General features: G+C 42.5%; 85 protein-coding genes, 1 tRNA gene and 1 riboswitch (2 of these 87 cut by a window edge). Of the genes, 41 read left to right on the forward strand and 45 right to left on the reverse strand.

Translation table 11 applies throughout. From position 1 onward, the window contains the following. Window positions 1-2,556, forward strand: the 3' portion of a protein-coding gene (locus tag AC1XUD_RS08195; protein WP_483360486.1) for a hypothetical protein. The gene continues 801 nt to the left of window position 1, outside the view; 2,556 of the gene's 3,357 nt are visible here — the last part of the coding sequence; its start codon lies off the left edge, out of view; the stop codon is at window positions 2,554-2,556. 505 nt (window positions 2,557-3,061) lie between these two features. Further along, on the forward strand, window positions 3,062-4,699 hold the full coding sequence (locus AC1XUD_RS08200; protein WP_483360487.1) for an ABC-F family ATP-binding cassette domain-containing protein: 1,638 nt from the start codon (window positions 3,062-3,064) through the stop codon (window positions 4,697-4,699). An 11-nt stretch (window positions 4,700-4,710) separates the two neighbouring features. On the opposite strand, the gene AC1XUD_RS08205 is transcribed toward AC1XUD_RS08200, so the two are convergent. After that, window positions 4,711-5,292, reverse strand: coding sequence for a class I SAM-dependent methyltransferase (locus AC1XUD_RS08205; protein WP_483360488.1), 582 nt, complete (start codon window positions 5,290-5,292; stop codon window positions 4,711-4,713). Window positions 5,293-5,827: 535 nt separating this feature from the next. Further along, the gene (locus tag AC1XUD_RS08210) at window positions 5,828-6,295 is read right to left on the reverse strand and encodes a helix-turn-helix transcriptional regulator (protein ID WP_483360489.1); all 468 of its coding nucleotides are present in this window, start codon (window positions 6,293-6,295) and stop codon (window positions 5,828-5,830) included. Between the two features lie 311 nt (window positions 6,296-6,606). Between AC1XUD_RS08210 and AC1XUD_RS08215 the strand changes: the two genes are divergently transcribed. Continuing rightward, window positions 6,607-7,086 carry a tetratricopeptide repeat protein gene (locus tag AC1XUD_RS08215; protein WP_483360490.1) on the forward strand — a complete coding sequence of 160 codons (480 nt, stop codon included), beginning with the start codon at window positions 6,607-6,609 and terminating at the stop codon, window positions 7,084-7,086. Window positions 7,087-7,357: 271 nt separating this feature from the next. Here AC1XUD_RS08215 and AC1XUD_RS08220 read toward each other — a convergent pair whose 3' ends face one another. Beyond that, entirely contained in the window at window positions 7,358-7,894 is a 537-nt protein-coding gene (locus AC1XUD_RS08220) for an antibiotic biosynthesis monooxygenase (protein ID WP_483360491.1), read from the reverse strand. Between the two features lie 87 nt (window positions 7,895-7,981). Here AC1XUD_RS08220 and AC1XUD_RS08225 point away from each other — a divergent pair, with 87 nt between their 5' ends. Beyond that, the gene (locus AC1XUD_RS08225) at window positions 7,982-8,614 is read left to right on the forward strand and encodes an FISUMP domain-containing protein (RefSeq protein WP_483360492.1); all 633 of its coding nucleotides are present in this window, start codon (window positions 7,982-7,984) and stop codon (window positions 8,612-8,614) included. A 50-nt stretch (window positions 8,615-8,664) separates the two neighbouring features. On the opposite strand, the gene AC1XUD_RS08230 is transcribed toward AC1XUD_RS08225, so the two are convergent. After that, window positions 8,665-9,564: an alpha/beta fold hydrolase gene (locus tag AC1XUD_RS08230; protein WP_483360493.1), complete on the reverse strand. Its 900-nt coding sequence runs from the start codon at window positions 9,562-9,564 to the stop codon at window positions 8,665-8,667. A 93-nt stretch (window positions 9,565-9,657) separates the two neighbouring features. Here AC1XUD_RS08230 and AC1XUD_RS08235 point away from each other — a divergent pair, with 93 nt between their 5' ends. Then, on the forward strand, window positions 9,658-12,801 hold the full coding sequence (locus AC1XUD_RS08235) for a DUF3427 domain-containing protein (RefSeq protein ID WP_483360494.1): 3,144 nt from the start codon (window positions 9,658-9,660) through the stop codon (window positions 12,799-12,801). A 52-nt stretch (window positions 12,802-12,853) separates the two neighbouring features. Here the strand turns inward: AC1XUD_RS08235 and AC1XUD_RS08240 are convergent, their stop codons facing one another. The 3 genes from AC1XUD_RS08240 to AC1XUD_RS08250 all read right to left on the reverse strand — a co-directional run bounded on the left by AC1XUD_RS08240 (window position 12,854) and on the right by AC1XUD_RS08250 (window position 16,882). Then, the gene (locus tag AC1XUD_RS08240; protein WP_483360495.1) at window positions 12,854-13,840 is read right to left on the reverse strand and encodes a hypothetical protein; all 987 of its coding nucleotides are present in this window, start codon (window positions 13,838-13,840) and stop codon (window positions 12,854-12,856) included. Between the two features lie 69 nt (window positions 13,841-13,909). Next, window positions 13,910-15,511 (reverse strand): AAA family ATPase, encoded by a 1,602-nt coding sequence (locus AC1XUD_RS08245; protein ID WP_483360496.1) that lies wholly within the window; start codon window positions 15,509-15,511, stop codon window positions 13,910-13,912. 297 nt (window positions 15,512-15,808) lie between these two features. Next, window positions 15,809-16,882 (reverse strand): DUF4062 domain-containing protein, encoded by a 1,074-nt coding sequence (locus AC1XUD_RS08250; protein ID WP_483360497.1) that lies wholly within the window; start codon window positions 16,880-16,882, stop codon window positions 15,809-15,811. Window positions 16,883-17,188: 306 nt separating this feature from the next. Here AC1XUD_RS08250 and AC1XUD_RS08255 point away from each other — a divergent pair, with 306 nt between their 5' ends. Next, entirely contained in the window at window positions 17,189-17,476 is a 288-nt protein-coding gene (locus AC1XUD_RS08255) for a hypothetical protein (protein WP_483360498.1), read from the forward strand. A gap of 336 nt (window positions 17,477-17,812) precedes the next feature. On the opposite strand, the gene AC1XUD_RS08260 is transcribed toward AC1XUD_RS08255, so the two are convergent. Continuing rightward, the gene (locus AC1XUD_RS08260; RefSeq protein ID WP_483360499.1) at window positions 17,813-19,087 is read right to left on the reverse strand and encodes a relaxase/mobilization nuclease domain-containing protein; all 1,275 of its coding nucleotides are present in this window, start codon (window positions 19,085-19,087) and stop codon (window positions 17,813-17,815) included. Next, window positions 19,075-19,506 carry a plasmid mobilization protein gene (locus AC1XUD_RS08265; RefSeq protein WP_483360500.1) on the reverse strand — a complete coding sequence of 144 codons (432 nt, stop codon included), beginning with the start codon at window positions 19,504-19,506 and terminating at the stop codon, window positions 19,075-19,077. The genes AC1XUD_RS08260 and AC1XUD_RS08265 overlap by 13 nt, the downstream gene beginning before the upstream one ends. Window positions 19,507-20,159: 653 nt before the next feature. Between AC1XUD_RS08265 and AC1XUD_RS08270 the strand changes: the two genes are divergently transcribed. Genes AC1XUD_RS08270 through AC1XUD_RS08280 form a run of 3 tightly spaced genes read left to right on the forward strand, consistent with a single transcriptional unit; the run spans window position 20,160 to window position 25,251 of the window. After that, a complete protein-coding gene (locus AC1XUD_RS08270) occupies window positions 20,160-23,579 on the forward strand; it encodes a hypothetical protein (protein ID WP_483360501.1) in 3,420 nt (1,139 codons plus the stop codon). Further along, entirely contained in the window at window positions 23,576-24,019 is a 444-nt protein-coding gene (locus AC1XUD_RS08275) for a hypothetical protein (protein WP_483360502.1), read from the forward strand. The genes AC1XUD_RS08270 and AC1XUD_RS08275 overlap by 4 nt, the downstream gene beginning before the upstream one ends. Beyond that, a complete protein-coding gene (locus AC1XUD_RS08280; protein WP_483360503.1) occupies window positions 24,016-25,251 on the forward strand; it encodes a 5'-methylthioadenosine/S-adenosylhomocysteine nucleosidase family protein in 1,236 nt (411 codons plus the stop codon). Before AC1XUD_RS08275 ends, AC1XUD_RS08280 begins: the two co-directional genes overlap by 4 nt. A gap of 270 nt (window positions 25,252-25,521) precedes the next feature. Here AC1XUD_RS08280 and AC1XUD_RS08285 read toward each other — a convergent pair whose 3' ends face one another. From AC1XUD_RS08285 to AC1XUD_RS08320, 8 genes are all read right to left on the reverse strand, one after another. Further along, window positions 25,522-26,742 (reverse strand): site-specific integrase, encoded by a 1,221-nt coding sequence (locus AC1XUD_RS08285; RefSeq protein WP_483360504.1) that lies wholly within the window; start codon window positions 26,740-26,742, stop codon window positions 25,522-25,524. A gap of 250 nt (window positions 26,743-26,992) precedes the next feature. Continuing rightward, a tRNA-His gene (locus tag AC1XUD_RS08290) sits at window positions 26,993-27,068 on the reverse strand. Window positions 27,069-27,165: 97 nt separating this feature from the next. Next, complete coding sequence (locus tag AC1XUD_RS08295; protein ID WP_483360505.1) at window positions 27,166-27,774, reverse strand: superoxide dismutase; 609 nt, start codon at window positions 27,772-27,774, stop codon at window positions 27,166-27,168. A 62-nt stretch (window positions 27,775-27,836) separates the two neighbouring features. Next, window positions 27,837-28,289, reverse strand: a complete 453-nt coding sequence (locus AC1XUD_RS08300; RefSeq protein WP_483360506.1) for a nucleoside deaminase — start codon at window positions 28,287-28,289, stop codon at window positions 27,837-27,839. A gap of 163 nt (window positions 28,290-28,452) precedes the next feature. Further along, entirely contained in the window at window positions 28,453-32,406 is a 3,954-nt protein-coding gene (locus AC1XUD_RS08305; RefSeq protein ID WP_483360507.1) for an Ig-like domain-containing protein, read from the reverse strand. 80 nt (window positions 32,407-32,486) lie between these two features. Continuing rightward, the gene (locus AC1XUD_RS08310) at window positions 32,487-35,453 is read right to left on the reverse strand and encodes a serine hydrolase domain-containing protein (RefSeq protein WP_483360508.1); all 2,967 of its coding nucleotides are present in this window, start codon (window positions 35,451-35,453) and stop codon (window positions 32,487-32,489) included. A gap of 266 nt (window positions 35,454-35,719) precedes the next feature. Beyond that, window positions 35,720-36,430, reverse strand: coding sequence for an ATP-binding cassette domain-containing protein (locus AC1XUD_RS08315; RefSeq protein WP_483360509.1), 711 nt, complete (start codon window positions 36,428-36,430; stop codon window positions 35,720-35,722). A 116-nt stretch (window positions 36,431-36,546) separates the two neighbouring features. Beyond that, window positions 36,547-37,710, reverse strand: coding sequence for an acyltransferase family protein (locus tag AC1XUD_RS08320; RefSeq protein WP_483360510.1), 1,164 nt, complete (start codon window positions 37,708-37,710; stop codon window positions 36,547-36,549). Window positions 37,711-37,954: 244 nt separating this feature from the next. Here AC1XUD_RS08320 and AC1XUD_RS08325 point away from each other — a divergent pair, with 244 nt between their 5' ends. Further along, window positions 37,955-38,347, forward strand: a complete 393-nt coding sequence (locus AC1XUD_RS08325) for a hypothetical protein (protein WP_483360511.1) — start codon at window positions 37,955-37,957, stop codon at window positions 38,345-38,347. 6 nt (window positions 38,348-38,353) lie between these two features. Here AC1XUD_RS08325 and AC1XUD_RS08330 read toward each other — a convergent pair whose 3' ends face one another. Together AC1XUD_RS08330 and AC1XUD_RS08335 are read right to left on the reverse strand one after the other, a co-directional pair. Then, window positions 38,354-39,187: a ThuA domain-containing protein gene (locus AC1XUD_RS08330; RefSeq protein ID WP_483360611.1), complete on the reverse strand. Its 834-nt coding sequence runs from the start codon at window positions 39,185-39,187 to the stop codon at window positions 38,354-38,356. A gap of 165 nt (window positions 39,188-39,352) precedes the next feature. Next, complete coding sequence (locus AC1XUD_RS08335; protein WP_483360512.1) at window positions 39,353-40,525, reverse strand: AIR synthase related protein; 1,173 nt, start codon at window positions 40,523-40,525, stop codon at window positions 39,353-39,355. Between the two features lie 410 nt (window positions 40,526-40,935). Between AC1XUD_RS08335 and AC1XUD_RS08340 the strand changes: the two genes are divergently transcribed. From AC1XUD_RS08340 to AC1XUD_RS08355, 4 genes are all read left to right on the forward strand, one after another. Then, the gene (locus tag AC1XUD_RS08340) at window positions 40,936-41,442 is read left to right on the forward strand and encodes a C40 family peptidase (protein ID WP_483360513.1); all 507 of its coding nucleotides are present in this window, start codon (window positions 40,936-40,938) and stop codon (window positions 41,440-41,442) included. Window positions 41,443-41,767: 325 nt separating this feature from the next. After that, on the forward strand, window positions 41,768-43,114 hold the full coding sequence (argH, locus tag AC1XUD_RS08345) for an argininosuccinate lyase (protein WP_483360514.1): 1,347 nt from the start codon (window positions 41,768-41,770) through the stop codon (window positions 43,112-43,114). A gap of 115 nt (window positions 43,115-43,229) precedes the next feature. Further along, window positions 43,230-44,732 (forward strand): FG-GAP repeat domain-containing protein, encoded by a 1,503-nt coding sequence (locus AC1XUD_RS08350; protein ID WP_483360515.1) that lies wholly within the window; start codon window positions 43,230-43,232, stop codon window positions 44,730-44,732. Between the two features lie 148 nt (window positions 44,733-44,880). After that, on the forward strand, window positions 44,881-46,818 hold the full coding sequence (locus AC1XUD_RS08355; protein WP_483360516.1) for an LTA synthase family protein: 1,938 nt from the start codon (window positions 44,881-44,883) through the stop codon (window positions 46,816-46,818). Between the two features lie 90 nt (window positions 46,819-46,908). Here the strand turns inward: AC1XUD_RS08355 and AC1XUD_RS08360 are convergent, their stop codons facing one another. From AC1XUD_RS08360 to argB, 4 genes are all read right to left on the reverse strand, one after another. Then, the gene (locus tag AC1XUD_RS08360) at window positions 46,909-47,124 is read right to left on the reverse strand and encodes a hypothetical protein (protein ID WP_483360517.1); all 216 of its coding nucleotides are present in this window, start codon (window positions 47,122-47,124) and stop codon (window positions 46,909-46,911) included. 219 nt (window positions 47,125-47,343) lie between these two features. After that, window positions 47,344-48,936: a SusD/RagB family nutrient-binding outer membrane lipoprotein gene (locus tag AC1XUD_RS08365; RefSeq protein WP_483360518.1), complete on the reverse strand. Its 1,593-nt coding sequence runs from the start codon at window positions 48,934-48,936 to the stop codon at window positions 47,344-47,346. A 19-nt stretch (window positions 48,937-48,955) separates the two neighbouring features. Continuing rightward, window positions 48,956-52,288, reverse strand: a complete 3,333-nt coding sequence (locus tag AC1XUD_RS08370; RefSeq protein ID WP_483360519.1) for a SusC/RagA family TonB-linked outer membrane protein — start codon at window positions 52,286-52,288, stop codon at window positions 48,956-48,958. 160 nt (window positions 52,289-52,448) lie between these two features. Beyond that, window positions 52,449-53,240 carry an acetylglutamate kinase gene (argB, locus tag AC1XUD_RS08375; protein ID WP_483360520.1) on the reverse strand — a complete coding sequence of 264 codons (792 nt, stop codon included), beginning with the start codon at window positions 53,238-53,240 and terminating at the stop codon, window positions 52,449-52,451. A gap of 236 nt (window positions 53,241-53,476) precedes the next feature. Here argB and AC1XUD_RS08380 point away from each other — a divergent pair, with 236 nt between their 5' ends. Both AC1XUD_RS08380 and AC1XUD_RS08385 read left to right on the forward strand, forming a co-directional pair. Further along, window positions 53,477-55,570 (forward strand): protein-disulfide reductase DsbD family protein, encoded by a 2,094-nt coding sequence (locus tag AC1XUD_RS08380; protein ID WP_483360521.1) that lies wholly within the window; start codon window positions 53,477-53,479, stop codon window positions 55,568-55,570. 129 nt (window positions 55,571-55,699) lie between these two features. Next, complete coding sequence (locus AC1XUD_RS08385; RefSeq protein ID WP_483360522.1) at window positions 55,700-58,183, forward strand: glutaminase family protein; 2,484 nt, start codon at window positions 55,700-55,702, stop codon at window positions 58,181-58,183. Window positions 58,184-58,335: 152 nt separating this feature from the next. Here the strand turns inward: AC1XUD_RS08385 and AC1XUD_RS08390 are convergent, their stop codons facing one another. The 5 genes from AC1XUD_RS08390 to AC1XUD_RS08410 all read right to left on the reverse strand — a co-directional run bounded on the left by AC1XUD_RS08390 (window position 58,336) and on the right by AC1XUD_RS08410 (window position 66,173). Further along, a complete protein-coding gene (locus AC1XUD_RS08390) occupies window positions 58,336-61,452 on the reverse strand; it encodes an efflux RND transporter permease subunit (protein WP_483360523.1) in 3,117 nt (1,038 codons plus the stop codon). Window positions 61,453-61,499: 47 nt separating this feature from the next. Further along, on the reverse strand, window positions 61,500-62,552 hold the full coding sequence (locus tag AC1XUD_RS08395) for an efflux RND transporter periplasmic adaptor subunit (protein ID WP_483360524.1): 1,053 nt from the start codon (window positions 62,550-62,552) through the stop codon (window positions 61,500-61,502). Between the two features lie 79 nt (window positions 62,553-62,631). Beyond that, a complete protein-coding gene (locus AC1XUD_RS08400) occupies window positions 62,632-63,963 on the reverse strand; it encodes a TolC family protein (protein ID WP_483360525.1) in 1,332 nt (443 codons plus the stop codon). Window positions 63,964-64,038: 75 nt separating this feature from the next. After that, window positions 64,039-64,512 (reverse strand): MarR family winged helix-turn-helix transcriptional regulator, encoded by a 474-nt coding sequence (locus tag AC1XUD_RS08405; protein WP_483360526.1) that lies wholly within the window; start codon window positions 64,510-64,512, stop codon window positions 64,039-64,041. Window positions 64,513-64,706: 194 nt separating this feature from the next. Continuing rightward, the gene (locus AC1XUD_RS08410) at window positions 64,707-66,173 is read right to left on the reverse strand and encodes a M48 family metalloprotease (protein WP_483360527.1); all 1,467 of its coding nucleotides are present in this window, start codon (window positions 66,171-66,173) and stop codon (window positions 64,707-64,709) included. A 214-nt stretch (window positions 66,174-66,387) separates the two neighbouring features. Here AC1XUD_RS08410 and AC1XUD_RS08415 point away from each other — a divergent pair, with 214 nt between their 5' ends. Both AC1XUD_RS08415 and AC1XUD_RS08420 read left to right on the forward strand, forming a co-directional pair. Next, window positions 66,388-67,197 (forward strand): lysophospholipid acyltransferase family protein, encoded by an 810-nt coding sequence (locus AC1XUD_RS08415; RefSeq protein WP_483360528.1) that lies wholly within the window; start codon window positions 66,388-66,390, stop codon window positions 67,195-67,197. Between the two features lie 190 nt (window positions 67,198-67,387). Further along, a complete protein-coding gene (locus tag AC1XUD_RS08420; protein WP_483360529.1) occupies window positions 67,388-68,299 on the forward strand; it encodes a TIGR01777 family oxidoreductase in 912 nt (303 codons plus the stop codon). A 9-nt stretch (window positions 68,300-68,308) separates the two neighbouring features. Here the strand turns inward: AC1XUD_RS08420 and AC1XUD_RS08425 are convergent, their stop codons facing one another. Beyond that, on the reverse strand, window positions 68,309-69,793 hold the full coding sequence (locus tag AC1XUD_RS08425; RefSeq protein WP_483360530.1) for a M61 family metallopeptidase: 1,485 nt from the start codon (window positions 69,791-69,793) through the stop codon (window positions 68,309-68,311). 111 nt (window positions 69,794-69,904) lie between these two features. Between AC1XUD_RS08425 and AC1XUD_RS08430 the strand changes: the two genes are divergently transcribed. The 9 genes from AC1XUD_RS08430 (at window position 69,905) to accC (ending at window position 76,957) form a co-directional block, all read left to right on the forward strand. Then, window positions 69,905-70,567, forward strand: a complete 663-nt coding sequence (locus tag AC1XUD_RS08430) for a hypothetical protein (RefSeq protein ID WP_483360531.1) — start codon at window positions 69,905-69,907, stop codon at window positions 70,565-70,567. A 107-nt stretch (window positions 70,568-70,674) separates the two neighbouring features. Then, window positions 70,675-71,307: an acetyltransferase gene (locus tag AC1XUD_RS08435; RefSeq protein WP_483360532.1), complete on the forward strand. Its 633-nt coding sequence runs from the start codon at window positions 70,675-70,677 to the stop codon at window positions 71,305-71,307. A 118-nt stretch (window positions 71,308-71,425) separates the two neighbouring features. Continuing rightward, on the forward strand, window positions 71,426-71,983 hold the full coding sequence (locus AC1XUD_RS08440; RefSeq protein WP_483360533.1) for a YceD family protein: 558 nt from the start codon (window positions 71,426-71,428) through the stop codon (window positions 71,981-71,983). Window positions 71,984-72,047: 64 nt separating this feature from the next. Continuing rightward, on the forward strand, window positions 72,048-72,242 hold the full coding sequence (gene rpmF, locus AC1XUD_RS08445; protein WP_483360534.1) for a 50S ribosomal protein L32: 195 nt from the start codon (window positions 72,048-72,050) through the stop codon (window positions 72,240-72,242). Window positions 72,243-72,370: 128 nt separating this feature from the next. Continuing rightward, window positions 72,371-73,309 (forward strand): phosphate acyltransferase PlsX, encoded by a 939-nt coding sequence (plsX, locus tag AC1XUD_RS08450; protein ID WP_483360535.1) that lies wholly within the window; start codon window positions 72,371-72,373, stop codon window positions 73,307-73,309. 82 nt (window positions 73,310-73,391) lie between these two features. Then, entirely contained in the window at window positions 73,392-74,381 is a 990-nt protein-coding gene (locus AC1XUD_RS08455) for a beta-ketoacyl-ACP synthase III (RefSeq protein ID WP_483360536.1), read from the forward strand. 88 nt (window positions 74,382-74,469) lie between these two features. Next, the gene (gene efp, locus AC1XUD_RS08460; RefSeq protein ID WP_483360537.1) at window positions 74,470-75,036 is read left to right on the forward strand and encodes an elongation factor P; all 567 of its coding nucleotides are present in this window, start codon (window positions 74,470-74,472) and stop codon (window positions 75,034-75,036) included. A 66-nt stretch (window positions 75,037-75,102) separates the two neighbouring features. Then, on the forward strand, window positions 75,103-75,579 hold the full coding sequence (gene accB, locus AC1XUD_RS08465) for an acetyl-CoA carboxylase biotin carboxyl carrier protein (RefSeq protein WP_483360538.1): 477 nt from the start codon (window positions 75,103-75,105) through the stop codon (window positions 75,577-75,579). 34 nt (window positions 75,580-75,613) lie between these two features. Next, entirely contained in the window at window positions 75,614-76,957 is a 1,344-nt protein-coding gene (gene accC, locus AC1XUD_RS08470) for an acetyl-CoA carboxylase biotin carboxylase subunit (RefSeq protein WP_483360539.1), read from the forward strand. A gap of 255 nt (window positions 76,958-77,212) precedes the next feature. Here the strand turns inward: accC and AC1XUD_RS08475 are convergent, their stop codons facing one another. Beyond that, a complete protein-coding gene (locus AC1XUD_RS08475; protein WP_483360540.1) occupies window positions 77,213-78,520 on the reverse strand; it encodes a Gfo/Idh/MocA family oxidoreductase in 1,308 nt (435 codons plus the stop codon). Between the two features lie 503 nt (window positions 78,521-79,023). Then, on the reverse strand, window positions 79,024-80,478 hold the full coding sequence (locus AC1XUD_RS08480) for a TonB-dependent receptor (protein ID WP_483360541.1): 1,455 nt from the start codon (window positions 80,476-80,478) through the stop codon (window positions 79,024-79,026). Window positions 80,479-80,616: 138 nt separating this feature from the next. On the opposite strand from AC1XUD_RS08480, the gene AC1XUD_RS08485 reads away from it, so the two are divergent. Continuing rightward, entirely contained in the window at window positions 80,617-81,018 is a 402-nt protein-coding gene (locus tag AC1XUD_RS08485; RefSeq protein ID WP_483360542.1) for a gamma-glutamylcyclotransferase family protein, read from the forward strand. 23 nt (window positions 81,019-81,041) lie between these two features. On the opposite strand, the gene AC1XUD_RS08490 is transcribed toward AC1XUD_RS08485, so the two are convergent. After that, a complete protein-coding gene (locus tag AC1XUD_RS08490) occupies window positions 81,042-81,815 on the reverse strand; it encodes a type III pantothenate kinase (protein WP_483360543.1) in 774 nt (257 codons plus the stop codon). A 254-nt stretch (window positions 81,816-82,069) separates the two neighbouring features. On the opposite strand from AC1XUD_RS08490, the gene lacZ reads away from it, so the two are divergent. Next, window positions 82,070-85,450, forward strand: a complete 3,381-nt coding sequence (gene lacZ, locus AC1XUD_RS08495) for a beta-galactosidase, LacZ type (protein ID WP_483360544.1) — start codon at window positions 82,070-82,072, stop codon at window positions 85,448-85,450. 175 nt (window positions 85,451-85,625) lie between these two features. Here the strand turns inward: lacZ and AC1XUD_RS08500 are convergent, their stop codons facing one another. The 5 genes from AC1XUD_RS08500 to AC1XUD_RS08520 form a co-directional block, all read right to left on the reverse strand. After that, window positions 85,626-86,189: a YceI family protein gene (locus tag AC1XUD_RS08500; RefSeq protein WP_483360545.1), complete on the reverse strand. Its 564-nt coding sequence runs from the start codon at window positions 86,187-86,189 to the stop codon at window positions 85,626-85,628. Between the two features lie 40 nt (window positions 86,190-86,229). Then, window positions 86,230-87,120, reverse strand: coding sequence for a DUF5777 family beta-barrel protein (locus AC1XUD_RS08505; protein WP_483360546.1), 891 nt, complete (start codon window positions 87,118-87,120; stop codon window positions 86,230-86,232). 3 nt (window positions 87,121-87,123) lie between these two features. Continuing rightward, a complete protein-coding gene (locus AC1XUD_RS08510) occupies window positions 87,124-87,633 on the reverse strand; it encodes a QcrA and Rieske domain-containing protein (protein ID WP_483360547.1) in 510 nt (169 codons plus the stop codon). A gap of 119 nt (window positions 87,634-87,752) precedes the next feature. Beyond that, entirely contained in the window at window positions 87,753-89,216 is a 1,464-nt protein-coding gene (locus AC1XUD_RS08515) for a porin family protein (RefSeq protein ID WP_483360548.1), read from the reverse strand. Then, the gene (locus AC1XUD_RS08520; RefSeq protein WP_483360549.1) at window positions 89,197-89,778 is read right to left on the reverse strand and encodes an RNA polymerase sigma factor; all 582 of its coding nucleotides are present in this window, start codon (window positions 89,776-89,778) and stop codon (window positions 89,197-89,199) included. The genes AC1XUD_RS08515 and AC1XUD_RS08520 overlap by 20 nt, the downstream gene beginning before the upstream one ends. A 470-nt stretch (window positions 89,779-90,248) precedes the next feature. Here AC1XUD_RS08520 and AC1XUD_RS08525 point away from each other — a divergent pair, with 470 nt between their 5' ends. From AC1XUD_RS08525 to AC1XUD_RS08550, 6 genes are all read left to right on the forward strand, one after another. Beyond that, entirely contained in the window at window positions 90,249-92,066 is a 1,818-nt protein-coding gene (locus AC1XUD_RS08525) for an ABC transporter ATP-binding protein (protein ID WP_483360550.1), read from the forward strand. Beyond that, window positions 92,063-93,874 carry a MutS family DNA mismatch repair protein gene (locus AC1XUD_RS08530; protein WP_483360551.1) on the forward strand — a complete coding sequence of 604 codons (1,812 nt, stop codon included), beginning with the start codon at window positions 92,063-92,065 and terminating at the stop codon, window positions 93,872-93,874. The genes AC1XUD_RS08525 and AC1XUD_RS08530 overlap by 4 nt, the downstream gene beginning before the upstream one ends. Before the next feature lie 174 nt (window positions 93,875-94,048). Beyond that, window positions 94,049-95,365 (forward strand): RIP metalloprotease RseP, encoded by a 1,317-nt coding sequence (rseP, locus tag AC1XUD_RS08535; protein WP_483360552.1) that lies wholly within the window; start codon window positions 94,049-94,051, stop codon window positions 95,363-95,365. Then, entirely contained in the window at window positions 95,365-95,982 is a 618-nt protein-coding gene (locus tag AC1XUD_RS08540; RefSeq protein ID WP_483360553.1) for a DUF6702 family protein, read from the forward strand. Before rseP ends, AC1XUD_RS08540 begins: the two co-directional genes overlap by 1 nt. 127 nt (window positions 95,983-96,109) lie before the next feature. Continuing rightward, window positions 96,110-98,626: an endopeptidase La gene (lon, locus tag AC1XUD_RS08545; protein ID WP_483360554.1), complete on the forward strand. Its 2,517-nt coding sequence runs from the start codon at window positions 96,110-96,112 to the stop codon at window positions 98,624-98,626. A 116-nt stretch (window positions 98,627-98,742) separates the two neighbouring features. Next, window positions 98,743-100,215 (forward strand): tagaturonate reductase, encoded by a 1,473-nt coding sequence (locus AC1XUD_RS08550; RefSeq protein ID WP_483360555.1) that lies wholly within the window; start codon window positions 98,743-98,745, stop codon window positions 100,213-100,215. A 120-nt stretch (window positions 100,216-100,335) separates the two neighbouring features. Here the strand turns inward: AC1XUD_RS08550 and AC1XUD_RS08555 are convergent, their stop codons facing one another. The 5 genes from AC1XUD_RS08555 to AC1XUD_RS08575 all read right to left on the reverse strand — a co-directional run bounded on the left by AC1XUD_RS08555 (window position 100,336) and on the right by AC1XUD_RS08575 (window position 105,482). After that, on the reverse strand, window positions 100,336-101,619 hold the full coding sequence (locus tag AC1XUD_RS08555; RefSeq protein ID WP_483360556.1) for a sensor histidine kinase: 1,284 nt from the start codon (window positions 101,617-101,619) through the stop codon (window positions 100,336-100,338). Beyond that, window positions 101,619-102,296, reverse strand: coding sequence for a response regulator transcription factor (locus tag AC1XUD_RS08560; protein ID WP_483360557.1), 678 nt, complete (start codon window positions 102,294-102,296; stop codon window positions 101,619-101,621). The genes AC1XUD_RS08555 and AC1XUD_RS08560 overlap by 1 nt, the downstream gene beginning before the upstream one ends. Window positions 102,297-102,460: 164 nt before the next feature. Continuing rightward, window positions 102,461-103,264, reverse strand: coding sequence for a hypothetical protein (locus AC1XUD_RS08565; protein ID WP_483360558.1), 804 nt, complete (start codon window positions 103,262-103,264; stop codon window positions 102,461-102,463). 101 nt (window positions 103,265-103,365) lie between these two features. Continuing rightward, the gene (locus tag AC1XUD_RS08570) at window positions 103,366-104,085 is read right to left on the reverse strand and encodes a DUF3784 domain-containing protein (protein ID WP_483360559.1); all 720 of its coding nucleotides are present in this window, start codon (window positions 104,083-104,085) and stop codon (window positions 103,366-103,368) included. A gap of 5 nt (window positions 104,086-104,090) precedes the next feature. After that, a complete protein-coding gene (locus tag AC1XUD_RS08575; protein WP_483360560.1) occupies window positions 104,091-105,482 on the reverse strand; it encodes an alpha/beta hydrolase family protein in 1,392 nt (463 codons plus the stop codon). 306 nt (window positions 105,483-105,788) lie between these two features. Here AC1XUD_RS08575 and fbp point away from each other — a divergent pair, with 306 nt between their 5' ends. The 3 genes from fbp to AC1XUD_RS08590 all read left to right on the forward strand — a co-directional run bounded on the left by fbp (window position 105,789) and on the right by AC1XUD_RS08590 (window position 108,977). After that, window positions 105,789-106,784: a class 1 fructose-bisphosphatase gene (gene fbp, locus AC1XUD_RS08580; RefSeq protein WP_483360561.1), complete on the forward strand. Its 996-nt coding sequence runs from the start codon at window positions 105,789-105,791 to the stop codon at window positions 106,782-106,784. A 36-nt stretch (window positions 106,785-106,820) separates the two neighbouring features. Continuing rightward, window positions 106,821-108,164: a DEAD/DEAH box helicase gene (locus AC1XUD_RS08585; protein WP_483360562.1), complete on the forward strand. Its 1,344-nt coding sequence runs from the start codon at window positions 106,821-106,823 to the stop codon at window positions 108,162-108,164. Window positions 108,165-108,233: 69 nt separating this feature from the next. Then, a complete protein-coding gene (locus AC1XUD_RS08590; RefSeq protein ID WP_483360563.1) occupies window positions 108,234-108,977 on the forward strand; it encodes a tetratricopeptide repeat protein in 744 nt (247 codons plus the stop codon). Between the two features lie 75 nt (window positions 108,978-109,052). Here the strand turns inward: AC1XUD_RS08590 and AC1XUD_RS08595 are convergent, their stop codons facing one another. After that, window positions 109,053-110,138 carry a YncE family protein gene (locus AC1XUD_RS08595; RefSeq protein WP_483360564.1) on the reverse strand — a complete coding sequence of 362 codons (1,086 nt, stop codon included), beginning with the start codon at window positions 110,136-110,138 and terminating at the stop codon, window positions 109,053-109,055. 45 nt (window positions 110,139-110,183) lie between these two features. Beyond that, window positions 110,184-112,055, reverse strand: coding sequence for a TonB-dependent receptor plug domain-containing protein (locus tag AC1XUD_RS08600; RefSeq protein ID WP_483360565.1), 1,872 nt, complete (start codon window positions 112,053-112,055; stop codon window positions 110,184-110,186). Between the two features lie 97 nt (window positions 112,056-112,152). Then, window positions 112,153-112,357: riboswitch (cobalamin riboswitch) on the reverse strand. A 105-nt stretch (window positions 112,358-112,462) separates the two neighbouring features. Here AC1XUD_RS08600 and AC1XUD_RS08605 point away from each other — a divergent pair. The 3 genes from AC1XUD_RS08605 (at window position 112,463) to AC1XUD_RS08615 (ending at window position 115,143) form a co-directional block, all read left to right on the forward strand. Further along, complete coding sequence (locus tag AC1XUD_RS08605; protein WP_483360566.1) at window positions 112,463-113,371, forward strand: DMT family transporter; 909 nt, start codon at window positions 112,463-112,465, stop codon at window positions 113,369-113,371. 548 nt (window positions 113,372-113,919) lie between these two features. Continuing rightward, window positions 113,920-114,237 (forward strand): EthD family reductase, encoded by a 318-nt coding sequence (locus AC1XUD_RS08610; RefSeq protein WP_483360567.1) that lies wholly within the window; start codon window positions 113,920-113,922, stop codon window positions 114,235-114,237. A gap of 21 nt (window positions 114,238-114,258) precedes the next feature. Further along, entirely contained in the window at window positions 114,259-115,143 is an 885-nt protein-coding gene (locus AC1XUD_RS08615; protein ID WP_483360568.1) for an SDR family oxidoreductase, read from the forward strand. A gap of 33 nt (window positions 115,144-115,176) precedes the next feature. Here AC1XUD_RS08615 and AC1XUD_RS08620 read toward each other — a convergent pair whose 3' ends face one another. Further along, a protein-coding gene (locus tag AC1XUD_RS08620; protein WP_483360612.1) for a glyoxalase superfamily protein crosses the window boundary here: on the reverse strand, window positions 115,177-115,343 show its 3' end. 250 nt of this gene lie beyond the right edge of the window; the window shows 167 of its 417 coding nt (coding positions 251-417); its start codon lies off the right edge, out of view; the stop codon is at window positions 115,177-115,179.

Here is a 115,343-nt window from a genome sequence, read left to right on the forward strand (position 1 = left end):
ATGGTTGGAACAGGAATTACCTTCACAACGAATGCGGCTGGAAATTATTCTGCAACTAGCACAAACGGAACTTGCTCTAGTTCCCAGTCATCTGTCATAACAGTGAGCCAGACTGAAGGTTGTGGTAATGGAATGAGTTGCTCTGGCTATACATTTAATGAGGGGCAGGTGCTCGGAGTAGGCAGTGGTTTTAATGTGGTAGTTCATATACAATCAGGGTGTGCGGTGGCATGGTGGCAAGGTCGACCCGTAGACGAGCGGACGAATAATAACTGGATACCTATCCTTACTGGCAAGACAATTCCCGACAATATTCTTGGCAGCTGTATCAAATGGGAGGGAGATCCTCTGAATTGCTCTGGATGTACCACCCCTTCTGCACCAACAATCACCAAAACTTCTGGAACAACAGTTTGTACAGCTACAAACCAAAATGTAACCCTGACGGCGTCAGGCACTTCAGGAACAGTAAGTTGGTATAAGGATGGTGGAATGGTTGGAACAGGAATTACCTTCACAACGAATGCGGCTGGAAATTATTCTGCAACTAGTGCAAACGGAACTTGCACCAGTCCTCAGTCCTCTGTCATAACCTTAAGCCAGACTGCGGATTGTTCTTCGATTGCGTTGGTGCCAACCATTTCAATATGGAAAGCAGGCGTTTCCGGTGTAAGAACTAAATTAAGAGACCTTAGTGATGGGGATCAGGTGGACATTAATTCTTTCAGCGGTGGTCAGGCAAACTGGTTTATTGCGTCTTCCGGCCAGGTAAAAAATTCTGGCTCCGCCAATTATTATGACAATGTTTCTGTAAGGCTTACAGGCGGGCCTAATAATATCAATGACGGTTGGGGGCCCGAAAATGTCGCCGGAAGTGATGGCGGACCTTTCGGCGTTTATGGCCGTGATGGTGGCGTTAACCCTGTCGCCGGAAATTACAGTATAACAGGGAAAATATACCATGGATCAAAAGAATTAGGCTCGAAAACGGTGAACTTTTCGATTGTAGCTAGTGGTTGCTCTTTATCCGCTCCTCTTATCACCAAAACAGCTGGAACCACAGTTTGTTCCTATAACAATCAAACCGTTACTCTCGCCACTTCTAACTGCTCAGGTATAGTCACTTGGCTAAAAGAAGGTATCACGGTTGGGACAGGGACAACGTATACGACCAGCGTAAGTGGAAATTATACAGCCACCTGTACCGTGGGAAGTTGTGTTAGTGCGCCTTCTGCAATTATCAATATAGCACAAACTAATGGCTGTGCGGCACCAGTTTCCGGGAATTTAAAAACTGAAATAATCCTAAATCTCACAGGTCGAGGTTTTTCGAATTCCACTGCGACTGGTATGGAGGAGGAATTTGCGGGCTATATTGAAAAGTTCAAATATAGTTGGGGTTGGGGTATTCAAGGAATTAGAGTGTGTATGCGCTGGTACGATTGGGAGCCGACCCTGGGAAATTATCAAGTTGAAGGTCTTAACAATCTAATTGCATGGTGTCGGCAGCGGGGATTATCTCTATCTATCGCTTTCTGGCCTTTAAGAAAAGGCAACGACCCAATGTTAACCAGCCAACCCTATTTTAACGATGGTTCGAAATTCTGGGCAACGGACATCAGCGGAATACCACAGTATTCTGAAAGCGTGCCGGCTTATGTCGACAAAATAGCAAATCAAAGGATATACAACTCTGTAAAAAAAGCTTCCGAAATACTCTACACCTATGAAAAAGCAGGATATCTCGCTTTGGCAGGTGGCGCGGCAGAAGAATTGGTTTGGCCATACCGAGGGGAAAAATTATCGGATTTTGGTTCACTTAATCTGGCGAGCTTCCAAAGGTGGTGTTCAAATAAAGGTGTTCCTTATTCGGTACCTGTAGTGTATTCAGGAAATGGCACGGGATGGTATAACAAGGATGATATAGGTAAGGAGTTTCTGCGACATAATATTTTTGTTGCTCGAAAATATTATGACAATTTTGTCAGTGCCGTTCACGCTGGAAATTCTCGTGGACGCGCATGCTACTTCATGCCGGCTGTGGCGTCGCCTGCTCATTCTTGGGCTCAGGATGGATACGTTGCTTATCTTGCGAAAAATGCAGACGAACTATATCATACTGACGGTGATAAAACCTACGAACTATTCAGGAAAACAAGAGGTATAAATATTTTGCTGCCCACCTTGGGAAGTCCGGTAGATACCGAGTTCGACCGTGATGACCTCGGAACAGGCAATACCGGATTTGACGGGAATAATTTGAGCACTGAAGGGGACAGGGTTTTCAGCCGGGGCGGAAGAGTCGTTCACCTTGCCATGCATTTTGATGACCCTGAAATCACATCCATGGAAGCATCATTGAAATTTCTGACAAATAAGTGGGGAGGGAAATCGTATCAGTTTCCGAATGTTTCAGGAGCACAAATAGTTGACATTACCCAAAGCTTCTGGACTAATCAATGGTTTGATGGCAGAGATTTGAATATTTACTACAAAGAAGAGGCTCCCGGGTTTTGGGGTACAATAGGAGAACCCGGGCCGAATGCTAACGAATAAATCCTGTTTTGCACTAACAATGGAGCTGACTTCCAGGACTACGAAGTTAGCGCCATTGTTAATTTGTACTTGTGAACTATGTTTGATCAAGGCTTCGATTCTTGAAGTCAAAATTAAATATTCGCCAGTATATCCACCCAACCGAAGATGAAGGTATTGCTCGCAATCTTTGGACAGTCATTAACGATAGTTGTTAGTACTCTTTCGAAAACCCAGCTAAGGTCCACCAGCACTGAACCTCTTACTGGTTCTGATCGCGAGATTTTCAAAAGTGATGTAACAATGCTCTTTTTGGGTAAAAACACAGCGTAGGATTCACTGAAAGGGAGTTGATAACTTGTTTCAAGCAAAGCTTTTTTGGTGATGCCATAAGCGCACTCTAAGATGCGCACGTCTTCGCGAAAGTTACTTCAAAATCGTTTGAAAACATCGAAGGTTAAAAGGTTAGATTTTTCGTGTCTTTCAATCCTATCATCGTACCTTTGCGGCTTCAAAAAATGAGAAGATGATTACAGTTGAAAATTTGGCCGTTGAATTTAGCGGTTCTGTCCTTTTTAGTGAAGTTTCCTTCGTTATTAATCCTACCGATAAAATTGCCCTTATGGGTAAGAATGGCGCGGGCAAATCCACAATGATGAAAATTATTGCTGGTGAGCAAAAAGCCAATCGTGGCCATGTACGCGCACCTAAGGATGCCGTGATCGCTTATTTGCCGCAACATTTACTTACCGAAGATAACTGCACAGTATTCGAAGAAGCAGCAAAAGCATTCAAACAGGTTTTTGAAATGCGTGCTGAAATGGAGAAACTGAATCTTGCACTCGAAACCCGCACAGATTACGACAGCGATGAATATATGGCAATCATCGAACAAGTCACCGAACTGGGGGAAAAATACTACCAACTGGAAGAAGTTAATTATGACGCGGAGGTTGAGAAAGCCTTGAAAGGTTTAGGATTTAGGCCGGAAGACTTTCAGCGTCAGACTAAGGAATTCAGTGGTGGGTGGCGTATGCGCATTGAGCTTGCCAAAATATTATTGCAAAAGCCAGACCTGATATTGCTGGATGAGCCTACAAACCATATTGATATTGAATCGGTGATGTGGCTGGAAGATTTTCTGGTGAATAAAGCCAATGCCGTGATGGTTATTTCTCACGACCGCGCCTTCATCGACAACATTACCAACCGTACCATTGAAGTAACCATGGGGCGGATTTTTGACTATAAGGCCAACTATTCACACTATTTGGTACTGCGTGAGGAGCGCAGGTCTCATCAGGTTAAGGCATATCAGGAACAGCAGAAAATGATTGCTGATAATATGCAATTTATTGAACGGTTCCGCGGGACATACTCCAAAACCAATCAGGTTTCCTCCCGCGAACGGATGTTAGAGAAGCTGGAAATTATTGAAATTGATGAAATTGATAATTCAGCCTTGAAACTTCGTTTTCCACCATCGCCACGGTCAGGGGACTATCCGGTTACTGTGAAGGATGTGTCAAAATCCTACGGGGATCAGGTTGTGTTTAGAAATGCAAGCATGTCTATTTCAAGAGGGGAAAAGGTATCGTTTGTGGGGCGAAACGGTGAAGGTAAATCCACGATGATCAAGGCCATCATGGGCCAGATCGATGTGGATGGAACATGCCAACTAGGACATAACGTTCGGGTTGGATATTTCGCCCAAAACCAGGCATCTTTACTGGATCCCAATCTGACTATTTTTCAGACTGTGGACGAGGTCGCTGAGGGAGATGTAAGAACCCAGATCAAGAATATCTTGGGAGCATTTATGTTTCAAGGCGAAGATATCGACAAGAAAGTAAGTGTGCTGTCTGGTGGAGAAAAAACGCGGCTTGCTATGGTGAAGTTGCTTCTGGAACCTGTAAACTTGCTAATTCTGGATGAACCTACCAACCACCTGGATTTAAAATCGAAGGATGTTTTGAAAGAAGCACTCCGAAACTTTGATGGAACGTTGGTGCTTGTCTCTCACGATCGTGATTTTTTACAAGGCTTATCCCAAAAAGTCTTTGAGTTTAAAGACAAACGTGTAATCGAGCATTTCGAAACCATTGATGCTTTTCTGGAACGGAATAGAATAAAAAGTATAGCGGATTTGCAACTGGCGAGGTAGGGTTTCAGAGCTTAGAGCTTGACCGCATGATAGTAATGGTTCTCCCCTTCGTCTTCAAATTCCTCGATAAGCGAAAGTCCCGATGCTGCCAGTAACTCTTTGTATTTCTTCGTTCCAAGTGATATCGATTCTTTTGCGGTAATGGCATCTTCCCATTTCATTCTTCGGGAGGGTGCCGTAAACAAAAGCTTGCCATCAGCAAACAGAGAATTTGCCATTTTGTTAATCACAATTTCCTGCGCATCTTCCGGCAAAAGGAATAAGAGCCCCCATGCAATTATGGCATCAAACTGTCGATTAAAAAATGAGGAATCTTCCGCAGCTTCGCAGGCGACGGGGATATTTGGGAAGTTCTGCTTAAAGATTTGAACCATCGAAGGTGACGCATCAATCCCATATACGCTCAAACCTTCATCTACCAATGCCCCCGAAATTGGCAGGCCCATACCACAGCCTATATCCAGAACGGTCGCATTTGTAGGTAGTAATCTTGCCCAGTTTCGAACTGATGCCGCGCCGACTCCATCGATGCCCTTAGAGCGACAGCGAATGAATGTAGCCGCGTGATCCTCATATCCGTTTGATTTGTCCATTTGCTTTCAGATGTTGCATCACACTTCTCCCCTCCAACTTTTCGGGTTGACCCCTGACCCTAACCAACCAGCTGAAAATCTACAAAAAGGGCCCCGAATATCAGAACCTTTACTTGGAGGGAGACGGGTCTCGAACTTTGCCTTTAATCGGCTCATAATCAAGGTTTTGTCTCCTTTATTTGAAGTGAACTACACGAAAGACTCACTATTTTTTATACATATAGTACAACAGTATATTTGTTATGTATAATTCTTTTAGCGAAAATTGAGGTGCTTGGTGGTGATTTTCGCTGGTTTTTTAGTGAGTTTTCGGGAGTTTTTTGGTGTTCAAAGTTTGGAAAATGCCTGTGGTTTTGGCGGTCGTAAATGCGATTTTGCTGGGGTAAAAATACGAATTTTTGTAAAAGTTTGTAGTTCTGTTGCAGTAAGAAAGCGTGATACAAAATCAAACTTTCGGCAGTAATTGGCATTTGTTGCCGAAAGTTTGCCATCCGACTTCTCTTTGAATTGAAGAAATCTATTTATGGAGAACGTGCTAAAAGGTGTTCTTAACAGCAAACCTCACCGAATGAATCTTTGCTTTCCCATAGAACCTTGTTATTTCTTCTTTCTCATCCTGATCCCCGCGTTCAAAGACTCTTTCAATAACAGCCTTTGATTGTTTCTCCCAATCAATGCGGCTAATGTCAGTATCCCAGAACAAAGACTTTCTCAATATCGTCAAATTAGGAGTCTGGTTTGCTTGTTTCTCCTTCTCCTTCTTGATGTCATAGTACGCTTGGAGAATTACAAATGTGCCCTCGTCAAGATCTAACCGCTTTTCAATTCTAAGTGCCAGTGCTGTGCTCAGGCTGCGTCTTCCTTTGATAATAGCATTAAAGCTCTGGGGATGTTCTGCAATAGATATGGCAAAAGGACGCTGCTTAATTGATCGCTTTTTGAGCTCCCGCTCAAGAATGATCCCCGGATGAATGCCTTTATACTTTTCAAACTGCTTTTCCATATATCTAATATAAACATTTTTGCTTACATTTTAATGTAGCGATTTGACCATGCATTGTGTGTCAGTCGACGTCTTTCGTTTTCATCAAGTCCGAACTAATATCTACCACTCTCACTTCCTTTGCAAATAACCATAGCACCTGATTCAACTTGTCAAGTCGAAGTGTTTTCTTGCCTTGTTCCAAGTCCAGGTCTGTTTTAATTAAAGTGCTATGAGGCTTTACTTTATCATTTTGTTAAGCTGAATGCTGAGTTGTCAAATTTTCAAGTATTCCTAACAACTTGTACCGGTTCGTTAACTGTTTCTCTAATATGAGTGTTTCTACCACAAATCGACTAGCCTGGATTTCCTTAGTACCACAACTAGGATTCACAGCATTGTTAATAGGTTTGTATTACATTCTAGGAATTACGCATTCCTTCTTTTTTGGAATTATGACCTACCTCGCCGGGTCTAATTTGATCCAATTTTTTACCATAAAGCATCTTCGACAAGCGTTAAGGGATATCAAAGCAGGTAATTTTGATGCCGCGATTTTAGGATTTCAGTCTAGCTACGATATCCTAAATAAGTATCCCTTGATAGATAAGTATCGATACTTGATTCTCCTGAGCTCGTCAAAAATCTCTTACAGGGAAATGGCATTGAATAATATCGCCTTTTGTTACTGTCAAATCGGAGAAGAAGAAAAGGCCATTGTTCTGTACAATCGAATGCTGGCAGAATACCCGGGCAGTACCCTGGCGAAAACTGCATTAGATAGTATTAACGCAATTCGAAAGGATAGCTGAAATTTTGCAGTGATTGTGATGCCTCAATTTTCCCATCAATTGCTTATAGTTTTTCTGATATTTTAGATCAATTTTCAACTCAGGGCAATCGCTTACCTCTCACGAAGTGAAAAGTGATGGGGTTTCCCCCTTGGCTGCAAATCCATGAGGCGATTTAAGGAGCGGCGATAGCCGGGGGCGCCTAGCCGCGGTAAATAGCCTATTGATTTGAAGTCATCACTTGTTGCTTTATACCTTTCGTTACGCTGAGTTGCAAAAGGGGCTATTATCTTTACTTGCTACTGTTTAAGCTTCCAGAAAGCCACGGTTTCAGCACTTTCGTAACCTGCGGCATCACGACCCAGGTAAGGAGCCCCACCATACATCCGGCCACAATCAAAGTTCTTAATGCAGGATGAAGCTCCTGAATGAACGGCCCAAGAAAATAAGTGAGGAACAGGCTGGTAGGATATACTCCGCACAGTGTTGCAACTGCCATTTTCCACCTCGGGGGAGGAGCAGGTGAGCGGAACCATGCTTCCAAGCCGCTAAGTTCCCGATATACCGGATCTTCCGTCAATGTCGATGCATAGGCTTCCCAGTCTTTAAAAAGCTTTGAATTGTAAAAAGCATCACGTTCTGCCTGGTTGGCAAAAGTCCTTAATATCCCTATTTCACGGCTCTCGCTGCCCGGTAAAGCAGTCATCATAGCTGCGCCATGAACGCCGCCATGCAAAAAAGAATCTCCCAAAAAATGTCGCAACGCTTCTTTGAATTCCTCCTCTTTTCCAGGAAGTACTTTACGGGTAATAGCTACGTGAATGGGCATAGGAGCTGTTTATCGATTTGTTATGCGGTTTATAGTGAGTCTTTTTCTTAAAGTAAGTAACTATACGAAACTAAACCTGAAATCACAATGATGAAACAATACATCTTTACCGTAGTTGCTACCTTGTTTTTTACACAAGTAGGAATTGCCCAATCTACCGGGACCTTCACTGACTCGCGAGATGGTCAAACGTATAAAACCATCAGCTTTAAAGAAGATTCGACGGGCAAAACCGTTACCTGGATGGCGCAAAACCTGAACTATAAAGTTGAAGGCAGCTATGCTTATGATGACAATGAAAATAATCGGAAAGAGCTGGGCTTGCTTTACACCTGGGAGGCAGCGAAAAAAGCCAGCCCCGGCGGTTGGCATTTAGCGACAGACAGCGAATGGGCTATGCTTGTGAATCATTTTGGCGGAAAGGACAATGCCGGTGAAGCGTTAAAAAGCATTAAAGGCTGGAATGAAGACGGTAATGGTACTAATATCAGTGGGTTCGACGCGCCTGGAGGAGGTCAGCGGAAACCTGATGGTAGCTATTTTGCCCAAGGTGTTCTCGGTATCTTTTGGACGTCCTTACCTAGTACAGATAGTAACGCCTGGGCATGGAACTTTCATTATGGTGGACCTCCCAGTAGCAATAAAAAAAATTTAAAAAAAGCTTTCCGTTGGGATGGCCCAGTTTCTGGCGGACTTTCAGTTCGTCTCGTTCGGGATTAAGTTATTTGCATATCTCTCATATCCCTACTCGGCATTGGAGTCTTTCGGATTTATTTTTCTAAACCTTTGAGCATCATTCTGATATTCCCAATCACCATTGCCGCGTCGTCCCGATGCACAAAATGCCCGCTGTTGCTTAAATAGATCAGTGCGCCACCTTTACTGGAAGCGTGAATAAAGCGTCTCCATCTTAGCATATTGGAATTATTTTTTACTTCAAAGAACCGCTCATGATCATATTCCTTGCTCCGGCGTTCCATTGGAACTTCTAGCTTTCCGCCGACGAAAAACAGGATTGGAACCTGAGGAACAGGTAGGCTCGTTAGCTCAGCGAAGTCAGTTTTTCGCAAATCAGTTAAAACCTGCCCTTCGCTCCATGCCGCGTAACGCGACGAATCTACTTTCGAAGGAGCGTATAATCGGTTTATAAGCATTTCGTCAATTCGCTTTTCAGAAACACCAATCGATCTGAATATCTGATTCCAGTCGGCTTTTGTTTCCGTAAAATCTGCTGGATCAACAAACACGAGCCCCGCAATATCATTAGGATAATATCCTGAGAAAGCCCGCACATATACGCCACCCATGGAATGACCGACCAATATATACGGCGGTTTAACATTCAATTCCTTCAAAAGTGATTTGAGGTTCGCTGCTATCTTCTGAGGAGTAGGCAGCTGGTAAACCATTTCTGATTTTTCCACGCCCTGCCTGTCATAAAGAAAAACAGGAGCATTAATAGCAAGCGAATCCGTTATGGTATTCCAATTTCCGAGCCCCATACCCATGCCATTTTCAAAAACCAAGACTGGTTGACCCGGCTTTCTTTGCTCCAAGCTTCTTGTATGAATGTGATAATTAACGCCGTTTACACTCACCATTTTTTCCTGGGAGAAAGCAGGGAGCGTGGATGCCAGTAGAGTTAGAATGGTTAGGATTTTTATCGACATATGGTGAGTATTGAAGAATGACTAACATAACTAATATTTGGGTAACTAATTCCTTTCTACGACTTTATCTTAATACCATTACTAAACCCTCCCATGCAGCAAGGCCTTTACGAGAATTTAATTACCAAGCTTATCGATTCAAAGATCAGCTCCCTCGATAAAAAACAATTCTTTGTAAAGGAAACACCAGTTGAAAAGAGCGAGGTCGCTCGCCTGCTTAGTCAGCATGTAAGTCGCCTTTTGAACTACGGTCTAAGCTTGATTACGGGAGATGACAGTATTGACCGTCAAATTAAAGTATCAAATAAGATTATAAGCGTGCTTCGAACGGAGCTTGAGTACGCTGATTTTGACGAGGATTTAATCTCACTAAATGGAAAAATCCTGAATGCTGTATTTGCGAAAATGGATGCGCCTTTCTCCGATTTTGAAAAACATATTAAGGAAATAACTCCATTTACAGGCTTAGGACAAAGTGAGTTATTTACAGGTTCTAATGTCGGTCTTTCGCTCGAAAGTGAGTTAAAAAAGGAGATCCTGTCTTCTGATAAGATATACTTCCTGGTTTCCTTCATCAAATGGTCGGGCATTAGAATCTTCCAGAAAGAACTGGAAGAATTTACCCGTCGAGGTAATTACCTCAAAATCATCACGACTTCTTACATGGGCGCGACTGATTTAAGAGCGGTGGAGTTTTTAGCTGGACTGCCCAACAGTGAAGTGAAGGTCTCATACAATACTGAAAACGAGCGGCTACACGCTAAATCTTATCTGTTCTTCCGAAATACTGGCTTCAATACGGGTTACATTGGCTCATCCAACATTTCGAGAAGCGCGCTTACCAGCGGATTGGAGTGGAACTTGAAAGTAACGACTCAGGAAGTTGGTCACATCATAGACAAATTCGCAAAGACTTTCGAAACGTATTGGCAAGACGGAGAATTTGAATTTTTCCGGTCAGGGGAACATTCGCAGAAACTAAAAGTGGCCCTTGGAAGAGAGAAGAACAAAGGCCAGGTCGAAGGGACTTCTTTCTTTGATATAAAGCCTTTGCCGTTCCAGGAGGAGATTTTAGAAAAGCTTTTAGCAGAAAGGCAAATTCATAATAGGTATAGAAACTTGATTGTCGCTGCGACCGGTACAGGCAAAACGGTAGTCTCGGCATTTGATTTCAAGAACTTTCTTAAAACGCAGCCTCACGCAAGACTGCTTTTCGTCGCACACAGAAAGGAGATACTGATGCAGGCAAGGGCAACCTTTGCGGGCATTCTGCGCGACAACAACTTTGGTGACCTCTGGGTTGACGGCATCGAGCCAGACAACTACGATGTTGTGTTTGCGTCCGTGATGACTCTTTTAAATCGCATTGAGGATTTACCGCTTTCGGAAAGCTATTATGATTTCATTATCGTTGATGAAGTGCATCACATTGCCGCAAATAGCTACCGCCCGATTCTAAATAAATTTAAGCCGAAGGTTCTTCTTGGCTTAACCGCTACTCCCGAGCGTACTGACGGGGCTGATATTCTGGCGGACTTTTGCGATACAATTGCAGCCGAAATCAGATTGCCCGAGGCCATGAACAGGAAACTGCTTTGTCCATTTCAATATTTTGGAATTAGCGACAGTACAGATTTATCTAATGCAACCTGGCAGAATGGACGCTATCTACCAAGCGAGCTGACCAGAATTTACACGCACAATGATCTTCGGGTGGGAGAAATAATTAATCATTGCAGAAACTATCTGACAGACTATGAGGATGTCAGGGCACTGGGTTTTTGTGTAACTCGGGAACATGCCATTTACATGGCGGAAAAGTTTTCATTAGCTGGACTAAAAGCGGATTACCTGATCAGCGGAGGCGACCGTGAAGAACTGAGATCCACCATTAAATCTAAATTGTTGCGAAAGGATATAAATTACCTCTTCGTGGTTGATATTTTCAATGAAGGTGTCGATATCCCAGAAATTGACACAGTGCTGTTTTTACGACCTACTGAAAGTTTGACGGTATTTCTTCAACAACTTGGTAGGGGTTTGCGACTGTCAGAAGGTAAGGAGTGCCTGACTGTTCTTGACTTTGTTGGCAATGCCCGGCCGGAATACGATTTTGAAGGTAAATTCAGGGCGCTCATAGGTAAAACCAATACTTCCACACTGGAAGAGCTAGAACGTGATTTTCCACATTTGCCATTGGGATGCTCCATTGTTTTGGAAAAGAAGGCAAAGGAAATCATTCTAAAAAATATACGATCAGCAACCCAGCTCAATACAAATCAGCTCGTTACCAAAATCGCCAATTTCCGGCATCAAACCACATTGCCTTTATCGCTTAAAAACTTTGTCACGTTCCATAACATTCCGCTGCAAGCAATTTACAAGCGAGCTACTTGGAGCAGACTTTGTCAGTTGGCGAATCGGTTGGACGATCTATTGCCAATCAATGAGGAGGAGACGAAGCGCACGATACTGAAAAAATGGCTCTGCTGCAATTCATTCAGCTATTTGTCATTCATTCTAAGGATGGCGAAGCAGAAGTTTCAGGTAGATGTAAATGCATTGCCCGGTCACGAAAAACTAATGCTAACCATGCTTCACTACGACTTTTGGCAAAGCCCAGGTGGAGCAGAGGACCTATCGGCAAGTATTGCAAAAATTGGGAAAAATGAACCGCTGGTGAATGAAATAGTCGAGCTGCTCGAACTAGTGATTGACAAAATTGCGCACATCGAAATGGAGGCTGATCTGCCTTTTGTTCAACCGCTCAAAGTACATAGCCGATATTCGAGGGAACAGATCTTAGCTGCTTTCGGAGAAAGCACATTTGAAAGGAAATCCAGCAACCGGGAAGGTGTTGTAAACCTGGAAACAAAGAATGCCGAGCTGCTGCTCATAACGCTGGAAAAGACAGAAGCAAATTATTCTCCGACCACATTGTATAACGATTACGCAGTCAGTGAAAAGATATTTCACTGGCAGTCTCAAAACACGGCCCGGCCTGAAACCGGCAAGGGGCTGTCATATGTAAAGCAAAAGCAAACAGAGAAATCGATTCTTCTTTTTGTGCGGGAGAAGAACAATGATGAATTCAATAATACGATCGCCTATGTCTTCCTGGGCCTGGCGGATTATATTGACCATTATGGAGCGAAGCCGATGAGTATTAATTGGGCATTGCGCGAGTCAGCTCCGCATTATATCTGGAAGGATATGGCGAAGATGGCGGTTGGGTGAGTATTCTTAGAAAGTTCATCATTTAATAGGAGGAGAAACCCACAATCAGACGCTAATTATTAGGGTGGAGCTCTTCGTTCAATAAGCTATAAAACTCACACAAAAAATAAATTATTGAAAGAACTGTCAGGTTTACTAAAGTCAAAGTAAATGCTCTATCGATACACGGATTAATTCCAATCGACTGGATGATAATTGGCAATAAAACACCGAAAAGCATTATTGAAATCAGGCTTAAAAAGGTTTTTAAAAGGCTCCTAGGAATTCCGGTGTTCAATCTTACCAGCTCCGCCATCTTTGGTATTATCAGCTCATAAAACTCGCTCCCCAGATCGGCCAGAACTAGCCTATGAAAATCTTTGCCGTTAGATTTTAAACTTGCTCTTGGCAGTTGTTCCTTAAAGCTTTCTGTAAATAATGGATTTAGACCACGGTCATTAAATGAACCTCGTCCCTGTTTTTGATATTTATAGTCAAGGTAATACCATAATGAATTACATGGGTCATAACATCGCTCCAAATCGTCAAGCGAATATTTAAAAGACAAAGATTTGTCATATGCCCAAGGAATGGGCTCATTTTGTGATCCGTAAATCGCCTCCATGGCTAAATAAAGGGATATCGTTGCCTGTGATATTTCTGTCTCCTCCAACCAGAATCTACTCCTTAAATCGTCACTTCCAGCACCTTTTAATCTTTCATAATCAAACCCAGGGTATTCTTTTTTAAACTTATTTACATCATTGTATCTGATCCAAAAATCTCTACTATTCATTGTATAGTAAAGAATTCTCCTTAAAGCCGTGAGCCTGTCTGCAAAGCCGTCAATTTTCTGTTGTCGAATATCTCTATCAGATTTAAGATTAAATATCTTTGCAGACAAATAGGCAATTACAAATGCTGAGATGATTCCACCTACTGTAATTAGGTAGTTTTGTATGTTCAAGATTCGATCAAAGGGCGCTGGTGAAGTGTAGAACAACACTGTCAAGACAATTCCAGTTAGAATCAGAATTCCATACTTGATAAATTTATTCATAGATTTTCGAATTTGCCTGCGGTAGTTTTTTGGGAGATAGCCTCTGCTGTGTGTGCATAAATGGTTTAGTCAGTGGAATATCTCATCCTCCAACTCCTTAAAAATTGCGGTGTCCTCAGTTATGAGTGGCGCTAGGGTGTCTCTAAGAAAGGCACATTTGTTATTTCCACCCTGAGTTAGATCTAGAATCTTGCATAACGCAACATATATATCTGCACTGGCGGACTTCATATCGTCACTAGGATTGCCTCTTGCGATACTTCCCCCAATGGCTCTTACCTTTGCTTCCAAACATTGTGTTATGAGGCTAGGCTTGCCAGTGGTAACGCACAATTTGGTTATTATCTCGTCGTCTAAAAGGTAACCCTCTATATTTCTTTTTTTTGATGTTTTGACGCCCTTTAGTCGTAACTCCTGAACTTCTTGGCTGCTTTTGTTGTCTCGATCTACAAATCTTATGATTTTTGAAGATCCAAGAATTTTTGAAATAACCTTTACTCCACCATTGTCTAAATTTTCAATTTCTGAACTTGAACCTATCGAATTAAAACTGACCTGAAAATACTTTGATCCAAATACTTTCCCATATATCTGAGCGTCAAAATCCTTATATTTTCTTCCTTGTGAGGTGCCTTCACAAAAGACTATAGTTTCCGGTGATACCAACTGAGCAAAATCGGCAAAAGCCAATTCTAAAAATCTATTCCAAATCGTCTTATCAATTCTCACAGGGAAAATATTCTCTGTGAGGTCAAAGTCTCGATTATCAAAGTCTAGAAAAACGACACTGCCTGGTGATAACTGTTCCAATTCCTGCGCTTGCTTCAACATCCCGATAGAATGTGTTGAAATGCACAGCTGTGAAATTTCAGGAGTTAATCGGTATAATTCTTTTAAGACCTTTCCCTGTAATCTAGTATGCATATGGGCTTCTGGCTCATCAATACAAAATACCGTATTTGGATAGTAAATAGATTTAATCATCATATCCAAAATTAAATCAAAAACAGACTTCTCTCCCGCTGACAAATTTTTGTAATGAAAATCATTAGCACTACCTTTTGTAAAGTAAAAACTACCGTTTGCAAGTGGATTACCGATAGAGCTCAGATTTAGATCTTCAAAAATCAAACTCATCGACTCTCTAATTCTGCCAATTAACTCATCCCTTAATTCCAAAACTGTCTTCGAATCATTTGAAGATTGAAAAACACCCGACAAAGTTTGTGAAACGAGTCGCTGATAATTTTCTGATACCGTAATATCATTCCCATTTAAGGTTTCAAGTTTGGACTCATCGTTCGGGTCTTTCTGGTTATTAAGTGTATTAATTGTGAAATCAGACTCATTTCGGTAAGCCGTTCTAAAATAAAATCTCCCTTTTAGACTCTCTGGTTGAATATCTTGCTCATTATGAAATTCAATGCTTACTTTATCCTGGTACCACTGTCCTTGTACTGTCACTGTGCCCTTTTTTTCGAAATAGTCTTGCTTCCCGACCGTACTAAATCTTTTAAGCCGATACCAGTAGTTAAGAGCTTCAAACAAAGAAGTTTTTCCTGATCCATTTGGACCAACAAGCAACACTAACCTAGCTGTTTCGGGAATGTCCGTTATTGTAAGATCAGTAAATCTCTTGAACTTATTTAATACTATTTTTCTTATTTTCATAATTTAACATCAATGACTGATTACAAGTCTTTCCATGTAAAACAATTTGCGATTAATGGCGTCCACGAGTCAACTGCATGTAAAAAAGTAGTTTGGTCTAGAACGAATAACTAAGTAACCGTAATGTGGATAGGATATTCGATACGGCGTTATTTCAGTCAAAGCGTAATTCTCTTACTGGACAGTCAAAACTACATAGCAAATTTCACCCAATTTAAGGAGCGGCTTAATTTCATGGCTCTACATACATTAATTTAAGTAGGTGATTACTACCGCAAGATACTAAAGACATTTTCCTTATTTAGACTTGGACTTTTTCTTAGTGGAATTCAATGATTCTTTGGAAGGTATTGCCCTAAGACGTGTCATGAGCCTATCACCCGATTCAGTTAAAGTCCAGTATGTTGCTTCATCATGAATCGGACGCTTTTTTTTACTTTCGGTAATCAAATTTAGAGCGCGGAACTGAATCTTTATTGTTTGAAAGTCTTCATTTTTTATTTGGCAAACACCCGGCTTCTTTTGGTGTTCTTCAAACTTTTTCCGCAATACATCAATTTTGATATGCCGGATATATTCACCAATTTTTTCTTTAAGCTGGTAGTCACTGCATTCGTTTATAAGTAGCGGGCTGATGTTAGCGAATATTTCATTCCAACTTAAATCTATTACGCCTGTTAGCCCAATTGTCTCCCCAAACGCTGATGATTTATAGCTGGATGCAATGAAATTAAATGTGTTAATTTCCTCACCTTGACTTAGCGTTTCTTGACCATTTGTAATTTGAGCATTGCTAGCTGCAAGTTCATTTTTTAATTTTTCAATTGTTTTTGTCAAGGTAAGCACCTCGCGCGAAAGATCTTCACTTGGCAAGAATATTGCTTTCACCCATCCATTTCGAGGCTTGTCTTTTATCAGACGAACTAAACTTCGGCTCACCAAAGAACCAAGCTCGACATGTCCCTCGTAGAACTTGCACAGCTTTTTTTGTACGAGCGCTTTGAATTCGCCAAGCTTCAATTCCAGATTTGAATCTCTATCGGTCTTATTCAATGGTATGGACTCAGGAGATTTTGGCAAGAAGCCGATTACCGGTACACCTTTTTTGACTGCGTACTCATATTCCATTTGGGTGTAGCTGATTCCTGAACTACCAAGACTACCATATCGTCCTCCTATAATTAGAATGTAGTAGTCGCAGTCGTCTATCAGACGTTGAATTAAGGTCCACTGGTCATCATCCGCTGCAGGAAATAGCTCCATTCCAACCGGAATACAGTCTAGTTCAAGTAAAGCTTGTATTACTTCTTGTCTCTCTTCTTCAAGATCCTTAAATGTTGAACTGACGAATACTTGGTATTTTTTATCCATAATCGCTGGAACGGGTCTATTGCTTCCACAATTATATAAACAAATCTGAGAATTACGTTTGTGCTGAATTTTACATTCCCTGGTATAGATAGAATCGCGTCATAAAGTACCTATTGCAGATCAGAATATTCCCCTATATTTGCCCCGCAAACATTACTTAATACCTATGGAACGAATAGTAAAAATCAAGGAAAAATGGCTCTGGAGAGGCACACGGGTGAAAGTCCCGAGGCTTGATCGATGTAGTTCCATTCGGTGATGTTTGCGGTGACCTCTCCTTTTCATTTCACCCAAATCCATTTCAAGTTGCAAACATCAAATGGCCCAAGTGTCGACTCGAATGCAAATTCAGTCAACGCAACGAATGATGCACGTCACGCATTAGATGTCGGCGCTCCGCTGACGCAATCGCAGGCAGATTTTCTGTATATCGTCGATTGTCAGGGCTGTCGGGAATTATCCCAATCGCTCAAAATGATCCACGATCTGGCGCTTTATCACTCGGATATCCCGTTTGATCAAGCCGAAAAGTCAGCTCTTTTTGACCTGAAAGTACTTTGGGAAGGGCTCGAACAAATGGGAGCGAAAGCTTAGAGATGGGAGGACTGTTCGCGACAGTCCTTTTTGTTGTAGTTCAGAAAATAGTTGCGGAACAACCCGTCGCCCGGCGCGCTGCTCTGGGAGTGCAAAAGCATTGCCTTAGTTGCTTTGGACTGTTGCTCAATTTAAAATTATAATTTTTCACCTCAGCGCGATCGCCCATTTTTTACTCAAAGTAAAGAGTGACGGGGTTCACCCCTTTGGCTGCAAATCCATGATGCGGTTTAAGGAGCGGCGGCAGCCTCGGTAAATAGCCGACGGATTTGAAGTCGTCACTTTTTGCTTTGTACCTTTCGTTGCGCTGTGGTGCAATCGCAATCCTTCAATCACTCAAAATCCCATTGAAAGCCCTTTCTGCTTCTTCCGTTTCGGCTTCTTCAACTGATGCGGCGTATACTCTCCGTCCTTTACCGGAGACAACAAAGAATCAAGAGACTTATCATTCTCCAACGAACTATCATTTCCGGCATGGTAAAGATTACCTGAGCCAGCAGCCTGCCCAACATCCATCCCAATCTTTTGAGATTTTTGCTGATGAAGAGAAAAAGGATCCTCGATGCATCGCTCGGTAATTCCCTTCGCGCTATACTGCTTGCCCAATGCACTTCCGTTGAAGACGGATCTCGTACGATGATCACAATATGTGATCCCGTACAGCAGGCCTTCTTCATTTTTCCGGATTACCGTATCGATCCCGTCTTTTTGAAGAATATTGATAAGTTTGGGCAATGACACGTTTTGTTTGCCATACAAAGTAAAATCTATACTATTCCTAATTCGTAACGAATCCTTCGTACGGTTTGGATTCATCTCATTGTACAGAAAACGCACTTTCAGATTTCTATGTGTTGGTTTGAAATGAAAGTCGCTTGCTTTGATGGGCACACCAACCCTGTTGCCATCTTTATCTAGCACGCGGTATAAGATGCCATTGTTCTTTCTGATCCTCGAACCCTCTAAGCCAATGTCCACTGCAACATTATATTGTTTGAGCACTGCATTCAATTCGCCCATCGTGGTAAACTTGTATTCGTTCAAAACTTTGTCGAGCACATTAGCAATGGCTTTCTTGGTTTCTGATTTTCCATACTCTGCTTTGATGCTGATCGGCTTCAAATGAAACTCTTGCGCTTTTCGATCTTGTGCCTTCACCAAACCAAAATCTATCTCAATCTCCTTCCTGGTTTTCTCGGATTGATTTTTGCCCAGGTTGTGCAGTGAGATCCGGCTGCCATCAGCTTTGATGTTGGTCGTCACGATATGCACATGTGGGTGACCGGCATCCCGATGTTCATACACCAGGGCTGGCTGTTTCTCAAATCCAATACCTTTTAAATAGGCTTTTGAAATCTCCGCGAGTTGCTCTTTGCTGAGCTGTTCCGACGGATCGAAGTTCAAGGAAACGTGAACTGTATTCACCTTTGTCCTTTTGTTCAAAGCCAGTTGCCGCTGAATACGGTTCAGCTTTTGATCAAAACTTAGAGCATCCGCATCCTTGGGATAATTGATAGCCGAAATGCATTCCGCACATCCCTGTTCCAGCTTGTTTTCATTATAATGTAGCACTGACCGAAGTCTGCTGCTGGTGTGGATCACTGCAACCATCGATCTGCCAGTTTATCAGTTTGCGATTTGATCTTGTCCAGGACTGAAAACAGGAATGTCTTTTCAGCTTCGTAGCTGGCGATCCATTTTCTGAATTCTGAGATTTGGTTGACTGCATTGAGGCGCTTAGTTGCCTGGTTGAAGTTGTTGCCAAGCCGGTTTAACTCTTCCCGCAGCTCCGACAATTCGCCAATCATCTGATCCTGCGAACCGTTCCTTTCGATCACGGTTACCGGCCGGTTGAAGATCAAGAGCCGTAAAAATTCACTTAATTTCCGGCATGTGGTGCGGCTGCGTTTGGCTTCCAGATTGGCGTATTCTTTGGGTGTCAACCGGAAGATTACATGCCTTGTCTTGTTCGATTTTTCTTCTTTCATCACGATCCTATCTACACTTTCAAACATTAAAAACTCCTTCACAAACCTGGACCGACTTTGGAGGGGAAGGCCAGATCGGGTGCGCAGCAACCGGCGATTGTATTACAATCGTACATCTGGCCAGACGCGCAAAGCAGGCGGCTCATTTGGATTTCGAAGTCTTTGAAACCGTTTGCTGAGCCGATTTGTGAATCTAGTTTATTGAAATGGGATTTACCTATCCTGTGTAAATTTGCCTTAGGATCGGAAGTGTTTTGGGCTGACGTTTGTCTGTTCGAAAAAAGTTGTGTTTGTTCGAAAAACGTTGAAAAAGGTTTATGGGCAAGCTCCCCGAAGACTTCTAATGCCCAAAGTAAAACCAATCTATGCGGGACGGATGTGTTTTCAATTAAACCCTCTTGGCTGTTGCACAATTCTTCTGTTCAGATCGCACTGTATGCTAAGTCCTACTGTTGGCGGTGAGAATTGCCAAAAGGGCAAGTAAGGAATACACAACGAAACCCAACTAAGATAGGACATAAGGTAACTCTCTATAAATACTTGCGGCACGATGGCGTCGAATTCCAAGGCTGGGTAAGCATTCGAACCCATTTAAGGAACAATTAGTAGCAATAGTTATACAAAAACGATTGGTCTAATTTGGAAAAATAGTTACCTTCCCAAAATAGCCCGTAGTCACAATTTATAATTTGCACATGTGGAAGCCCCTCTATTACAATATATTCAATCCCAAAGTAAATAAAGGAGTAAAGACTCGATTGCTAAAAACCTCGCTTGATTTTTCTGAGCTTTGTGAGCTAGTTGACCAGAAAATTAATCGATCGGATAAAAAATTATCAGAGTATATATTTGGAAATCCATTACCTGCAAATTACGAATCGCTCGGTTCTCCTACTCCTAATCCTTCAACATCGAACTTTGAGGATGAGGTTAATTGGATATTGATTTCAATTCGTCAACATGCTAACAGGATTCAGAAATTTGTAGATTTGAGAGCCGAATACGAAAAGTCATTACTTTTAGGGGAATACGTTCGCTGTGAAAAAATACTTACAGCGATTGAAGAAGATGTTTGTTGTTCAATTTGGACGCTGGAAAGTAGATTGTATTTGTTAGAAATTTTTAAATCACAACAAGATCAAAAAAATTTCCTGAGCGAATTTAACAAAGTTAACAAAGGAATATTTACTCCCATTATAGCCCATTATCTCAGTATTAAATCTGAGGAAAGCTTCTCGTTTTTAAAATACCGATCGGACCTTCGCGACATCCTTACCTCACAAGAGTCTGGATTGAATGGCGAGGATATCGAGGGATATTATAATAAGCTGAATTTTTATGGACTAAACTCATATTCGAAATTTTCTCACTTATTATTCTTTGAAAATTACAATTCTGTTGTCGATAGATATCTCACGTTAATTCGAGTGTTTAGATTGATCTTGACAACCGATGATGTACCCCTGAATCTCTTTTCGTTTGTACAAAGTAAAATAAAATATTTGCGTAAGAAAATTAATGATAAAAACATCGATAAGCTTGCAATTTTGTGTAGCGCTCAGGAAATAGAATCTATCAATGTTGAAAAGAGTAGGCAAGAAATTGTTGATGCGTTTGTAGGCGGAAATTATCATAAGGCCATTGAGATTCTGCGATTGGAATTAATCAACGATCCATCGGTGTTCGAACATTATATTATTTATGCATTATCGTACCTGTATCTTAACAAAAGTTTAGTTGCGCCAGTTGCCGGGATCAATCTTCAGTCTAGGATAATTAGTGCTATTTACAACGTGTTGTCGCGCGGGGAGGCACCAGACGACAGTTTATCGTTCTTGAATAGATTAACTTTACAAATAGCAAATTTTTCGATTGCACCAAGTGTACACAATTTTGTATCGTCAGAATCTCCGACGAATTCATTACCATGGAAGGCTTTTGACAGCTTTTCATACAGTGCGACCTATACAACCTTCGGTGAGTCAATTATTAACAAGAAAGCGAAGGAAGAATACTATGAAGGATTGTTGTCTATCATGCCAGATTCTATTTCAGCTAAACTAGATGTAAATAAAAGTCTGAGAGGCCGCTACGATTTTAGTCCAATTGAGCTCCCCGTTGAATCCGCAATGTTGGAAGAGGCTTTGGCATTATCAGCGGAAAAATATTTTAAGAGATCGTTGCCTATATGGACTGATCTATATAATGAATATGACCAAATCGTTCCGATATTTGAAGTTGTTGCAAATGGGCTGTTTTTTGACCTATGTGCCAGCAATTTACTTGATTCGGCAATTGACATATATATTAGAACCTACTTTCAGAATAAAATTATAGCAAAAAAAATAAATTGCTTGCCCTTACACGATTCGATTCGTAAATCCAAATTCCGCAATGTATCTCCGACTATCAACCTGCCAATATTCTACACATTAAGCGGATCTGACGAAAATGAAAGACATACAGCATATGAACGATTTAATGTCTCCATTGGCATTGAGCGGGCATCACAGCTACCCATGAATGTAATATCTGAGGATCTTCGAAAGGCAATATTTTTCCTTTCTAACACGTGTACGATTGAGTTGTTCAAACACTCAATATTCATTGACGGTACTAAGGAGCGCTACACGGAAAGGATTCAAATTCTACAACTCCTTAGTCAGATAGACCCATTGAATAGTTTTGCTTATGCTGAAGAGCTTAACGGTCTAACTGAGAAGTTAATTATTCTTGATGGGCTTCAACAATTGGACGAAAGCAAAATTTACGTGAATGAACAAGGCCTGCTTATTTCTGAGTTAGCCGACTATGAAGGTATATTTAATAGATTTAGGACTATCACAAAAATGGTTAAAAATACCGATGTCCTATTCCTAGACGTCCGAAGCGGTAAACTTAAAAGTATTAGCTCTGTCGAGGGAAAGGATGGTTCGTCGGAAAATAAGGTGTTCTCCTCTCATCCTTTGACAGACGTTTTTGAGGAGCTCTTTAATATTGTGAAAGATAAGTTCTTAAATAGTAACTTTGGCATCACTGCCTATCTGAGTACCCGTATCCGTCACGGCGAGCTTTTAGGAGTGCTTCGGCCAATCTTTGAAAGGAACTTTTTGATTTCTAATAAAGACAATTTGACAGGAGTTTATCAGCGAGTTGATCATTGGGACGACAGGTATGGTTATCTGAGTGACGACGCTCGCGCGGAACTTCAAAGGGTACTTGCTAAATTTTCTGAAGTTATTGATCTAGAGATTCAAAAGTTAATTCGGGTTAATCTACAAATTTCTGTTGATCCCATCGAAGAAAATCCGGCTTGGTTTGATTACTACTTCAGTCCGACAGCACTTACTATTTTTGCAACGGGAATGCGAGAGGTCCAGAGTTACTCGGAGTTCTTGAACAAGGTGATTGCTATTCTCTGGGGCCGAACAGACGACAATCTAGGATTGATTAGAGAAAAGATTAATACAAATATTAAATCAGACTTTAATACTTTACTTAATAAGTTGGATAGTGATCTTTCCGCTGTTATTGCAAGGCAACAAATACCTGAGGTTTACACTAATATTACTACTTGTCGTACGGAGGTACAGAATGCCCTAGATAGAATTGCGAGTTGGTTCAATCGGTCTGGCACTACTACTAATGACTTTACAGTGGATCGTGTTGTAACCGTCGTCCTGGAAAATTTACAACATGGATTTCCTTCAAAGCGGATTGACCTAAGAAAAGCTATCAAGAATGATTGTATGATTAAGGGCGAGTATTATCCTCATTTTGCAGATCTTTTCCGTATTTTCTTCGAAAATATCCTAAAACACTCTACGAATGTTCCTTCGGTCATGACGGAACTTTTAGTAGATTACTCCGATTCAATCATATCTATCGTCATTAGTAATTCTGACCCAGATCCGGATAAACTAGACAAATCTTCTTACCATGGAAGTCCGATAAATCAGATTAAGATTTCATCTGAGGGAAAGTCAGGGTTTCATAAGGCAAGGAAAATTATTATATCCGATTTGAAGAATAGAGACAATATGTTTTCTGCGGAGATTGAAAATGGTTTATACACCGTTAAAGTTCAAATAAACACTAGTGACCTCATACGATGAATGTATTATTAATCGAAGATAATCAGTATAAGGCGGAACAGCTGACAAAGTTCATGCAGACAGAGTTTCCCGATATTTCGCTAACCATTAAAGGGTCGTACAACAGTGGTCTGAAAGAACTTATCCTTCGCAACATTTACTCATTAGTGTTACTAGATATCAGTATGCCGACATACGATGTGTCTCCTGGTGAACCAGGTGGCGAGCCCATTCCACTAGCAGGTAAATTAATCTTAAAAGAGCTTTTTCTTAGAGATATCGACATTAATGCAATCGTCGTGACTATGTACGAGAATTTTGTAGATGGTACTCGTTTGCAGTCACTTCATGAACAGTTCCTTATTGATTTTGGAAGCAACTATCGAGGGTATGTATATTTTTCCCCAGGAGATGACAGTTGGAAGGAAGTACTTAAAAATTCAATTCTAAGAGTGTTATGATAAGAATTTTAGTTGTTGAAGACAACGAATATAAGCTTGATACTGTTAGAAAGCTTCTGACTGAGGATTTAATGATCAACAATGAAAATGTCGATATTGCCACAAGTATAAAGAATGCGAAGAAATTACTTTATAGCAATAGTTACGATCTTTTAATATTAGATCTCGTTTTGCCACTCGAATTGGGGGATCATCCAACGCCAGAAAAAGGTGCTGGTTTTCTGAGTGACATAAATTCAAATCCAAACCTGAACGCTCCAGCTCACATTATCGGACTAACGCAGTACGAGGAATTTCAGTCGCGTTTCAGTGAACATTTTAGTACACATTTATGGTACCTAATTAACTATGATGCTTCGTCAATAAACTGGCAAGACAAGTTGAAGAATCTCGTTAATCACCTACTTAATATCAGAAAAAGCTATAATGCTAGGAATCTTCAGACGGGAACTTTTGATGTAGCTATTATTACGGCCTTGAGCCAGCCCGAGTTTGATAAAGTTTTGGATCTTGCTGCTGATTGGGTTGCGATAAAATTAGAAGATGATCCGGTAATCTATCACACAACTGACTTTGTTAAGGATGGGAAGATTTTAAAGGTTGTGGCAGCTTCTGTAGACCAAATGGGCGTTACGGCTTCTGCGAGCCTTACGACCAAGATTGTCCTTAAATTCAGGCCAAAGTACATTTTTATGTGTGGTATATGTGCCGGCCTGAAAGATCGAGGGCTCAATTTTGGGGATATTTTGATTGCAGATCAATCATGGGATTATGGGAGTGGGAAAATGAGAGATGTTGAAGGCTCTGATGACGTTGTGTTTGAGCCCGATCCAAGGCCAATTATTTTGAACCCAGATTTAAGATCAAAAGTTAATAATTTTTTGAGAAAGGCAGATATCCTATCAGGCATACAAAATTCTGCGAGATACCATAAGCCTCCTTTTGCTTTGAAAGCGAAAATGGGCCCAATTGCGTCCGGATCTTACGTTATCGCAAGTTCCGGTATCTTGGATGACATAAAGGCTCACAATAGAAAACTTTTAGGAGTTGAGATGGAAGGATACGGACTATATTATGCTGCTCAATACACTCTTGGTGAACAAGCAAAAGCAATGATGGTCAAATCAGTTTCAGATTTTGGGGATAACATGAAAAATGATGATTTTCAAGACTATGCTGCTTATACAAGTGTTCAATTTGTTTTTAAATTCATTATGGAGGAACTGATATAGTTAACATTGATCAGAATCAGATCTCATCTATTTTGAATTAATAAGAAGTTTTGTTTTAAAGTAGGCAGCCATGTTAAATATTGCGTCTCTAGATGAAGATGCGGCAGAATACTATTTATGAGTACGCATTTAGGTCGAAAATTGTGTAAATCAAGCAAATCCGCCTTTGTAATGATAATTACTTATAAAGTGCTGGCACCGAACTGATTTCTTGTTACATAGAAAGTTAGCAAGCGCTGAACAGAAGCCAGCGCTTACCTAGGAATTCGATCAGATTTCCTTCAACCGCTCCCGCAACCCCTTCATATCCTCGCTAATCTTCACATCCAATATCTTAGCATAGATCATAGTCTGCTTCAACGACCTATGCCCTAGCATCTTCGAAACCGTCTCAATCGGAACCTTATTACTCAGCGTCACTGTCGTTGCAAACGTATGCCGAGCAATATGGAAAGTCAGCGTCTTTGAAATCCCGCACAGGTTAGCAATCTCCTTTAAGTAAGCATTCATCTTCTGATTACTCAGAACCGGCAGCACAACGCCAGCCGCACAGCATTGCGGATGATCTTTATACTTCTCAATAATTTCCAGGGCCGTATCCAGCAGCGGAATGCGTGTAGGCGCATCCGTTTTCTGGCGGGTAGTGTCAATCCATGGCTCACCGTCCATCCCAACAACAATGTCCGTGGTCTTCAATTGCTTCACATCTACATAAGCAAGTCCGGTGTAGCAGCAGAACAAAAAGATGTCCCGCACCTGGCCGATTCTTTCAACTTCAAATACTTTCTCAGTAAGTCGTTTCAACTCGTCCCTGGATAGCGGGTTCTTCACAACTTCTTTCTTCGTCAACTTAAATCCTTGAAACGGATCTTTCTTCAACCATTTGTTATTAACGCAGATCAGCACAACCTTTTTTAAGTTGCTCATATACTTGATGGCTGAGTTATGGTTGCAGCCTCTGGCACTTCGCAACCAAAAATTAAATTCAGTAATGAATTCATAATTCAAGTCCTTGATCGGCATGTCATCCTTCTTGTACTTCCATTTAATGAAAGAAGCGGTATGTTCCCTAGCGGTCTTATACCGCTTCAAAGTGAGCGGAGCAAACTCTTGTCCGACGAGCGCTTCCATCTGCCCATTATGGTGCGCAAAGACTTCGAGGATCGTGCGAGTTTCATTGCTCTTTCCTAGCAATATGTTTTTTAGCCCTTCCGCAGAAATTTCCTTATCATCCTCTGTAAGGATTTTCTTGGCCTGGTAAACTTTGGCAGTGAGCATATCCAAATACGAATTGAGCGTCTTGGCGTCTTCCTTGTTTCCAGCTGGACGTCCGACTGATGAATTCCACCTTTCAGTATTCCATAACTTCTTGGTAGATAGCTCGGCGACTTTGCCGTCGACGGTAATTCGCAGGTAAACGTAGCGAACTGTTCCTTTTTGATTTCTGGCGGGCTTTAAATAGAAAAGCAGGCCAAATGTTTTCTCCAACATAACACAAGCGTTTAAAAGTGGTTAAATATCGAATTACCACGCTTGCCAATCAAGATGTTTACGCCGTAAACATCTTGCTATCAATTTGTTATGCCGTTTCCAGTGAGTCTTTTTCTCAAAGTGAGTGAACTACACGAAAGACTCACTGGAAACATGGGAATTTTTGCATTTTTTGATACTATCTGAAAAACAAAAATGCCCATAAATCATTGATTTACAGGCATTTTGTTTGACTTTGAACTTATTTCAAGGGAGGGAGACGGGTCTCGAACCCGCGACCTCTAGAACCACAATCTAGCGCTCTAACCGACTGAGCTACAACCTCCGTTTTCGGATTACAAAAGTAGGAAAAGGTTTGAAGGTTACAAGGGAATTACCTAGATTTTTTTCAACCTTCAACCCTTTTCCTTTAGTTATCGTCGATTATTTGTTCGCAACGTAAAGTGCGTCAGCAGCTTTCCAGTCAACTACACTCCAATATGCATCTACGTAGTCGGGACGTTTGTTTTGATATTTCAGGTAATATGCGTGCTCCCACACGTCAAGACCGATCACTGGAGTGCCTTTTACTTCAGCAAGATCCATTAACGGATTGTCTTGGTTTGGAGATGATGTAATTGCGACTTCACCACCCGCTTTTACAATAAGCCATGCCCATCCTGAACCGAAACGGCCTATTGAAGCTTTTTTGAACTCGTCTTTGAAGGCAGCAAATGAACCAAATTTTGCGTTGATAGCTGTTGCCAGTTCCCCAGTCGGTTCTCCACCTCCAGAAGCTGAAAGAGATCTCCAGAAAAATGTATGGTTCCAGTGGCCTCCGCCGTTGTTACGAACCGGTGCCGGAGCTTTGCTGATATTTGCCAACAATTCTTCAAGACTTTTGCCTTCAAGTTCTGTTCCTGCAACTGCAGCATTCAAATTTGTAACATATGCCTGGTGGTGGCGGTCATGATGTATTTCCATTGTTAATGCATCAAAGTGCGGCTCCAATGCATTATTTGCGTACGGTAAGGGATCAAGAGTAAATGCCATTTTAATTAAGGTTTATTGGTTGTTAAAGTTATATCGTATTGATTGAACAGCAGAATGAAGGTTTATGTTCTTAACCCTTTAAAAAACTTAAGAAGCAATTCTTTGCTCTCTTCCGCCATTATTCCTTTTATTAGCTGAGTTTTAGGGTGTAAAATTTTCATACCATGACGCGCAAAGCCGCGCTTTTCGTCCTCTGCACCGATCACAATCCGCTTCATTTGTGTCCAGTATAGCGCTCCTGCACACATTACGCAGGGCTCCAAAGTCACATATAATGTGCAATCGGTCAGGTATTTTCCACCCAAACTGCCCGATGCGGCAGTAATAGCCAACATTTCGGCATGGGCCGTCACATCGTTCAATTTTTCGGTTTGATTATACCCTTTCCCAATTATCCTTTCACCTGAAACCACGACCGCTCCAACAGGGATTTCACCCTCTTCATATGCCTGAGTCGCCAACTGAAACGCCATAGCCATAAAATAACGATCTATAATATCGGTTTGAATGTCCATTTTTAGCTTTAAGCGATTATGGGTTAGTGATTTGCGCATTATCGTCAAAGCTCAAAAAACATCTTAACTTATGCTGCTAACGTATTTCACTCGTCACTTACCAACAAAAATGGGATATTATTGCCAAGCAATGAATATCCCATTCTAATTTCTTATATAAATTTTAAGGCTTAATCACCTTATGTGTTTCTTTCAAGTCTGCATTTCCGACCCTAATCAGGTACAGTCCTGAAGGATAAGTATTGAAATTCAGGTTATTGATTTTCTCTTTTGAAGAACGATGTTGCAGAATTTGCCCATTCATATTCATTACGTCCACAGAGACGCCCGCATCCTCGATTTTGCCGATAATCTCTACAGTGCATTGGTCATGGACCACCGTTGGATATACCTTCGCCCAATCTTTAACGGGAGGTTCAACGCCTAATATCGGATCAACCTGTACCCTTGCCGTTCCTTCCACCCTACCACTTCCACAAACATTGGTTACTGAAGATATCTTATATGTCGTCGTCTTCGCGGGCGCTACCACGACAGTATATGGGCTTGATCCGGCGTTGATCAACGAATCGGCTGTCCCGTTGTTCAGGTTAAATGACCACGGACCTGTGCTTGTCAGGGTTATAGACAACTGAGCAGTTTCTCCGATAACTATCGTTTGAGATCCTGAAATAGTGGCTACTGCCAGCGGCTTAGCCGTAATAGGAATTTGACTTACACTACCTTTTACGGTGAACGCAGCATCCGTTCCCTCGCTAACAACTCTTACAACATAGTTTCCACCTTTTGTTGTGTCCGGGAAAGTGGCTGTGATGGTGCTTCCGTTTACAACCGATGGTATCGAATAAAACATAGTATCCGCCGACTGAGGTGCTATCTGTACTTTAAACTGATTAGCAGCAGGGAAATCGCCTGATTTTTGGAAAAGAACCTGGAATGTTTTTCCGGCACATGCTTCTGCAACCGATGGATTACCCGTTGTAATTGTAGGCACCTTGACAGTCACAGTAGCTGTTCCTAAAGGAATACCTTTTCCACAAGCATTTGAAACTTCAGTAACACGGTAAGTTGTCGTTACGCTAGGTCTTACCTGCACATCCAGATTCTGAGTAGATGTTTCTCCCGTTTTGCCATCTGATAATACATATTTCCACGGACCATCGCTGGTAAAATCAATTCTCACTGATGCTGTGCCCCCCAGGTCAATCGTAGAATTACCGGATATACTTGCTGAAGGAAGTGCTTTGATGTGAACTTTTATCTCCTCTTTCGGACTCTCGCAACGATTCGCGGCTCCGGTTTGGGTTACATAAAAAGAGTAATCTTCCACCTTTTCTGTAAATGGAGTGAATGGTGTGCTCTGTGATTCTCCTGTTGTAGTTCTATACCATTTCAATTCATTTCCGGTTGCAGTCAACTGTTGTGCGGTTTCTCCCTGACAAAATGCTAAAGCCGTAGTTGTTTGTGGAACAGGAGTTGTGTTGATAGTCACATCAATTTTCGCCCGATCGCCTAAACATCCGTTTAATGTCTGAGCAACATAGTACGACGTTGTCCCACCTACCTGAGTGGAAGGAACTGGCGCATCACCTGAGGAACTGCCTCCAGTTGCATTCGTTCCAAACCAATTTAAACTAGCGTTAGCGACAGGAGTTGCAGTCAATGGAACTGCCGGTACAAATTGACAGTATACCACGGGCGTCGCCGTTACAGCTGGTAGCGCAGGTAAAGGCTTCACAAGTACACTCTTTTTAACGCGCGTTGCACTTTCACACTTGTTCAAATCTACCTGAGTTGCATAGTATATGGTTTCACCGGCCGTTTTAAGGTTTAGCGTTGGAACAGTTGTTTCGGCAGTACCACCAGTAAGGGCTTTATACCATTTAACAGTATTGCCACCCACGGTAGCATCAAATGTATATGTTTTGTCAGCTCTCTCCTGGCACAATGCTTCTGAGGTCACAACAACACTGGCAGGAAGGCCATTTGTTTTAACATCCAATTTAGCTTTCGGACCTTCACACGCAAGCGTCGGACCTGTGTAACTAGCTGTTTGTGTTACGTAATAACTTACAGTTCCTACGGTTGTAGTGAATGGTATTGGAGCACTCGGCAGTTCAGTTCCTGCCGCGTTATACCATGTCAAATTTGTTCCAGTGGCTGTCAACGCTGTTGCGCCTGTCTGGTTCTGGCAATATGCCACTGGTGTCGTAACTGTTGGCGCTACCGGAGCGGCCTTTATTTCCAATGAAACCACAGCTCTTGTAGCACTTTCACAACCGTTCACTGTTTGGGTTACATAATATTTATTGGTTCCGCTGGTTGCTGTCACCACCGCTGGAACAGTTTCAGATCCTTGGCCGCCCGAAGCAGCGCTATACCATAAAAGCGATGTCTTAGGAGTCACCGCATTTAGCAATACTGATGAAGCCACTGTTGCATCTTCACAAACCGATGCCGGTGCAGTAACAGTTGGCGCAGCTGGAGTTGCCTTCACTTTCACGTCAATTCTTGAACGTTCGCTTTCGCAATCATTCAAAGTTTGGCTCACATAAAATATCTGATTTCCTGCAGTCGTGGTTAAAGGTGTTGACGACACAGTTGTATTTCCAGTCAAGCTGCTATACCATTTCAATGCGGTACCTGATGCAGTTAGCGGAGAAGCTGTTTCCCCAACACAATATTCAACTGGATCCGCACTTACTCCTGGAGCTGGCGTTTTATATACATTAACTACAATCTCTTTCTTTGTACTCTCACACTTGCCAGTCTCCGTCTGTGTCACGTAGTATTTGGTAGTAGTTGTTGTGCCGACATTTAAGTTTGGCACGGGAGCATTAGCCAATAATGTGCCCGCAGCATTGTACCATTTAATTATAGCTCCTGTTGTTCCAGTAGCCGTGAGGGCTGGAGCTGTTGTTGTACTTGCACAATAGTTAACAGGGGTTGCAGAAGTTGGCTCAGCAGACAAAACACATGCAGTAACCACAACATCAATTTTCGCACGTGGACTTTCACACCCATCCGGCGATGCCGATTGAGTGACCCAATAACTTTTTGTACCAGCTGCTGTCGTTAGAGGTGTGGGAGCAGCCCCAAGAGCAGTTCCTCCAGAAGCAACTGAATACCATTTCAAATTTGTGCCAGTGGCTGTAAGCTGAGTAGCTGATGCACCCATTGTATAATTCACAGTGGAGACTACAGTTGGAGCCACTGGTGCTGCCACCACTTTTACGGTTACTTTAACTTCCGCACTAGCACATTTCATGGATTCATTAGACCACACATAGTAATCTTTTGACCCAACTGTTGCTGTTGAAGGAATAGGAGTGTCAGTTCCTGTCGTGGCACCATCTCTCCACCCGTAAAAATTCACATTGAAATCATAATTCTGGATAGTTCCCTTTAGTAAATCTTCCGTAACAGTAGAATTTTGACATATATCCCCAGGATTTGTAATAATTGGTGTTGCACTCACATATCTAGGTATGATATAAACTTCCGCAGCACTACTTTCACAGCCACCAACTGTCTGGGTAACCAAATAACTTGGCGCCGCAGGTAATCCATATGATCCACCGGATGCGACAGGAAGGGTTGGTGCCCCGGACAATAATGTCTTCACGGGAGGTGTGGAAGGAAGAAAAGAGTACCACTTTAAGGCGGTCCCAGTGGCAGTTAAGGTTAATGCTGCGGCTCCTTCACAACGATAAATATCTTTTTGCGTTACTGGTGCCGCCGGTGCTGCATTGACTGTAAGAACAGCACTAGCTGTTCCAATAATTGCGGGAGTTGCAGACGATACAACCCTAACTTTGTAGCCAGCTCCACCCGCTGCATCAAAAGGTATTCTTGCGTCAATGGGATTCTCAGAATTAACAGAACCTATCTCAACAGCACTTGCAAATGAACCAGCCGCATCAGAGAGTTGAGCTTTAAAAACCGTCCCTCCGGGGAAAGTACCTGTTAATTCAAAAGGTACTGAAATAGAACTTCCTGCGCAGTAAGTAGTTGGCGAAATAGTAACAGTTGTAATTGTTTGAGCGAATGAAGCAGCTATTCCTAATATGATAGCAAAATTTATTAGTATGGCTTTTCGAATAAACGTATTTTTCATGAATATGGCTTAAGTGTCTTACCCTCTTTTCCTTGGCGGCAAAGTTAGAGATAATTTTACAAAATATGTTCGACAAAGTCCTAGTGAAGAGGGCTTTTCCGTTCAATGATGGAGGAGTAAACAGCATCCTGAATCCGTCGGCGGACTCTCTGCGTGTTTATGAGTGAATTTTCAGGGTCGGGGTGTACGCGATTGGAAAGAAATACAAATACCAGGTCTTCTTCCGGATCCACCCACACCATCGCGCCGGTAAATCCGGTATGGCCAAAGGAATTGACAGAAGCCAGAGGAGAAACATATGAGCTGTTTCCGTCAAGCGGAGCCTTGTCCCAGCCCAACCCTCTGTGATGTCCCTGATCGTATAGTTGTGAAAAAAGCGGGACTGTTTCCGGTTGGAATATCTGAACTCCGCCATATTTACCTTTCCACAAATTCATTTGAAACAAGACCGCAAGGTCTCGGGCAGCTCCAAAAAGGCCGGCATGCCCTGATACTCCGCCTTGTTCGGCCGCCATTTGGTCATGAACTGTTCCCTGCAAAAGCTGGCCTCTGTATCGGTAATCCTGCTCGGTAGGGGCAATCTGTTTTTGCGGAAATTTTTGAAGTGGCTTAAAACCCAGATAGTTTGTGCCGATGGGATCATATACATTGGTAGAAACATAGATATCCATTGGAACTGCGGTAATACGTTCCACCACTTTTTGTAACGTCAAAAATCCGAGATCGCTATAAAGAAAACCGTAGTCGCCTGATTTTCCCCTTTTATTGTTCATGGGAGATTTCACGACCCATTTCCATACAGAATCTCTGAGAGCCTCTTTGGCAAACAATTTGGGCGCCACCTGCAAATTGTAAACACTATCCTGGCGACTGCTATAATATTCAGGCAGCAGTCCACCAACAGGTGTTTTAGTTCTTTCCCACAAGGAAGGATAAAAAGAAATCATTCCGGAGCGATGAAGCAAAAGATCGCGAATCGTGATCTTTTCTTTTGATGTTGCAAGCAGTTCCGGTAAATAGTGTGAAGCACGCTGGTCCAGATCAATCTGCTTACGATCATACAAAAGCATAATGGCTTGCAAGGTGGCCGACACTTTGGTCAAAGATGCCAAATCGTATAATGTCTCTGGAGTTACTCTGTCCGGAGTTCTGTAATCCAAGCCACCGAATTGCTTTTCGTAAACTACTTTCCCATGTCTCGCAACCAATATTTGACAGCCCGGAAACGCGCGGTCGGCAACGGAAGCCGCAGCTAACCCATCAATTGCTTTCAAGGTCGCACTGTTCATACCCACACTTTCAGGAGTACCAAAAGCCAGGCGATTCAGAGCGTTTGTCTCAATCCCACTTCCAACTTTGTAAGACAAGACAGAAACGGGCAATTTACCTGTCGCCCGGAGAGCTCCGAATATTACCTGAGGAACAATTTCCTGAGAGTCAGTACCATCCTGATTGGCACAAATAATGCCGTCAGCTTCCGGGAAAAATTGAATACTATATGGAGTCCCAAACAAACACAAAATCACTTTTTTGCCCTGCTGTCTCAATTGTGTGACAAAGGCGGCTGTTTCAGAAGAGATACCGTAATACCTGCGTGGATTGGAAGATATACCATGAATATCAACCACCACAATATCATAGGCTTCCACATTACTGATCATCTGCGTGATATCCCCCTGATTTGCTGGTTCACCGTAGAATGAGAACGGCCTAACCGACTTATAAAAAGACATCATTTTTTGAAAGGCCGAATTGCTGCCTTCCCCAATACTTACAGTCGCGATTTTAAGATTTTCAACTGATTTTAAAGGAAGGATATTATTGTCATTTCGCACCACGGTCATCGAAGCTTCGCAAAGATCCCTATATAGTCTTTTGCTCTCTTCCTTATTAAGATCCTGATACAAATTGGCCAGCTCAACCGGTTTAAACTTGCTGAGCCCCGCCCAATATTTGGCTTGCAGAATTCTCTTGACCTTATCCTCTATAATTTTCTCACTGATCTGCTTTTGATCGATCGCGTCTTTGATTTTCGCGATCGTCTCCGCTACGTTTTCAGGGTATAACAAAACATCGTTTCCGGCAACCAGAGCTTTCAGATTCACATCAGCAGCACGGCCATTTTTCAGAACACCCTGCATATTCATGGCGTCGGTAAAAACCAGGCCTCGGAATCCAAGCTCTTTCCGAAGAAGACCTGTCACCATTTTTTCAGAAAGGGAGCTGGCTACCTGGGAAGAATTATCGACCGACGGAACATATAGATGACCGCTCAAAACACCCATCAGGCTATCTGCAATCATCCGCTTGTATGGATACAAATCCAGCTCCGAAAGTTCTTCTGCCGAATGCTTTAGCACAGGTAATGTAAAATGTGAATCGCTGTCCGTATCTCCATGACCAGGAAAATGTTTCGCCGTGGCAATGATGCGATTCCTTTGCAAGCCTTTCATATATGCAATCGCCTTACGGGTTACATTTTCGCGATCTTCACCAAAAGAACGGATACCGATGACAGGATTTTTAGGATTGCTATTGATATCCGAAACAGGCGCGAAATTGATCTGAATACCCAGTCTCTTACACTGCTGCGCAATATCCGCTCCCATCCTAAAGACCAATTCATCGTCCGAGATAGCACCTAACACCATTTGTTTTGGAAACGAAATAGTACTATCCAAGCGCATCCCAAGTCCCCATTCTCCATCGATTCCTATGAAAAGTGGCACACGGCTTTCAGACTGATATCTATTGGTGAGTCCTGCCTGAGCCAATGGGCCGCCCTGGAAGAATATCAAGCCACCGATATGGTAGTCATTGATCAGTTTATCTATATACTTATAATGATTTTCGTCTCTGTTTGAAAAGGTTGCGATCATAAAGAGTTGACCAATCTTCTCTTCAAGGGTAAGGGAATTGAGTGTACTGTCCACCCACTGGCTTTCAGGAAGCACTAGTACCGGACTTGAGATTTTCCTGACAACCTTTTTGGATTTTTCTTCTACCGGAGTCTCCGGTTTCAAAATTTCCGGTAATGCCGTAGACATTAGTTTCCAAGCCACGGCAACCAGCGAACTCAAAACTAATATTACAACTATACTAACTGTAAACCCAAATCGGCGCTTAAACCAATACTTCATATCACTATTAACTTACTGATTCTTAGAGGAAGTTCCTTTACACGGGTTAGACTTTTAAATTTACCCCAGGTCACTTTTACAATTATAACAATTTAAAATATGAATAAATCCATGAAAAATCGATTTTAAGACAATTCTAATATTCTAATCTGCTTAAACCAGGTGCCCCATAACTAAGTAGTAGTCAGCCTTTTGAAAATCTCTTCCAAACTTTCTCCACCGCTTCGCAGTTCATCTAGACTGCTATCCTGCACCACTTTCCCTTTGTTGATCACTATCACCCGGTCGCAGAGTGCTTCCACTTCCTGCATGATATGGGACGAGAACAAAACTGTTTTATTTCTCCCGGCTGTGCGGATCAGGTTTCTGATTTCAACGATTTGATTCGGATCCAAACCAGTCGTTGGTTCATCAAGTATCAAAACCTGAGGGTTGTGAAGAAACGATTGCGCGAGTCCAACTCTTTGCCGATATCCTTTGGAAAGCTCACCTATTTTCTTCTTTTTTTCGACATCCAGACCACACAGACTTATAATTTCATCGACTCTGTTTTTGAGTATATCTCCACCCAGGTTATAAAGTTTCCCTGTAAAAAGAAGGAACTCACGAACGTACATATCCAAATACAACGGATTGTGTTCAGGCAGGTAGCCGATGGATCGTTTTGATTGGATTGACTGAGTTACAACATCAAATTCCGAAACATATGCGTTTCCGGATGTGGGGGCAAGATATCCCGTCAACATCTTCATGGTTGTCGACTTTCCCGCACCATTCGGCCCTAGAAAACCTACTATTTCACCCGGCTTCAAGGAGAACGAAATACCGTCTACAGCGCGCTGAGAACCATAAATTTTTGTGAGATTTTCTACCCTTATCGACATCCTTTTCTTTAAAAATTACCGTAGGATATGGATCCTGTGGCACAGCTGGTTATAAAAAAACCGTCTGATAAAAATCTTATCAAACGATTTTTTGCCACAAAGAACACACTTACTGTTCAGACTTTCAAGAATAATTTGTTCCGGTACAGTAAATACATAAAGGCCCACTCTACCGCAATGAAGGCAACAACCTCGCCCACTTTTTCGACCGATTCGGGCAGAAGACTTAATATTCCGCCAAATAGTGCCTCAGCCGTATATCCAAAGCTGATAAAACTACCAACCATATATATGACGATCGAATTCATCCCTATCACGACAAAGAAGAAAGTCCATTTGCGGTAATTCATGACATCTATGATCCAATAAAACAGAGCCAGTAGCAGTGTGCTGAAACCTCCGGCGCAAAGCACAAACGAGCTTGTCCACAAATTCTTATTGATCGGGAAAAAGTAGTCCCAAACCATACAAAGTAGCAAACTAACAACGCCCGCCGCTATCAGATATATCACTTTGGTATTTTTAGAAAGCACTGCCTCCGAAGTTCTCAGAAGCTCTCCTGCAAAAATCCCCATGAGCCCTGTGGCAATGGCAGGAATGGTTGAAACGAGTCCTTCAGGATCATGAATCTTTTCATGGAGTCTCCCCGGCAGGATCAATTTGTCAAAATAACTGGCCGGATTGCATTCAATAGTAAGAAAACCTGCGCCGCAGCCAGGAACCGGATATAACATCATAAATGCATAATAGCCAATCAAAATTCCTGCGAACCATATCCAGCGTGCCCGAAAGCCAAAATATAAATAGATGATCTGTGCGAACATTCCCGCCAAACCGATACGAGCCAAAACACTCGGATACCGTATCTGAGACCATTCTTTTTCAAAAATTCCGTTGTTGTAAATAATACCAAGCAGTACCAGAATTAACCCTCTCTGAATAACCTTTTTGATCAGGTCAGAAGGTAGCGCCCCTTTTTCCAGCCGACTCCCCAGCGAGAACGGCGTCGAAACACCAGCCATAAACAAAAAGGTTGGGAAAATCAGGTCATATGCGCGGAAACCATTCCACGAGGGATGGGTTAACTGATGAGCAATTACGATTGCCCACGACCAACCGGTCACTTTCGCGAGTACATGAAATAAATCTTCACCGCCTGATATCCAGAACATATCGAAACCGCGGAGGGTGTCGAGCGACAGAAGTCTTTTGGATGCCTTGTTTTCGGGGACTGAATCCGGAATAGACTCAGGGGAATTAAATTCGGTATTTGCCAACATGAATCAAATTTTATTACAGGAAAAAGAAGTATTTCCAATATAACTACTGACTAAGCTTCTAAATATACCATAATGAAATGAGTGAAAAATCGCATTGTTTAAAAAATTATATTAGTCAAAAATCAAATGATACTTTCGCCGGATACCGATCGGCTTTTCAAAAAAATCTGCCTGGAAATGCCATTCGATATATCGATTTGCAAACGTGCACGTTTATATGATCGAACAAAATTCCCCGCTAGTCATGAAAAAATATTGGTCGCTGATCGTACTGTGTATCTTATTTTCAAGTTCTTCTTTCGCTCAGAAATCAGCAAGTTCTTCTTCCTCATATGAAGAGAGAGACAACTCGAATAGCAAGCTGAATACCAAGCGTTTCGAAAAATATCTGAATCAGCATAAAGCCGAGCTCAATCTCTCCAAACGGCAGATAAAAGATTTGAATAAAATCGACCGGCGATATGCCAAAAGAGACCGAAAACTTTCCAGAAATGATGCCAAAAGACGTGATCACCAAGAATTGGATAAGCTGAAACGAGAAGAAATGCTGGACGTTCTGACTAACGAACAACAGGATCAATTGCAGGCCTTGATCAAAAAAGGACGATTCAGCCTGGATCAGCTATTCGGCAGATAATATATCTCACTTTTTCCCGGTTTTCCCGAGCCATAATAATGCGTTGGTAATCAACTGACAAGATTCAGGACTCGAAAAGGTGAACGACAATTCTTTGTTTGTTTTGTGCTCGTAATCAATGTCATTGTGCCCCATATTGAAATAGATCATTTTGAATTTCCTGTTAGTCCATACGATCGGATAATAGCCGCTGTGCCATATTTCATGCAATTTCGGCCCCGTTCCGAGTGGAAAACTTGAACTGTCGACCGACAATAGAATATCAATATCAGGGTTAGCTTTCAAATCATTCTCCCAGCGATACCATTCACTAGGCGCAGTTTTGATGATGGAAGCGAGATTTTTTGTTGCGGGATGGTTTAGATTTTCGACTTTCAGAAATGCTGAAGTCGGTCGCCAGGTATTGCTCTTATATTGACCTGAACCCAGAAAAACATTGTGATACCAGTCCCAGTTTTGAGGATATGCAGAGGGGGTCAAAGCAAAAGCCGCAAAATGAAACCCTATCCAGCCACCGCCCTTTTCTATATATTGTTGGAAGGCAGCTCGTTGTTCAGGCGTTTCTGGTCGGGTGTCGAGGAAAATAACGACCTGATATTGAGATAGAAATTGGTAATTCAGGTTATTCCAATTGGTGGTAGTGTCATATACAAAATTCTTTTCAGCTGCAATTTTCTTAAACCATGTATTTGCCTCTTTTACAAAACTGATATGCGCCTGGTCATTCTTACCCGTAAAAAATGCAATAGCCTTAAAATCAGGATGTTTTGCAGTTGCAAATGTTGCCTGAAAACTCAAAAGCAAAAAAAATAGACACAAACACTTTTTAAGGATATACATATCGAACGGCGACGAATATTGAGTTAAGGACTTGACCCTGATGTAAATACCAGGACAACAAAATTTACTGATCGCCTCCATTCCTCTCAGCAATTTTGCTAAATCATGTAATAAAAAAGCCCGCCGAATGTGCTTCAACGGGCTAAGAATTTAGGGAGTGTTTAGTTAGTGGTATATATATTCTCCGGACTCGGCCGTAATCGTCAGCTGTTTTACGTCTGACAGTTCAACTCTTCCAACTATTTGTGCATCTATACCAAAAGATTTAGAAATTTCAATCACCCTTTCTGCATGCTCGGCAGACAGGTAAATTTCCAAACGGTGACCCATATTGAACACTTTATACATTTCTTGCCAGCTAGTACCGCTTTGCTCCTGAATAAGACGGAAAAGTGGCGGAATTGGCAATAGGTTATCTTTAATAATGTGCAAGTTATCTATAAAATGGAGAATCTTGGTCTGAGCTCCACCGCTGCAGTGGACCATCCCATGAATAACATCCCGCATTTCATCCAAAAGCGCTTTTGCAACAGGAGCATATGTACGTGTCGGTGAAAGAATTAATTTACCAGCATTAACAGGCGATCCTTCCACTTCGTCAGTCAGCGACTTCGCGCCGCTATATATCAAATCTATATCAACTTCAGGATCAAAACTTTCCGGATACCTTTCGGCCAGATATTTACCCAAAACATCGTGACGAGCCGAAGTAAGACCATTACTTCCCATCCCGCCATTGTACTCGGTTTCATAATTTGCCTGACCATAAGAGGCCAGCCCGACGATCACATCACCCGCCTGTATATTAGCGTTATCAATTACTTCCGACCGTTTCATCCGAGCGATCACAGTGCTGTTTACCGTCACAGTGCGTACAAGGTCTCCCACATCGGCTGTTTCGCCGCCGGTGCTGTATATTTCAACGCCGTAGCCTCTCAGCATTTCCAAAACCTCTTCCGCTCCGTTGATTACTTCCGCAATCACTTCACCCGGAATCCGGTTTTTATTTCGGTCGATTGTTGATGAATATAACATAGGGCCCGTAGCGCCCACGCACAGCAGGTCATCCGTGTTCATTACAATGGCATCCTGCGCAATCCCTTTCCAAACCGATATATCACCTGTTTCTTTCCAATAAAGATAAGCGAGCGAAGTTTTAGTTCCTGCTCCGTCGGCGTGCATTACGGTACAATATTCCGGATCTCCGGCGAGAATATCAGGCACTATTTTACAAAAAGCCTTCGGGTATATACCCTTGTCAATTTTCTCAATCGCCTTATGCACATCTTCCTTAGAGGCCGAAACACCGCGCTGCAGATACCGGTCAGTTGTTTTCATACAAGTCTTCAATGAATGAATTGGTGAATGAGTGAATGAATGAATATGCCAGATTCAGCCATTTGGCGAATAAAAAGATTACGGCTTACGTAGGGTATGTAAATTGAGCGATAATATTCACTCAATGACTCCTTCTCTCATTCACTCATTGGTTTTCTGCCCCAAAAGTACAAAAAAAGACGGGCGATGTATGAAAAATACGTACTGGGAATTTGATTAAAGCTTTGGTTTCACAGCATCATCCTTTACTTCTGAAAGTAAACGACTTATAAAAAAGCGACTAAAATAAGTCATTTTTAAAATAAAATTTTTAGCAATTACCTTTTAGCTTTACAACTGTGAAGTAGAATTTGAATACACAATATAATCGTCCAAAACGCTTTATATTGACCTATAACCCACTGACCTTCATGCGAAATACAATACAAAAGTCGGTTCTTGCCACCTTTCTTTGCCTAGTTGTCTGCATCACTTCGTCGAAAGGACAAGCATTTCAAAAACCGGCGACTGCTGAATCGGACACACTCGGCACCATGGAATCGCTGGTTTCGTTTGCAACCAAGCATTTACATATACCTTATCGGTCCGGTGGCTCGTCGAAAAGAGGATTTGATTGCTCAGGTTTTGTCCGATATTGCTATAACAAATGGAATATACTTCTTCCACATTCCAGTTCAGCGCAATCTAAATACGGTGAAAAAGTGGATATTGAAGCTGCCCGCCCTGGTGACCTGATTTTTTTCAAAGGTCATAGTTCAAAAAGCAGTCAGATTGGACACGTTGGAATTATCACAGAAGTGCATGACGGATATGTGAAATTTATCCATTCCGCGTGGAAAGGCGGTATCCGTTATGACCTTTTAAGTGCCGATTATTATCACAAAAGATTTGTAGCCATCCGAAGGCTTATAGAATAATAACGTTGATAAAAGTTGGAATCACTGTCTGCCCATCAACTAGCGACGCGCCAATCACTCACATCTTCACAAGAATACCTGTCAGCCAGCCCCTAAAACCTCCCCTTTTATTTAGTTAGTCCAAAAACCTGATTAATTTTACTGCCTGAACTCCACAATTGGCGTTAAATGGTTTACGTAAAGAAAAAAGTAGTGTATTGCGAGAACACTTCGCGATTTGCATTCATCTATTTGCTTTGCGTGCAAAATTTCGTGTGGAATCCTGCTCTAACTATTATTCCAAATTAAACAGCTCGCTTGTCGTCTGTTTTAAATTATACATATTTTGAAACTCTGGCAAAAAGAAAATACCGTCACATCCGAAAGAATCGAACGTTTCACTGTTGGTCGGGATCGGGAAATGGATCTCAACCTTGCTGAATTTGACGTGTTGGGTAATTTGGCGCATGCCGCCATGTTACAAACGATTGATCTGCTCACTTCGGAAGAACTGTCTCAGCTTCAGGCTGAACTTCTTGTGATATATGAACAAACACTGCAAGGTGATTTCGTGATCGAAGATGGCGTGGAAGATGTTCACTCTCAGGTGGAACTGATGCTGACACGGAAGCTTGGAGATACAGGCAAGAAAATTCACAGCGGCCGTTCTCGCAACGACCAGGTGTTGGTGGATATGAAACTATATACCCGCGACAGGCTATATCGTGTCGTGCAGGCGACTGAAAAACTTTTCTTTACGCTGATCAGAAAATCGGAAGCGCATAAGAATGACTTGCTGCCAGGATATACCCATTTGCAAATTGCGATGCCTTCATCTTTCGGACTTTGGTTTGGCGCTTATGCTGAAGGTTTGATCGACGATGTAATCCAGCTTCATGCTGCATTTCGTCTTGCCAATCGAAATCCGCTGGGTTCTGGTGCAGGGTACGGCTCATCTTTCCCCCTGAACCGTCAAATGACCACCGATTTGCTGGGCTTTGAAGATATGCATCATAATGTGGTATATGCACAGATGAGTCGCGGAAGAACGGAACAGGCTGCTTTGGCAGCCATATCGTCCCTTGCGGCGACCGTGTCGAGACTAGCGATGGACGTGTGTTTGTACAACAGCCAGAATTTCGCTTTCATCATCTTACCGGATGATATGACAACCGGAAGCAGCATTATGCCGCACAAGAAAAATCCGGATGTGGCAGAATTGCTCCGTGCTAAAACCAACCGCATGAAAGCGCTGCCGATGGAAGTAACGATGGTATTGAGCAATTTACCGTCGGGATATCACCGTGATATGCAGCTTTTGAAAGAGATTTTGATGCCCGCATTTGACGAGATATTGGACTGTCTGGATATCGCTAATTTTATGCTGGAAGGTATGTCAGTTAAGAAAAATCTGCTCGACGATGCTAAATATGACCTGTTGTTTAGTGTAGAAAGAGTAAATGAACTGGTTATCAAGGGAGTACCGTTTAGAGATGCATATAAACAAGTGGGTGCGGAAATAGGCGACGGAAGCTATCAGGCGTCACGCGAATTGAACCATACTCATGAAGGCAGTTTGGGCAATCTGCAAAACGACCTGATATGTCAGCGAATGAATACCGAAATCAGAAAATTCGGATTCGATGAAGTTCAGCGGGCGATTAATTTGCTGCTTTCTTCATCCAAAAAATAATTTGATTAAACCGGCAACTCAACCGTTGCCGGTTCATTTCCCTAAAATCCTATTCCCAAACTTCCTGATGTCGTATTTCAAAATAAGTTTAATCGCCATAATTTCACTCGGAATCATGGCGTTCTCCTTATCCGAAAATACCACGTCAGCCTACAAATCCCCTTTCCTGAAAGCCTCCGCACTGGCAGACGGCAAACAATTGGCTCAAATTTATTGTCAAAGGTGTCACGCATTTCCCGATCCTTCTTTGCTCGATAAACAGACCTGGGTTGAAAAGGTTTTGCCGAATATGGCTATGAGGATGGGAGTAAAAGTGCCTCAGTCTGAAAAGCTTGAACCGCTTCCCGAAGCGGAAGACAAGATCTTAAAAGCACTGAATATATATCCGGAAACTGCTTTAATTAGTCAGCCTGAATGGCAGCAGATTGTTGAATATTACGAGCGGGAGGCTCCGGCGGAAAATCTACCTCAGAAAAAAGTTGAGCCCATATCAGAACAGCTTCCGCTTTTTACCGCTAAAACCCTCACGCTGGAAGACAAGCCGGTTTCGCAGATTACACTGCTTAAATATGACAAAGGAACTGCTCAACTATATGTCGGCGATGCCCAAAACTCCCTGTATGTAATTGATAAGGATTTCAAGATTACCGATAAATGGTGGCTGGATACGGCGCCAACAGACATTGATTTCCCCAAAAACGCACCACCCCGGATATTAACAATAGGAATTTTCAGTCCTTCAGATCAAAAATTGGGACGGTTGATGACTTTGACAAAATCAACGGTTCCGGACATGGTCAATATTTCTGGATTACCGCGTCCGGTTTCATTTTCCACTTCCGATTTGAATATGGATGGAAAGGAAGACGCGATCATATGCGGTTTTGGCAATTACTCGGGAAAGCTTTTCTGGCTTGATAATTTCGACCAAAACAAAGAACACATATTAAAAGAACTTCCAGGGGCCAGAAATACGGTCATAAAGGACATGAACGGAGATAAGAAACCGGATATCGTGGCATTAATGGCACAGGGTCGTGAGGGTATGTCCATCTTTTACAATCTTGGAAATGGAAAATTCAGGGAAAAAGAAATCCTGCGCTTTTCTCCGGTCTTTGGTGCCAGTTATTTCGAGATGGTGGATTTTAACAAGGATGGCTTTCAGGATATCCTACTCGCTAATGGTGATAACTGGGATTATTCGTCTGTCAATAAAAATTACCATGGCATTCGAATTTACATGAACGACGGCAAAGACAACTTCAAAGAATCCTGGTTCTATCCTATATATGGAGCCGCAAAAGTGCTTGCCAGAGATTTTGACGGCGATGGAGATCTGGATATCGCAGCCACGTCATTTTACAACGACTTGGAGCATCCGGAACAGGGATTCCTTTATTTTTCAAACCAGGGAAATCTCAAATTCAATGTTTCTTCCACCCCGGAAGCAGCATTGGGTAAATGGCTGACGATGGAAGCGGCGGATATTGACCAGGACGGCGATACCGATATTATTTTGGGCTCCTATTTTCAAAATATTGCGGAAGTCACCAAACTTATGCTACGCGGGGCAACATCTTTCCCGCAACTTTTGATTCTTGAAAATAAAAGTAAATAACTTCCGAATTATCGATTTTATTTGATCTGTACAAGCCACCACCTCTGTCCCATTTTATTATCATTTTTCAATTCAGAAAAAATTCTAAATATACTCCTAAATTTGCTCTTCTCAAGTGACGAAGACGCAAAAGGAATGCCCTAACAAAATGACAATCAACAAAGTACTCGAGCCATCCGTGAATGCTCGAACCGGATCTTTTGCCCTATTGAAATTATTAATGTCGATAGGAATTACATTTTCACTTTTTACCAGAATCGCACTACTCATCAAATCGGCTTCCAATGTCGATTTTAGCGTGATCAATTTGCTCGGCATTTTTGGTATCGGGTTGTTTTATGATATCATTAATGCACTTTATTTGATATTACCACTTGCAATTTATTTATGGATAGTTCCGAGGAAAAGTCTGGTGAAGCGCGGTCATCGCATTGCACTATATTGTCTGTTCTCGATATTCACATTCGGTCTGTTATTTAACTGTGTCTCAGAATGGTTTTTTTGGGATGAGTTTAGCTCACGGTACAACTTCATCGCGGTCGATTATCTTGTTTATACAGGTGAAGTGATTGGTAATATTCGCCAATCGTATCCTGTTGAACTGATTGTGACCGTTTTGATTTTAATCACTTCGGGGATTGTATATATTGTTTTGAATCCGATTATTCGCAAAGAGAGCTTTCATAATTTCCCTTTTCGGGTACGATCTCTTTTTATGGCAGGATATATATTGTTGCTAGTCTCAAGCTTTTCCCTGGTCAAAACGACATTTCGTCAATTTTCAGAAAATACTTATGTGAACGAACTCGCGGGCAATGGGCTTTATGAACTGTTTGCCGCCTACAGAAATAATGAACTTGACTACGCTCAGTTTTATAAGAAAATTCCGGAAAAGGAAGCGTTTAGTCTGGTACGTGCTTTGATAAGAACACCTGAAAGCACGTTCATTAACAACGATCCCTATAGTGTTGAAAGGAAGATTGTCAACCCCGGTGCTGAAAATAAAATGAATGTGGTACTGATTAGCGTGGAGAGCCTTAGTGCTGAATTTTTAGGTTCATTTGGTAATACGCAGCATATCACGCCCAATCTGGATTCACTGGCTGATGTGAGCCTGCTGTTTACGAATCTGTACGCAACCGGTACCCGCACTGTCCGTGGGCTGGAGGCTCTTTCCATATGTACCCCACCGACACCGGGACAGTCAATCGTCCGCAGGCCAAATAATGAAGGACTGTTTTCGGCTGGGCGCGTTTTCAAAGAAAAGGGATATCAAAGCAAGTTCATATATGGAGGATATAGCTACTTTGACAATATGGGATATTTTTTTGAACACAATGACTATGAAGTAGTTGATCGTAATAAAATTGACAAGAAAGATATTGCATATGAGAATGTGTGGGGGGTGGCTGACGAAAACCTTTTTACACTTGCCACGCAAGAAATAGAGAAGACCGTAAAATTGGGGAAGCCCGCTTTTGCCCATATCATGACGACCTCCAACCATCGACCGTTTACCTATCCCGACGGCCGAATTGATATTCCGTCGCACTCCAGCCGCGAGGGAGCAGTAAAGTATACCGATTATGCAATTGGGAAGTTTATACGGGAAGCAAAGCGGAAGCCTTGGTTTAACACTACGCTTTTTGTTATCGTGGCTGATCACTGTGCGTCAAGTGCTGGAAAAACGGATTTGCCGGTCAGCAAATATAAAATACCGTTGCTGATATATGCACCGGGCATTGTTAAACCTGGGAAAATGGATCGTCTGATGAGTCAGATTGATTTAGCTCCGACAATTCTTGGGCTGCTGAATTTTTCATATACCAGCAAATTCTTCGGTTATGATATCTTCAAACTGGAGCCGGGCCGGGAAAGGGCATTTATAAGCACTTATCAAAGTTTGGGATATTTGAAGAAAGATACGCTGATCATATTAAAACCGCAGCGTTTGGCCAGTTCGTTTGTAGTTGAAACGGGAAGCGATTCTACGCGAGCTACCGGGGTGAATGAGATATTAACCAAACAGGCTGTTAGTTTCTACCAAACTGCCAGTTATCAGTTTAAGCATCGTTTGATGAATTGAAATTCGGGAAACGTGAGATTTGAATCTCCATCTTGCATGATGAGAGACAGCGGTTCATGATTTCAAAACTCTATGTCGAAGATATGCTTATCAGTTGAAAAGCAGTAAGTAATTTGCCATTAATGACGGTCGCATATCTCCTTTACGATTGCCAAACCCAGGCCTCTTCCGATACTGCTGGTTGATGAATTGGAAAATCTTCTGAAAAGGTTTTCCAGTTTCAGACTTTTTGCTCCGGCAGATAGTCCTGCTCAGACAGGTACTTTCCGCCAGTTGCGGCTCGTCTTCGATGATCAAAATTTTCATAGCTTGATATTACCAAGGGCCACTAAAGACCTCAAGATTGTCCGTTATAATTTCCAGTTACATTGTAAATCTCCAACTTCTAAATTTCATGGAATTTATCAGCTCATGGGAGTATGATAGCCATTTTTGATCATGAATGGGCACAAAAAAACCGGGTAAGCGAACATGGCCTACCCGGTTTGGTAATTATTTTTCTTTACTTAAATCAAATCTTTAAGACTATTTAACGTCCCAGAAAATTTTAGTTTTCAGGTTGTCATTCGCTTTCACAGCTGAATAGTTATCAGCGTTATAAGTTGGCTCATTCGTAGGAATGGTCCATCTGAAAGGAGGGGTTGTCTGATTATTGTTGTTATCAACCCAGAAGTTAAACTTAGGCAAATCCAATCTTCTTGTATCCGCCCAGTTTTCGTAAGGCTGAACAAGGTTATAGTGCAACCATTTCTGGTCAGCAATAAGGGCCAATTTAGCATCGCTGGTTGTAGCCTTATCCCAGTTTACACCATCCTTCGCGATATATGCAGCAGCCGATCCAGCCGGAGCAAGAGCAGGAGCACTTACCCCAGTCGCATTGCTGATACTAACAAGGTTATTATAAAATGCAATTGACTGCTCGATTCCTTTGTTGTAAGCTGCCTTAGCCAAAGCATCGTTACCTACTCTCAGATAATATTCTGCTTTAATCAGACTGATTTCGGGAGCATTGATCAAGATACCTGGGAAAAACTGGTTGCGACTTAAAGTATAACGGTTGTAGATAGACACAATACCTCCAGTGTACAAAGCAGCTTGATCAGCAGCAGGAGCTGTTTGATCAATCCCAACAAATTTTCCAGCAGCATTAAGACCAGGCTCAAAAATAATCGGCAAACGAGGATCATTGTTGGTGCTCATATGATCGATGATCTTTTGACTAGCTGTGTTTCCGTACCAGCCTCCTGACTCAAGACCATCCTGAAAACCTTTGGAATTCAAGTTTGTATTGATGTCATATACATTAATCTGGATGTTTTGAGCATTCTCTTCAACAATCGGATTGCCAGTCGGGTTACCCAAAATTTCAGCGATTTCTGAATTAGATCTTGACTTAAAGCTTTCGACACCGGAAACACGGTTCAGCATTCTTAGTCTCAAAGAGTTCGCGTATCTAATCCAAGTCGGGATGTCACCCTTATTGATAAAATCCTGAGTCTTGAACGACTTTTGGTAACCAGCATTCAGCGTAATTCCAGCCAACTGGGTAGAAATCGCTTTCAGGTCGTCCAAAATAAAGGAATAGATCTCCTCAGCAGTGTCGTATTTCGCATTGCTGATTGTGTAGTCTCCACCATTAGTACTTAGCATTCCTGCTTCAAAGAATGGAATCGATCCGTGCAAATCTACCATTTTGATAGTCTGGTCGTATAGGAATACGGAGGCAGAAAGCATAAACACTTTTTTCTCCTGCTGCTCAGCCGCCGGTGCTGCATTATATACCTTCTGCAACTCGCGGTACTGTGCAAGCAAACGATAATAGTTGAACCAGATGTTCTCTACACCAGACGAACCCGGAATATATTGACCTGACTCGTTCGGCCAACCAACTACTTGATTGAAACGATTCAAAGAAATCCGGAACGCTGTAAAATACGGAGTGTATCCTGGTAGAACGTATTGGGCGTCATTGGTTCCCAAAAAACCTGTAAACTGCTTTTCAACAGTCGTTCCGGCCAATTTAGATGGGTCTGTATAATTCTCTTCAAACGTAGATTCCTTACAAGAAATACTACCTATCAGAAGACCCGCGAATAGAATTGATGCTATTTTTTTCATTTTGAAAATGCTTTTAAAATTAGAAGCTGGCTCTCAACATAACCCCACCTGTACGGAACGCCGGGTTGTTACCTGCGTTGTTCACGTTTTCATACCATCTTGTAGAAGAGTTGGTTTGCTCTGCATCCAGGTCTTTGATAGATCTGTAGATGAAGAACAAGTTACGTCCGAACACAGAAAGCGTGATATTCTGAGCGCCCACTTTGCGTGACAGATATGAAGGAAGTCTGTAACCTAATGAAATCTCTCTCATTTTGATATAGTTGTTCTCTTTAACGTAAAGCTCGTAACGAGAGTTACTGTATTGAGGACCTCCCCAGTTATAAGTACCGTTGTAATACGTAGCTTGTGAAATTATGTTCGTGTTCTCAGAGTAAGATCCATCACCATTAAGTACAACACCCTTCATTAGCATACCGTCATGATAGACAGTCTGTCCCTCAGGTCCGGCACCTGATGTAGTAGCAATCCCTTTACCATTGTTCTGATAATAGCTCAAACCGCCACTTGCTTCGTCCATGTTTTTGGTACTTTCTTCCGTCAAACCTCTTGAAGTCATCCAGTTGATTCCAGTTGGCATGATATGCCCCCCTACTCTGAAATCAGCAACGACATCTAGTGTAAAGCCCTTCCAGCTAAAGTTATTAATCAAACCTCCCGTTACTTTTGGCATCGCATTCCCTACTCTTTTCCAAGCCGGATCCAAAGCATACATACCGTTCGCACCGATCACATCTTCGCCATCTGCATTTTTAAGAATGCCATGCGCATAGATATCTCCCATCGGACGGCCTACAACTGATCTTAATTGAGCAGCGTTTCCATCGTAGTCAGCGTGAAGCAATTCTGTAGAATTGTTGGCAAGTTTCTCAACTTTGTTTCTGTTTTTGGCTGCATTGAAAACCAAATCCCAGTTGAAGTCGTCAGCTGTTGTACCTCTGATCGGCGATACGTTGAACGAAAGTTCTATACCTTGGTTACGAAGTGTACCAACGTTAGCATAAATTGATCTTGCACCAGAAGTTGCCGCGATAGAAAGCGGAAGAATCTGGTCTCTGATCTGAGCATTGTAATAAGTAAGATCAAATCCGATACGGTTGTTGAACAATTTGGTCTCCAAACCAAACTCTACTTCGCTCTTCATTTCAGGCTTGATACGGTCGTTACCGTAGTCGTTAGGAATATTGGTCCAAAGAACCGAGTTTCCGCCTTTTTCCTGTACATTGTACGATCCTTGAGAATACGCTACGTTTGCTCTGTAGATCTCAGGATAGTTACCAACAGTTCCCCAAGATCCTCTCAATTTACCATAGCTAAAGAAAGTTGGCAATTGGAAAGCATCTGTGAACACAAAACTCGCGTTAACCGAAGGATAAACGAATGCGTTGTTACCCGGAGCAAGAGTAGAAGTACGGTCTCTTCTTACAGTACCTTCCAGGAAAACAAGGTTTTTGTAATCAAAGTTAACTGTTCCCATTACCGCATCTCTTACGAAGCGAATACGCTCACGTGATCCATTGAATTGGTTTACCGAAGAACCGATATCAAAGAAGTTTTCAGTACTCAAACCTCCGTTAGTCGACTGAGACATTTTGGTATTCAACTGTCTGTTAGCAGTGTATCCTGCCATCGCGTTAAAAGTCATGTCCGCGTTCAACTTCTTGGTATAAGTCAAAAGAACGTCACCATATACGTTATTATATAGGTTGTTGTTCATTCCGAACGACCCTGAATAACCGAAAGCCAATGGTACAGAGCTGAACTGCTTGTCTTCAATTCTTTCAGATGTAAAATCAGTTGCGATACGACCTCTCAATTTCAAATCTTTAACGATCTGCCAATGTTGGGTAAGGCTGGCAATCACACGGTTGCTGTATTCGTCGTTCGTATTCTTTCTGGTATTCCAAACATAGTCCCCTATATCCCCCTTGAAACCGTTATAACGAATGTTCTCATCCGGAGTCAAGCTTTGAGTTCCTGCTCCGTTCACAAACTTGTACCCCAAGCTTGTTTGATATTTGTTGAAATACCAATCAGCATTCTCAAAACGATCCATCATACCGGTAAAGTTGTTGATCATACGATCCACTTTGAACGGACGGTTGTGCGTATACTGATTAACATAGTTTACCATCACATCAGTCTTTAACTTTTTGCTTAGGTCAAAGCTCATGTTAAGGTTAGCAATGTTTTTTGTGTTTTTTCCACCATAACTGATCATTCCGTTATCCTGACGAGTGAAAGAGAAACGGACCGAAGCTTTCTCAGTTGATTTTGAGATTGCAAGGTTGATATTTGAACTGGTTGCTTTTTCGAAAAGGTCAGCGTAGCTATTGTTAGAGGCCACATAAGGTCTGATATTACCATCCCATGACATAACTGGTTGACCGTCGAATTTTGGCCCAAAGTTCACAGTTGCAGCTAGTAAGCCTCTTGTGTCCTTTGTCCCGTCACCATTCGTATCATAAGAGATAAAACCGTTGTCATCCTGTCCACCATTGTTATAGTTCTTAAAATAACCGGGGCCCCTGACGTTTTGATATCTCGGAAGATATGCAATTTTATCAACCGAGTAGCTGGCGCTGAAATCAACACCAAAACCTGGTCTGCCTTTTCCACTTTTAGTAGTGACAAGCAAAACTCCGTTTACAGCCTCAGAACCGTAAAGAGCAGCTGCAGAAGCACCTTTCAGTACAGAAATACTTTCAATATCAGCAGGGTTCAAATCCAAAAGGCCGTTTCCACGAATACGCTGGTCACCCCAGTAATCGCCGTTACGAGCTTCACCGTTTCTGATCGGTACACCATCCAATACAAGTAGTGGCTGAGTTCCACCCGAAATAGAGCTGAAACCACGGATACTGATACTCACACCTGATGTAGCACCACCCGGAGTTGCATTGATCGTAACACCCGGAGCTTTACCATACAATGCCTGCGCGAAGTTAGGTGAAGCCGTTTTTACTAAAGCATTGTTGTTGATTGTCGTCGTTGCGTATCCAAGTGCACGTTGTTCTTTTGGAATACCCAAAGCCGTTACCACAACCTCGTTCAATATAGATGCATCTTCTTCCAATTTAACATCCAATACTGTGCGATTTCCTACCAATACCTCTTTGCTTTTGTAACCAATAAAAGAGAAAATCAAAGTTGTACTTGGTGTTGCCTGGATGCTGTACTTCCCATCCACATCCGAAGTCGTTCCTGTCGTTGAACCTTTCACAAGAACTGATACGCCTGGAAGAGACTCTCCGTCATCCCCCGTGGTAACCTTTCCCGTAATCGTTTGAGCGAAAACAGGTCCACTTATCATCAGTAGCATGACAATAAGCTTCTGTAAATTTTTTGCCATAGAATAATTTGATAAAATTGAAATAGATGAATTTAACACAAGGTTAATAATTTATTTTAAGAATATTAATCTGTATTTAAAAAAAATAATAAAATACCCGCTCAAAAGGTAAATTAATAACCCTAAGTCATAATACTTCTACTAAACATGTAAATAGAATTTAGCGATTGATCTGAGTACCAGCGTCGCCACGCACTGCATCGCCCACCATGTCGGCATGGCATATGATAACTTTTTCGACCCCTGCATCGAGTGCTGCAAAGGCATTGTCCAGTTTTGGAATCATCCCTTTATTAATGACTCCTTCTGATTTGTATTGAGAATACAGGGAAGGCGTAAGCGTAGAAATGACAGAGTCGTCATTGTCGGGGTCAGAAAGTACTCCCTTCTTTTCAAAGCAGTAAATAAGGTTCACCTTATAAGTAGCAGCCATCGCCACGGCCGTTGCGGACGCCATCGTGTCGGCATTGGTATTCAGAAGCTGGCCTTCGGCACTGAAAGTAATGGGAGCCACCACAGGAATGAGACTGCTTTTAATCAATTCATGAATTTGGGCAGCGTTTACTTCTTCAATATCTCCCACATAACCATAGTCGATGGTTTTCACAGGTCTTTTTACTGACCTGATAATACCGCCGTCAGCACCTGTCAACCCAATCCCATTTACGCCCAAAGCCTGCAGCTGAGCTACCAGATTTTTATTGACAAGCCCACCATATACCATGGTTACTACGTCCAGCATCGGCTTATCGGTAATTCTGCGTCCATCGACCATTTGAGTTTCGATCTGAAGGCGAGATGCTATTTGCGTCGCAACTTTTCCTCCGCCATGTACTAAAATTTTCGGTCCGTTGATCTTTGAAAAACTTTCCAGAAAGCTGGAACATGCCTCCGGATTATCAATGATATTACCTCCAATTTTAATAATATACAGATTTTCAGCCACTTGCATCGGTTTGAACGTTTTTGATATGCTTTGGGATGCCAAAGTTAAAAGAAATCAGATATCAACAAGCGCATGGTGAAAAACCGGAAAAGCCTCCAGCCAACATTATAACAGGATAACCGTTGATTTTAAAACATGAATTTTTTTAGCAAAATTACGTTCTTCTATCTTTACAGGCTTTCGGGCATACATCCTTTTCGAATCATTGAATAGTTGAAGCTTTGTTGCTTTATTTAACATATATGAAACCTACCTCGTCTTTTTTAGCCGGTCTTTTAGTACTTACAATCCTTGTTACGACATCGGTTCAAGCCCAGATCCAAAAGGCTAAGGCCCACTGGACTTATTCGTTTTCCAAAAAAGAAGTTAAAAAGGGAGAGACTGTCGATTTAATATATTCCGCCGTGATCGACAAGGACTGGTATATGTATTCCTCCGATTTCGATCCGGACCTGGGGCCCATGCTCACAACTTTTACCTACGAAAAGAACAATAGTTTCGAACTGGTAGGTAAGCTCAAACCTCAAAATCCTAAAACAAAGTTTGAGGAAGTTTGGGGCGGAAATGTCCGGTATTTCGAAGGAAAAGGCCTTTTCAAACAAACGGTAAAAATTCTGACCGACAATCCTGTTATCAAAGGAACATCCGAATATCAAACCTGCAGCCATGTTTCGGGCTTGTGTATTCCAGGAAGTGAGGATTTTCAATTTAAAGGATTAAAAGTTTTGGCAGCCGCTGAGTCTACGACCCCAGCAACATCGGAAGAGCAGAAGCCCACCGATGAAAATGTTGCTCAAACGATTACGCCAATAGCCACAGACACCATTGCTGAAACTGCAACAATTGGTGAAGACACGGCTGCGCAGGCGGCTGAGAAAGCAGTCACAACTATCGCAGCAACAAATACCACTGAACAGGCCCCGAGCTCATTATGGGGATTTGCTTTGGCGGCTTTTTTGTCGGGACTGGTAGCACTTCTTACACCTTGCGTTTTCCCTATTATTCCAATGACCGTTAGTTTTTTCACCAATCAGGAGAATGGTAAAATCAAGGCGCTCATGTATGGGATAAGTATCGTTTTGATATATACATTAATAGGTACCGTTGTGTCGCGGATAAACGGCCCTGCTTTTGCCAATTTTGTAAGTACGCATTGGCTGCCTAATACCCTCTTTTTCGCTACATTTTTCATTTTCGGACTTTCTTTCTTAGGCCTTTTTGAAATCGTTTTACCCAGCGGGTTTGTCAACAAAATGGATCAAAAAGCCGATCAGGGTGGATATATCGGGATATTCTTCATGGCATTTACGCTGGTGCTGGTTTCCTTTTCTTGTACCGGTCCGATTGTCGGAAGTTTGCTGGTAGCTTCTGCGGGAGGTGAAATAGTAAAGCCTATTATAGGTATGGCGGCATTTTCGAGTGCGTTCGCTATACCATTTACCTTGTTCGCTCTCTTTCCTCAATGGTTGAAATCGTTGCCAAAATCTGGTGGCTGGCTGAATACCGTAAAAGTGGTTTTAGGCTTTCTGGAGTTGGCTCTTGCTCTCAAATTCCTTAGCATTGCCGATCAGGTATATCACTGGCACCTATTAGATCGCGAGGTATACCTGGCGTTCTGGATTGTAATATTCTCGTTATTAGGATTTTATCTTCTTGGCAAAATTCGCACGCCGCATGATTCAGTTGTAGAGAAAACCAGTGTTCCGAGGCTTTTACTTGCTATCTGTACTTTTACATTTGTGGTATATATGGTACCGGGTATGTGGGGTGCGCCGCTGAAAGCTTTGGCCGGATATCTTCCTCCTCAGTCGACTATCGATTTCGACCTGAGTAAAAGAACTGGCGGATCGCCTCATCTGGAATCAACTGTTTCAAAAAAGTATGCTGATCTATTCCATCTTCCCCATGAACTCGACGGATTTTATGATTACAAAGAAGCCTTGGCATATGCCAAAACTGTAAAGAAACCCGTATTTATCGATTTTACAGGGCATGGTTGCGTGAACTGCAGGGAAATGGAAGCTCGGGTATGGTCGAATCCTGATGTTTTAAAAAGATTGCAGAATGATTTTGTAATTGTGGCGCTTTATGTAGATGACAAAACAGAACTTCCTGAAGCTGAATGGTATACTTCGAAATATGATAATAAAGTCAAGAAAACAATAGGCGCTCAAAACGCAGACTTACAGATTACAAAATACAATAACAACGCCCAACCGCACTATTGTCTGGTTGACCATCAGGGCGAATTGCTGGTTGCTCCTAAAAACTACGACCTCAATCCCGTCAATTTTGCTGCTTTTTTGGATAGTGGAAAAACGGCCTTCCACAAATAACAACGTTTGCTGACTAATTTTTGCGGTCAGAATCTGGTGAATAAGAGAGATATTCGGATATTTCGTTTTTAATTAACGGTGCTAAAACCTTTTGGCATTGTTTCGGAATATAAACGCTTTCTTAAACCCATGAAGAAAAACTGGATTTTTGCATTTCTTACAATGACAATCCCGCAAGTGTTCGCACAAACTATGCGCCCTCCCGCGGTACCCCTTATCACCGTAGACCCATATACGAGCATATGGTCTTTTGGTGATACACTTAATGCAAGCCCGACCAAACATTGGACTGGCAAGTCTCAGCCAATTGACGGGCTCATCAAAGTAGACGGTAAGACTTATCGCTTTCTCGGCGCCGCAACCCCTGTTTATAAAACGAAAGTTGGAACTGCTGTAAACGAACCATACCAGGCAAAATATACCACTCAAAAACCATCAGCTGGCTGGTATAAAGAAGATTTTAACGCGAGTGCCTGGGCTAACGGCCAGGCGCCATTCGGGACAAAGGATAGAAACGATAATATGCTCAAAACGGGCACGACCTTTCCTTCTGAAGTATGGTATCGTCGCGAATTTGTGCTTTCTGATGCAGCTTTTGAGAATCCGACGTTCAATATTTTCCACGACGATGATCTGCAGGTATATATCAACGGCGTTCCGGCATATGATTGCGCACCTTGTTTCACAGGAGATTATGACTATAGACCGATCAGCGCTGCTGCAAAAAAAGCATTGAAAAAAGGGAAGAATATTTTGGCAGCATATTGTAAAAATGGTGCAGGTCCTGGGTATATCGACATCGGTATCGTCGACGAAATTAAGCCGAAGTCAACCGAAATGATATCTAATGCAACACAGACAGGTTTCAAATTGGATGCAACACGCACGACATACCATTTCGTGGCCGGACCTGTAAAATTGACTGTTGGCTTCGTATCGCCGCTATTGATGAACGACTTGAATTTGTTATCAAGACCGGTTAACTATATCACATACGACATTACCCCGACAGACGGAAAGACACACGAAGTGCAGATATTAACTTCGGTTTCCGGATCGATAGCAGCTAACAACCAGACCGATGAAGTTGTTGGCAAAAAAGAGAGCCAGGGTAATTTGTCGATTCTCTCGATTGGTACCCAGGATCAGCATATGTTGGTCAAAAAAGGGGACGATGTGCGAATCGACTGGGGATATGCCTATCTAGCGGCTCCGACAGCGAGCATCAAAAATGCAGGCTTTGGTACTCCGTCGGAAGTGTTGTCTTCTTTCTCCCAAAACGGACAATTAACTTCCGCTCGTGCTCTGACTTCTAAATCTGCTGCATCCAAATCAATGGCCGTTACGCTGGACGCTGGGAAAGTGGGAGCCGCCGGGAAATCGCTTCAGGTATTGATTGGTTATAACGACGAATATTCTGTTCAATATTTTGGTAAAAACCTACGTCCTTGGTGGAATAAGGAGGGCAAAAAAACGATGAAATCAGAATTGCTGGCTGCAAATTCTGATATGGCTTCCATATTTCAGCAATGCAAGGACACGGATGCGAAAATATATAACGATGCATTGAAAGCCGGGGGCGAAAAATATGCACAATTATGTGTATTGGCATACCGTCAGGCGATAGCAGCTCACAAATTGGTGGCAGATCCGGAGGGAACACCTTTGTTTTTATCCAAAGAAAATTTCAGCAACGGATCTATCGGAACAGTGGATATAACTTACCCTTCTGCCCCATTATTTCTGCTATATAATCCAGTTTTACTGAAAGGTATGATGGAGCCGATTTTCTATTATTCGGAAAGCGGAAAATGGACTATGCCATTTGCTGCTCATGATGTTGGAACGTACCCGTTGGCGAATGGCCAAACCTATGGCGAGGATATGCCAGTCGAAGAATCTGGTAACATGTTGATATTAACTTACGCCATATGCAAGGCTGAAAATAACATTGAATTTGCACGTAAACACTGGAAGACATTATCGGTTTGGGCCAATTATCTGAAAAAAGAAGGGTTTGATCCGGCGAACCAATTATGCACAGATGACTTCGCAGGACATTTAGCCCGCAACACTAATTTGTCGGTTAAGGCGATCATGGGACTTGCATCTTATGCTCAGCTTGCCGCACAAATAGGAGAAACAAGCGAGGCTGCTTCTGTCAATGCTTTGGTAAAAGAATTTGCTCAAAAATGGATGCAGATGGCAGAAGACGGCGATCATTATGCACTGACTTTTGACCAAAAAGCTACATGGAGCCAAAAATATAATTTGATATGGGATCAGGTACTCGGACTGAACGTCTTTCCGAAATCCGTTGCAGAAAAGGAGATCAAATATTACCTGACTAAACAGCAGCCATTCGGTCTTCCACTCGACAGTCGCCGTACTTACACAAAATCGGACTGGATCGTATGGACCGCGACATTAGCAACTAATCAGAGCGATTTTGAAGCATTAATCGATCCGGTTTACAAATATGCTGTCACTACTCCTGACAGAATCCCCCTCTCCGACTGGCATGAAACGACCAACGGCAAATCGGTGGGATTCAGAGCAAGATCTGTTGTGGGAGGATATTATATGAAAGTACTGGCTGATAAGCAAAAATAGAATTTTTGAAAGCAATTGATAAGAGAAAGGGCCACAGAGCATATCAAAAACTCTGTGGCCCTTACATGTCTATCTCAATCTCCGGGTAAAACAATACTAAGAAAAAACTCCCTGAAACTCCACGTTATACAAAACGCTGCGTTTAAAAACAACTAAGCCTCCAACACCAATTCCTCCTTTGGAGCTCTTGTCTTCGAAAATCTATCTTTCAGTGTATCAACTACATAATAAACGCTTGGTACGAGAAGAAGCGTTAGCAATAACGAACTGGTCAATCCACCGATAATAACCCACGCCATACCGTTTTTCACCTCTGCACCATCCCCTGAAGCAAGGGCAATCGGTAACATACCAGCGATCATCGCGATGGTCGTCATCAAAATCGGTCTTAATCTTTCTTTTCCGGCGGTGATCAACGCGTCTTTCAGTGCATATCCTTCCTCTTTCAATTGATTAGTAAAATCGACGATAAGAATTGCATTTTTGGCGACAAGACCCAGCAACATTACCATACCGACGATTGAAAATATCGTCAAACTTTCCATTGTAAGAGCCAGTGCAGTCAAGGCACCGACAAGTGCAACCGGAATTGAGAACAATACCACCAACGGATAAATCGTACTTTCATACAAGGCAACCATGATCAGGTATATCAATACAATACCCAAAATCAAAGCAATACCTAAACTTCCGAATGCATCTGCCTGGTTTTTAAGGTCACCGCGATACTCGATTGAAACTCCTTCCGGCAATTTGTACGACTCCATTTTCTTTTGAATATCAGCACCGATCGAACCTGACGGCCGGCCAACTACCTGAGAATTGATGGAAATAGACGAAAGTCGGTCGATTCGTTGCAGCATACTTTCTCCCATCATTTCCTTAATGGTCGCAAATTGAGACAGCTCAAACGCTTGTCCGGAACTATTCACAAACGTCAGGCGGCGAATATCGTCGGCTTTCGAACGGTCAAATTTGTCCAGGCTGATCATGATATCGTATTCCTTTCCATTCTGGCGAAATTTCGAACGGTCATCACCGCGAAAAGCTGTTTGTAACGCTGCTCCGACCGAGTTTGCGTTAAGTCCTAATTGAGACATTTTATCGCGATCTAGTGTGACGTTGATTTCGGGTTTTGGATCATCGACTGAATAATCCACGTTTTGAGTACCCGGAACAGAAGCAACAATATTCTTCACTTCTGCAGCTGTCTTTCTCAATACTGCCATATCTGTTCCTTTAACGGCCACTTGAATCGGTGCCTGGTTGGCATTTCCGGTAATGGATGTTGGAGCAACGGTTACTTTTACACCCGGTATTTTAAGAATCTCCTCCTGAATCTGAATCCCAAAATCTTCCGCTGATATGGTACGTTGCTTTTTATCAACCAATTGCACCGTCAAACTAGCAATATTGTTGCTTGAGGAGTTTCCCATTCCAGTGTTACTATATCCCACATTGGTAAAGACTTTAGTTACTTCTTTTTTAGCCAAAATCAATTTTTCTACCTGTTGAGAAACCTGATTTGTTTGGTAAATGGATACAGTCGGTGCCATTTCTAATGTCACGGCCAACTCTCCCCTGTCGCTTTGCTGCATAAAAGCAGCTCCGATGAAACCTCCTGGAACCAATGCGATCGAACCCACGATCAGAAACATCGACAACAGGAATATATATCTTTTGTGACCCAACACCCATCCTAACAACCGGCCATATTCTTCGCTGATTTTAGTCAGCAAGTTTTCAAAACCGATATTCAGTTTCCCCCAAAGGGTGTTTTTATCCAATATTTCGATTTTGGCAAAACGTGAAGCCAACAACGGGGTGAGGGTAAAAGATACCATCAAGCTCATCAAAGTCGAGAATACAACCACAAGGGAGAATTCACGCAAAATATTACCGATCAAGCCTGAAGTAAGCGCCAACGGAACGAAAACCACGACGTCAACAAGGGTAATGGCCAAGGCTGTAAATCCGATTTCGCTACGGCCATCCAGTGCTGCTCTCCATCTGTTTTTTCCCATTTCAAGATGTCGGTTGATATTCTCCAACACCACAATGGAGTCATCCACCAGAATACCTACTACCAGAGATAATGCCATCAGCGTCATCAGGTTCAACGAGAATCCCATCAGGTTCATCAATATAAAGGTCGGGATCATCGACGATGGTATCGCCACCAACACGAACATCGAGCTCCGGAAACTGTGCAGGAAAAGCAGCATCACCGCAGAAACGATCAAAACTGCAAGACCAAGGTCAAAAACTACAGCATCAGCTGAAGCAAGGGTATATATCGACTGATCGGAAGCGATATTGAATTTAAGATTTGACGAAGCATATTGTTTTTCAAGCGTTGTCAAACGTTCACGGGTCAGCTTACTTACTTCCACGGCATTAGCGTCCGACTGTTTTTGGATTTGCAAAGCCACAGAAGGGTGGCCATCGATACGGTTTACAGCAGTTTCATCCGCAACTCCATCTACTACTTCGGCAACATCTTTCAGGAAAACTTCACCGCCGGTTGATGAACGACCGACGATCACATTGCGAAGGTTTTCAACATTGGCCAGTTTTGCGTCAAATTTGATCGAAAGTTGATCTTCCATTGTCTTAACCTGACCCGCAGGATATGAAGTGTTGGCATAATTAACTGCCTGCGCCACCTGAGCAATCGACATTTTATATGCCCTCAGTTTTTCCTGGCTCACATTCACCTGAATCTGGCGTTCGGAACCACCGATAACCGTAACCTGGCCTACGCCGGAGACGTTGGAAAGCTGTGGTTTCAGTTTATCGTCAATCAGATCATATAATTCAGCCGGCGAAAGATTGGCAGTAACACCCATCCGGAGAACAGGAATTTCATCTGTCGAGAACTTATTGATAACCGGGCGATCTGCGTCGTCGGGTAGCAGCGATATCACCTGCTCCACTTTCCGCTGCGCTTCCTGTTGAGCCAAATCGACGCTCACACCTTGTTTTAACTGAATAATCACAGACGAAACTCCTTCCTGAGAAGTAGAGCTGATCTGATCCAGACCTTCGATGGCTGAAACTGCATCTTCAATATGTTTGGTCACGTTGGTTTCCACCTCATCGGCAGACGCGCCACGATAGGTTGTCATGACGCTTACAACATTTGCCTCAAATTTCGGCAATAGGTTGTAAGACAATTGTTTATAGCTCATCGCCCCAAACAATATCAGAACGGTGAAAATTACCGTGATAAAGAGTGGTTTTTTTACGGCTACTTCTGTAATTGACATAGTAAAATCCGATATAATGTTTTAAAAATCAGTACGCCGCCGCACTGTTATTTTGCGACCTGAACCGCAGCCCCTTCGCTAAGATTGATTTGTCCGCTTGTAATTACCGTTTCACCAGCTTCAAGGCCGGACAACACTTCGATATTATCTCCCAATTCACGACCCACCGTAATCTTGCGCTGACGGGCCACATTGCCTTGCACCACATAAACATATGGATTACGGATACTTTCAACGAGCGATCCGCGAGGAATCTGCAATACTTCCTGGCTGGATTTCTGAGGGAAAGTTACAGTTACGAATGTCCCGGCACGAAGCTGACCTGAGTTGGATATGGTAATCTCCACCGGATAATTATGCGATTCATCACCCTGAGGGGCTATATATGAAATTGTTCCGTCGATAACTTTGCCATGATATACGTCCGTGCTCAACTTTACTTTTTGACCTTCCTTCAATTTATACACATCTCCTTCACTGACCATTACCTGCACCTTCAAACGAGATACATCGAGAATCGTACCCAAAGAAGTCCCCACATTTACGTATTCACCTGGCTCGATATTCTTTTTCACAACCCGTCCGCTGATCGGAGCCATGATCTTTGTGTCGTTGATCTGCTGTTTAATTTGATCTGCCTGATTACGTGCTACATCATAGTTATATTTCGTATCATTCACCTGAACTTCCGTGGCAGCATTCCCCGCCAAAAGCTTGGAATATCTGTCCGTATCTTTTTTCAATTTATCAATATTCAATTCCGTTGCCTCCAATGAAAGCTCTTTCAACCGGCGATCCACGTTGACGATAACGGCACCTTTATTAACATAAGTACCTAATTCATAAGATGTTGTTAAAACCTTACCTGCAGATGTTGCCATGATATCCGCTTCTTTGAACGGAATCAGACTTCCTGTGCGAACTAACTGCTGATTACCATCACCTTTCGCTACCTGCGAAACGGTTACCGGAATGACAACTGTCTTGTTTTCAGGCAATTTATTCTTCTCGTCTATTTTTGCTTTGTTAGCGACCAGTTTATATCCGATCAAACAGCTGAGTAGCAAAATAGAGCCTATGATTAATAATTTCTTTTTCATGAGTTTTATACAATTTTGAATAAGTGCGTCGTGGACGACGAATGAGTGAATATCAGCCCGTTCCGGTTTTTGCTTGGTTTTACAATTCAGAATAGAAATTCATCAAGTTTCCCTGAGCTCGTTCAATCCCCAGCTGCGCCTGATAATATCCTAGTAATGAGTTGATATAGTTTCTTTGAGATTCTTTATAAGAAGTATCGGCATTGAGCAAATCAGTCAATGTGACGGTACCCTCCCGATATTGAAGCGCCGTTACGTCATATACCTGCTTAGCCAGTTTCACGTTGGCGTCGTCGTTGATCATGTTAGTTTTGGCTTTTATAAGCTGGCTGTTGGAATTACTGTTTTCCAGCTCATAGTTCTGAACGTTCAGCTTCAACTGCTCATTCTGCGTTCTCAGGTTCAGATTGGCCTGTTTCCATTGGGCATCACGTTTGAAGCTGTCAAAAATTGGTATGGTCACTTTCAAACCAACCGCGCCAAACCCAAACCAGTTGCCCCAGGATTCTCCCAGATTATTCCCCAAAGACTGGAAACCGTAGCGGCCATACGCCGACAGTTTTGGCAAGTATCCAGCACGAATCCTGTCCTTCTCAATGTTTTGCAATTCCATATTAATATTCTGAATCTTAAAATCGGTCAGATTGGAAGCGTCAAATGCACTTGCATCGTATGATTTCAATGGCCTGTCTGCAGGCACGTCGATCAACTCAAGCGTTTCGCTCATGGGCATACCCATCTGGAACTTAAGCTGGTTCTTGGCCAAAGCGAGATTGTTTTCAGCCAATGAAAGCTGGGATTTAATATTGTTCAGATTGACCAACGTTCTGTCATAATCCACTTTTTTGATGACTCCATTGTCCAACTGAAGTTGAAGAGTTCCCAATATTGTCTGCGTTTTTTCCAGGTTATCTTTCAAGAGAGTAATTTCTTCTCTTGTAATAAAAACCTGATAGTAATTGAGTGTTACATTATAAACGATACTCTCCTTTACCTTCCTGGAGTTTAATTCTGCATTCTCAATATTCGGTTTATTGGCTTTCAGACCCGTCAACAATGACTGGTCGAATATCACCTGATCCACCTGACCGGTAACATTGGTGTTGTACCGAGATCCAAGGGAAATCCGCATGGGCTCTGTTGCACCAAAAGCCCCGGCCGGAATAACCGTCGACTGGAGTTTAATATTATCGTCCAGCCCGCCCGTGGCGTTCACCTGTGGTAAGTAGCCGGCAAGTGCTTCCCGACCTTGTTCCGCCGCAACTTCCTGTTTATACTGAGCAATTTTGACATTGCTGCTGTTCTTCAAACCATATTCGATACACTCTTTGAGATTGAGCTTCGTTTGTGCCTCCGCTACATTACTGAGCCACAGCATTCCAAAAATTGCAACTATACCTCCTGTTTTCATATTTTTCTTGTTATCGAACACCTCAAGTCGTTGATATATCTACTGGTGATATATCAACTATTTATTGAAAAAATTTTATTTGTCTATAATTGCTAAAACTCTGTTCAAAAACGACATTAATAACTTCATCTCATCCTCCTCGAATTGCTGCATAATCTTGCTATTAAAAGAAACAGCCATATTCTGAACCTTCTCACATACAAACTGACCTGCTGAAGTCAATGAGATATGATTTTTACGCTTATCAATCAAATCGCTTTCAATTCTCAAAAATCCGTCTTTACTCAATGTTTGAATAGAACGCTGGATTCCCGCTTTATCTTTTTGAAGGGCATTTGCGATGTCTTGCTGGGTCATCTCCTCACACTTAAAATAAACGACCATCAAAACCGGAATCTGTTTGGCGTTGAGCGGTATACCATCATTTACCAATTCCGCAGTCATAGCATTGAATAACTGCCGCGACACATTTCCCAACATAAAAGGAAGAGACTCCTTGAATTTGGCTTTATTGATATCGTAAGTATTTGCAGACGCTGTTTGATTCATGGTGCAAACTTAAATAATGTTGACATGTCAACCAAAAAATAATTTAATTAATTCCACAAGCGGAAAAAATACGTGACCAACGAATGTCACGACAATAAGGAGCACAAAAAAACCTGCCCACCGGAGCAGACAGGTATATTAGAATTAAAAGAGTAAACGTGGCAATCGAGAGCTGACTGCCTACGGCTCAAATATTATTTTCCCAAAGTCTTGATCAACATTCCTTTCTCTACTTTGGCAGACAAGTCCATTCCGTTCAAAATCGCAAGATCATCCATTTTGTTGTCTGGCATATTGTTGTCTTTTAATGCATCTTTCAACGTACCGTTACGTTGAACCGATTTGATCCGGATGCGCTCTGGTTGCCTGCCCAGGATATTGGGATCAGATACTGATTTAAAGCCTTGAGCTACGTTTTTAAATTGTCCGAGGTTCGATTCAAAAGCATTGGCCATGCTCGCTCCGTGAATGGCATATATATTACCGCCATATTGAATAAGCCAGCTGATAAGTTGTGTCGTATTTTCCGCAGTAGCGGCAGTTGCCTGTCCTGTCTGGCTTTGAGCCACCTGCTTAGATACCATCACAATCGCCGGATTTCCGTTGATCGTCGTTTTATTATTTTCAAGAACTTGCAAGCTATATTGTTTTACAACTGCCTGAGCTGCCTCGTCTATGGATTTCCCTTCGGCCAATGTGAACAACATCATCGATTTTCCATCCTTTGGAGCCATTTGGAACTGGCTTGGCGTATTTTCATATTGCCATCCGCTTGGCACAGGAAACTGAAATTTAAGTCCCGGGTGATAAAAAGTGTTGTTTTCTACAAACCCTTGCTTCGGATCTATTCCATATATCAAACCTTCGATCTTTTTAAGATATGCATCGCGGTTCACGGCATATTTCGCAGGATTTGCCTGCTGATATTTCGTAGCAAGCGCATCCACCTTTTGCATTCTGTCGCCCGGATCCGGGTGGGTTGACTGAAAAGTCGGGATACTTTGGCCGCTTTTTTCACTAATTTTTTTCAGTGTGCCAAAAAAGTCTGCCATTTCGTGTGCGTCATATCCAATCTTGCTGGAATATTGTACCCCAATCTGATCCGACTCTGTTTCATGATCGCGACTATAACTCAGGAATAGCAGTTGCAGGCTCTGCGCAGCCTGATCTCCAAGGCTACGGATTTGTGGAGAAAGCACCATTCCTGCCATCAACAACCCCTGGCCTAATATCTGAGATGTCTGTTGGCGGGCAGAGTGACGAGCCGTCACGTGCCCAATCTCATGACCAAGTACTCCGGCAAACTCGGCTTCATTGTTAAAATGAGCCATAATTCCCCTGGTAAAATATACGTATCCGCCTGGAACCGCGAAAGCGTTTACAACCGGAGAATCAACGATATAGAATTTAAAAGGAAGTTCAGGACGATGGGATATCTTCACCATTTGCTGTCCTTTTTCATTGATGAAAGCCTGTAGTGTTTTATCCTCATACAAACCCATACTTGACACCACCGATGGGTGAGATTCAGCTCCAAGCGCTTTTTCCTTTTCCTCGCTCATAAATACGATCTCCTTCTTTCCGGTGACAGGATTTCTGGAGCAGCTTGTCAAAATTCCTGCTGATAACATGCAGGCTAGAATGATATTACTTTTCTTCATTGGGGTTATAAAAATAATTTTGATGTTAGGGGGCACAACATACTGAGTGGTCCTGAAAGTACAAATTAAAGAACCATGCCAGTGTCAAACGAACGGAGCCTCTGGTATTATTTTTATTTGACTTCACTTTATCTTTAAATTACGCCAGATTTTTAAAAGGTAACCACCTATTTTACACTAATGCTAACAACCGCCTCATTTTAAAGCCCCTCGGATGATTTTACAAAAAATAACATATAGCCTCTTACCGAAGTGGTTAGCGCGCATGGACTTTCTTGGACTATTCGAACGGGATCCTTTTGGGAATTATCTCACAGTAAAGCGGTTCTTTATATTTGTTATGGGTTGGTTTACCTATTACAGATATACGGCAGTCAATAAAATAGAGATAAAGGGTGCCGAGCAATTACTGGATCTACCAGACCAGGGCGTTCTTTTCCTGTCAAATCATCAGACTTACTTTGCGGATGTAATTGCATTTTACCACATTTTCTGTGCGTCAAAGTGGGGATATAAAGATACTATTTCGCCCCCTTTTTACCTTTTTTCTCCAAGAGCACGCTGTTACTACGTGGCCGCGTCCGAGACTATGACTGAAGGAGGGATTTTACCAAAGCTGTTCAGCATCGGCGGCGCTATACTTGTAGAGCGATCATGGAGGGCGAAAGGCGAAGATGTAAAAAGAACTTTAGACAATTCAGCCCAGGATAAAATTGGCATGGGATTGGACCATGGCTGGGTGGTGAGTTTTCCTCAGGGAACCACCAAACCCTATGCTCCAGTCCGGAAAGGCACTGCATATATGATTAAGGAACAGAATCCGATAGTCATTCCAGTTGTAATTAATGGTTTCCGCCGGGCCTTTGATAAAAAAGGGCTACGGTTCAAGAAAAGAAATACCAAGCTCACTGTCCACTTCAAAGCACCCTTGGTTTTTGCCCCGGAAACCTCCATTGATGAAATTGTAGAAGGTGTCACTAACGCCATCGAACAAAATAATTTACATGATGGCTTGATTTTTTAAAGGGGAGGAAAGGAGGACGGACGAAAGGGAGAAGGCGGGACGCGTATGATGAGGGTTAAGGGTAAAAAGATGAACGACTAATGGAAGTTTGCCTTTTCGATCATTGACGAAGGAGTATCCTAAGGTAGAACCCGCGCCATTAACCCATTCCCAAATTCTCTCATTAACTAATTCTCTCATTAACTGTCCTATGCAAAACAGAGTACTTATATCAGGCGGCTCAGGGCTCGTTGGATCGCGGCTTACGGAATTACTTTTAGAAAGAGGTTATGAGGTAGGACATTTGAGTCGGCATAAAAAACCGGTTTCTGGTGTTCGTGTTTTTGAATATGACACTCAAAAGCAGTTTATCGAAGACGGCGCAATGGAGTATGCTCAGTTTTTTGTCCACCTGGCGGGTGCTGGTGTGGCCGATGAGCGCTGGACAGATGAAAGGAAAGATTTGATTACCAAAAGTCGAACGGAAACCGTTGAACTGGTTTACAAAAAACTCGGGGAGGTCAATATAAAACCTCATGCTATCATTTCTGCTTCGGGAAGCAACTATTACGGATCTGATACCGGAAACACCAAAAATTCGGAAGACTTTCCCGCTGGCAAAGATTTCCTTTCCAAAGTGTGTATTGATTGGGAAAATGCAGCTTTGGTACTGAGTTCAACTGTTAGGACGGTAATATTAAGAACAGGAATGGTATTAAGTAATCGTTCCGGTGCACTTCCCAAAATATCGCAACCTGCCCGGTTTGGAGTCGGGGCTGCATTAGGTTCGGGGAAACAATGGATTTCCTGGATCCATATTGATGACTTATGCAGAATGTATATTGAAGCAATCGAAAATGAATCATGGACGGGTGTTTATAACGCTGTTTCGGCACCGCCTGTTACCAATGAAAACTTTACGAAGGAAATTTGCAAAGCTATGAACAAACCATTCTGGATGCCAAATGTGCCTGCTTTTGCGTTAAAACTTGCTTTGGGAGAGATGGCCAATATTGTTCTTGGGAGCAATTATGTCGTAAATCAGCGGATATTGAATGAAACCAATTTCATTTACGAGTTCCCGGAATTGAAACAGGCGTTGACTAATTTGTTAAAATCCTGAGTTTAAAAATCATTCTTCTTCATTCTCGTCTTCATCATCTTCATCCAGTTTCTGGACGGAGGCAAGCCATATATTACGTTGAACTTCTGCTTTGGAATCATCGTGAACATTGAGCTGGATATTGCCGTTACTGAAAATTGTCATCTGTAAACCCACAAAAGCAAGCATTTCATTCAGCCTTGCTTCCAGATGGTGATTCCCAAAAATGCACTCTTCCCAATACCAATCCAATTTTTCACCAGCCACCTCTTCCACTATGCTGATATAATCTTCAAGAGTATATCCAATGAATGGTCTCCCAAACCTTTCCCACAAAATCTGCATCACCCGATCCAGCGATTTCTCATGATTGCTGCTCCTGCGCAAATGCAGATCCAATATCAAAGCAACCAGTGCACCTTTATGATAAACTGAAACTTTTCTGTCCGGGATACCTTTTTCATACCCGTCGAGCCACAAATCAAACGATGATTCAACAAGCGACTGGCTGGCATTAGCACTCGGCTCAAAATGTCGCTTCATATATACCTGCAACTCCTTGATATATGCTTCATTATTAAAAACGCCAGCGCGTTTCAAAAACAAATCGCCATAATAAGTGGTACAGCCTTCGGCTACGAAGCAAGTTTTGAAGTAATTTTCTTTTGTAAAATCGTAAGGTAAAAGCTCCTTAGGGCGAATACGGATAATATTCCAGGTGTGAAATAATTCGTGCGAGCTGATACCGAGCAAGTCCGTATATAACCCTTCACCCTCGTCGTCCGGGCCCAAAACGATCATGGTAGAATTGTGATGCTCCACGCCGTGGTAAAATGCGTTCGGCAGGATCAGATTCAGAAAGTGGTATTCGTTTTCCGGAAAGTCGCCCATCATTGCGATCTGCTCACGTGAAAAACGCCCGAAGTCCTTTTGGATTCTTTTCCAGTTGGGACGCAGGTTTCCCTGCATCCATATATAAAAGATTGTGTCTCCGACGGTATAGACACTACGTTGGATACTCTCGGAAGCCAGCAGCGGACTGTCTACCAGCTCATAAAAGTTATTTGCATATAACGTGTTACCATCAGCAGGTAATCCGCAGGCAATCGTATAGTTATCAGGAAGCGCCAATTCTATCTCATACACCTCGTCAATCCTTCCCTCCACATACATACAGAAGTTGATAAAGTTGAGATACCAGAGCTCATTATCAACATAACTGCTCCCCGCGTTTTGAATAGCAGCATAATAGGTATAGTTAATCCTTACCTTGCTTTCGCCTTCCGTCAGGATCGCCCATCGGTCTTTGGTAACCTTCTCAATGACCAGATTTCGTCCATCATTGCTGACGGCTTCGATAAATTGAATATTTTTGGCAAAATTTTGAATTTCATATCTGCCGGGACGCCAGGCCGGTAACTGAATTTCTATACGTTCATCAACAATATCGTCAATGGAGAAAGTCAAATGTAGTAAACGAGTTTCCGGATCAGTTACGGCAATATGGTAGTGCATAGTTATTCAGCTGTAAATAGTAATCAGAGTGAATTTCCCGTTCCGGAGATAAACCAAAAATCAATATACATACGTTAGAAATGACGTTATAATCAAATAAACGACTTTTAGATGAAAAATAAAATCCTTCTCAGTTTGCTCTTCACGATCATTGCCTGTCTTTCCAACGCTGTTTTCGCTCAGGATGGCGAGTATTACCGGCCAGATTCGCTGAGAAATCAAAAGCAACAAAGAAAAGAGCCTGTTCAAGCTGACTACCAAACCGTTAAAAAAGACACCATTAATAAAACCAAAAAACTGGAAGATTTTAAGAATCAGCCTTTTGAGAACCGTCTTCGGGTTGGCGGTAGTTTCGGTCTGAGCTTCGGCTCCGTTACGAATGTCAATATTTCTCCAATGATCGGATATGAATTAACCGAGAAGTTTGTAGCAGGTGTAGGTGCAAATGTCATGTATTTCCGATACAATTACTATGATATCAATGCTATGTATTATGGAGGAAAGTTATTTGCAATGTACAAGATCTTCCCAATGATTAATTTATTGGGCGAGCTGGAAACCTTGAACGTGGAAGGTTCTTATCAGAAGCGACAATGGATCACTTCGCCGATGCTTGGCGCCGCATATTCTCAGCCTTTAGGAAGTAAATTTATCAAAGCTGCCCACATCAGTATTCTTTACAATCTGAATTACAACAATCAAATTGACCAATATAGCGGACAAAATCTCTCGCCATACGGCTCTCCGTTTGTTTTTAGAGTAACATTCCTCTAATCATTTTGCTTGAATGGCTGTTACAAGTATTACTCAGTCAGTTTTTGTTTGGCAATATTTGCCTAATAGCTAAATGCTAATGGCTAATAGCTCTTTAATTAAATTTTATGGAAAATCCAGTATTGATATTTGGCGCAGGAGACCTTGGAATGAAGGCTCTTGACATTTTTAAAAGAAATCATGTTTTGGTGTACGGCCTGCTCGACGACAAGGAAGAACTGCACGGCAAAGAAATCGACGATATAACGATCCTTAGTCATACCGACGATGCCGATTTCCTGAAAATAGTTGGCGCGAAATGCGAGGCTTTCGTAGCAATCGGTGAGCGGTCGGTGCGGGAGAAAATTGTGGAAACTCTGAAAGAAGAGTACAAGGCTATGCCCGTAAATGCGGTTCATGATACAGCTGTTATCTCTTCTTTGGCAGCAATTGGTCATGGAAATTTGTTAGGTGCAAAGGTGGTGATCGGCCCGAGAACCAAAGTGGGGCATCATTGCATAATAAATACAGCTGCCGTAGTCGACGCCAATGTGATCATGGGAGATTTTGTGACAGTTGGTTCCGGCGCGATTATTAATGATCGGGCAACCATTAACGACGGCGTCTTTATCGGATCCGGTGCAATAATCATCGCAGGAGTTGAAATCGGAAAAAATGCAAGAATTGGCGCAGGATCCGTTGTAGTGGAAAACGTGCCGGCGTCCGCTACGTTTTTCGGAAACCCCGCAAAGAAAGTTTAAACTCAAATTAAGTTTTTAAATTAGTGGCTATTTGACAATCAACGAGAAAGAAATTTCTTTTATAGTTTTTATTCATAGCAAAAAGCTATTACCTTTGCAGTCCTTTTGACATTTAGAAGTGAAAGAGCTAAGTAAATATAACATAGACATTTACGGTTTGGAAGACAAACAGTATGACTATGATATGGAATCGGGAGATGCGTTTTTTGAAGAGCTGGAACAGGATATTGTTGATCACGGCCACTTCAAAGTACATGTCAAACTGGTCAAATCGGCCACGATGATTCAGCTTTATTTCGATACAAAAGGAATACTTGGATTGATTTGCGACCGTAGTCTGGAGCCATATGAAGAACCTTTTGCTTTTAATGAAAGGATTATTCTAAAATTCGGAGACCACGACGAAGAGTTGACCGACGAGATAGAGATTATCAATCGAAATACAAACCGCATTAATGTGGCGAAGTATATTTTCGATTTTATTGCCCTGTCTCTGCCGTTTAAAAAGATTCATCCAAGCCTTAGAAAACCAGAGGATGACGATGAATTTTCGGAACACGAGGATGAGGTTGTTTTAGTATATACTTCCGCAGCCGAAACTGACTCCACTGATGAAGATTCTGATAATACAGATCCTCGCTGGGCAGCATTGAAGAAATTAAAAGGAGAAGAATAGAGGCGATTACCAGATATAAAGAGTACAAATAAATCGAAAATTAACAATTAGAACATAAAGCATCATGGCACATCCTAAGCGGAGACACTCTTCTACCCGTCGCGATTCGCGCAGAGCACATGACTTTCTAACCGGAAAGCAATTGGGAGTTGATTCTTCAACTGGCGAAATACACCAACTTCACCGCGCTCACGTACACGAAGGAAATCTTGTGTACAGAGGAAAAGTTGTAGTTGAAAACTACACCAAAACGGTTTAGATTCAGAAGATGAGAATACGAATTTCGCAGCAGCCTCTAAAAGTTGTTGCGAAATTCTTTTTTACTAAGGCACTTCTGCTAAATTTACACCTTCGATTTCTAATCTTATCAGTAAAAACTGCGTGTAAATGAAAATTGCGGTAGATGCTATGGGGGGGGATTTGGCCCCTCAGGCAATAGTTCAAGGAGTGATTGAAGCCGCTTCTACACTTCCTTCAGATGCAAGAATCGTCTTAATCGGTAGGGAGCAAGTAATATTGGATATCTTCGAAAAGCACAATTTTGCTGCTGCCAATGTAGACATTGTGCATGCCGAAGATGTGATTGAAATGGGAGAACATCCCACCAAGGCTCTTTCCCAGAAGCCAAATTCAAGCATTGCAATAGGCTTCAAATTATTAAAAGAAAAGTCAGTCGATATTTTCTGCAGCGCAGGTAATACAGGAGCGATGCACGTAGGTGCTCTCTTTAGTATCAAAGCAATAGAAGGCGTGCTCAGACCGGCAATTGCAGGTTTTGTGCCCCAAATAGGCGGAGGTCATGCCATTATGCTGGATATCGGTGCCAATGCAGACTGTAAACCGGAAGTATTGGCCCAATTTGGGGAAATAGGCTCCGTATTTGCACAGCATACCTTCCAAATGGAAAAGCCTCGTGTGGCATTAATGAACATTGGCGAAGAAGAACAAAAAGGTTCTCTCACCATTCAGGCCACTTACCCGCTCCTCCTCCAAAACAAGAAAATCAATTTCATAGGTAACATTGAAGGAAAAGACCTTTTTACCAATAAGGCTGATGTGATCGTCACTGATGGGTTTACTGGTAATATCCTTTTCAAACTGGGTGAATCCCTTTATGAAATTGCTCTGAAAAGAGGAATACAAGACGACTTTATTGACCAGACCAATTACGAAGCAATAGGTGGAAGTCCTATTCTGGGTGTAAATGGTAATGTTATGATTGCCCATGGTGTATCCACACCTTTAGCTATAAAAAATATGATAGGATGGGCTTATAAACAGGTGAAGTCCAAAGCTTATCTTCAGATTGCCCAGGCGTTGAATTAATGATATATGAAAACTGCTCAACTGAAGAAGAATACGGACTTGCTTATACTTTCATCCAGATTTTGATTGCCATAATTACATCATGACCCAAATCAGAGCCTCTATAACTGGAATACAAGGGTATGTGCCTGACTATATCCTGACCAATGAAGAACTGGAATCGATGGTGGCCACGAATGACGAATGGATCGTCAGCCGAACCGGTATCAAGGAAAGACGTATACTAAAAGGTGAAGGCCTGGGTAGCTCTCATATGGGTGCAGAAGCCGTTAAAGGGCTTTTGGAAAAAACCAATACCAAGCCTGAAGAGATTGATCTTCTGATCTGCGCCACTACCACTCCCGATTTTATTTTCCCATGTACTGCCAATCTGATTTGCGATATGGTGGGGATTAAAAATGTTGGAAGCTTTGATATTCAGGCTGCTTGTTCCGGCTTCGTTTATGCACTAACGCTTGGTTCTCAATTCATTGAGACCGGAAAGTATAAAAAAATAATTGTCGTTGGAACAGACAAAATGTCCTCCATCGTCGACTACACAGATCGCAAAACATGTATCCTTTTTGGAGACGGGGCCGGCGCAGTGTTGCTGGAACCGGACGAGGATGGATATGGTATCATAGATTCTATTATCCGTTCGGACGGATCGGGATATCCTTATCTGCACCAAAAAGCAGGAGGAAGCCGCTACCCGCCAACACATGAAACGATAGATAATCGCTGGCATTACGTTTATCAGGATGGAGCCAACGTCTTTAAATTTGCCGTAAAAAATATGGCCGATACCGCGGCTGAGATCATGCAAAAAAACAACCTGACAGGTGACGATGTTGCATGGCTCGTTCCACATCAGGCCAACAAAAGAATTATTGAAGCTACCGCCAATCGAATGGAAGTTGGTATGGATAAGGTGATGCTGAATATTCAAAAATATGGCAACACAACCTCTGCAACCATTCCACTATGCCTTTGGGATTACGAATCGCGCCTGAAAAAAGGTGACAAGCTTGTACTTGCTGCTTTTGGCGGCGGGTTCACATGGGGAACCATGTACCTTAAATGGGCATATTAAGATAACTTCTGAATTTGTTTTACGGACCTCAAAGGATGTAAAACGGTTTGGAAACCAAGAAACAATTTAGATTATACATTGAATTAAAATGGCAACTACCGCAGATTTACGTAATGGGCTGGTCATCGCATTTAACCACGACTTGTTCCAGGTAACTGAATTTCAGCATGTTAAGCCGGGCAAAGGAAACGCATTTGTTCGTACTAAAATCAAAAGCCTTACAACAGGTAAAGTATTGGATAATACTTTTTCTTCTGGCGCAACTATATATCCGGTGAGAGTGGAACGTCACAAATTCCAGTTTCTTTATAAAGACGATGTAGGTTATAATTTCATGAACTCTGAAACATTTGATCAGGTTGTGATTGATGAAAAACTCATCACCAACGCAGATTTGATGAAGGACGGACAGGAAGTGGAAATTCTGATTAATACTGAAAACGATACCCCGCTTCTTTGCGAATTGCCAGCTTTTGTCGAGCTTGTTGTTACTTACGCAGAACCAGGACTAAGAGGAGATACTACTAACTCGCCGAAAAAAGCGGTTGAGGTTGAAACAGGTGCAAGAATCATGGTACCGTTGTTTATTGATGAAGGAGAAAAGATTAAAGTGGATACACGCACTTACGACTACGTGGAACGCGTAAAATCATAATTCACCTGAACGAAGTATATTAAAACCATTAACGGTTTCAGATTTATACTTTTTAATTTTGACTAAATGGAAACCAAAGAAATCCAAAAATTAATTGACTTTATCGCGCAGTCTGGACTGGACGAGGTCAATATCGAGACAACAGATCTTAAAATTAAAGTTAAGAGATATGGCTCGGCTCCAGTCGTAGTTAGTTCTGCGCCAGTAGTTTCTACTGTTGCTCCGGTTGCAGCGCCTATCATCGCAGCAGTACCGGCTGGTGGCGAAACGCCCGCTAAACCAGCTGAAGCATCTACGTCAAATCTGATTACTATCAAGTCGCCGATGATCGGTACGTTCTACCGCGCATCAAGCCCTGAAACTCCGACTTTCGTGAGTATCGGTGATGAGATCAAGCCAGGAAAAGTGGTTTGCGTGATTGAAGCGATGAAATTGTTCAACGAAATTGAATCTGAAATTTCAGGTAAAATTGTTAAGGTTTTGGTGGAGAACGCAACACCTGTTGAGTTTGACCAACCGTTGTTCCTTGTTGAGCCAGTTTAATTGAGCGATTTCGGAATTTAATTATTTGACTTTCATGTTCAAAAAAATATTAATTGCCAACCGTGGAGAAATTGCTCTTCGCGTCATCAGAACGTGCCGCGAAATGGGTATCAAGACGGTTGCAGTATACTCGACTGCAGATCGCGACAGCTTACATGTTCGCTTTGCAGACGAAGCGGTTTGCATCGGACCGCCACCGAGCCGTCAGTCTTACCTGAGTATTCAAAATATTATATCTGCAGCAGAGGTGACAGGCGCAGACGCCATTCATCCTGGCTACGGCTTCCTTTCTGAAAATGCCGAATTCTCGCAGATATGCGCAGACTATGGTATTAAATTCATTGGAGCCACTGCCGACCAAATCAATAAAATGGGCGACAAGGCAACTGCCAAAGCGACCATGATCAAAGCCGGGGTTCCTGTTGTACCGGGTTCAGAAGGATTACTGGAATCTGTTGAACAAGGCAAAATTCTGTCAGAAAAAATGGGATATCCCGTTATCGTCAAAGCTACGGCTGGGGGCGGTGGACGTGGTATGCGTATTATCAACAAGCCTGAAGAGTTCGAAAAAGCGTGGAATGACGCTCGTACAGAATCTGCCGCTGCTTTTGGAAATGACGGCTTGTATCTCGAAAAATTTGTGGAAGAGCCGCGTCACATAGAAATCCAGATTATCGGAGATCAATATGGCAAGGTTTGTCACTTATCAGAACGTGATTGCTCGATTCAGCGTCGTCATCAAAAACTGGTAGAAGAAACTCCTTCGCCAATTATCACACCGGAACTTCGTGAGAAAATGGGTGCTGCTGCTATTAAAGGCGCGCAAGCTATTGCATATGAAGGTGCAGGAACTGTTGAGTTTTTGGTTGATAAAAACGGGAAATTCTATTTCATGGAAATGAATACCCGTATTCAGGTTGAGCACCCTATCACAGAAGAAGTTACGGATTTTGACCTGATTAAGGAACAAATAAAAGTAGCTGCCGGTGAGCCGATTTCTGGAATAAACTACACTCCAAAGCTTTTTGCAATGGAATGTCGGGTAAATGCCGAAGATCCTGCTAATGGCTTCCGACCTGCTCCTGGTAAAATCACCAATTTACACTTTCCCGGTGGCCACGGTATTCGTATCGACAGCCACGTATATAGCGGATACACCATTCCTCCGAACTATGACTCCATGATTGCAAAGGTCATCGTGAGTGGTCAGTCGAGAGAAGAGGTGATTACTCGTATGAAACGTGCTTTGCAGGAATTCGTGATCGAGGGTATCAAAACGACCATTCCTTTCCATATTAAGTTAATGGACGATCCAGGTTTTAAATCCGGATTTTTCACCACTAAATATCTGGAAACATTTGATTTTTCAAACTTGTAAAATCATACCAATATCAGTGAAAAATGCCGTCAGATAATCCTGGCGGCATTTTCATTTAGAAAGGGATTTATATAAGCTTCACAGTCCACCATTCATTTTATCCTGAAAATCGCCGACCCAGGCTTACCCGTACCTCGTCGTAAAGGCGCTTGATTTTACAAGTGTGCCACTAACGGTCGGTTACAAAAAAATTTAGCCTGAAACAACCGTCCAGGCTAAACTGTTATCACACACATCAAATTAACATTTCTTCAGTTAAACTACATCGGGAAGTTTGTACGGTGCCCGATATTCTCTTGTGAGATACTTATTAGCATCGTCATCATTTACAAATTTCTCCGTACCCGGATCAAACGTCAGCGCCCGGCCTGTTCGATACGCAATATTCCCTAAATGAGCCAGTCCAGATGATAAATGCGCTGTTTCAACAGGGGCATTTACCAATTTGGGATCACGCGCCACGACAGCGTCAATAAAGTTCTTATAATGATCACCACCCGCCTTTCCGGTTGGCCCCGGTTTTTTATCCTTACCAAGAAAGGTTTCATAGAAATCATACCCCTTCACAACCATATACCCTTCTGATCCGTAGAAAATGTTGCCAATACCCGTCCCATCTTCCAGATTGGTCATCCATGGCCGTACTTCAAACTCAATAATTTTCTTCTCCTTGGGATATACAAATGAAGAAGTCAGAACCTCCGGTGTCTCCTTAGCATCGTTCCAAAGGAATTTGCCACCTGAAGACGTGATTTTCTCAGGAAATGAATCTACTCCGAGCCCCCACATACACATATCGGTCTCATGAATTCCCTGATTTCCGATATCGCCATTTCCGTAGTTCCAATGCCAGTGCCAATTATAATGCACATAGTTTTCTGAGAAAGGTTTCATCTCAGCCGGACCAGTCCAAAGATCATAATTCAGGCCTTTCGGGACAGCAGAAACGCCCTTGTCGCCAATATCCGGTCTCCATTTGTAAACCAGCCCCCGAGCCATATATACATTCCCGATCAGCCCATTGCGAAGTTGCTTAACAGCCTCCTGCAACGCCACAGAACTGCGCAGCTGAACACCATGTTGAACCACTCTTTTATATTTATGCGCAGCTTCCACCAACTTGCGCCCTTCATGCAAATTATGCGAGCCGGGTTTTTCAACATAGACATCCTTTCCGGCCTGGCAAGCCCATATCGCAGCCAGCGAATGCCAGTGATTAGGGGTGGCAATACTTACCGCATCGATCGTCTTATCATCAAACACTTTGCGTAAATCATTGACCGTCTGCACGGTTTTACCTGTCTTTTCCTTGTATTCCTTCGCCCTTTCCTGCACCACATTGTCGTCGGGATCGCATAGACATGCCAGCTCCACGTTACTCAGATTACTAAAACCCTTGATGTGGTCTTTACCTCTTCCATTTACTCCCAAAACTGCAACCCTGACTCTGTCATTTGCACCAAAAGCACTCGCGGGAATAATCGTCGGAAGTGCCAGTGCGAGAGAGGCTCCGGCAGATTTCTTTATAAAATCCCGTCTGGATGCATTGTTTTCGTCATTCATATCTTTAAGAATTTAGGATTGTTAAGCGACTTAACTACTTCTGAAGACGAAGTTTAGGCCATTTTACCTGCACAAATAGTACAATTATTTTAACAATAAGTACCAAGGTTAATAATAAGATACCATATGGTCACAAACCTTTCATACGGAATTCATTCTGATAACCCATATGGCTAAACACTGGAACGCGATTCTTATCATGAAAGAGATGGAAGCATTCGAGTAACAAAATAAAGATCCACATGTCAGTCAATATTTGTATTGCGAAATGCTCCTGAGCTATTGGAGGAGCTTGTGGACCATCCGACCGCGGGAAGAGGTGAAGCAGAAATGATGTAGTAGATTATCGCAAGAGCACAGATTAATCTTTCGGATAAATGATTCTACAATAATCGTGATCGTCCTAGGGCATTATGACAGCTAACAAATTTGGGCACCAAATCTCTAAAATATTCACCTTAGTATAAAACAAAAAGGCTCCGGAAATCCCGAAGCCTTTCGTTTTATAAATTCCCGATCTCCTGGAAATGTTTGACCGGCTGGTTGTTATTGCCGCTGGGCAAGCCAAATAGCAGCTTCTCTTTAATAATTGCCGCTACGTTCTCCGGAACAAGTTTATCCCATCCCGGTTCTCCGCGCTTGATTTTTTCAAGCACGCTGTCTGTGGTGATATGCATATGCTCTTTGTTGTAATTGCGGATATCCTCGATTTTATCATTAATGATCAGGTATTGAAAAAGAGGTCGTAAATGATCCGGAATCTGGAAGTTTTCGCAGCTATATACCGAACCGTCAGGTTGTAATGTCGGATATATCAGCAACTTAACCTTCCTGCTGAAAAGTGTCGCGAACGATTCCAGAATACCTCCCGGAAGAAACTCGTAATGGCTTTCTTCAAAAATATCCTGCAGACTAGGGCTTCCCAGTAGCAGTCCAACTTTCAGTTTGGTAAGGCTGGACAGATATGCCACCAGTCGATAGTACTCATGGTGATTGGATATCATCACCATATGCCCCAAAGAACAAAGAATATCCACCCGATCCAGGAAGTCTTTTTCGTCGATTTCCCGAGACGATCCTTTTAGATTATGCAGCGTAAGTTCAGAAACCAGTACCACTCTCGATTCATCCACATCCGGCTCGTCGATAAACTGTCGCATTCCGTTGTTGATCAAATCAATATGAACGTTGGTAATCGGACGCAAACGCCCTCTCAACATCAAAATGTGCTTTTTGTAAAGTGCTTCGGACGGCTGTAATACGCCTCCGTCAGCTCCAAAAAGTGCGGCATCGGTAAACCCGTTTCTTACAAGTCTCAAACTCATCAAACGGTTATCAACCTTCACAAAATCCGGCCCACTGAAACGCACCATATCAATCTCAATCCGCTCCGGCGTCAGGTCGTCCATGAGCGAAAGTAACAGTGTTTCAGGAGATTTATTATAGAAAAAACACCCATACATGAGGTTTACCCCTATAATCCCAAGGGCTTGTTGCTGCAGGAGATTATCATTGTCCCTCATTCTCACGTGGATCACAACATAATTTGTCGGCCCCATTGGTGACAACTGAAACTGTAATCCGACCCATCCATGGGCCTCGTTGGTTTTTTGAAAATTGAGTGCAACAACTGTATTGGCAAAAGCAAAAAATAAACTGTCATCCCCCCTTTTTTCGCTTAGCCTTTTTTCAACCAAATTATACTCACGGTTCAGCATTTTCATCAAACGCGATTCCACCACATACCTTCCGCCCTCTTCCGTTCCATATATCGCATCACTAAACGTCATATCATATGCCGACATGGTTTTCGCGATTGTTCCTGATGCTCCTCCGGCTTTAAAAAAGAAGGCTGCTGTTTCCTGCCCAGCACCTATTTCTGCAAACGAACCATATATACTACGATCAAGATTGACTCGCAAAGCCTTTTGTTTTGTTCCCAGATTCTTTTCGTACATAACCTTATAATGTGATATTGCTTAATGTAAATATAAGAAAAATACCACCTTTATGATATTAATCCATACTACATTCGACTTAACTTATGCTAATTCTATTATTCTTTTAACCTGAAATATGATCTAAAAAATATAAAAATGTACGATACCGACTCCACATATCTATTCACCTATGGCACCCTGATGAGAGGCTATGAAAATCCATTGGCAGACCAGCTCAAAAGTCAGTCCGTTTTTGTAGGATATGGATCTATGGAGGGTGTACTATACCTCGTCAGTTGGTATCCCGGAGCAATATATGTTCCCTGTTCTGATCAGAAAGTGTGGGGAGAAGTATATCAAATCGACCATATCGAAAAGCTATTGCCGCTACTGGACGAATATGAGGATGTATTTGAAGAGGAGGCTTCGAGCCTTTATTTGCGGAAAGTAGTACCTGTCAATATAGGTGACAAAGTTTTACCCTGCTGGACATATTTATACAATCAACCCGTTTCAGAGTTGACGCGTATTGTTGATGGAAACTTCAGAAATACCTGAAAGCGTGGAAGATATTACCTCAATCACGCAATCCCACTCACCCGCTCCCCGATAATACGAAGTCCGTCCAATGTCAGGTTTCTGTCAATTTCGACAAACTCGTCTTGCAGTGTATCGATAATGGATGAAAGGCCTCCGGTTGCGATGGCGACACACTCTCCATCCAGCTCGGACTTTATTCTTTCAAGCAAGCCTTTTACCAAACCTTCATATCCCAGCAATATCCCGGCCTGAATGGCGTGGACGGTGTTTTTACCAATTGCGGATTTTGGCAATTCAAGGGGCACCTCCGGAAGTTGTGCAGTATTTGCAAAAAGTGCTTTCACCGCAGTAATCAGCCCTGGCAATATGGCAACACCCAGAACTTCCCGATTTTTTGATATTGTGGTAAAAGTGAGCGCAGTTCCAAAGTCAACGACAATGCAGTGCTGGTCATATCGGCTCATCGCCGCTACGGCGTTGGCGATCAAATCCGCGCCGATTTCGTGCGGATGATCGATGGCGATATTGAGATCTGGGTAAATATCCGGTCCAACCACTATGGTATCGTCTCCAAACAACGATTTCAATGCTCGATGAATAACTGGGGTTAGCGCAGGAACTACACTGCTCAATACCACCGTAGTAACATCACCATACCACAACCCTGTTTCAAGAAAATAAAGCCGAAGCTTCGATTCGTAATGCCCTTCGTTATCCTGCACCACCGATCGGACGCGCCAGATATTCATGAGATTTTCGTCCTCATATAACCCAAAAACAGTATCTGTGTTGCCTACGTCGACCGCTAATAACATATTTAACCTTTCGTTGTTAATCTGATTATGAAACTACAAAATAGCAGGAAACTGCCAGAATTTCGGGCAATTCCTCCACTAGTTGTTCTATTTACCACTAGAAATTCTTCCGGAAAGTTAAAGGCATTGGCTAAATAAATCTTCATTCCCAATCGATTTCCTGTCCGTTTCTTTTTCATTATCTCTAATTTTGGCATGAAAACCTGCAAGGTTTCGCGTCAACAACTTCCTGAATTTGTCTCGGTTAAAAAAATATGATGATTGATTCTTTACTACTACGTCTCTCCTATATTCTGATTTTCCTTCTCTGCGGCCTGACGATCTGTAATGGGCAAGCTGTCCCGGAATGGCAGGATCCTGAAATTGTCAGCATCAATACCGAAAGACCTCGTGCGGCTTTTACACCTTATCCCGATGAAAAAAGCGCATTGGACTATAAAAGCCAGTCGCCCCTGGTGGTTTCGCTAAACGGTAAATGGAAATTTAAATGGGCTTCCAATCCATCCAAAGTGATCCCTAACTTTTTCGATCCGTCCTTTGCCATTAATGGCTGGGATGACATTCCGGTTCCTTCCAACTGGCAGGTTGTTGGTGCACGTGAGGGGCGTAAATATGATCGATTGATTTTCAGCAATATCAAATATCCTTTCAGGCCCACGCCACCAAGAATCAATGCGGATACGAATGCGATCGGTATGTACAAAACCAATTTCACAGTGGCTGACGTCAAGGACAAAACCTTTTTTTTGCATTTCGGTGGAGTTCAGTCGGCTTGTTATGTATGGCTAAACGGGGAGGCGATAGGTTACCATGAGGATGGAATGACGCCTTTTGAATTCAATGTTTCAGATGTTGTAAAAAATGGTATTAACCATCTTGCCGTGGAAGTGATCAACTGGTCGGACGGGAGTTATCTCGAAGATCAGGACTACTGGCGGCTATCGGGTATATTCCGGGACGTCAATTTAATTACCCATCCCAAAGTAACAATTACGGACCTGTCTGTCAGGACGCTGCTTGACGCAACCTATACAAACGCAACTTTGAAACTGAATGCATTCGTCAAGAATTACAACGAGACAAATGTATATGCCCACCAGCTGGTATTTACGTTGTATGATGCCAACAAACAAATGGTGAACCGGCCTGTAAGCCAGATTCTCCGTGATATACCGCCATTGGACGAGTCGGCCATCAGATTGGAAATTCCGGTAAATGAGCCTGTCAAATGGAACGCTGAAAATCCCTACCTATATACCCTGACGGTTCAATTAATGAATTCGGATGGGAAAATTCTTGAAACGACGAGCCAGCGGGTTGGATTCAGGGATATAAAAATTAAGAACGGGCAATTACTTGTCAATGGAAAAGTCATTTCGGTTAAAGGCGTTAACCGTCACGAATTTGATCCTGAAACCGGTCGGGTGATCAGTCGTGAGTCGATGGTAAAGGATATCACGCTCATGAAGCAACATAACATCAATGCCGTCCGGACATCACATTACCCAAATAATACTCAATGGTATGATCTCTGCGACGAATATGGGATATATGTGATGGACGAAGCCAATATAGAAAGTCATGGTTTGTGGAGTCAAAATATCATTCTGGCTGATAATCCGAAATGGAAACAGGCATTTCTGGCACGAGCCAATGCTATGATCGAAAGGGACAAAAACCATCCGTCGGTCATTATCTGGTCGCTGGGCGATGAATCGGGTATGGGTCAGAATTTTACCGATATGGCTGACTTCATTCGTCTTGCTGACCCTACCAGGCCGATTCATTACGAAGGAAGAAAAGAATATACCCCTACTTCACTGAATAGTTTTGATATCATTTCGGTGATGTACCCGACCGTTCCGGATATGCTGGAACTTGTCAGAAAAGATAAGACCAGGCCGCTTATTATTTGTGAATATGCGCATGGAATGGGTAATAGCATCGGTAATCTCTCAACCTATTGGGAAACGATTGAAAAACAACCGACGATGCAGGGAGGCTTCATATGGGACTGGGTGGATCAGGGGCTTAGCCTGAAAAATCCGGATGGAACCACTTATTGGGATTACTTCAACGATATCGACGGTGCCAATGCAGGTGACGGCCTGGTCAACCCTGACAGAGTTCCTCAACCTGAAATCAACGAGGTTAAAAAGGTATATCAGTATATTAAATTCGACGACTCTGATACTTTGAAGGCAGGTTTAAAACAGGTTACCATCCGAAACGCATATGATTTCATCGGCCTGGATCACTTTGATGCGGCCTGGACGTTGCAGGAAAACGGTGCCATTATTGGAAAAGGGACGCTTAATATTGCCAACCTTGCTCCACAGATGTCGCAAAAAATAGAAGTGCCGTTTCAACTACCTGCTAACCGTGACAGCGGGAAAGAATATTTTCTGAATATCAGTTTTACCTTAAAGAAAAATACCGCCTGGGCTCAAAAGGGATATGAGGTGGCCTGGAAGCAATATAAGGTCGCAACTTCTGTATCTGAACCTGTCAATATTAGCCTCACCGGCAATTCAGGATTGCGCGTTTCCCAACTCAACAGCAATCGTTTACAAATAACCGGTCAGTATTTCTCTGTCATTTTTGATAAGAATGAAGGAGGTGTTGTTTCGTTTAAAAATCAAAGAGATGAAATGATCCAAAAGGGGCTGCATAACAATTTCTGGCGCGTTTCAACCGATAATGACGAAGGCGGAAAAGACAAAAGTTACGCGGCCAACTGGAGAAAAGCAGGTTTGGATAACCTTACAATCCAAAATGCCACAATGAAGTCGGAAAGAATCAATACCCATGCGCAAAGGATAACGCTATCTGCAAAACTTAAAGGCAATGCAGGGGAGATTTTGGCAACTACGGTCTATATCGTTTATGCAACAGGCGATATTTATGTTGATAACCGATATGCCTTCGAGGGTGAATGGCCACCGTTAGCGCGCATAGGAAATCAGTTTGAAATGCCCTCAGTTTACAACAAGCTATCCTGGTTTGGAAATGGACCTTTTGAAACCTATGCCGATCGTAAGCTGAGCGGGAAGGTAAATGTTTATTCAGGAAATGTGGCTGACCAGCATTTTCCATACATTTCTCCACAAGAAAACGGAAATAAAACAGATGCAAGATGGTTCACCATTGTAAATTCTGAAGGAGACGGTCTGATCGTGTTGAGTGATTCTCTGATGAATTTTACAGTTCAGGATTATAGCCCGGACCAACTCAATCTTGCCAAGAAAAGAGGGGCTGTCTTGTCTCGGGGCCAGTTGACTTCCGTTAGCGTAGATATGGCGCAAATGGGGCTTGGTGGCGACGACAGCTGGTCGCCGAGAGTTCATTCTCAATACTTGTTGCCGGCGAGGAACTACCGATATACTTATCGCTTGCGGCCGATTACCAAGAACTCCAATATTCAGCAAATTACTTCGGGCAAACTGCCATATATACCAACCTCTTATTCATCAACTGATCCGCTGCCTTCTGAAACTGTCTTAGCTGACGAGGTTGTGGAAGATGAACCCGAAGTGGTTCCCGCTAAAAAAGCTGCTGTCAGGAAGAAAACTGCTCCTAAGAAAAAACCGAGTACCCGTAAGAAATCCAGTTCGAAAAGACGACGGAGGAGGTGATGGTTCTTTGGTAAGCGGTGGTCAGGAAATTGTCATTGATGTCATTGATTATCCAAGCATGGCCCTTGTCTTCACAGGACTTTCGAGAATGTAAAGTCCCCTAAAGACAAGGGCACAGCTAAGAACCTGCGCGGATTGTGAAAGTCCGTTGATAACACCGGTCAGGGGTTTCGAGCTACTTGTTATAGGGTGCCAAAGTATAACTTGTTTTCACCTGAATCACCTGCGCTATTTTAACAAAAACGACGGATGGCACTTCGATTTTATGGTCGGTAAGCGCTACTTCGAAGTCACAGGCAATATAGATTTTCCCGTCGGCGATTTTCATTTTGCCTTTTAGCGTGCGTTTTTGCGCAACTCCGTGAACGGTGAATGTACCTGTTACGCTCATGGGAAATTCGCCATCTTTTGAATAGTCGGGCGCGCCGTCCAATGTTCCGGTAAACGATGCTGTCGGATATTTGGCAGACTCCATATAGTTTTCGTTGAAATGCTCCTGCATCAGCTTATTAGGGAAAACAAAATCCCGCATATACATTCTGGCCGCGATTTCATTCTTGGCTGTGTTCAATATCACCTGCGCTTTTTTGTTCACCGCAAGAATATTTTCGAGCGGTGTTTCCGAATGAAAACTCGTTTCACCCGCTGCCGTGGCGTAAAGAACACTCTGCGCCTGAGCGAAACCTATATGGCTATACGTCGCAACCAACAGATAGCATAAATACCTGACTTTTTTCATGGGTAATATAATTTTGAATGAGCGTTAAGCCAACAATTACTCATTTTGGACTCACACGAGATTTTTTGTCAAAACTGAAAGTCCGTGAAATATTGAAGCCATAATGGATATCTCCTTTGCCCCAGCTGCCGGTGGTTTCCCCGATAAACTGACGTTCTATCATCCCCAACGAATTCGTAAAATGCAGCTGAAAAACATGCCCGCCTGTTTCAATATCGACCCCAAAAGACATTGAATCATAATATGGCGCAGTGGGAGTATTCTTTTCGCGCGCAGTCCAGAAATATTCTCCGTTGAGCGATACCCTTTTACTTAGCTTATATCTACCACCAATACCTACGGCAAATAATGGCTTTGTATCTCCTTCAACCAGTGTATGGTTCCGATATAAGTATGTTGGCGAAAGCTGCAGCGAGAATTTCTCCCCAAATTTCCGGGCAATTAGAGCTTGGAGAGTGTACGAAACCTTATCCTGAAACTCTAATTCTTTATCGACGGTAGAAATAACTGTGCTACCAAAAACTGTAACAGAAACCGGAAAGGACTTTGACCCGGTTTTTTGCTGCAACAGCTTATATTTGGCCATAAAGTCGTAAGCTTTCTGAACCGTGCTGCGACCTACTCCAATCATCAACCTGTCCGTCAAACCATACTCGAAACCAAGTCTCAATGTAGCCTGATCCAACCCAAAGAGCTGATATGCTCCTGAATTAAGAGTACCAAACCGGTGAGAAATCCGGAAATCCATATGATTTTTCTTCATCGTTTCGACGGAATGCCCATTGACAATACGGGTCGACTTAAATGTCGCTTCGACCGGAAACGATTTCGCACTGTCCAGCTGATTCAGCTGGCTCATCAGGTCATCTTGCCCAAAAGCAAGAGCAGGTATCAGACCAAAAAAAAGCAACCATGCGGAGGATGTTCTCATTTGTCAGGCCTTTACAGTTAGCGTTTTTCCATCAGCCGAAAGCGTGGTCGTATATACTTTCAGTGCACTAATTGTCTCGCCGGTATTCGGACCTTTGATGACCGCCCCGGTTAGTGAAAATTCCGAGCCATGATTTGGACACAGCAACATGTTTGAAGAACTCACGAATCCTACATCAGTGCCCTGGTGTGTACAGGCTTTTGCCAAAGCGGCATATACACTTGTCGTACTAAAAGCTACCAGTACATCTCCAATAATCTTTGAGCCACCTGGTGTTTTAAGACCACTATTGGCAGAGTTGCTTAGATCTATGGTGAAATTGATTGCGCTTCCGGTTGTAGTTCCGGTTATACCATTTCCGCCCCCCGTTCCAGGATCTGGAGTCGGATCGTCACTTGACCCGCACGAGGTCAAAGTTCCCATACAATAAAACGCCATTAGTGTGGAAGTACCCAGGCTTAAGCTTCTTAAAAAATCGCCTCTTTTCATAACGTTTTCTTCTTGTTTTTTCATGATGATTTATTTTTTGAGTGAATACAGGACATAGCGGTTCCAGGATCAGCAATTACACGGATCTATCAATTCCGAAACTACCTTTCAGACGCTACTATTAAATTGAGATTTAGTTTAGGTTATTTTTTAAATGGGGAATACCTTATTGAAATCCAGACGCCGCTGGTAAAAAGATTCACTTGCCCAAAACCCACTTTTTTAATGGGTACAGTTACATATGGCTCTGCCATGAGCGACAAACTATTTGATAAACGATACTCATAACCAACTGACGCATTCAAATGACTGAACCAATACCAACCCGTTTCACCCTGCCAACCGTACCATTTGATACCGGGTACGTGCTTCTTATAATTATAGTCATATTTCTCATCCCTCATCTGATATGAAGACGTTCCGACGGTTACAAACCAGCGACTTCTTTCCTTTGTTGAAATATCGAAACGCAGATTAAGAGGTATTTCTATAATCTTGCAAACCGCGTCTACACTTTCCGGCATGACCGGTTGCGTCCAGTTTGACGGCCATTCATAATATCCCGGACCTGCCTGATATCGTTTAAGACTGCGTATCGCTCCTGACTGAATATACAATCTTGGCACAATGGCATATTCACCGAGCAATGAAACTGCATTCCCGACCCTCAATTCTTTCATAAAATGCACCGAACTGAGATCGGGCGATATGCCAAACCGCACTGCGAATTTGGGTGACGGCGTTTTGACAGATTTCTGCGGCTCCTCCCTTTCCTCTTTCTGCTGAATTTTAGGTATATCCGGTCCTCCAATCGAAAGTTTATTATTGTAATCGAACGGCCGCGTTTCAATCATATCCAACTGCATAAGGCTGTTTCTCGCAGATACCTGTTCGTTTACAGACATATCCTCAGCAGATGACTTTGTCGGTTGATCAATCGATTTGTCTTTAACAATAGTTGATTTTCGGCTTATACCTCCAGCCAACTTCTCGTCAGCTCTCTGCAGTTCAATGCCTTCCTGTCTTGATTTAATACCGCTTTTCTGAGCCGGATCCGGTCTCGTTTTGCTTGTTTTTAATAAAATGGCCCCGGCACCACTCTTGTTTTTAGAGTAGTCAGACTCTAAGAACACTCCGCTTGCCTTAGACTCACCCCGGGGCTTTATCTTTGTCGCCTTTTTATCGGCCTTTGAAACTTCCACACCTTTAATAGTGGATTCTGATTCAGTGGGTTCCGTTATAGTAGGTTTTGAATTTTTATCTTCTGTCAAAGTCGCTATCGAATCAACGGGCAACTCTTCTACACCCTGATCTGTCTGAGCCTTAACTATTGTTTCTTCATTAGTGCCCACCATTTTTCCGGTATTGATGGTCCGAGGCTTTGACTCTCTCGAAACGAGAAAGATACCTGTCAAACCCAAAAACACAAATCCCGCCAATAATAACGGCCACCATTTCCTAAACCAGAAAAACGCCGGCCTGTGCCCGTCTTCCTCGTCTAGTTTTTTTCTTAATTTATTCCAATCCTGCGGATCAAAAGTTGGATCAAACTCCTCAGCTGACTTTCTGAAGAGTTTGTCCAGTTCGTCATCTGGTAACTCTATCATAATTGTCAATATTTAACTTGGATAGTTTTTCCCTCAATTTCTCCCTGGCCCGCGACAAGTTTGACTTGGAAGCGCCCACTGTGATGTTTAGTTGCTCGGCTATTTCTTCATGCGAATAGCCATCAATCACATACAAACTAAAAACGACACGATATGCCGGAGTCAAAGTCTGGATCACCCCCATCAATTCCTCGTGCGACATTTTGCCGATGATCGTCTCATCAACACTTACGTTTTCGGCCGCGTCGTAATCATCCAGAAGAGCATGTTTTATCTCATGTCTGTAATGGTCGAGCGCCGTATTGACAATAATTCTTCCCAGCCAATTCTTAAAAGGACGAGTAGTATCGTAACTGTCAATCTTCGTGAACACTTTGAGAAATCCGTCATTGACGATTTCCTTAGCTTCATCTTTACTTCCTGAATATCTCAAACAAATACCCATAGCATATCCGTAAAACTGCTTATACAGCAGTTCCTGACTTCGGCGGTTCTTCTTCAAACAGCCGTCGAGTAGTTCTATAAGAACAGCGGAGTTATACCCGGGCATGCCATTTTCCATTTTTTTACATATACGAAGCGTTCAAAATAAAGGTTGCGCGCCCGACTCCACATTTTTGTAAAAAAGTAAGATAAACTTCGTTTTTGGTATCGGCGGTAGGCGCCAGGTTGCACTTTCTGCTAGGAATTGAATAGCTGTGAGAACCGGTAGCTGATGGCCGAACGTCGACGTCCTGAACGATCAGGCTATTTTTAACCATTATTTAATCCTACTTAAAAAACAAAACAAACGAAATATCAGTTAGTGACGTTACGAGTGAAAACATTTGTTACAACCTGAATATCAACTATTTAATCCTAATGATACACACAAATCTTCAAAACACGGCTCTTTGACAGGCCCATATATCGCCCCATTTTGTGAACCACACTTTTCTATCATTTATTAACTAATTTTGCGGCCACATTCTAATTGGACTTCTGTCCATATGCCGTACTTAAAGAAGGAATTAATTCCTGACAAAATAAATCATGTCCAAAGAAATACCGGATTCCGATCCAACCAAATCACCATTTGCTGTAAGAAAAATCAGTTGGGAAGGCCTTAAAATAACTGTTAAACTTTTCAGATATCTTCGTCCGTACAGGACAACTTTCATTTTCGGTCTCATTTTCCTGGCACTATCAACGGGCACTTCGCTCGTTTTTCCAAAAATGATCGGCAGTATTATCGAGGTCATCGAAGGGAAATCCAAATACACCATAAACGAGATCACGCTTTTCCTTTTTGCAGTCCTCGTTTTTCAATCCATATTCTCATTTTTCCGGATATACCTTTTCACCAAAGTGAGTGAATGGTCGATGACGGATATCCGCAGCGACGTTTTTAGCAAAATCATCACACTTCCGATTCAGTTTCTGGAGCAACGCCGTGTGGGAGAGCTGACAAGCCGTATCACTTCCGATGTCAGCCAATTACAAGGTTTGCTTTCATTCACGATAGCCGAATTGTTCAGGCAAATTGCGACGCTAATCGTCGGTCTGGCCATTTTGTTCTATACCTCCTGGAAACTTACGCTCTTTATGCTGGCAACATTTCCCATTCTGGTGATTGCATCGGTGTTTTTTGGAAGGCATATGCGTCGTTTGTCAAAAAAAGCCCAGGATGAATTGGCAGCAGCGAATGTAGTTGCAGAAGAAACGCTGCAGTCGATCAATGTCGTTAAAGCGTTTACAAATGAAGGTTTGGAGGCAAACCGCTACCGGACCATCCTTAATCGTGTAGTTGACCTCTCATTATATGCATCGCGTTTCCGTGGCGGATTTGTTTCGTTTATCATTTTCGCACTTTTTGGTGGAATAGTAGGTGTAGTATGGTACGGCGCCGGATTGGTGCAGGCAGGAGAATTTGGTTTGTCTGACTTGTTCACCTTCATATTGTATACCACATTCATCGGTGCATCCATCAGCGGAATGGGTGATCTGTATGCGCAGATCAATAAAACGGTTGGAGCCTCCGAAAGACTTTTTGAAATCCTCGAAGAAGAAGCCGAAATATCCTTGACACAAGCGACCAACAACCACCTCAAAGTGGTAAAAGGAGATATTTCATACCAGGATGTACATTTTTCATATCCTTCAAGATCAGATCTTCCCGTTCTGAAGGGTATATCGTTTGATGTAAATGCGGGTGAAAAAGTAGCCTTAGTGGGTTATAGCGGAGCCGGAAAATCGACGATTATTCAATTATTGATGCGTTTTTACCATCATCAGAGCGGGTCTCTCAAAGTTGATAATCGTCCCGTTTCCGATTATGACATTACCGAGCTTCGGAAAAACATTGCGATTGTGCCTCAGGAAGTGATGCTGTTTGGGGGAACGATATTCGAAAACATCTCATATGGTAAGCCAGGGGCAACCAGGGAAGAGGTATATCAGGCTGCATTAAAAGCTCATGCGTTGGAATTTATCGAAACTTTCCCTGAAAAATTTGAAACGATCGTCGGCGAGCGGGGCATCAAACTTTCCGGTGGTCAACGCCAGCGCGTCGCGATCGCAAGAGCGATATTGAAAGATCCGAAAATCCTGATTCTGGATGAAGCGACTAGCTCCCTGGATGCCGAATCGGAAAAGCTGGTTCAAATTGCACTTGACGAATTGATGGAAAACAGAACGACGATCATCATCGCCCACCGTCTGGCTACGATCAGAAAAGTAGATACCATATATGTAATTAACCAGGGCCAGATCATTGAGTCCGGCTCTCACCGGGAATTGTCGCTGATTGACGACGGATTGTACGCAAACTTAATTAAGTTGCAATTCGAAGCAGCAGAAAGCCATTCATGAGCAAAACAAACGCAGAAAAAAATCCGGAAACCTATTTCAACGAAAGACTTTTCAATTCGGTAAAGGCTGAAAAAGAAGCGCAGGAAAAGTTTAATACGCTGGCTGTTATGCGCCTTTTGGCCTTTGTCTGTTTTGCCGGCCTAGGCTGGTACTGGATGAAATCAGGCATAAACTTCTTTGGAATCGCTTCGGGTGTATTTTTTATTGGTTTTTTGATTTTAATGAACCTTCAACAGAAAGCGCGCCGAAAAAGGGATTATGAAAAAAATATTCAGCTGATCAATCTTGACGAAACAGGGAGGCTTTTTTTTAAGTTTGTTCGCGATGACAATGGCAAGGTTTACAAGAAAAAAGACCACCCTTATGCCTCAGACCTTGACATCTTTGGCGATTATTCGCTTTTCAAATTATTAAATCGTTGCAGGACAGCGGCCGGAAGCAAGCGACTTTCCCGATGGCTTAAAAATCCTGCACCATTGGAGGAAATCCTCATGCGCCAGGAAGCTTCCCAAGAGTTTTCTGAAAACGCAGATTGGCGGCAAAATTGGGAAGCCACAGCTTTGCTCAACAAACAAGCCGATCAGCAGATCGGTGCTTTTCAAAAATGGATTGAAGAAGAGCTCCCGCAAGACCTCAAATCTTCGCTCATATGGAGATATTGGCCTATTGTGACGCTCGTCATCGGAATTCTATTCGGGTTCGGTCTTTTGTCTGGATGGATATTGGCGCTTAGTTTGGGCTGGCATCTGATGATCCTGAAAAGATATCAGGAGGTAATTAACGATCTGACAAACAGCACCACTGCTTTAGGACAAACCATATTGGCCTATTCAGAATTGCTGAATATCGCTGAAACTTCGCCTTTCCAATCGCGCTGGTGGAAAATACGAACTGCTCTTCTGCAAAATTCCAGCAAGTCATTGAAAAAAGTCGGCACGCTTTTCGATGCCCTGGATTATCGAAACAATCCATACTTCGCCATTTTTGTAGGCATACCTACTTTGTGGGATATGCATTGCCTTGCCTCACTTGAAAAATGGAGGCTGGCTAACAAGACAAATCTCACCAACTGGCTGAATGTACTGGCCGATACAGAAGCAATGAACAGCATATCCGGTTTCCGATACGCCAATCCCGACTTCGCAATCCCGCAGGTTTCATGGAAAAACGGCATCAATATGTATGCCGAAAATATGGGACATCCGCTGATTCATGCTTCCAAAAGAATTAACAATACCTTCGAAATGGATGGGACAGGCAATACGATATTGATCACCGGATCCAATATGTCGGGCAAAAGTACGTTCCTGAGAACCATCGGCCTGAACTTTGTATTGGCTCAAACAGGCGCAGTGGTATGCGCGACAAGGCTTTCATGTTCACCTGCACGGGTATTCAGCAGTATGCGTACGAATGATTCACTCGAAGAAAGTACATCCTCTTTTTACGCAGAACTTAAACGGCTGAAACAGCTGCTCGAACTGGCTGATGAGAGTAATAATACGCCGATCTTTTATCTTCTCGATGAGATTTTGAAAGGTACCAATTCGGCGGATCGACACAAAGGCGCAGAAGCGTTGATCAGACAGTTACATAAAAAAAATGCCTCGGGTTTGGTTTCCACTCACGACCTAGAATTGGGTACATGGGGCGCCACGCAAGACTATATCGCCAACTTCCATTTCAGATCGGATATGGAAAATGGGGAGTTAAAATTTGATTACAAGCTGCACAACGGGATATGCGAAAGTTTCAACGCCTCCGAACTTATGCGGATGATGGGCATTGATATCCATCAGGAAGGTTAAGCCGCTTAACAGCAATCGCAACGTATTTAGAGTGTTATCCACCCTTTTACGTAACTTTATGGTTTATTTTTACGTTTATCACAATGTCCGTTTAATTTTGGCATTGAAACGGACCGATAGCTTGAAGCTTTCACTATTTTATTAACCGAACCAATAACAATTTTTATAAGCTGAATGGAAGTATTAATTATGGCAGGACAGCTCATACTGGGCTTGTCTATCTTGGTAGGATTGCACGAAGGAGGGCATATGGTTGCGGCGAAGCTGTTTGGTATGCGTGTGGAGAAGTTTTTTATCGGTTTTCCTCCCAAACTATTTGGTTTTCAAAAAGGTGAAACAGAGTACGCGATTGGGGCGATACCTCTTGGAGGTTTTGTAAAAATATCCGGAATGATAGATGAGTCTATGGATACTGAGGCCATGAGTAAAGAACCCCAGCCATATGAATTCAGAGCAAAACCAGCCTGGCAGCGGCTGATAGTGATGTTGGGCGGTATTATCGTAAACGTGATCGTCGGTATATTCATTTTCATCGTTATTGCATATAAGGAAGGAGACAAGTTTCTTTCACGCGAAGAAGTTAATAAATATGGTATTTCTGCAGGATCTGTGGCTCAGGAAATTGGCCTGAAAACAGGTGACAAGATTGTGAAGGTCAATGGAAAATCATATCAGAATTTCAATGATATCATCAGTTCGGACGTGTTTCTGGAATCAAACAGTTCATATACCGTTGAACGCGCCGGAAAGGAAATTGATATTGATATACCTAACAACCTGATTGAGAAACTATCGGATCCTGAACAAAAAGGCAACTTCATTCGTCCACTTGAACCATTTGTTGTCGGTGATGTTGTGCCGGGAACAGCTGCTTCAAAAAGTGGTTTGAAAGCCGGTGATGCAATTACATCGATCAACGGAACCAACGTTCACTTTTTCAGCGAATTTCAGGACAACCTTCAAAAATTAAAAGGCAAAACTGTTCCTTTGGAAGTGAAAAGAGCAGGAGTTGACACGCCTCTTTCAGTAGAGGTATCAGAAGAAGGAACGATCGGTTTTCATCCGAAAAGCTTGCTTCGATTTACAGAAGTTGAATATTCTTTGGGTCAGGCAATTGGCATCGGTACGCAAGACGCGTTTACGACTGTTTATAACAATATCAAAGGTTTCAAGAAAATATTCCGCGGTGAAGTTTCAGCTTCCAAAGCATTGAGCGGACCAATCGGAATCGCCAGAATGTTTGGTGGCGTTTGGGATTGGAGTCGCTTCTGGTACCTGACCGGGCTTCTATCCATGTTCCTTGCATTTACCAATGCATTGCCGATCCCGGCACTAGATGGTGGCCATGCGGTCATGTTAACTTATGAAATCGTATCTGGCCGCAAGCCTTCCGACAAATTCCTGGAAAACGCTCAGAAAGTCGGGATGGTTTTACTCCTTGGTCTGATGGCATTTGCGATATTCAATGACGTCTGGAAAATTGTATTCTAATGATGGAGAAAGGGAGGAAGGACAAAGGAGGAAGGGATAACGGCATTACGGTCGTGATTGACCATAAGGCAACTCCACGGATGATCCAACAATCTTCTGTATTAGAAAGGATTAAAAAAAGTGCAAAAAGCCTTTGTCCCTTCCTGCTTTCCTCCCTCCTCCTTTCCTCCCTTTTTTCAGCAACCCCTCATGAATACCACGTGAGCGTTACGCAAATGGAATATAATTCCAGTGCAAAAATGTTCGAGGTAAGCATTCGGTTTTTTACGGATGATCTTGAAAAATGTCTTTCACAAAACAATGGGAATAAGCGGTTTATCATTAAAAATGATGATCAGAACAATCCGTTAATTGAAAGTTATGTGCTTAAGAATTTCATGTTGAATACCCCCGATAAAAAAGCAGTTCCGGTGCATTATCTTGGAAAAGAAGAAGAACAGGACGGAACGTGGGTATATCTTGAAATACAATATAAATCAGATCTTGCTGGCTGTAAATTGCAAAACACAGCTTTATTTGATACCTTTTCCGATCAGGTCAACATGACAAACGTGAAAATTCTCTCGGAGAAAAAGACGTTTCTTTTTAAGAAGACCCAGCCCGTCCACAATTTTTAGTCCAAATAATAAAATGCCATGACAACATTTAGGTTGGCACGGCTATTTTGATTACTTTATACTTTTCGTTTCAACGTCTTTATTTATACATTAGGACACGATTATCTGTCACAATGACAGACTGCTTATGAAATTTGAACCTTCTGACTTATATAGCCGACTTCTTGTATCCGACTCGGATCTTGATAGCTTGGAAATTGTACCTCTTGGTGGACCGGAAGGAGCCGATGAGCCTCTTGACCTACCTGGTGAACTCGCTATTTTACCCATCAGACAAACCGTATTATTCCCCGGAATGGTTATTCCGGTGACCGTGGTTCGTCAAAAAGCGATCCGTCTCGTCAAGAAAATATACCGTAATTCTGACATCAATTTAAGAATACTTGGAGCTGTAACGCAGGCGAAACCAAACAAGGAAGATCCTACGGCCGAAGATTTATTCAACATCGGAACAGTTGCGCAAATCCTGAAAATGATCACACTTCCTGACGGGAACGTAACGATTATTGTGCAGGGGCGTCAACGTTTTGAGATCAAATCAATTATCAGTGAAGATCCGTATATAACTGCTACGGTCGAAGCCATTGAGGATAAGTTTGTGGGCGCAAGCAAGAAAGAATCGAAAGCTTTGCTTCAATCTCTCCGCGACAGCGCACACAAGATCATGAAACTGAATCCTGAAATCCCACAGGAGGCTCGCATCGCACTGGACAATATTGAAAGTCCCGTGTTCATGATTCATTTCTTGTCGTCCAATATCAACGTGGATATCGCGGACAAGCAGAAATTGCTGGAAGAAAGAAACAGCAACAAACAGGCGAATTTGCTCCTTCAGTATATGATGCGGGAGATTGAAATGCTGACTTTGAAAAGAGAAATTCAAAGCAAAGCCAGCATTGATATCGATCAGCAACAGAGAGATTATTTCCTTCGTCAGCAAATTAAAGTGCTTCATGACGAGCTGGGAATGGATAGTCCGGAAAGAGATCTGGATGAAATCCGCCTGAAAGCCGGTCAGAAAAAATGGAGCGAATCCGTTCGGAATCACTTCGAAAAAGAACTGACTAAATTACAGAGAATCAACCCGATGGCTCCTGAATATCCGGTAACATTAAATTACCTGGAAACGCTGGTAGACTTACCTTGGGGAGAATATACAAAAGACAACTTCGACCTGAACCGCGCGCAAAAGATCCTTGATGCGGATCATTTTGGTTTGGAAAAAGTGAAGGAAAGAATCATTGAGTACCTGGCCGTACTAAAACTGAAAGGGAATCTGAAAGCTCCGATTTTGTGCCTTTACGGCCCTCCCGGAGTTGGAAAAACTTCTTTGGGTAAGTCTATCGCTAAGGCGCTGAATCGCGAGTACATCCGTATGGCGCTCGGTGGCGTGCATGACGAAGCTGAGATTCGCGGTCACCGCAAGACCTATATTGGTGCGATGCCAGGTAAGATCATTCAGAATATCAAGAAAATCGGATCAGCGAATCCGGTATTTATATTGGATGAAATTGACAAGGTAAGTTCTGATTACCGAGGGGATCCTTCGTCAGCACTTTTGGAAGTATTGGATCCGGAGCAAAATTCATCGTTCACGGATAACTATCTGGAAGTTGAATATGATCTTTCAAGAGTTCTTTTTGTTGCAACGGCCAACTCATTGGATACCATTCATCCGGCCCTTCGTGATCGTATGGAGATCATCGAAATGACGGGATATACTATTGAAGAAAAATTACAGATTGCTAAAAGATATCTTGTTCCAAAACAGCGCAAAGACCATGGGCTGAAAGCGACGGATATCAAGATTGACGATGCGGCACTTTTGAAACTGGTTGAAGGATATACCCGTGAATCGGGCGTTCGGAATCTGGAACAAAAGGTAGGAACGGTGGTTCGGAAAATTGCGAAATCCATTGCGATGGATCAGGAATATCCAAAAACCGTAAAAGCCGATCAGATTGAAAAATACCTGGGTGCTGAGATATTTGACAAAGACCTATATCAGGACAACGACTTTGCTGGCGTGGTGACTGGCCTTGCCTGGACCTCCGTAGGTGGTGAGATTTTGTTTATTGAAACAAGTCTGAGCCGCGGGAAAGGTGGTTTGACGCTGTCTGGTCAATTGGGTGATGTAATGAAAGAATCTGCGGTGGCAGCACTTTCATATCTGAAAGCCAACGCAGACCGATTGGGGATAGATTACCGAATTTTCAACCATTACGATTTGCACGTTCACGTTCCTGCCGGGGCGGTTCCAAAAGACGGACCTTCTGCCGGAGTAACTATGGTGACCTCGATGGCTTCGATATTTACTCAGCGCCGGGTGAAACCATATATTGCCATGACGGGTGAAATTACCCTCAGAGGAAAGGTTTTGCCGGTGGGTGGTGTGAAAGAAAAGATTCTGGCAGCAAGAAGAGCGGGCGTGAGAGAAATTATTCTTTGTGTTAAAAATCGTAAGGATGTTGAAGAAGTTCCGGCCAACTATATCAAGGATCTTTCATTCCACTATGTGGATCAGATCGATGAAGTGCTGAACTTTGCCTTACTCCCCGAAAAGGTAAAAAATGCAACGAATTTTATTTTTCCTGACGAAAAGAAGGACAAGGAGGAAGTTGGTTACGCCACGGTAAACGTCTGACAGATCCTATTTTTGGGATATGAAAATACAATGAGAGGCACCTTTACGAGTGCCTCTTTTTTTAGGGGTTATTTGTTTAATATTGCGTCTGATTGTCATAACTCAATTGTACAAAAATGTCATTATCAACCATTACACCTGAATTTTTAGCAGGAAATCCTGATGTATTACCAGATTACCAGAAGCTACTCGCCTTACCGGAAAGGATTTTGCAGTTTGGTACAGGAGTGTTGTTGCGTGGTCTCCCTGACTATTTCGTAAATAAGGCCAATCAGCAGGGGATTTTCAATGGCAGAATTGTAGTTGTAAAATCAACTTCTGGTGGCGGAACGGACGCTTTTGCTGAGCAATCGAGCATATTTTCCCATACCATCCGTGGGATCGAAAACAATGAGCGTATCGACAAAACTGTGATCAATACCGCAATCAGTCGCACGTTATCAGCAAGTCAGGACTGGACCGAGATATTAGAATGCGCATCAAATCCGGATATGCAGGTGGTTTTCTCCAATACTACTGAAGTAGGGATTCAGTTGGTCGATGACGACATATTCGCTTCGCCACCTGTTTCGTTTCCGGGAAAACTGACCTCGTTTCTTTACGAAAGATATCTGGCTTTCAATGGCTCCTCTGATTCGGGAATGGTGATTGTACCAACGGAATTGATCATTGGAAATGGTGAAAAATTGCAGGATATCGTATTGCAGCAAGCCATTCGTCATAACTTGGATAAAGGTTTTATTCGGTGGATCGAAGAATATAATTATTTCTGTAACTCACTGGTAGACAGAATTGTACCGGGCAAACCGGACGCAGAAACTATCAACGAACTTTCTGAAAAATCCGGATTTAAGGATGGTCTGCTGATTGTTTCGGAAGTATATCGCCTTTGGGCTATCGAAGCTTCTCAGGAACGTGTGAAACAAATGCTTTCGTTTGCAGCCGCAGATTCGGGTGTGGTCATCGCTCCCAATATTGATATATATAGAGAATTAAAATTGCGTCTTTTGAATGGTACGCACACACTTTCGTGCGGACTCTGCTTTTTGGAAGGTTTTGATACCGTAGGCGAAAGTATGGAAAACCCGAGCACAGCGGAGTATATTCAAAACGTGATGCTCGACGAGCTGGCGCCCGCTATACCTTATAAACTCGATCTCCAACAAGCCAGGAATTTTGGACAACAGGTTCTGGACCGTTTCAGAAATCCGTTTATCCGCCACCAGCTGATTGATATCACCGTACAATATTCCGCCAAAATGAAAATGCGGAACGTACCGACTTTGTTAAATCACTATCGCAAATACAACCAGGTACCCGCGCTGGTAGCTAAAGGATTTGGCGCATATCTTCAATTCATGAAAGCGGTGTCAGTGGAAGACGGAATATTCTACGGAGAAAGAAAAGGCCAAAAATATCCGATCAGATGCGACGCGGCCGTGGAGCTCGACAAACACTGGAAACGCGCAGAAACATTGGAAGAATTGGTCTCAAACGTATTGTCAGACAAAAATCTTTGGGATACGGATTTGACGGTTTTGCCTGGATTTAAGGAAGCTGTGTTAGAGAATTTGATGAGGTTTGCATAGAAAAACATGCAACAAGCGACTTTATAAATATCAAATATCAAAACCCTCAACGCTGATTCGATAAGGGTTGAGGGTTTTGTCTTATCCTATTCCAAAAGTGGGAAACTCAATCAGGATCGCTCATAAAGAAGCCAATCCGCCATGCCCACCAAACTCAACAACAAACCCATGCATGCCATCATCAAACTGATAGTGGATCTTTAACCCGTATAAATCACAAATTTTCTTTACTATGGCCAGGCCGAGACCTATGCTTTGGCGTTTGTCTCCTGATTTGTAGAATCGTTCAAAAACTTTCTCACCCAATAAGGGTTCTGGTCTGCCCGAGTTAGATATCGTCAATTGATTTCCATGGATGGAGATTTCCACTTTTCTTTCTTCATTATTGTATCTCACCGCGTTGTTGATCAAGTTCGTAATTACTATTTCCATCATCGCGCGGTTTGCCACTACTTCTATATCGTTTTCCAAATTTTTAACGATCAGTATATCTCGCTCCTCCATCAAGAAGCTGAGCTGTGACAGTACCCGGTTAACGAGTTCAATCAGGGCAATATGTTCTGTATCAGAATATTGATTGTTTTCAATTTTGGTGAGTAATAGCAGTGATTTATTCAACCTTGCCAGTCGCTGGCTCGCATCGTCCAGATCGCCGATCAGTTCTGCCTGTGTATCGGTTAAAGGTTCGGTTTGCATCAGTAATTCGAGTTTCCCGCGGAATATCGCCAAAGGCGTTTGGGTTTCATGCGCTGCGTTTTCGGTAAATTCCTTTTGAGCTTCGAATACCCTCAGATTTTTTTGAATCAAATGCTCCACCGTTTCTTCCAACACCTGAAATTCGTCGATCCCGGATGGAGTTGGTACTATCGGATTATGTTTCCCCAGATCATAATTCTGCAATTGGGTTAAGGTACTGTAAAATGGCTTCCATATTTTTTGAGAATTAATTTTATTGATCAGAATCAGGCCTCCCAACAGGAAAATCATCAAAAGCAACTGCACAAAAACTATACTTCGAATCAAGTCATTACTATCATCCAGCGACTTGTGGATCGTCAGTTTATACGATTTGTTACCTATGTTAATTGGCGCAACCAAGTGCCTGTAGCCTGTCATTTTACCATCATCTCCCTCCAGATCAGCCGAATACAGAGACTCTGAAACTTTATATTTAACGCCGACGATTTCTACACTTCCATCTATCTTTTTAAAAGTAGTTAGCTGCCTTTCGCTAAGGACCAGCTTCATCTCGCTCATCAGATTCTGCTTTTCCTGAACGAGCGCCTTGTCCACTGTGTTCAACACGATCCGGTGCATTATGAAGTAGAAAACAGGAATTGAAACCAAAAGGACGAATATGGAATAAACAATATAGGACCGTACGGTGTGATTGAGCAGCTTCATCAGTGAACTTCATATTTATAACCCATACCGTAAATCGACTTGATATAATCTTCTCCGCCAGCGGCGATTACCTTTCTTTTCAGGTTTTTGATATGGGAATAGATAACATCGTAATTATTGTAAAAATCTGCCTCTTCACCTGCGATATGCTCGGCGATCGCATTTTTGGAAACTACACGGTTCTTATTCGAAATGAGATAGAGCATCAGATCATACTCTTTACGGGTAAAGTCGACGGATTTGTTGTTGATCAGGATCGTTTTTGCACCAAGATCCACGGTTACTTCTTTGAGCACAATATTCTTTTGCCCGGAAAAATTCCTTCTCCTGATCACTGCTGCGACTCTGGCACTCAATTCCGACAAATGGAAGGGCTTGCTTAAATAATCGTCTGCACCCAGATTAAGGCCTTTAATACGATCATCGATGGAATTCCGGGCTGATATGATGATAACTCCATCGACCTTGTTTTCGGTTTTCAGCTCCTCCAATATCTTCAACCCGTTCCCATCTGGTAGTGAAATATCGAGCAAAACACAGTCGTAATCAAAGGATTCAACCATATGCATCCCCGTTTTCAGGTCTGCGGCTATCTCGCAGAGATAATTCTCGGCTTTCAGATAAGTTGCGATACTTTGCGACAACTCCTTTTCATCTTCAATAATCAGGATTTTCACACTGCTCTCGGTTTAAATACCAACTTAAAGAAAATAAAATTGAGACTTAATTCTGTATGGAAACTGAATTTACTGGTTTTTAAACGCTGAGTTGATGGAGTGCAGCACGGTTTTTTTTACTCAGCGAACCTCTGTGTAAAAACTCCCCTACGTCTGGGTTTAAATTAGGGAACAATCTCTGACACAGTCACAGTATTATCCGACCTTCTAAAACCATATATAATCGTCTTATTTTTGACAGATTTGTCAATTGCAATGCCTTGACCTTCGATTTCCAGCGGGATTGTTTTCTTGTATTCCAAAGTATAACCCGACTGCGGGATTTTGAGGGCATATATCTCGGCACGGTCGTGGCCAGTGCAATATAGCGTTCCTTCATTGCTCCAAACGCCACCAGAGTTACTTTTGGGTGTAAAAAGCGCAATCAGATTGTCGGGAAATATCCATGATTCCGTTTCAACCCAGTCCATATTATACTTGGCCAATGAAGTCCACCTGACATCTCGGCCTTCGCTTGCTTCCTTTCCGGCGTAATTTGCAAAACCGATATACCAAAACCCATCTTTCTGATCCAGCCAAGTCAACGAGCCGTGCGTAGCAATTCCAAAACTATGGCTACCGATATGCTTCATTTCCTTCACATCAAAAATCTCAACAGAGCTGGCCATCGGAATCGTAGGGTAGTTTGAATTTGCACAATACATTTTACCGTTAATCACGACACCGCTGTTCAGATGCTTTATCCCAACCGGCGCGCCATCCCATTCTGCAACCAAGGCACCGGAGGCTTTGTCATATTTGTATATGGTGCTGTTGTTGATCGAATAAAAATGCTGGGCATCCACCGCGACAGCCTGTTTTACCTCCTTCACCTTATATGTGCGAATGACTTTCGACTGCTGCGCAACAACAGAAATTCCCGACAAAATGCACATCGCAAATAAGAAACACCCAACAGAAAAGCGCATAATAAGTTTATATAAATTATTTCCAAAAAGCTCCTTCGGTACCAAAACTTCCTGACAATACCTGGCAATTAATGACAACCCCTGACGAATCCTGACAACCCTTATTTAACTCTCCAAGTTAAAATTTCCCGATACAAAGAATCCATATCTAGTCGATCAGAATTGTAATAAATATCCTTTCCGGCGGTTTTCAGGAATATGGTAGACTTTACGTCCTTATTGATATACATTTTGGCACTTCCGCCATTCTTTAAACGAAAATCACCTTTTGCATAATCTCCAGCGGCAAAGCCATAACTCTTCCAAGCAATCGCCGGATATTGTGAGATCAGCGCAACTGAGTCAATTTTATCCTTTGGGATCTCCGTACCGAAGCTTCCTTTGATCTGCAATGATTGGTTCGTAAGCACTAACACGCTTGAACGATAGTCGTTGAAGGTAAATGCGATCACAAGAGTTGCTACAAAAAGTAATATGAATGCCGGAAAATATTTTTTGACTTTTGATTTGGACGCTCCCAAAGAATACCTACCGCTCCGGACCACGAAAACGATATAGGCTATCAGTGGAAAAACCGTCATAAACTTGCTGGCAATATTCTCATCGAAGAATGAGAGCAACGCAGTCCCTCCGAACGTCGACACAGCAAGTACAATATGAAAACGCCTGAAATATTTTAAATAGCCCTCAATATCAACCTTACCGCGATCCTCAGCAGAAAGGGTGTTATATCCGGACAGCAGATAACGGGCGTTTCCGGAATTGACAAAAAAACCAATTGCCAGGAAAATAGCAGAAATAAAAGCGGCTACATAAAGCATATGTCTTACTTCGTTTGACTTAAGACCCAATCGGATATTACTTTCAATGCGGCCGGGGAAAATGTTTGTTCAATGATTGCATATTCAGTTGTCAACCCCGTAGTGCATTCCTGAAAAAGGTGATTCAGTCCTGGTAATTCTTTCACCAGGAAATGCTTGTTGCCACCATCCTGCAACGCCTTTTGAACAGCTGCGGCATCTTCTCTGGGTGGAACCTGTGTGTCTTTTTCTCCAAAAAGAGCCAGCACCGGACATTTTACTTTTTGCAAAGTTGGTACTGGATCGTACGAAAGAAAATACCGCATCCAGGGCGACGACATCGCGTTTACTTGCTGATTGATATATGCCTTCTTTTGATCCTCACTCGAAAATTGCCTGGCATTTGCATAAGCTTCATTGAAGTAAGCAGTCAGTTCGTTTTGACAAGTTTTAGCATCCGTTGCTTTTTTGGCAATTTTATATGCAGGGGTATATAAGTTATTGATACTAGAAAGCACCTCTTCACTAGCTCCGGAAGCCTTTGCCATGATCGCGGACTGCATCAGTAAAATTTGGTCTCCAGGCAACCCCGGCCCCGCCAACATCACAACAAATGCCACTTCCTTTGACTCCGTGGCGATCATCGGTGCAATAAGTCCACCCTCGCTGTGCCCGATCAATCCCAACTTTCCTGGGTCAATCATGTTCCTCGTTTTAAGGTACTCTAATCCGGCTTTAACGTCTGTTGCAAAATCTTTGGTAGTAGCGGTTGCGAAATTTCCCGTCGATGCGCCAAAACCGCGATCGTCAAAACGAAGTACTGCAATTCCATTTTTTGTGAGGAAATCTGCCAGTACCAGAAAAGGTTTGTGACCAAAGAGTTCCTCGTCCCTATTTTGGGCACCGCTTCCTGAAATCAATATCACAGCAGGAAATTTGCTTCCTTTTTCAGGATAAGTCAGCGTTCCTGCAAGTCGGTTACCCGCATTTCTATTATCAAATTGAACCTCTTCGCTAACATATGGATATGGCGGAACGGGAGTTTGAGGATGACTAACTTCCCCGTCTCCCTTCTTGAAGTCCAGCGGCAGTGACAGTCCCGATTGCTTAAATATTCCACTAAAGATTCCGTCCCTGAGTTTTCCGGAATACTGCGCTCCGATATTATCAAGTGCAAAATTCAATAGTGAATCTTTAAATGAAATGCTGGAAACCGGAATTCCCTTCGCCCCCTGAGCCGGGCTGTCCATGGTGGCCGAATATTGGACATTTTCCGATTTGATATGGAGTACTAATTTCAACTCCGTACCCTGAACTTTAAGGATGCCATTCCAGGAACCAGCAATATTTTGAGCTGTAACCTGCCCGATTGATATTAAAACCAAAAAATAAACGATAGACTTCCTGAGAGTGAACATAAGAGGATAATTTGTCGATGGACACAGTTACAATATACGAAGACTTTCATTTTTGGCTGTATGTACGAGTTGTCTATTAACGTTATTTTAAGCCTATGCGGAGCGATTTGTTTATATTGATATTTAAAAAAATCCTATCCGACGACATTTTTTAAGACCCTCCCTTACATTACTTAACTAATTGCAAATAAGTATCTTATGTTATCTCACTTAAAAATATTTATTAAGTTAAAATAATTGAAATATGCTAATTTATCCAATACCTTTATGTAGCGTATTTTGTTAATCCCAGTTACATTTTCAGTTATGACATCGAAGACAATCCAGGAGCTGGCCGTACCCGTAGGGGTAACATTAGACCGCTTCATCATGCGCAGTCAAAGTGCATTTCCGTTTGCTACCGGCGAGCTTTCTCAATTGTTGAGGGATATCGCTCTGGCGGGAAAGATCATCAATCGGGAAATTAATCGAGCGGGCTTGGTTGATATCGCTGGAGGAAGCGGAACTGAGAATGTTCAGGGTGAAAATCAGCAAAAGCTGGATATCATTGCCAATATCCGATTCATCCGTGCTCTGAAAAATGGTGGTGAAGTATGTGCCATATTGTCCGAAGAAGATGAAGATATTATTCACACAGGCAATGAAAACGGCAAATATGTAGTGGCAATGGATCCGCTCGATGGCTCGTCCAATATCGATGTTGGTGTTTCTATTGGAACCATATTTTCGGTATATCGGCGTGTTTCGCTGATTGGCGGCCGTGCCAGTGAGGCCGACTTTTTACAGGGTGGCAGAAAACAAATCGCTGCGGGTTACATCCTTTATGGATCATCCACGATGCTTGTATATTCAACCGGCGAGGGAGTGAACGGATTTACGCTGGATCAGTCGCTTGGTGAATTCATACTATCGCATCCAAATATAATTTCGCCTCCGGATGGCAAGATATACTCTATAAATCAGGGCATGTACAACGGATACCAGCAATCCGTGAAAAACTACATTGAAGTGTGTCAGGAGAAACAGCTGAGTGCCAGGTATATGGGTTCGCTGGTTGGTGATTTTCACAGGAATTTGTTGAAAGGCGGAATCTATATCTATCCTCCAACCAAAAAAGACCCGAACGGGAAACTTCGGCTTCTATATGAATGCTATCCTCTGGCATTTATAGCCGAAAAAGCTTTTGGTCAAGCCAGCGATGGCACAGTTGATATTCTTGATATTGAACCTACCAATTTTCATCAACGAACTCCCATTTACATCGGGTCGGCGGAAATGGTTCAACAGGCAATTACATCATAAGTACCGGGGCTGAGTTAGTTTTTGTACCTTTGCGGGATGCAAGAGACGCAGAATCAATTCGAACAATTTAAGCTTAACCGCCAGCTTCTGAATGCAATAGAAGATGCGGGATATACAACTCCTACTCCTGTTCAGGAGCAGGCAATACCTTTGGCGATGGCAGGGCACGATGTACTTGGCATCGCACAAACAGGAACAGGTAAAACTGCGGCATATGTTCTGCCTGTTTTAATGAAAATAAAATTCGCGCAGGGCATGCATACGCGTGCGTTGATACTAGCGCCCACACGCGAACTGGTTTTACAGATCACGGAGGCAATTCACCAGTTAAGCAAATATACTGATATCCGGACGGTGGCATTATATGGTGGCGTTGGCCCGAAAACCCAGATTGAGGGTATTCAAAAAGGCGTGGATATCATTGTTGCCACACCGGGCCGATTGATGGATCTTTATTTAAGGGAAGAAGTCTTTTTCAAACAGCTCAATACGCTTGTGCTTGACGAAGCGGATAAAATGCTGGATATGGGCTTTATGCCACAGATCCGGCGATTGCTGGAAGTTGTTCCAAGAAAACGTCAAAACTTGTTGTTTTCAGCCACATTTGCGGAAAAAGTAGAACGCTTTTCCTATGAATTCCTGGAATTCCCGACGCGTATTGAAGTAACGCCTCAATCGACTACGGCCGAGATGGTGGAACAGGTGTTATATGAATTGCCGAACTTCAGAACAAAAATCAGCTTACTGTCGCTCTTGTTGCAAGACAAAGAGGCCTATACAAGAGTATTGATTTTTACCAGAAGCAGAGAGGTTGCAGGGAATGTTTATAACTGGTTGGTTAATACTGTGATACCTGAAGGTCAAATTCGTGTCATTCATGCGAACAAGGGCCAAAACACACGTATAAATGCCATGGACGCTTTTCGCGAGGGAAATGTTCGTGTAATGGTGGCAACGGATGTTGCCTCTAGGGGGATAGACATTACGCAGGTAAGTCATGTGATTAACTTTGATGTGCCGCTGATATATGAAGACTATGTGCACCGAATCGGGAGGACTGGTCGCGCTAACCAGATCGGAAAGGCGATTACCTTTCTGACAATTGCTGACGAATATCATATAAAGAAAATAGAGAAAATAATCCGGATGGAGATTCCGAGGCTGGAGTTGCCTGATAATCTGGACATTCTGGCTACTCCCAAAGAAGAAAACAAAGAAATGCTTCGAGAAATAGACAATCAAAAGAAGAAAGAGGATCCCACTTTTCTGGGTGCATTTCATGAAAAAAAGAAAATATACAGACCACAACAAGTAAAAACCTCGCCAAAGTCGTCTTCTCGCTCTAGAAAAATGGCTGCTGGGCGAAGTAAGAAGAGATAAAGCAATACTATCTTAATATTTCCGTTTAAATTGAACAGTAGAATGCCTTTATCCCACAGTGAACGTTGTATGAAAAAGTCTGTTATTTGGTTGGTTTTACTGGTTCCTGCATTGGGCTATGCGCAAAATACGCATTTGGCCAGTGTAAGTTCGGCACCTGCAAGCGATACCAATATTGCACAAAAAACGCCTTTGGACCTGAAAGAGAGGCGTATTCTTCCCTTATTTGGAAATGTTAGCAAAAGTTCAGAGCAAATAGATGAAGAGATTCGCTTTCTGAGTGAATGTGACAAATCCTTTGCCACACGAACTGAGGCCAGTTCTTTTTTTGCCACCCGTGCCTGGGAATATTTACAGGAAGGTGCCTTAGATACAGCTTGTTACAGATTCAATCTGGCTTATCTTCTCAACGACAAGAACGTGGAAGCATACTGGGGATTGGGAGTGGTATCATATCAGCGCGAGGACTGGATCCGTGCGAAAGAAATGCTCTCAAAAGGGGTTAACATCCAGGGAGACAATGTGCCTTTACTGGTGGATCTTTCTACAGTTGATATGAAGCTATATAGCTTAACGAAGAGACCGGAGGAGCTGGATGAAGCAAAAAATCTGTTGGTTCATGCCACCGAAGTTGATTCAACTTATGCCCTGGGACAATACAATCTGGCGTCGGTTTACTACAATACGGGCGAGTTTGATAAATCCTGGCAACATCTTCATAAGGGAAGAATGCTGGATTTCCAACAAATTAGTTTTGATTTTATCGACCAATTGAAAGCGAAAATGCCTGATCCGCAAGGATTTTTCAAATAAAATATACAATATCCAGAAACAGAAAAGGCTCCTACGGGAGCCTTTTCTGTTTTATAAATTCATGGCTAATAGATACTATCGGAAATAGAATCCTGTTGGTACAACACCTACTTTTACAGAATCTACAACCGAACCATCTGTCCTATATCTCACGGCATATCCGGCTTGAGTGTAGGAAGGGGTTACTCCTGCGTAAAGCAATCCCTGCGCCGGATCAACCGCCAATCCGGAGAACAGCCGATTGATCACGGGAGTGGTCAAACTAATGGCGGTGTCGTTCGTTCCGAACTTATAAGTTGCTCCATGTGCATTATAGTTAGAATCGTAAGAAGTAAGTGTGAAGAACACAGTCTTTTTGTCTGCGCTCAACGCATAATTCCCTGCCGATTTGCTCGGATCAGTTCCGATATCCAGCGTACCTTCAATTTGATTGTCTGAAGGATTGATACGATATGCTTTAATTCCGGCACCAATCCACAATTTATTGTCGGCATCAATTCCGATTGGTGTCGGAGCTCCGCCGGCAGTAGTAATGTTTGTTTCAACAGCATCAGTAGTCGTGTTGATGACAGCTAACGAATTGGAAGACCCGTATGACGTTTTACCCACATATGCCTTACCGCTAAAAACTACGATATTTTCCGGCCCTCCCGGTATGGCGATTTTGCTTGTCACTTTCTTTGAAGCGAGATCAATTACAGCCACATAGCCTGTTGAATAGGAATAATCTGCGTTGGTTCCCCAGCAAGAAACATATGCCTTGGTTCCACTAACACCAACCACTTCACGTGGATTTTCAATATCCGGCGCGGCGATAGTTCCCAAAGTTTCGAATGTGTTAGGATCGACCAGCTGTACTTTGTCAAGTCCTGCAGCCGAATTATCTACAAGAATAATACCGTACGATCCTGTAACAGTATATCCCTGGGCTCCACCAGCAAATGGAGCTCCATTTACAGAATTGAATACATCTGCATTCAGAGCAGTTAGTTCGCGGGTGAAGAACGAAATTGCTCCATTATTTTGCGAAAAGTTTCCCTCATTAATTACAAAAACTCCTTTTGCAAAATCCCCTTCCGGCTCCGGATCGCTCTGGCTACAAGACCAGGCTACAAATGACAATGCGGTGAGTGAAAGGATCTTAACTAATTGTTTTTTCATGATATAGATAATTGTACTGATTATTGATTCGTAATTATGGGTGATTTAAGATTTTCGAAAACTCACGACGGCACTTATCGCAAAACTCCTTCCGGGCATTGCGTTGCCTCTCACACTCTGATAAAACGTATTGGTGATATTGTTAATTTGCCCTCCCGTCTGCAAATTTATCTTGTTGAAAACAAAGGTGGTTTCAACCAAAACATTGACCAAACCGTAACTTTTTAGAAAAGTCGTATTATCGAAAGTGGTATATCTTTTGCTGCTGGACTGCGTCTGAATCGTCAGCTTAAGCGTTTTAAACTGAACGTCAGCAGTTGCTCCAAGATTGTGAAATGGCACAAAGGGCAATTGGTTTCCTACAATGTCAACTGAATAATTGTCGTAGGCCTTTTCCTGCACAGTTTTGGTGAAACTATAGAAAGCACTTAGTCCAGTTTTCCAATCATTCTCCCGCAACGACCAACCTGCCTGAACTTCAATTCCCTTTGCCAAAACCTGCTGAAGGTTTTCAACGTGAAAGTTTTTGGCCGGGTTCCAGTAAGTCCAGTCCTTAACCCTGTTGTGATATGCCGTCAAAGATGTTGTTAAAACCTGATTATTCGAGATTTCATATTTGTCTTCCAGTCCAACCTCCTTATTCCACCCGGATTCCGGCCGAATGTCCGGATTTCCAAGCTCACTCCAATATCGTTCATTCAATGTTGGAGAACGGAAACTACGGGCTACAGAGCCGCGCAGTTTCAACGTATAGTCCGAGTATCTCAATAAGGTAACATCCGCTCCGAATGAAGGCGTGAGAGGCGGACTATATGCTGTAATAAAAGCTTTTCTCAAATTGGCGGAAAACACTACCCGCGATGAAATCACAAATCGGGTCAGAAAGAACATATCTGCTCTGTTTTCGGTAATCAACGGCTTTGTATAACCCTCTATTCTGGCGCGATAGTTAGTCCAGGTCGCTCCACCCCGCATATTGACTTGAATACCGCCGAAAATGGCTTGATTGAATTCGTAATCGGCGCCGTTGATATAACGGTCCGTAACGGCATGGTCCAGATTCTGATAATTTCCGCGACCGTAATCAATAATATCCCGCACCCAGGCCGATCTTGCCGAAAAACCGCTTTTTCGATATTCAAGCATGGTCCTGTATGCACTGGTTTTTGTTAATTCCCGACCAGCCGTATCGTCCGGCACCAATGTTAACTCATTATCGGCCAGCCATATATGTGCAGAAATTTCATCCCCGCTTTTGGACTTGAAAAACATATCATGAACAAGTCCTTTTTGAAAAGTCTCTGAAGGCAAAACAGGGGTATTGTTTCTCTCTTTATATCCGAAATGATTGACCAGTCCGCTATAATTAAGAGCGGTTTTTCCGGAAAACGTCCATTCTTCGCTGATTTTAGCTCCATATCCCGCTCCAGCCTGAAACTGATGATTGAGAAAGCTATCGAACTGTCCGCCACCATAAACCTTGAAATCTGTAGAAGTGGCCCCGCTTCCCAATAAAATACTTCCGCCCACGGCATCACTTCCCAACAAACTGGCCGACGAGCCATATTGCACTGCTAATTTGTCAAAAGCAGCGACCGGGATCGTCGAAAAATCCGTTTGACCCAAGGATGGAGAATTGATATTCACACCATTCCAAAGCACCGCTGTATGATTTGACGAAGTGCCACGAAACGACACAGTACTGAGTTGCCCCGGTCCATAATTCCGAAAAACGATCGGTGAGTTATATTGCAACAGGTCGCTGATATTCTGAAACCTGAATTGCTTCAGAATCGTAGAATCGACGGTCTGAACTTTCAACCCGGCCATATATTTTTGAGTTGAAAAACCCTTGACATTGACCGTATTGAGCCATAAAGTATCCTTTTGAGCGAACGCCGAAAACGACAGGCACATCAAAAAAGTCGTATGACAGCACACGCGTAAGGTGACACCAAATCTCAAAACCAAACGATTGAATTGCGAATAACAGGTACACCTTTCCTCCGAAGGAACATACACGATTTTAGTGGCAGGTCTCCTGGCTCGTCTTTTGTTACCTTGCCTTCCCATCTGGATACCCTTCAAGTGGCTTGCGGATTGATAACAATTCTGTTCAGACTTACAGTTGCGGGGACAGCTTCGGTTTTACACCGTATTCCCTATTAAGCCATTTCGTCCCCGACAGGGACTTAGGCACCAACGTGACAAAGGTAGTCAATTTGCATCATTTGTAGCCCGAGCAACAACTCGATTTATCAGAATTGTATGGATCAAAAGGATATCTTTGCAAAAAAGACCCCCATTTGGCCTCCCTATTTACCATGCGAAATTCTGTTTCAGCTTCTCAAAAAGGCATTATTTTAATGCTGGGAGCTGCATTTTTCTTCGCGCTTACTTCGGCAATATCAAAATGGCTTGGAAAAGAATTTCACACCGCAGAATTGGTTTTTTTCAGGAATATCGTCGGCGTCATTTTTATTGCCGCGAGCGTGAGAAGACGACCTTTTGAACAAAAAACTGGTGGAAAATTTGGCTTGCTTGTTTTCCGTGGCGTTGTCGGAACGTTGTCCTTATACATGCTTTTTTATGCCATTCAGGTCTTGGGATTGGGGCGAGCATCGACTTATCAATATACCTACCCTATCTTTCTGGCACTTTTTTCCTGGATGTTTATTGGTGAAAAACTGAATAGTAAAGAATGGATCGCGATATTTATTGGTTTCGCAGGAATACTATTCATTTTCCGTCCGGATTTGTCGATGTCTTTGCAAGACCACGCGCTTGGTCTGGGAAATGCATTATTGACTGCGGTTTCCTATTTATCCATTCGCCAACTTGGACAGATTTATGACACACGCGCCATCATTCTTTCATTTATGCTCAGCGGTATATTGATGCCGGTTCTATCCATGCTGGTCGGTACCTACTTTCCTATGCCTGCGCTGAGTTTTCTGATAGGAACCTTCCGCTGGCCGCAAAATATTGGTCAATGGGCAGGGCTGACTGCGTTCGGTTTAACCGCCTTGATGGGACAAAAAATGCTCACTCAGTCTTTCACCTTCGACAAAGCCGGAAGGGTTGCAGCTGTCGGCTATTCCAATATCCTGTTTTCTACACTGCTGGGCTTAATGATGGGTGAAGCTATACCAACTACTTTCATGCTCATCGGAATGACACTCATCGTCGCTGGCGGTGTGTTGATATCGATCTCTAAAACAAAAATATCCTAGCCCGTCTTTCTGCAATTCTTTGTTTGAAAATCGCTTTTCAATCATATCTACTTTTCTCTAAAAAAGAGATTTCAAAAACCATCAATCACTCAATATTTGTCACCTTAAATTATTTAGGAAATAAATATACCAATAAATAATTGTTTGTAGAATATTACATTATTTAGTCTATATTTATTCGTAAAATGGTCACAAATATTATTGATTTTCCATTATTAGAATCCACCTCTTAATCCGATTAAATTTTAGAAATACGAGACAAAAAACTTTAATAAAGTAACTGATATATAGCTTCTGTAACTATATATATGAAGATTTATGACTTGTTAGGAGTTGAGAAAAATCTGGCATTTTGTCACTAATAATATATTTAGTTGACTAATTATTTTTCCTACAATTTTCGAAACAAGCCAGATCCTGTTAATCAGAAATAGAAAAGGAATTAATAGACTTGAGTTACATACTAAATTGAATTAAACAACAGAGTCAACAACTGCAAACCCTCCTTTATCGTTGAAGTTTCTCCATACCTCAAACCCTTATTTCATATGATCTGCCTCACTGTTCTTTATCCCAAAACCGCAAACAGTAATTTCGATCTTGATTATTACCTCGCCAGGCATACGCCTCTTGTTAAACAACGATTAGGGCCAATGGGATTAACCGGCATTGACCTCGAACAGGGTATTGCCGGAGCGGCTCCGGACAGCCCTCCAGCATATGCCATGATTGCAAGATTGAATTTTGAAAACATAGAAGCGCTTCAAAACGCACTGGCGACTCATGGAGCCGAGCTTCTGGGCGACATCCCAAAATTCACGGATGTAGAAGCAGTTATGCAGATCAGTCAGATTATCGTTAATTAAATACTCAAACCCAGCCTCGTTATGTCAAACATTCTCATTACAGGTTGCAGTACCGGTATCGGCCTAGCAACAGCCAAATTGCTGGCAAAAGCTGGTCACACCGTATATGCCACCATGCGCGCGCCTCAAAATTCGCCTGAACTGGCTGAACTTGCGTCAAAAGAGAACCTTCCGATATCCGTTATCGCGCTAGACGTCGATAGTGATATTTCCGTTCAAGAAGCCTTGGGAAAGATGCTGGCCGACGTTGGTTCCATAGACATATTGATCAATAATGCGGGAATCGGAAATTTAGGTTCGGTGGAAGAAACGGGGGTTGATGTTTTCCAAAAGGTTATGCAAACTAATTTTTTCGGGGCACTCCGCTGTATCAGAGAAATATTGCCCCAAATGCGATCAAGGGGAAAAGGATTGATCATCAATATATCCTCCGTTGCGGGAGAAATTTATAATCCTTGTTTTGCTGCCTACTGCGCTTCGAAAGCCGCCTTGGAAGCCATGAGCGAAAGCCTCGCTGGTGAAGCTGGGCAATTTGGCATTCGGGTTGCGATTGTGCAACCCGGTGTGATCGAAACGCCAATCATCCAAAAGAATGCAGGGGAATATGTAGATGCAATATATCCTCAGCATGAGCGACTTGCCGCATATTTGAATGCATCAGCAAGCAATCACCAGTCACCGGACGTCGTAGCAGAAACTATCCTGGGTATTATTGAAGGTCAAACAAACACGTTCCGAAATCCTGTCGGTTTGGATGCAGCTCCATTGCTTGGCTGGAGGTCATCACTCAGTGACGAAGACTGGATCGGCGTTGGCTCCCTTGATGAAGAAAGTTGGATTGGAGGCATGGTTCAAATGGGTGTGGACGTCCGGCCGCATTTACGAAAGAAAAGTATACCCGTTTAAAAATTAATAATGCTGAGCATTACCACAGAGGCATCAACTCTGTGGTAACTCTTCATTAAATGCCAGTCTGTTCATAAACGGATCTATAACAGTAACGGAAATACTGTTCCAGGGCTCTTCTTCGAGCCCCGGCCGGCCGAAATTATATTTCTTGTCCATCAACTCCTTTTGCAATTCTCTGACGCCCGTGCATTCGATAA

This window comes from Dyadobacter sp. HNCC25DJ184, from assembly GCF_056895215.1.

Excerpts from the sequence above, each read along its gene's own strand:
- AC1XUD_RS08295 (WP_483360505.1), bottom strand. The coding sequence starts at position 27,774 with ATGGCATTTACTCTTGATCCCTTACCGTACGCAAATAATGCATTGGAG.
- AC1XUD_RS08200 (WP_483360487.1), top strand. The coding sequence starts at position 3,062 with ATGATTACAGTTGAAAATTTGGCCGTTGAATTTAGCGGTTCTGTCCTT.
- lon (WP_483360554.1), top strand. The coding sequence starts at position 96,110 with ATGAAATTTGAACCTTCTGACTTATATAGCCGACTTCTTGTATCCGAC.
- AC1XUD_RS08485 (WP_483360542.1), top strand. The coding sequence starts at position 80,617 with ATGTACGATACCGACTCCACATATCTATTCACCTATGGCACCCTGATG.
- AC1XUD_RS08365 (WP_483360518.1), bottom strand. The coding sequence starts at position 48,936 with ATGAAAAAAATAGCATCAATTCTATTCGCGGGTCTTCTGATAGGTAGT.
- AC1XUD_RS08275 (WP_483360502.1), top strand. The coding sequence starts at position 23,576 with ATGAATGTATTATTAATCGAAGATAATCAGTATAAGGCGGAACAGCTG.
- AC1XUD_RS08395 (WP_483360524.1), bottom strand. The coding sequence starts at position 62,552 with ATGAAAAAGAAATTATTAATCATAGGCTCTATTTTGCTACTCAGCTGT.
- AC1XUD_RS08515 (WP_483360548.1), bottom strand. The coding sequence starts at position 89,216 with ATGATAGAGTTACCAGATGACGAACTGGACAAACTCTTCAGAAAGTCA.
- AC1XUD_RS08360 (WP_483360517.1), bottom strand. The coding sequence starts at position 47,124 with ATGAAAATTTTGATCATCGAAGACGAGCCGCAACTGGCGGAAAGTACC.
- AC1XUD_RS08330 (WP_483360611.1), bottom strand. The coding sequence starts at position 39,187 with ATGTATATCCTTAAAAAGTGTTTGTGTCTATTTTTTTTGCTTTTGAGT.
- fbp (WP_483360561.1), top strand. The coding sequence starts at position 105,789 with ATGACATCGAAGACAATCCAGGAGCTGGCCGTACCCGTAGGGGTAACA.
- AC1XUD_RS08400 (WP_483360525.1), bottom strand. The coding sequence starts at position 63,963 with ATGAAAACAGGAGGTATAGTTGCAATTTTTGGAATGCTGTGGCTCAGT.
- lacZ (WP_483360544.1), top strand. The coding sequence starts at position 82,070 with ATGATGATTGATTCTTTACTACTACGTCTCTCCTATATTCTGATTTTC.
- AC1XUD_RS08385 (WP_483360522.1), top strand. The coding sequence starts at position 55,700 with ATGAAGAAAAACTGGATTTTTGCATTTCTTACAATGACAATCCCGCAA.
- accC (WP_483360539.1), top strand. The coding sequence starts at position 75,614 with ATGTTCAAAAAAATATTAATTGCCAACCGTGGAGAAATTGCTCTTCGC.
- AC1XUD_RS08300 (WP_483360506.1), bottom strand. The coding sequence starts at position 28,289 with ATGGACATTCAAACCGATATTATAGATCGTTATTTTATGGCTATGGCG.
- AC1XUD_RS08310 (WP_483360508.1), bottom strand. The coding sequence starts at position 35,453 with ATGTCTACGGCATTACCGGAAATTTTGAAACCGGAGACTCCGGTAGAA.
- accB (WP_483360538.1), top strand. The coding sequence starts at position 75,103 with ATGGAAACCAAAGAAATCCAAAAATTAATTGACTTTATCGCGCAGTCT.
- plsX (WP_483360535.1), top strand. The coding sequence starts at position 72,371 with ATGAAAATTGCGGTAGATGCTATGGGGGGGGATTTGGCCCCTCAGGCA.
- AC1XUD_RS08425 (WP_483360530.1), bottom strand. The coding sequence starts at position 69,793 with ATGCACTACCATATTGCCGTAACTGATCCGGAAACTCGTTTACTACAT.
- AC1XUD_RS08235 (WP_483360494.1), top strand. The coding sequence starts at position 9,658 with ATGCAGCAAGGCCTTTACGAGAATTTAATTACCAAGCTTATCGATTCA.
- AC1XUD_RS08575 (WP_483360560.1), bottom strand. The coding sequence starts at position 105,482 with ATGTTCACTCTCAGGAAGTCTATCGTTTATTTTTTGGTTTTAATATCA.
- AC1XUD_RS08225 (WP_483360492.1), top strand. The coding sequence starts at position 7,982 with ATGATGAAACAATACATCTTTACCGTAGTTGCTACCTTGTTTTTTACA.
- AC1XUD_RS08540 (WP_483360553.1), top strand. The coding sequence starts at position 95,365 with ATGATGGAGAAAGGGAGGAAGGACAAAGGAGGAAGGGATAACGGCATT.
- efp (WP_483360537.1), top strand. The coding sequence starts at position 74,470 with ATGGCAACTACCGCAGATTTACGTAATGGGCTGGTCATCGCATTTAAC.
- AC1XUD_RS08390 (WP_483360523.1), bottom strand. The coding sequence starts at position 61,452 with ATGTCAATTACAGAAGTAGCCGTAAAAAAACCACTCTTTATCACGGTA.
- AC1XUD_RS08285 (WP_483360504.1), bottom strand. The coding sequence starts at position 26,742 with ATGTTGGAGAAAACATTTGGCCTGCTTTTCTATTTAAAGCCCGCCAGA.
- AC1XUD_RS08530 (WP_483360551.1), top strand. The coding sequence starts at position 92,063 with ATGAGCAAAACAAACGCAGAAAAAAATCCGGAAACCTATTTCAACGAA.
- AC1XUD_RS08455 (WP_483360536.1), top strand. The coding sequence starts at position 73,392 with ATGACCCAAATCAGAGCCTCTATAACTGGAATACAAGGGTATGTGCCT.
- AC1XUD_RS08500 (WP_483360545.1), bottom strand. The coding sequence starts at position 86,189 with ATGAAAAAAGTCAGGTATTTATGCTATCTGTTGGTTGCGACGTATAGC.
- AC1XUD_RS08250 (WP_483360497.1), bottom strand. The coding sequence starts at position 16,882 with ATGGATAAAAAATACCAAGTATTCGTCAGTTCAACATTTAAGGATCTT.
- AC1XUD_RS08220 (WP_483360491.1), bottom strand. The coding sequence starts at position 7,894 with ATGCCCATTCACGTAGCTATTACCCGTAAAGTACTTCCTGGAAAAGAG.
- AC1XUD_RS08315 (WP_483360509.1), bottom strand. The coding sequence starts at position 36,430 with ATGTCGATAAGGGTAGAAAATCTCACAAAAATTTATGGTTCTCAGCGC.
- AC1XUD_RS08355 (WP_483360516.1), top strand. The coding sequence starts at position 44,881 with ATGACAATCAACAAAGTACTCGAGCCATCCGTGAATGCTCGAACCGGA.
- AC1XUD_RS08260 (WP_483360499.1), bottom strand. The coding sequence starts at position 19,087 with ATGGTTGCAGTGATCCACACCAGCAGCAGACTTCGGTCAGTGCTACAT.
- AC1XUD_RS08380 (WP_483360521.1), top strand. The coding sequence starts at position 53,477 with ATGAAACCTACCTCGTCTTTTTTAGCCGGTCTTTTAGTACTTACAATC.
- AC1XUD_RS08430 (WP_483360531.1), top strand. The coding sequence starts at position 69,905 with ATGAAAAATAAAATCCTTCTCAGTTTGCTCTTCACGATCATTGCCTGT.
- AC1XUD_RS08605 (WP_483360566.1), top strand. The coding sequence starts at position 112,463 with ATGCGAAATTCTGTTTCAGCTTCTCAAAAAGGCATTATTTTAATGCTG.
- AC1XUD_RS08610 (WP_483360567.1), top strand. The coding sequence starts at position 113,920 with ATGATCTGCCTCACTGTTCTTTATCCCAAAACCGCAAACAGTAATTTC.
- AC1XUD_RS08525 (WP_483360550.1), top strand. The coding sequence starts at position 90,249 with ATGTCCAAAGAAATACCGGATTCCGATCCAACCAAATCACCATTTGCT.
- AC1XUD_RS08590 (WP_483360563.1), top strand. The coding sequence starts at position 108,234 with ATGAAAAAGTCTGTTATTTGGTTGGTTTTACTGGTTCCTGCATTGGGC.
- AC1XUD_RS08510 (WP_483360547.1), bottom strand. The coding sequence starts at position 87,633 with ATGAAAAAACAAGAAGAAAACGTTATGAAAAGAGGCGATTTTTTAAGA.
- AC1XUD_RS08245 (WP_483360496.1), bottom strand. The coding sequence starts at position 15,511 with ATGAAAATAAGAAAAATAGTATTAAATAAGTTCAAGAGATTTACTGAT.
- AC1XUD_RS08340 (WP_483360513.1), top strand. The coding sequence starts at position 40,936 with ATGCGAAATACAATACAAAAGTCGGTTCTTGCCACCTTTCTTTGCCTA.
- rpmF (WP_483360534.1), top strand. The coding sequence starts at position 72,048 with ATGGCACATCCTAAGCGGAGACACTCTTCTACCCGTCGCGATTCGCGC.
- AC1XUD_RS08325 (WP_483360511.1), top strand. The coding sequence starts at position 37,955 with ATGAAAAAATATTGGTCGCTGATCGTACTGTGTATCTTATTTTCAAGT.
- AC1XUD_RS08270 (WP_483360501.1), top strand. The coding sequence starts at position 20,160 with ATGTGGAAGCCCCTCTATTACAATATATTCAATCCCAAAGTAAATAAA.
- AC1XUD_RS08600 (WP_483360565.1), bottom strand. The coding sequence starts at position 112,055 with ATGTGCCTGTCGTTTTCGGCGTTCGCTCAAAAGGATACTTTATGGCTC.
- AC1XUD_RS08370 (WP_483360519.1), bottom strand. The coding sequence starts at position 52,288 with ATGGCAAAAAATTTACAGAAGCTTATTGTCATGCTACTGATGATAAGT.
- AC1XUD_RS08320 (WP_483360510.1), bottom strand. The coding sequence starts at position 37,710 with ATGTTGGCAAATACCGAATTTAATTCCCCTGAGTCTATTCCGGATTCA.
- AC1XUD_RS08405 (WP_483360526.1), bottom strand. The coding sequence starts at position 64,512 with ATGAATCAAACAGCGTCTGCAAATACTTACGATATCAATAAAGCCAAA.
- AC1XUD_RS08490 (WP_483360543.1), bottom strand. The coding sequence starts at position 81,815 with ATGTTATTAGCGGTCGACGTAGGCAACACAGATACTGTTTTTGGGTTA.
- AC1XUD_RS08420 (WP_483360529.1), top strand. The coding sequence starts at position 67,388 with ATGCAAAACAGAGTACTTATATCAGGCGGCTCAGGGCTCGTTGGATCG.
- AC1XUD_RS08570 (WP_483360559.1), bottom strand. The coding sequence starts at position 104,085 with ATGCTTTATGTAGCCGCTTTTATTTCTGCTATTTTCCTGGCAATTGGT.
- AC1XUD_RS08550 (WP_483360555.1), top strand. The coding sequence starts at position 98,743 with ATGTCATTATCAACCATTACACCTGAATTTTTAGCAGGAAATCCTGAT.
- AC1XUD_RS08240 (WP_483360495.1), bottom strand. The coding sequence starts at position 13,840 with ATGAATAAATTTATCAAGTATGGAATTCTGATTCTAACTGGAATTGTC.
- AC1XUD_RS08475 (WP_483360540.1), bottom strand. The coding sequence starts at position 78,520 with ATGAATGACGAAAACAATGCATCCAGACGGGATTTTATAAAGAAATCT.
- AC1XUD_RS08520 (WP_483360549.1), bottom strand. The coding sequence starts at position 89,778 with ATGGAAAATGGCATGCCCGGGTATAACTCCGCTGTTCTTATAGAACTA.
- rseP (WP_483360552.1), top strand. The coding sequence starts at position 94,049 with ATGGAAGTATTAATTATGGCAGGACAGCTCATACTGGGCTTGTCTATC.
- AC1XUD_RS08595 (WP_483360564.1), bottom strand. The coding sequence starts at position 110,138 with ATGAAAAAACAATTAGTTAAGATCCTTTCACTCACCGCATTGTCATTT.
- AC1XUD_RS08565 (WP_483360558.1), bottom strand. The coding sequence starts at position 103,264 with ATGCGCTTTTCTGTTGGGTGTTTCTTATTTGCGATGTGCATTTTGTCG.
- AC1XUD_RS08585 (WP_483360562.1), top strand. The coding sequence starts at position 106,821 with ATGCAAGAGACGCAGAATCAATTCGAACAATTTAAGCTTAACCGCCAG.
- argB (WP_483360520.1), bottom strand. The coding sequence starts at position 53,240 with ATGCAAGTGGCTGAAAATCTGTATATTATTAAAATTGGAGGTAATATC.
- AC1XUD_RS08615 (WP_483360568.1), top strand. The coding sequence starts at position 114,259 with ATGTCAAACATTCTCATTACAGGTTGCAGTACCGGTATCGGCCTAGCA.
- AC1XUD_RS08480 (WP_483360541.1), bottom strand. The coding sequence starts at position 80,478 with ATGTACGAAAAGAATCTGGGAACAAAACAAAAGGCTTTGCGAGTCAAT.
- AC1XUD_RS08435 (WP_483360532.1), top strand. The coding sequence starts at position 70,675 with ATGGAAAATCCAGTATTGATATTTGGCGCAGGAGACCTTGGAATGAAG.
- AC1XUD_RS08205 (WP_483360488.1), bottom strand. The coding sequence starts at position 5,292 with ATGGACAAATCAAACGGATATGAGGATCACGCGGCTACATTCATTCGC.
- AC1XUD_RS08555 (WP_483360556.1), bottom strand. The coding sequence starts at position 101,619 with ATGAAGCTGCTCAATCACACCGTACGGTCCTATATTGTTTATTCCATA.
- AC1XUD_RS08410 (WP_483360527.1), bottom strand. The coding sequence starts at position 66,173 with ATGAAGAAAAGTAATATCATTCTAGCCTGCATGTTATCAGCAGGAATT.
- AC1XUD_RS08215 (WP_483360490.1), top strand. The coding sequence starts at position 6,607 with ATGAGTGTTTCTACCACAAATCGACTAGCCTGGATTTCCTTAGTACCA.
- AC1XUD_RS08305 (WP_483360507.1), bottom strand. The coding sequence starts at position 32,406 with ATGAAAAATACGTTTATTCGAAAAGCCATACTAATAAATTTTGCTATC.
- AC1XUD_RS08210 (WP_483360489.1), bottom strand. The coding sequence starts at position 6,295 with ATGGAAAAGCAGTTTGAAAAGTATAAAGGCATTCATCCGGGGATCATT.
- AC1XUD_RS08505 (WP_483360546.1), bottom strand. The coding sequence starts at position 87,120 with ATGAGAACATCCTCCGCATGGTTGCTTTTTTTTGGTCTGATACCTGCT.
- AC1XUD_RS08415 (WP_483360528.1), top strand. The coding sequence starts at position 66,388 with ATGATTTTACAAAAAATAACATATAGCCTCTTACCGAAGTGGTTAGCG.
- AC1XUD_RS08350 (WP_483360515.1), top strand. The coding sequence starts at position 43,230 with ATGGCGTTCTCCTTATCCGAAAATACCACGTCAGCCTACAAATCCCCT.
- AC1XUD_RS08230 (WP_483360493.1), bottom strand. The coding sequence starts at position 9,564 with ATGTCGATAAAAATCCTAACCATTCTAACTCTACTGGCATCCACGCTC.
- AC1XUD_RS08280 (WP_483360503.1), top strand. The coding sequence starts at position 24,016 with ATGATAAGAATTTTAGTTGTTGAAGACAACGAATATAAGCTTGATACT.
- AC1XUD_RS08335 (WP_483360512.1), bottom strand. The coding sequence starts at position 40,525 with ATGAAAACAACTGACCGGTATCTGCAGCGCGGTGTTTCGGCCTCTAAG.